The sequence below is a fragment of the Priestia sp. 3CA3 genome (assembly GCF_056836725.1).
This window is the reverse complement of the sequence record NZ_JBXENJ010000005.1, coordinates 344637-439239: the sequence shown is the minus strand read 5'-3', so window position 1 is coordinate 439239 and position 94603 is coordinate 344637. Positions and strand designations below refer to the sequence as shown.

Here is a 94603-nt window from a genome sequence, read left to right as displayed (position 1 = left end):
TTCCTCCAAGCGCTGTTTTTTATATACTATCTAATGCCTGCTGTAAATCTCTCATAATATCTTCCCAAGCTTCCAGCCCAACTGATAAACGAAGAAGTTCATTTGAGATGCCCATTTCTTTTCGAGCTTCTTCCGGCACAACTGCATGCGTCATCGAGGCAGGATGCTGAATAAGTGTTTCAGCATCGCCAAGACTCACCGCGATGGAAATGAGCTTAAGCTGATTCACCACTTTTACGGTTTCTTTATAACCGCCTTCCACTTCAAAAGAGAGAAGCCCCCCTCCTTTTTTCATTTGCTTTTTCATGAGAGAATAAGCAGTGCTGTTTTTATCCCCTGGATAATAAACGGCTTTTACCTTGGGATGGAGACTTAATTGTTTTGCGATATGTTCAGCATTCTCACAGTGGCGATCCATTCGAACGGCCAGTGTTTTTAAGCCTCGGAGTAACAGCCACGCATCAAATGGTGAAAGAATACCTCCAATATCTTTTTGCGTCGTTTTGCGCAGTACGGAAATAACCTCTTTGTCCCCTACTACAATTCCTGCCACAACATCTCCGTGTCCACCAATAAATTTAGTTGCGCTATGAATAACTAAGTCGCATCCAAGCTTCAGCGGCTGCTGCAAATAAGGAGTTGAAAAGGTATTGTCTACTACCACGGGAATTCCTTTTTGTTTGGCGATACAAGTCACTAACTCTAAATCTACTAAAGTCATAGTCGGGTTAATCGGTGTTTCAATATAAATACATGCTGTATCTTCTTTGATAGCAGCAAGAATTTCTTCCTCAGTTTCCAAGTTGGAAAAAGAATGATGGATTTGATATTTTTCCTCAAGCATTTCCAGTAAACCAAACGTGCATCCATACACTCCTTTAGAACATAAAATATGATCGCCTGCTTTTGTAAGTCCAATTAATACAGCCGATACTGCAGCCATTCCTGATCCAAATGCCAAAGCGGCTTCGCCTTCTTCAAGCTGTGCCATACGCTCTTCTAAAATGGTGACCGTCGGATTAGATAACCGAGAATATACATAACCATTTTCTTCTCCGCTAAATCGGTTTGCACCTTGTTCTAGAGATGAAAATGTAAATGTAGACGTTTGATAAATAGGTGGAGCTAAACTATCAAAATGATGTTTTGATTCGTACCCTGCGTGAATGGCTTTTGTTTCAAACTGATATTTCTTTTTTTCGTTCATACGGCTTCCCCCTTATGCAAACAAGCGCTGTGTCATTTTTAAAAATGTAAGCGTTTTCTTTTATTATATTTCTCTTTTCTTTTTTCGTTCCCTGCCTATCTATGTAGATAATTCCACCGTAGAGAAGGAAGCGACATGCACACTGCATCTCGCTTTACTTCATCATTTGTTTAATTAGTATTGAATTACGCTTTTTAAATACTTCATTATGAGAAGAAACCATAGCTGTCTTAGCAGCAGAGGGCTGAACGAATTGTTTTGCTTTGTTTACGGCATTAGCAGCATCTTGAAAAGCGCCGGTAATCAAATGGACTTTTCCTTCGTGCATGAGAATATCTCCAGCTGCATATACACCTTCTACAGACGTTTCGCTTGCTGCATTACCTGCAACGTAATAGTCATCAATGGTTTTGATATGTAGTTCGCTGTTTTTTAACAGCTCTGTATCTCTTTTATAACCGTGATTAATGATAACTTCGTCAATCGATAAATAAGAAATCTCACCGGTTTGATGATTAGTCAGCTCAACTTTTTCAATAAATTCATGCGTCGCATCAGCCACTAATTTTGTAATAGATGTGTTAAGCAGACACCGAGCCGAACTGTTTATTAATTGTCTTACTTGTGCTTCATGACCGTTTAGTTCACTGTTTCGGTACGTAATATATACCTTTTTAGCAACGGGCTCTAGCTCATTTGCCCAATCAATGGCTGAATTGCCTCCCCCGGAAACAATCACCGTTTTATTTTTAAAATGCTGCAGAGATTTAACCGTATAGTTTAAGTTTGATATTTCAAATCGTTCTGCTCCTTCAATTTTGAGCTTTTGCGGATTTAAAATACCTCCTCCAACAGCAAGGATAATGGTTTTAGAGTAATGATGTTCACCTGAAGAACCCGTCAGCTGGAAAATACCATCTTTCAAGCGAGAAATGGATTCAATCTTCTCATCTAAAACAACAGTCGGATCAAACGTCAGTCCTTGTTCCACAAGCTGTTCAATAAGCTTCGCACCGGAAATAGGCGTTTGGCCCCCTACATCCCAAATCATTTTTTCAGGATAAACGTGAAGTTTTCCGCCTAGTTTTGGCTGATATTCAATCAGCTTTGTTTTCATTTCCCTTAGCCCGCTATAAAAGGCAGAATAAAGGCCAGCCGGTCCCCCGCCTATAATTGTCACATCAAAAAGTTCATTGTGTATCATGCACGTTCACTCCTCGCAATCAATTGTTATTGATTATCATTCTCATTTAAATATACATCTTCTTCAACGTTTTGACAATAAAAATAACTATTGACATCCGGAAACGTTCGAATTATAGTATGTAAAGTAAACGATACTGATAATCATTATCAAGCATTTGTTGTATTAAATGTAAACGGAGGGTCAGATATGGTTCGCCTATATACAGAGAAATTACATATTAGTTATGGTGAACGTCTAATAGTAAAGAATTTAAGCGTTAACATTCCAGACAAAAAGATTACTACAATTATTGGTTCAAACGGATGCGGCAAATCAACGCTTTTGAAAGCCATTACCCGCATTATTTCTCATCAATCCGGTTCCGTTATTTTAGACGGCGAAAACATTTCAACAGAACATACAAAAGCACTCGCTAAAAAAATGGCTATTCTCCCTCAAACCCCTGAAAGTGCTAAAGGCTTAACGGTGGGAGAACTTGTATCTTATGGGCGATTTCCCTATCAAAAGGGGTTTGGGCGTCTATCAAAAGAAGATTATCAAACGATTGACTGGGCTCTTGAAGTAACCGGAACAAAAGATTACAAGTTTCGTCCTGTAGATTCTCTTTCAGGCGGTCAGCGCCAGCGAGTGTGGATTGCGATGGCTTTAGCTCAAGAAACCGATATTATATTTCTTGATGAGCCGACTACCTACTTGGATATGGCTCATCAGTTAGAAGTGCTTGAGCTGCTTCAAAAATTAAACAAAGAGCAGGGACGTACAGTTGTAATGGTGCTTCATGATCTAAATCAAGCCGCTCGCTTTGCGGATTATATTATCGCTTTAAAAGATGGTGAAATTGTCAAAGCCGGAAAATGTGAAGAAGTCATTACGCAGGACGTTCTAAAAAAAGTGTTTCATATCGACGCTGAAATTGGACGAGATCCGAGAACAAATAAACCAATGTGCATCACGTATAACTTATTAAGAGGAGATAACTAAATGAAAAAATTATTGCTTCCATTCATGCTTATATTCGTACTACTTATTAGTGCCTGCAGCAGCGGTTCAACTGAAAGCAAAAATGATTCTAGCAAAAACAACGAATCCAAGACGATCACATATCAATCTGAAGACGGCCCTGTAAAAGTTCCGGCTAATCCGAAACGTGTTGTTGTGTTAGGTTCCTATGCAGGTAACGTACTTTCTTTAGGTGTTAACATTGTCGGAGTAGACTCATGGTCTAAAATGAATCCCCGCTTTGAAAAGAAATTAAAAGACGTGGAAGAAGTATCAGACGAAAATTTAGAAAAGATCATTGAATTAAAGCCTGACTTAATTATTGGCTTATCTACTACAAAAAATATTGATAAATTGAAAAAAATTGCCCCTACTGTCACGTATACATACGATAAAGTAGATTACCTTACTCAGCATGTAGAAATTGGAAAGCTATTAAATAAAGAAAAAGAAGCACAATCATGGGTAGACGACTTTAAAAAGCGTGCGGCAAAAGCTGGTTCTGATATCAAAGCTAAAATTGGCGAAGATAGCACCGTTTCAGTTATTGAGAACTTTGACAAGCAGCTTTATGTGTTTGGGGATAACTGGGGACGCGGAACGGAGATTCTTTATCAAGAAATGAAATTAAAAATGCCGGAGAAAGTAAAAAAAATGGCTTTGAAAGATGGATACTATGCGATTTCGCCAGAAGTTCTTCCTGAATATGCCGGAGATTATTTAATCTTTAGCAAAAACCAAGATGGAGATACATCATTTGAGAAAACAGATACGTACAAAAATATTCCTGCTGTAAAGAATAATCACGTATTTGAAGCAAATGCAAAAGAATTTTATTTTAATGATCCAATCACATTAGATTATCAACTAGATTTCTTTACTCAAAAATTTCTTGGCAAGTAATTCATTCAAGAGGAATTCTTTTTAGAATTCCTCTTACTTTGTTTTACTAAATTTATTCTTACATGAAAAGATGGGTGTGTTATGAAAAAAGACAATCAGCGTTTCATTCCTTTTTTATACAAATTAATAGGTATGCTGCTCGTATTCATCATAATGTTTGTTTCCTCAATGGTTTTTGGCGCTGCTGACATATCGATAAAAGATGTATGGCTAGCACTTTCATCAAGCAGTGTAAACGAACAGATTTCGATCATCAGAGATATTCGTTTACCTCGTGAAATCGCCGCTGTTTTTGTGGGGGCTGCTTTATCAGTATCAGGGGCTATTATGCAAGGTATGACAAGAAATCCACTTGCAGACCCAGGACTTTTAGGGTTAACGTCTGGCGCAAATGCGGCTTTAGCTGTAACAATTGCCTTGATCCCTGCTATAAATTATTTGGGTATTACGATTGCTTGCTTTATAGGAGCCGGGGTTGGCGCAATCCTAGTGTTTGGGATTGCTGCTCTAAAAAGAGGAGGATTTTCTCCGCTTCGAATTGTACTAGCGGGAGCTGCCGTTTCAGCATTTCTTTATGCCATTGGAGAAGGCGTTGGTATTTATTTTAAAATTTCAAAAGATATATCGATGTGGACTGCTGGGGGAATGGTAGGCACTTCTTGGGAACAGCTTCAAATCATTGTTCCTTTTATTCTCGGAGGTATATTCATTGCCCTTTTGCTTTCTCGGCAGCTTACGATTCTGAGTTTAAATGAAGAAGTGGCTGTAGGATTGGGCCAGCAAACGACAAAAGTCAAAACCATTTTATTTGTCGTCATGATTCTTCTTGCGGGTGCTTCTGTTGCGCTAGTGGGAAACATGGTGTTTATCGGCTTGATGATTCCTCATATTGTACGAGGAATTGCAGGAACTGACTATCGTTTTATTATCCCTATGTCCGCTATCACTGGCGCAGCGTTTATGCTGCTCGCTGATACATTGGCTCGAACGGTCAGTGCTCCTTATGAAACACCGATAGCAGCAGTTGTATCGATGATTGGTTTACCTTTCTTTTTAGTCATTGTTCGTAAAGGAGGAAAAGCATTCTCATGATTCACCCAGCGCTTATTAGAAAACAACGAATAATTATGATGCTGCTCACTGTTTTGATTCTTGGAACGGTTGTGATAGGAATGGGGCTCGGTGATGCACCACTTCCTTACAATAAAGTGTTTCCTACTCTTTTTGGCAAAGGGAATTTTACAGATGAGTTCGTTCTTTTTTCAATTCGACTTCCGCGGATTATCATTACGCTTCTAGCAGGAATGGCTCTAGCTTTATCAGGAGCTATCTTACAAGGTGTTACGCGCAATGATTTAGCGGAACCTGGGATTATAGGAATTAATTCAGGAGCAGGAGCCGCAATTGCTGTGTTCTTTTTATTTTCCCCAATTGAAGCAGGCTCTTTCGTTTATGCCCTTCCGCTAGTAGGCTTTATCGGCGCCTTGTTGACAGCTGGTCTTATCTATCTTTGTGCATATAGTAAAAGCCAAGGGCTGCAGCCTGTAAAGTTGATTTTAACAGGCGTAGGTTTTTCAATGGCTCTTTCTGGAATGATGGTGGTGATTATGTCATCAGCTGATCGGGTTAAAGTTGATTTTATTGCCAAATGGATTGCAGGGAGCATCTGGGGGACAGACTGGCCTTTTATATGGGCTCTTCTACCTTGGCTTCTTGTCTTGATTCCTTTTATATTGTACAAAGCAAACTCGTTAAACATTTTTAATTTAAATGAAGCTGCAGCTATTGGAGTCGGAATTTCTCTGGAGAAAGAACGTGTAACATTGCTTTTAGCCGCGGTGGCATTAGCGGCAGCCGCGGTTTCAGTGACGGGCGGCGTGGCTTTTATTGGACTTCTTGCTCCTCATATTGCTAAAGGCTTAGTGGGACCGAGAAGTCAGCTTTTTATTCCCGTTGCTATTCTACTTGGCGGCTGGCTTTTGCTGATTGCAGATACGATAGGACATAACATTGCCAATCCTAACGGTATACCGGCAGGAATTATTGCCGCCGTAATCGGTGCTCCTTATTTTGTTTATTTGCTTTTGAAAAAATAATAAGCAGACGCGCTTTTTTCAGAAAGCGCGTCTAGTTATTATTTTTTTTGTCTTTCATCTGCAGCGTTCGCTCTAGCCTGTGCTTCTAAATCGTCTTGGTCTGCTAATTCACGCGAAAACTCTTCGTCCACTCCATCTGCTTTAGATGCAGGATAATCTGCTACCTTTTTTAATTGTTTCTTCAACTCTTTTTCATTCATAATGAACACTCCTTTATTCTAGACTGTTATTAGTATGCGTTTGTCGTTTCTGCACTATGTGGAGAAAGAAGGAATTTTACCAATAAGACCGAAAGCATACGTAATAAGAAAAAGAAAGGACGTTTTATATGATCATCATTATTACGCTCTCTATTATCATTGTATTTGTTATTTTACTGCTGTGCGTAGTTACCACCTCAAAAGCTTATGATTATAAACATACCGTAGATCCGCTTACAAAAAAACAACACGAAAAAAAGTAGGTGCGCTCGTTTCACACCTACTTTTTTTATTAGCCCTGCAGTGATTTTAAATCATGATCGTTCAATTGAAATGCTTGCTTAATTTTGTCTTCTAAGTTTTTTGTTACTCTTCTCTTCCCAACTTCAACCAGGGCGATTAAAGAAAAACTGCAGTTCACTGCTTGAGCGAAGTTTCGCTGATTCATATTGTAGTTTTTTCGAATGTTTTTTACCATCTCTTTATCCATTTACACTCACTCCGCATAACTCAATATACTTTTTTTATTCCTCTTCAAGTCACATGTTCATCTAGCTGCCGACAGAGCGTAAGAAATTGCTGCTGCTCTTCTTCTTTATAGCATGCAAACAGTTTTTCAACCCTTTGCTGCATGTCTTTCTCAGCCGCTTGAATCACTTGTTTTCCCTTGCTTGTAAGCTCAACCATAACTTTACGCCGATCTTCTTTTGAATGGTAGCGCTCCACAAGATTCAGTTCATACAAACGTGTAATTGATGCTGTGATAACGCTTGGGCTCGCCTTCATTTCGTCTGCCACTTTGGTCACAGGCATTGTACGTGCACGTTCAACAATCAGTAAAATATGATATTGAAAAGGGGTAATTCTGTAATGCTGTAAAAGGCTTTTTACATTTGTCATTACTTTTTTGTTTAAAGATATTGAAATTCTTTGAATTTCTTCACCAAATATCAATGGATCCATCCACCTCACCGCCCCTTTCTCTCCAACATGTTTTATGATGAACTTTTGATTCTATAGCACTTTATGAATTTATACTTTTTGGAGCTGGAAGCATACGAATATCTTCCTCTTGAGCTTTTGATTTCTTTTCTTCGACTACTTTATCTTTACGTACGTCACGAAGGAAGAAACTTAAAATTAAACCGATAACAGAAATCGCTGTTGCCCAATAAAAAGCATCGTTAATACCTTGAATCGTACCTTGCTGCGTCATTTTTCCAGATAAAATCGTCAGCGCTTGCTGCTGAGCTTGATCTTGTGATAAATGCAAAGTAGCAGCTACTTTTTGTACAAATAAATGAAAGCTATTCATAAAGAATGGATCAGACGTATTCATGGAACTGCTGATTTCATTTACATGATACGTTGTACGGTTTGTAAAAATGGTCGTCATTAAACTAATACCAATTGAACCACTTACTTGACGAAGCGTATTAGACATTGACGTTCCGTGACTGCTTAGTCTCTGCGGAAGCTGATTCAAACCGGCTGTCATAATTGGCATCATTAAAAGTGACATACCAAACGAGCGGATAATATAAATCGCTAAAATATGATTAAACGGTGTATCCATCGTCAGCTTCGTAAATTCAAACGTTGAAATAGATGTAATAAACATACCAACGATTGCTAGCGGACGAGGTCCCACTTTATCAAACAATGTACCTGAAATCGGCGACATAACCAGCATAACAAGTGCGCCAGGAAGCAACAGCAGTCCTGAATCAAAAGCAGAATATCCGCGGATATTTTGCAAGTAAATTGGAAGCAAGAACATACCTGCGTACATACTGATTGTAATCGCAATACTAATAATATTTGATAGTGAAAAAATATTATATTTAAACACGCGCATATCCAATAGCGGCTTTTCAGATTTAATTTGTTGAAGAACAAATATAATTAAAAGAACTGCCCCACCAATGATTGTAGAAAGAACAACTGAATCCGTCCAGCCGTCATTTCCAGCTTCACTAAATCCGTAAAGCAATAATCCCATACCTGCAAGTGATGTCACAACTGAAGGCATGTGAACTTTTACATCCTTTGGAGGCTGAATGTCTTTTAATTGAAAGAAAGCAATAATTAATACAATCGCACCTAATGGCACCATGCCGTTAAAAAGGATGTGCCAATCATAGTTTTGAATAACCCATCCAGATAATGTTGGACCAATAGCCGGTGCGAACATCATGGCTAATCCAAAAATACCCATCCCTTTTCCTCGCATGTGAGGAGGGAAAATAAACACAATAATGGTCATAACAAGAGGCGATAAGACACCTCCGCCAATAGCTTGAATTAAACGGCCGGTAAGCATAATCGAAAATGTAGGTGCAATTCCGCAAATCAATGACCCTACTGTAAAACAAACCATTGCAAATAAGAACAAGCGACGCACACCAAATCGTTCAATTAAAAAAGCTGAAAGCGGAATTAACGCCCCGTTCACAAGCATATATCCAGTTAACAACCACTGAGCTGTATTTGCGGTTACGCCAAACTCAGTAATTAAATGCGGGATGGCTACGTTTAGTAACGTTTGATTTAATATTGCAAGAAACAAACCAAGCATTAAAACAATCAATAGCGGAATATGCTTTTTGATGGATCCATCACTTGTGTTTTCTATACTGGCTGTCATCATATTTCCTCCCTTCTTGAACTGTTGTAGTAAGAATTAGTCTTTTGAAATTTTTACTTCAGCGTTCATTCCTGGTAGCACATGCTCTGAATAATTAGAAATAGAGATTTTTACAGGAACCGTTTGAGATACTTTTGTGTAGTTTCCATCTGAGCTTGAGTTCGATGTTAAAGATGAAAGTGAATTAGTTGCATATCCCACTTCTTCAACTTTACCGTCAATTTTTGTACTACTGTCTCCATCTACTGTTACATCTACATCGTCGCCCTCTTTAATATCCTTAAGCTGATCCTCTTTGATATTCGCTACGATAAATAGATCTTTCATATCTACTTCGGTTGCAATTTGCTGTCCAGCTTGAACCATTTGATTTTCTTTTACATTTGTTTGAATAATTTTTCCATCTGCTGGTACTGTAGCAGCTACAGAGCCTTTTTCAGCTTGAATCTTAGCAATTTCAGCATCTTTTGATACATCATTTCCTTCTTCCACTGTCCAGCTTGCTACCTTACCTGCTGCAGGTGCAACTACGTTGTATACATCTCCAGATACTTTAGCGTTATCCGTTGTAATATAGTTGGATTTTTGAACGTAATAATATCCTCCTCCAATTAATAAAGCTAAAATAACGATGATTCCAATAAAATTTGTTACCATTAAGCGACTTCTAGACACTCATTACTCCTCCTTAATACTTCACTAATAAAATTACTTTTTGATATAGCTTTTTCATAAAGATATTATCTCCATCTATTAGGAGATATGTTTCTTTATAATCATCCATTTGGTTAACTACCTAAATAACTTTATCATAAAGATATTTTTTCGTAAAGATATTAATTTAAAAATAATAATGGGGGTTAAAGATAATCGTTTCCATCCTTTACAATTGTTTCATTTTATTTTAGAGTTAGTTTATATATGTCCGTAGTGTACAAGGAGATGGAAGCTAGCATGGATAACAATGTAGAATCAAAAATTGAACACCTTTATCAAATTAACACATCTTTTTTTCAATATATGCGACATTTAGTCGAAGAAACATTAAAAACGCAGCCTTATCACTTAACACCCACTAAATTTTATATCTTAAACTACATTGCCAGCGGTACAAAGTATATGGTGGCAGATATTTCAAATAAACTTCACTTAACCTCGGGCGCTACAACTAGCTTATTAAATCAATTGGAAGAAGAATCTCTCATTCAGCGCGTGCGAGACGAAAAAGACCGGAGAGTCGTGTGGGTTTCATTGACTGATGAATCCAAACAGCTTGTTTCAATGATTACAGAGAAGCGAAATGTATTTTTAAAAGATATGCTAGCAGCTCTAACTGTAGAAGAACAAGAAGAATATTTTCGCTTGTTAAATAAAATGGATGCCCTTTTGAGCGATAAATATGGATTTTCTTATTAGGATACCTAAAGGAGCTCCGTTTCGAATAGAAACGGAGCTCCTTTTTTATTTTAGAGAGCCGAATTCATTAATGTAGCTGCTTTGTCAGGAAAATCGATAAAAGGATTTCGGTTGCCTTGCAATTCAAAAATTGCTGCATTGCGATGTTTTTCATAAAGTGAAACGGTAAATTCTTCATGCCATTTTAGTAAAAGAGGAAGATCTACTCGTGAAGAGTCAATTTTATTATGATAGCGAATTAAAAAATAAAGCGTAGCTCGAGCGACAATTCCTTTTCCATATTCGGGTTCAAACTTACCTTTTTCTGATTTGCCGCACCCTTCTTTCACATCTGATTGCTTAACTTCCGGTGTATAATCCGGGAAGTCAATATAAGAGGAATTACCTCTTCGGCTGTTACAAGAAGGTTCACACGCAAACAAATGATGCAAATCGCCTCTCATAGGCTCTTGTTTTCCAAACCAAGATTGCGGGACAACGTGCTCACAGTTTAGCAGTATATCATTGCTTGAAACAGATGAGTGACTAAGCGACTGAAGTGCATCAATATCTTGCTGTATCGCTTCTAACGGATCCATACCTTTCCCTGAATACAGACTCTTCAGCTCTCCATTCTCCTGTAGATCCACCCATGGATATACATATTTATGCGGCGAATAACTCAGCAAATGCTGATGCGTTTCCGTTAACAAAGCTTGCATGGCTTCTCTTTCAAAGAGAGTACCTCGATAATAAAGATTTTTACTCTCTTCATCCGTCTTTTCATCATAATAGCTTCGTTTGTTTACGTATTCGTGATAAAGGGCTTTTGCCTGCTGTTTTTCCACCATTAATATATCTAAACTGCTTTTCATCCCATCACCTCTGAAGTCATTTGACGTTGAATTTCACGCAATAGCTTTTCAACAATGGTCAAGTGCACAAACCCGTTTCCTACTTCTCTTGGTGATTCATTTAATGGAAGTGTTCTTCTGATTAACTGTGCGTAAAGCTCTGGTTCTGTAAGTTCTCTTCCAAACGTTTCATTTGAAAGAACTTTTATCAATGCCAAAGCTCCCGCCACGTGAGGCGTGGCCATAGAAGTTCCGCTCAGTGCGGCATACTTTCCATTCAAGTAGGTTGATATGATCTTCTCCCCCGGAGCCACTACGTCCACTTCATTGTTTGAGTTGGAAAATATCGAAGAACGTTTCTTTAGATCAACCGCTCCTACGCTAATCACTTCATTATATGAGCCTGGGTATGCAAACTCATCTGTGGAGCTTTCTCCATCTCCTTCATTTCCCGCTGCGCAGACAACTAAAATATTCTGATCAACAGCATCCTGAATCGCTTCATGCAGTTCAGGTACATCGGCCGGACCTCCAAGTGACATTGAAATGATATCTACTTTTTGCTGGATGGCGTAGGTAATACCTTGAATAATCCATTCATATTGACCTGAACCATTCCCATCAAGTACTTTCAGAATAAGTAAATTCACCTCAGGAGCCACTCCTACAACGCCCGCTCCATTATGAGCTGCTGCAATTGTGCCTGCTACGTGAGTACCGTGACCATTATAGTCTTGATAAACATCAGGATTTTGCTGATCATCGTGCGTAAAATTTCTTCCTCCAATAATTCGCTCCTGCAAATCTGGGTGTGTAACCTCACAGCCAGTATCCAAAACCGCTACGGTTATTCCCTGTCCTTTTGTTTGCTTCCATACTTCCTCTGCTCCAATTAGAGCCACTCCTTGTGGGACTTCATTAAATTGACTTAATTGTTCAACTACTTGAAATGGGATAATGCGCACTTTGTTCTTCATTTAGATTCCCCCTGCAGGATTAAATGGAAGCTAGTTCATGGTGGGATCACTTTTAATCGCTTATTTTTGGAGTTCACTCATCGAGGTTTGTTGCTTCTAAACTTATTATAACACAAAAACAGAACACACGTTTGTGTTTTTGTGATTTTTTTTAAAAAAATAAACAAAAAGCAGAAGCGAAATTTCCGCCTCTGCTTTCTTTTATTGTTGGTCTTTAGAAGAATCAGGCACGGCACATTGACCATCTGCACAAAAGGCATCATCTGCGCCTTCTGGAGACAAACTCTTCAAAGCGGGAGTCGGATTTTCTTCTTCCCATACTTGTTGGAGAGCTCCTACAAATGTTTCGACTGGCTGTGCACCTGAAATCGCATATTTTTGATTAATAACAAAATACGGAACGCCGCTAATGCCATATTGCTGAGCCGTTGCTTCATCACTGCGCACTTCATTTGCATATGCGTTTTTATCTGCAAGAATTTGACGTGCTTCTTCTCGATCAAGACCTGCATCTTCAGCAAGAGCAATCAGCGTCGCTTCTTCACCTAGATGTTTTGATTCAGTAAAATATGCATATAAGAGTTTTTCTGTAATAGCTGCTTCTTTTCCTTGAGCTTTTGCAAATTTAGCTAAACGATGAGCGTCAAACGTATTAGTTGGCTTCATATCGTCAAAATTAAAGGATAATCCCGCACCAGCTGCCTGCTGTCCGATCCCTTCATTTGCTTGCTTCGCTTGTTCAATGGTCATTCCATATTTAGCAGCAAGAGCTTCATTAATCGTTTTACCAGTATTAACTGAAGCATTTGGATCTAGCTCAAAGCTTTTAAATTCAACCTGCACGTCATCTTTGTGTGCAAACTGCTGAAGCGCTTGCTCTAATCGACGCTTTCCAATATAACAAAAAGGACAGACAAAATCTGACCAAACTTCTATTTTCATCGTGACACCTCTTCAATTCAAGATAATTCTTATCGTAGCATACCTTTGAATAATTTCCATCATAACTTGCTCAAACAAAGCAAAAAACACGGTGTTGATTTACATACTAAGTGTATTGAATCAGCACCGTGTTTTTATCTCACTTATTTTAAATTCATTGCTTTTAAAAGATCATCATGTAAATACGTATTTTCATATTAGCTAATCAATACTTGGTGGAACTTCAAGCCAGCCTTTTTTAATCATAATTTCCGTCGCTTCGCTTGCATATTGAAACGCATCTTCTCCTATCAGCATCATTTTAGCCACAATATCTCTTCGAAAACTAAATGCTGCTCCAAATGCCTGACTTCCAATACTAAAATTACTTAGTAAAATATCGCATGTCAGCATCAAACGATCAGAAAAAGCAGGCGTTTCAGAAGTCGTGATGCTTCCTGTTGAGGCAACAGAAGGTGAAATATCGTCTTGTATAATTATTTCTTCTAGACGCGTAATAATCTTTTTACTGAGCTCTTTTCCTTTCAAAAAATGCTTTTTGACTTCGGTATCTTTAGCCGTTTGAGAAAAAGCCTTCATTAACTTCATCCCCACAATGTTTGTTTCGACCCCGTGATAAAGCTGAGCTAGCTCCATCGTATTTAATACTCTTTTATCCGCAAATACATTTAAGCCGCTCAAATATTTTCTGTCAGAAACAAACTCAACAGTGGTTGGCATCGGAATATAGGGTGGACGTGATAAAATCCCTTTTTTCAGTAAATACTGCGTACAGGAATCATAACAATGTTGCGTAATCTTTGTTAAATCTTGATAAAATTTCACCACATCTTCTCTGTAGGCCTTACCTAAACTTAATGTATACATCCCCATACTAATTTCTTTAATAACACGAAGAAACATAATATCAAATCCATTAGTAAATAGTTTTGGAGCCTGTACGTTTACGTCTTGAGATGAAAGCCCGGTTGGCACTACGGCTCCTTCTTTTTCAAATATTGTTTTTATCTTTCGTATGTATATAATGAGCTGTTCACGCAAGTCCGTCATAATTGTTTTAGCATCTTCATCGTCTGCATGTTCAATCATATAATCCAACAAGCAAATGATTAACGTTTTCTGCTGATATGTCATCCACAGCGTTCCAATTTCACTTGAGGTAATACTAGGTTTATCAGGCACTGTTACTTCCCTCCGCTTCTTGAGCTTTGTTGAGTGCTTTTATCTCTCAAAAGAGAACATACTCATTGTACGTTTACTTATCATTATGCTATCCAACATTCTTTTTTTTATTTAACCCCCTGACCTATAGCTTTTGAGCAACAAAAAAAACAGCTCCGCACTTACAGAACTGTTTTTTATCTTAAGCACGAAACGAGTACTCAACACCTGTTAAGTCCTCAGATACGCTCCATAGTTTTTCCGCTACGTCCGGTTTAAATAAAACATCTCCCATCATATCTTTTACAGGATATCCTTTTTTAGCATCTTTTCCGTCTGGCCCAATATATGTACCGCCTTCTATTGATTCAGTGGCTGCATAAAGAGTAGGCAGCGCGCCCATTTCTGCAGATTGACTAAAGAGCTTGACTAAAAATTTCAACAAGCCGTTTGGTTCTTTTCCTGAACCGCGTGATAATAGGTTTGTATTTGAAATACCCGGATGTACAGCGGCACTAATTGTCGTTGATCCGGCTGCTTCTAAGCGAATTTGCAATTCTTTGGCAAACAATAGGTTGGCGAGTTTGCTTTGTCTATAGAACTTCATTGGACTGTAGCCTTTTTCTCCGTCGAGATTATCAAAATAGATTTCTCCAGAATTAGCGGCTATACTGCTTACCGTTACGACACGTGAATGTGGAGTGGCCGTTAGTAAAGGAAGCAGCAAGCCCGTAAGTGCAAAATGTCCTAAATGATTACAGCCAAACTGCAGTTCAAATCCGTCTTTCGTTTTGCTGTGAGGCGGCACCATCACGCCTGCATTATTAATGAGAAGATCCAAAGACGAGTATTGTTGAAGAAATTGATTGGCAAAATGCCGAATAGAGCTCAAGTCACTAAGATCTAATGACATAATAGTCACTTTAGGATTTCCGTTATCCGCTTTAATTCTTTTCTTAGCTTCTTTCCCTTTTGCTTCATTACGCACAGCAAGAATGATTTCTGCTCCGCGAGCTGCTAGAGCCTTTGCAGCTTCAAACCCAATACCGCTGTTTCCTCCCGTTATAAGGGCAGTTTTCCCCGTTAGATCAGGCATTCGTTCAGCTGTCCATTTTGTTTTCATATAAAGTTCTCCCTTTCAGCTATAGCTGCTTTTCTAGAATTTACGCGTCTCGGTCACATACGTTTTTAGAAATTAAAGTATGTATAAATTATAATGTTTTCAAAACAAAAGGGACAAGCTTTTTAAAAGCTTGTCCTTTTTATATGTTTATGTGGTTCGCGGCGAATCGTAGCGCCCAAACCAGTCGTACCTGTTTGTGGATATCCATTTGTATAGCGGACTAAACGCTTTTTTCATTAATGGTAAATGCAGAAGCACGCCGATTGGACATGTAAGAGGCAAAACAGCTAAAAGCCGTCTGACCGTTTCAAATCCTGCTAATACTTCCCCTTTTTTGGTGACCATATGAATTTGATCATATAAGTCTCTTCCTTCTTCTTTTAAGTAGCTATACTCCGTTCGCTCAATGTATTGAACTGGAATCCACTGGATTTGGTTCGTCCAGTCCAGCGCTTTAATTATTTTTTTTACGTTGTAACATAAAGGACATTCCGCATCAAAAAATACTTTGTGCTTCATTGTTTCCACCTTTCTTCCCTTATTTCTTTTTCCTTAGTTTATAAATACCCTTTTCTCATTTTTAATAACCATCATTAAGAGGTACTTCTTGTGCAGCCTGGCTTTAAAGCGAACATTTTTTGTGGAGTTTCTTTTGTGAAGCCGCGAAAGAAGATAGGATTTTTTTATAAAATATCACTTTTTTGGTTTAAAGCGCTAAAAACATGTTAGAATAGATTTCATATTGATTTGAAGCACTAGATGCACGCATTTAGTCGCATACTAAAAAGAACTGAATAAATCCAATGATAAAAGGTAAAGGTAATGTCTTCATAAACTTATCATGGAAGTAGGTTTATAAATAACGATGAAAAAAGGAGGGCTGGGTGATTGCTTTTATCCATTTCATATAAGCTTTTTTACGTAAGGATGTGTAAACGATGAAAAATAAGTACATGCTGTCAGCTTCAGGTATGTATATTAACTATTTTCTACTTGGCATGGTCAATATCATGCTTGCATCAAATATGTCATTTTTGACAAAACAATTAAATACCGACGGTGCTGGAATCAGCTATATCATTTCTGCTATCGGAATTGGAAAATTGCTTTCATATTCTCTATCAGGCATCTTGTCTGATAAAGTCGGACGAAAACCTTTGATTATTGTTTCGTCTCTGACGATGGCTATTTTCTTAATTGGCATTCCATTATCGCCAAATTATCAAACAGCCTTTATCTTTGCCATTATTGCTGGTATTGCAAACTCTGCTATGGACGCTGGAACATACCCTGCTTTGATTGAAGTTTTTCCTAAATCTTCAGGTTCAGCCAGTGTTCTTGTAAAAGCATTTATATCAGCTGGAGCAGCGCTTCTGCCGTTTATGATTGCCTTTTTTGCGGATCGTGATTTGTTTTATGGGTATGCTTTTTTCCTTCCCGCTCTTATTTATTTACTAAATATGATCTTTATGTTCAAACTGCCTTTTCCCAATCATAAACGCGAACAGAATACAGTTCAACAGCAAAGTACAGAAGAGAATAAATTTATCTCTCCTCCTAACATGAAACAAGAAGGAATCGCTCTTATTGTGATTGGATTTACTTCTACAGCTCTGTTTACAGTGGCTCAAATTTGGCTTCCTACTTATGGTCAACAAGTATTAGGTATGGCTGAAAGCAGCTCGGTTCGCCTTTTAAGCTACTACAGCATCGGAGCTTTAATCTCTGTTTTAGTATTAGCCGTATTATTAAGCAAAGTGCTTCGTCCTGTAACGGTTATTCTCGTTTACCCGATGATTACCCTTATCGCTGTACTTACGCTTCTATTTGTTAAAGTACCTGCTATTGCAATTGCAGCTGCTTTTTTCATGGGATTTTCTACGGCTGGGGTCTTTCAATTAGCGATTACCGTTATGACCGAGCTTTTCTGGAACAAAAAAGGAACGGTTACAGGAATTGTAGCGACCGCTGCTGGATTAGCTGCAATTTTATTGCCTTTAGCAACAGGCCTCATGTCTAAAACGGGACATATTTCAATTATCTTTATCTTTGATGCGATGCTTTCAGTAGTAGGTATGGCGGCGGCGGCTTTTGTTAATTACCGCTACCGCAAAATTTTAAATAAAAAGCCCCGCGAACAAATTCAAGAAACAGCCTCATAAAAAAGAGGCTGGGGCAAAAGTATTTTAGAGAAAGTAAAAAAAACGAACCATTAATGAATGGTTCGTTTTTTGTTATGGTGAACGTATGTGTCATTTCTTTAGGTCCTTCTAGCAGTTGATTGGAGGGCAAGGCGAAGACTCCTGCGGGGAAAGTGGAACAGATGAGACCCCGCAAGGAGGCTCATCGGCCACCCGCGGAAAGCGAAGACTTGCATGGAAATCAACTGCGGTGTCACAAGCAGTGCAGCTCATGCATACTATTTGTTTGTCTTTAGATTAGATTAATTTGGTAATATCTCAACCTCTTCTTAACTTTTCAGCTCACTTCCTCAGCTGATTTTTGCTTCATCAATAGAAACATTACACCTGAAATAACCGCAAAAACAGCTAAAATGTAAAAAGTAGAAGGCAACGGAATCACACTAACTAGTGACCCCATAGCTAAGCTGCTGACAACTGCTGAAGTTTGTATAGCTGTCATATATGCCGTCGTGGCTAGTCCAATTTGACGCGGGGCCAGTGACTGAGCATACACCATGCCAACTCCCATTGTAGCGGATAGAATGAAAGCATAAAATACTTGAAGCGCAATTAATCCACTCAGCGGTAGATGAAGACTCGTTAAAATAAAATAAAGCACTTGGCAAGCTATTCCAATAATAAAGAATCGTTTAACGCCAATCTTATCAGAAAAATAGCCTCCTAATGGCATAAATACTAGCTCAAAAACAGATGTTACGGTAAAGAGAATACCTACAATCGAAACGGATTGCTTTAATGTATCTGTTACATACAGCGGCAAATACATAGAACGACCGGAGTCCCCCGCAAAAATGAAAAGAGCTGCTACGAATACAGCTATTAATACAGAAGGTATACCAGCTGGCGCTTTTGAAGATGCATGCGCTGAAGGTTGAGGCATACTGTCTTCTTTAAGCGCAAAAAGAACCCACACTAAAGTTGCCAGCGATAACAACCCTGATAGTAAAAATAAAAGAGTATACCCTCCGTGGTCAATGATTAAAGCTCCGAGCATCGGTCCAAAAATATAGCCTTGTGAAAATGCCATTCGCACAGTACCGGTAATCGTACCTGCCTGCGATTTACTTTCTTCCTTTTTAACAATAAAATCATTCAGCAGAGCAAAGAAAAAAGAAAACGCATTAAACCCTCCTATAGCAAGTAAAATGAGTGCTATTGTATAAGAATGCGTAAACGCTAAGGGAACTCTTGAAATGGTTCCAATCAGTAAGGCCCAAATAATAAATGGCTTTCGTTTTCCCCATTTGTCTGATAAAGAAGCCAAATAAAACGAGACGATTAAACCAAGAATGCTCATTGGGACAAATAAAAATCCTGCTTGAAACGAAGTGGCGTGCAATGTATTTGTTGCCCAAACCGTTAAATAAGGCATAAAGCCGCCAACAGACAACCCAATAATAAATAATGAAATAAAAATCGTTCGAAAATCCCGGTCTGTAAATACAATCTTTATGCCTGATACAAACGAATTTTCTGCTTTCGACATAAACTCATTTCAACTCTTTCTATCCAGCTGTCAAACGTTCCATTTTCGCAAAAAAACGCACCTTTCTTCAAGAAACAGTAGAAGAAAGGTGTGTAAATGAAGGTTATTTTCCAATTTGTACAGCAATTTTTTCTTTTTGTTCTTCCTTGTTGATCAGCTCTTTGAATTTAGTTAAAAGAGGTGCTTTTAATTCTTCATCTTTTAACGCAAAAGCAAGGGTCGTAAAAATAAAATCTAATTTTTCCCCTGCATCATAACGTTCGCCTTCGAATTCGTAAGCATAAATAGAACGGTCTATATTCATACGCTGAATAGCATCCGTTAGCTGAATCTCCCCACCTTTTCCAGCTTCCTGCGTTTCAAGATAATCAAAAATGTCAGGTGTAAATACATAGCGTCCAATAATTCCTAAATTAGACGGAGCTTCTTCGACTGATGGTTTTTCTACAAAACCATTCACTTCGTATAATCGGTTTTTATTTGCTTTTGGATCTATAATCCCGTAACGATGAACGGCTTCTTCCTCTACGCGCTGCACGCCGATAACCGACGATCCCGTTTGGGTATACTGGTCAATCAGCTGTTTTAAACAAGGCTGATCTGGGTCTGTTAAGTCATCTCCAAGTAAAACTGCAAACGGTTCGTTTCCAATAAATTGTCGAGCACAGCCAATCGCATGGCCAAGGCCCTTCATTTCTTTTTGACGAACGTAATGAATATTCGCTAGTTCAGAGATATGCTCCATTTCCTCTAATAGTTCGGTCTTTCCTTTTTGATGAAGCAAGTGTTCTAATTGAATATTATGGTCAAAATGATTTTCAATCGCTTGTTTTCCGTTTCCTGTAACAATTAAAATATCTTCGATGCCTGATTTTAAGGCTTCTTCCACAATAAATTGAATGACGGGCTTATTTACAATTGGAAGCATTTCTTTTGGGATAGATTTTGTAACGGGTAAAAAACGAGTACCTAACCCTGCTGCTGGTATAACTGCTTTTTTTATAGTCTGCATATGATTTACTCCTCTCTGTTAGTTATCTAGCTGTCTTACATCTATTACGCTTTAACAGGCACCATCTTGAAAATTTCTTTCACACCTTGCTTGTATCCTCCCGCTGAGCGAAGTGATTCTCCGATTTGTTGTGCATGCTGTTTATATGTGTGAGTAGTTAAAACGTCGTTAACTGTATTTTTGATGAGCTCAGCAGATACATTATTTTTATCTAATTTCACGCCTGCTCCTAACTCCTGCACGCGATCGCCCACCATAAATTGATCCACTGCCATTGGAATAACGACAAGCGGTGTATCGTAGTATAATCCTTCACTGCTGCTGTTCATTCCGCCGTGAGTAATAAATAAATCCGCACGTTTTAAAATTTCTAGCTGCGGTACGTATTGTTTTACAACGAAGTTTTCTGGAATGTGTGCTAATTCTTCAGGTTTTGTATTTTTACCAATAGATAAAATAACTTTACCCTCAAAATCTTTTAATGCTTCTATACATAAGTTATAGATTTCTAGCTGCTGATTAAAAATAGTTCCCATAGAAACAAAAATAATTTTTTCATTTTGTAAGTAAGAAGGATCTTCAATATCTAGTCGTTTAACAATTGAAGGACCAATAAACTTGTACTCACTCGTAAATTCAGATACGTGCGGCTGAAAGAATTCTGACGTAAATACTAACGTAATATCCCCTGGATTTGACATAATGTCCATGGAGTCTTTTAACTCCGTATTATATTGGCTGTTGAACTTATTTAATGATTTTTCGAATTGAGGATAAAAGGAAGATTGGTCAGGTTCTGTTTGACCACTTGGCATCATACAAGTTGCTAACTCCTTATTTAACGCAAACGTCGTACAAAGAGAAACCTTTGGAAGCTGAAGAAGGTCGGCCACAGCGGAACCTGCTAAAAGGTGATAATCATAAAGTACATAATCATATGTTTCATGTTTCGTTTCACTCATAATTTTAGTAATAATATTTTCAGATTCATTTAAAAACAAATTCATTATTTCATAGCGGTCATAAGACTCTTCTTTGGTCATACGGTTGCTCATATCAAGACTTGGACGAAAATCTTCGTATTCACGAAATTCCGCTCCTGCTTTTCGGATTTTTTCAGCATAGTCTTCAATGCCGTAATAGACGACCTTCTCCCCTTGAGCCATTAATTCTTTTACAATTCCTAAAGAAGGGTTCACATGTCCTTCACCTGGAAAGCCTATTACTAATACATTTCCCATAACATCCATTCCTTTCACTTAGTTAATAATTAAATCACTTAATTATTCATTTGGTAAATTTATTGTATAGAAACTGAATTTACTATAAATTATCTTTATCGTAAAGTCATTAAGCGTTTTCAACTAAAAAAAGGTTAAATAGGCTCATTTTGGAATATAGTTATAAATTAACTCAAGAAAAACAAATATTGTAAAATTTATCTCGTTTGTAAATAGATGTATACGCTTCAATATGATGAAAATAAAAAACACACCTAGCTTAAGCATGAGGTGTGTTTTTTATTTAGAAGTTATATAACTCCCATATATCTGATGTTTCTGAACCAATATACCAAGCTGCCGCCCCGCCTAAATGATAGTCATTAATTAATTTAACCCGGCGCTGCATAGATGCTTTGTCTTCGAGCCATATTTGATGCTTCGTACCATTTTCGGTGTATTCTACATAGTACTGAGAGGCTTGGCTGTCCCATTTTTTAGTTAACTTTTTAGAAGAGATAATTGCTTCGGCTTCTTTCATCGTTAAGTCTTTTGTGACAACTTTTTTGGTCGATAGATCCGTTTTCCATTCTCGCGTATAAAAAGGAACTCCCAGCAGGATTTTGTGTGCAGGTACATCTTTCATAAGAAGTTCTGTTCCTTCTTTCACCCAAGGCAGCGAAGCCACAGACCCTGGAACCTGACTTCCTCCCCAGTGTTCTTCATAACCCATCATAATGACGTAATCTGCCACTTGACCAATCTGTTTTCGATCAAAGCTTCCTGACCAAAACGGATCATTATTCTCTCGTGTTACGTCTACTGAAACGGTCATACCATGAGGCTTTAACGCTGCTTTTAATTCTTTAATAAATAAAACAAAATCTTGTTTGTTTTTGATATTAATATTTTCAAAGTCAACGTTAATACCGTCACTGTTTGTTTTCACAAGCGAACTTTCGACTGACGATACAAGCTTTTGCCGCTTTGCTTTATTGCCTAGGACGTCACTTGTCAGCACATCATCGAAATTGTTACCGATGAGCGGCCAGACTTTTTTGCCGTTTTTGTGAGCCGTTTGAACATACGATGGATTTATAGAAGATGAAACAACTTTGTCACTCCGCGTTAGCGTAAACCAGCGTGGTGAAACAACGTCTAAGTTCTTTTGTTTCATCGATTCTGCATAGCCTGCTGTTTTTTCATTAAAGCTCCAGCCCATAACTACTGGCTGATGCTTCTTTTGTGCTAAATCAGATTTTTTGATCCAGCCCTTTTTCCCTTCCAAAAGCTGTACTTGTACATAGTAATCAGGAATAATAAGCATTTGTCCAGGCTTAATATTTGTTGATGATAGCTGATTTAACTTTGTTAATTCAGTCGCTTTTACACCGTACTTTACAGAGATTTTCCAAAGCGTATCTCCTGATACTACTTTATGTAACAAGCCTTTTGGTGGTATTTTCAGCGTTTGCCCCGGAGTTAACTCCGTCGTTTTTAGCTGATTTTGTTTTATTAGCTCGCTGACTGTTACACCATATTGTTTAGCTAGTAGCCATAGTGTATTTCCTAGCACTACTTTATGGGTGATAACTTGAGCTGCATCTCCCGCTTCAGATGAAATAGCAGGAAATTCTTCTCCTTTTTTCACTGTCTGAACAACCGAAGAATGTAAAGATGGAGAACGATACACATTTACATTATCACCTTTGACAGTGCCTACTGAAGAAGCAGCGTCTCCTTTACTTATTGGGGCCAATCCTCCACTGAAAAGACAGAGAATAAGTAGGCTCATACATATTTTCTTCATTTGATAATCTCGCCTCCCCACTTTTTGACATCACCTGTCTAGTTTACTACTCCTATAAGATAGAATCCTAGAGGTACATTGTGGTAAAGAAACGTCTGGGTATACGTCAAACTCAAATAAAAAAGCTTACCGTCCGATGACGATAAGCTTTCGTTTCTTATGCATTTCCCACTACATTTTGATCGTTAATATCCATATCAATTGTATTGGCGGTACTGGCACTGCTTGTAATATTCATAAAGTTTCCTGTGTTCCCGCTACCAGAACCGACTGTTGTAAAAGCTGTACTCTTTGGCTTAATAGCCAGACAATCACCAAACTCCACTGAAGATGAAACCAATACATTCGAGATATTTACGGCTCCTACTACCGATGGCATCTGCCTCTCCTCCTGTTCACTATCTATCTGCTATATGATATGAGCAGAAGGCTAAAAAGTAGCTTTTTCATCTTTTAAATTTTATTAAGGATCAATTCGTTTATACCTTGATTCTGCAAACATATATACTCCGTATGCCATAAGCCCGATTGATACGATAGCCAGCAGTACAGACCCAAAAGGACGCTGCGCTACTTCAGCAAGGGCTCCATCTAATCCTTTCGTTTCGTCTGGATCCGCTTGAAGAGCCGTGCGAATAAGAAAGAAGCCAATAATCCCAAAGACGATACTTCGAGCAATAATACCCGCTTTTCCAATATGCCCGCTCCATCGCCACTCTTCTTTTGACATTTCGTTTTTCTTTAGTTTTTTTAGGAAGCGTCCTGAAAGAGCCCAATATACTTGTCCAATCCCAAAGATAATAACGCCGATACCTGTAAGCGCAATGATGGTTTGCCCAAAGGGATAAGATAACAGCTTGGCTGATACCGTTTGATAATGCTTACCTGACGTATGAACGTGAGCATGAAGCAAAATTCTTACCGAACTCACACAAAGACTAATATAAAACGTGGCTACAACTAAATAGCCTAAACGAGTAAAAGCGCCTTTTACACCATGCCCAACGTGGTGAGGGTCAAAAATAGCAGAAATGATTTGCCAAAACGCATATCCACTTAAACCTACTGCTAAAACGATTAAAATTAAAAATCCAAACGGCTGCTTTGCAATTGTGTGTAGGGCTCCTTGAGAAGTAACCAAATCGCCTTTTAATCCGAAAGCTGTCTGAATCGCTAATATACCGATGATAAAATAGACCACACCTTGAGCCACATGACCAAACCGTGAAAAACGCACGACAAATGGTTTAGTACGTTCTTTTAAGCGATGTAACTTTCGACCAAACGTATCTTTTTTAACAAATGGAGATTCACCCATACGTTTCCTCCTGCTTTTTGAAAACAAACTTTATTTTATAAAACACCTGAAAATAAGCGCGCAAATGATTCTTTCGAACGTTCTACTAAGCTTCGCTTGTAAAATGCTACTGGCTTGATCAAATGACTGTCTTCCATATCTTCTTCATAGTTTTTGATGAGCGTTTGAATTGTCTCTCCGTCAATTAAAAATGCATTAACTTCAAAGTTCAGATGAAAGCTCCTCATATCCATATTTGCAGTACCTACTGAAGCCATATCTCCATCTATAATCACGATTTTTTGATGCAAAAACCCTTTTTGATACGAATATACTTCAATTCCACAGCGAAGAAGTTCAGCAAAATATGATCTCGTTCCATATTGAGTCAGAAAGCCATCATTAATTTCCGGCACCATAATTCGTACTTCTACACCTTTTCTAGCCGCAATACGAAGAGCAGTTCTTATAGCTTCGTTTGGAACAAAATATGGGGTAGAAATCCAAATTGACTTCGTCGCGCTTGTAATCATTGTATAATAATAGTCGCTCATATTTTCCTGCGTATCTGGCCCCGTCGCCACTACCTGAACGAACCCTTCGCCTTCAACACGATGAGGTTTTGTATATGATTCATTGTTAATTAAGCATTCCCCCGAAACGTATTCCCAGTCAAACATAAAAATCGAGTGTAAGGTTTGAACAGATTCACCTCTTAACATCAGGTGGGTATCTCGCCAAAAACCGATTTTTTTATTTTTCCCTAAATACTCATCGCCTACATTCAGCCCTCCTACAAAACCTACTTCCCCGTCAATTACAACTATTTTACGGTGGTTTCGAAAGTTGAATTTTTGATTAAAAAATCCATACTTAATAGGTAAGAACGCATGCACTTTAACATTCGCTTTTTTCATTCGCTTAATATCTGAACCCGATAGTGTAAAGCTTCCCATTGTATCGAATGTAAAGCGCACTTCTACACCTTCACTTGCTTTTTTAATTAAAATATCAATGATTTCTTTTCCTAACGAATCTGAGTGAAACATGTAGTACTCCATATGAATAAAATGTTTTGCTGACTGCAAATGCTTTTTGATTTCGTTAAACGTTTCTTGCCCGTTCTTAAGGACGTAGGTTTTTGTATGAACATTCATTTTTGTCAAAGATACACATTGAAGATACTGAGCAAAGTAACGCTGATGAGATTGAAGCGTTGATAGATCAGGCGTCGTTTCTTTATCTGCCATCTTTCTAAGCATCTCTCGGTTATGCATACGCTTTTTTTTGAACATATGCCCCTTTAAATAGAGCTGTCCTGAATACAAATAAAAGAAAAAGCCTGCAACAGGGAAGAAAAAGAGGACATACATCCAAACCAACGTACTTTCAGGCGTTCGATTTTCAAGCATAAGTGAATACATACAAATGAAAATGATGACACCATATAATCCAACTAAGGCATACTTCCAATGAATATCAATAGAGGTAAAAAAGAAAGCATAAATTGAAAGTAAAATAATAAATAAAAAAATAAAGTCCAACCGGCGTTTTTTCATAAAAGCTCTCCTAAAAACAAACTGTATTGTATCACTTGCCTACCTTTCATATGAGGTAGTATATGGAATACACAGAATTCTTATCATGCATGCTACATAAAATGTACATATATTTGCACAAAAAGCAGTTTAGCCGCTTAAGCAACTAAACTGAACTACCTCAGACAAGCATCATTCATATACCTATACCCTGGATGGTAAAACAAAAAACCTCCTTACAGGGAGGTTTTTTCACTGGCTTTTCAAGCATCGATGCCTTTTTATGAGTTAGTATAACCAGACTCTTTTTCTTTTTTAGGCCAAACGAAATTAGAAAGAGATAATAAGAAATCAATTCCTACAATAACTGTCCAAACTTCCACTACATTTTGCAGCACGTTAGTTTTTCCATTTGGTACTATATACATCATCGCCGCTAAAAGAGCTGCCCCAATAGCATAAGCAAGAAGATGCTGTATCCATGATTTAAAATAATGCTTTGCATATTCTTTTCCATAGCGCTTACGAGGTTTTTCTGCACTTTTCATCACATAATATTGAAAGCGTTCATCTGCCCATTGAATCATACTTTTTCCAAAAGCGATCGAAATTCCAATATACACGGCTGCAATAGCGTGAGCATAAGTCGCTGTAGCACCTCCGTAAAGGTCTATGCTCGTCACAATCAGAAGAAAAAAATCAACAACAGGTGTTAAAGCTAAAATAAAAAAACTGAGCTTTTGTTTTTTAAACATATACCTTGTTGCTAATCCTAAAATGATGACTATCCAAAAAGCGATTTCACATGCAATAATCATCCAGGCTACTAAATTCAAATAATCCCCTCTCTTCCTCTCGTTCAACGAATAGATAATAGGTTTTAAATAAAAAATTTTATGCATAAGTTTATTTTTATGTATATACATCCTGCTTCATAACCCTACGGCTTATTCCATCCTCAGCTGAGTTCTAAGATTCATTGAAACGTATTTGCTAGGCGGGTCTTTTAAATCGATATCTATAATACTCCCAGCTCATTCCTACCGCGACTCCAATCGAATAGGCTAGTATATCGCTCCATAAGAAGCCATACCCCAAAATGAGCCCTCCTAGCGCAGTCTTTCTTATGTCATCAATCCAAGGAGCGTGATACAGCTGTGTAAATTCAATGAAGTAACAAAACACTATAGCAAACATACCAATCATTTTTGTCTTCCATGTAGGAAACAAAAAACCCGCACTGACAAAAATCATTAAGGCCCATAACGAATCTCCCGCATATATATTTACGATGTGAGGAAGATACGCAGTAAGTTTTCTTGATAATAGGCCTGCTCCCATGACAACAATAGCTAGAAGCAGGTATACCCATCTATTTCTTTTATTCATTTCAAACTCCTTTTTCTTAAATGCTCCGTCACAATAAGCCTTCACTGTATAATTTTATCAGAACCGCAAACTGTTAAATACCGCTTTTTTTCATTTTTTACAGCTTCCCCCTACGTATATATGACAAGTGTCATAGTTTCTATATGACACGTATGTCTTAAATAGTCAGAAAAATCCCTTTATACTGAGGATAATATATGGTGATGAAAGGAATTTCATATGACTATACAAAAACAAAAGAATTTACGAAAACAAGTTGCACCCTTTGAAAAAGCAGTAATGAAAGACAGCATAAGACAATTGATTAATACTTTTTTACCTTTTTTCACACTATGGTTTCTCGCTTATGAGAGCCTTTCAATTTCTTATTTTTTAGCATTTCCGCTAACTGTCATCGCAGCAGGGTTTTTAGTAAGAATATTCATTATTTTTCATGACTGTTGTCACTACTCTTTCTTTAAGAGTAGACAACACAATAAAATTCTCGGAACAATTACCGGTGTGTTAACGATGTTTCCTTACAGTCAATGGGGACATAGCCATGCCATTCACCATGCAACAAGCAGCAACTTAGATAAAAGAGGTACGGGTGACATTTGGGTGTTAACCGTAACGGAATATAAAGAAGCTTCTATTTGGAAAAAAATCGCTTACCGTATCTATCGCAACCCGTTCGTTATGTTCGGCGTGGGACCTATATATGTATTTTTGATTACAAACCGATTCAATCGAAAAAATGCGAAGAAAAAAGAGAGAATGAACACGTATCTTACAAATGTATTGATTGTTGCATTAGCAGCAGCGACCTGCTGGTTGGTAGGTTGGCAGGCGTTTGTATTAATCCAAGGACCGATTTTCTTCATTTCAGGTTCAATTGGAATTTGGCTGTTTTATGTACAGCATCAGTTTGAAGATTCTTATTTTGAAGAAGATGAGCACTGGGATTATGTAAAAGCAGCCGTTGAAGGAAGTTCATTTTACAAGCTTCCAAAACTTTTGCAATGGCTAACAGGCAATATCGGGTTTCACCACGTACATCATTTAAGCCCAAGAGTGCCCAACTATAAGCTTGAAGCTGTTCATCAACACACACAGCCTCTTCAAAATGTACCAACCATTACACTCGCAACAAGCCTTCGCTCTCTTCGATTCCGTTTATGGGATGAAGAAAACAAAATGTTTGTGAGCTTTAAAGAAATAAAAAAACGCTCAGCTGCACCAAAAGCAAGCAGAATTTCTTCTCAAACAAAAGCAGAACTTTAATAAAACAGTCAAGCTTTCAAAAGCTTGACTGTTTTATCTATTCGCCTAAACTTATTTCATTCTACTTTGTGGTAAACTAATAGTGTATTTTAACAAACAAATGAGGTTCTTTATGAAAAAATATACGTTTTTCCAAAAAATCACTGGGCTATCTCCTTACATATGGACGGTATTTGCCATTTTACCATTTTATTTTATCTTACAGTCTTCATCCATGAATCACATTATTCTTGGCTCTTTACTCACCATCTTATTTTTTATTTTCTATCGTTTTGCATTTGTTTCAACAGACAAGTCCGTTTACGTATGGACGGCTTTATTAATCGTCATTTCCTTAGCACTAACAACGATTTTTAATTATATTTACTTTGCCTTTTACTTCGCTTTTTTTATCGCTTATTTTATTGGAAATATCCAAAAACGGCTCGCTTTCTTCACTTTGTATGCTGTTCATTTGATCAGCACCGTTATTTCGGTAAACTTTAACGTTGTTATGCAAGAAGAGATCTTTTTAAAACAGCTGCCTTTCATTTTTGTAATTTCCATTAGTGTAATTGTACTGCCATTTAGCATTTATAACCGGAAGAAGCGAGACCGGCTGGAAGAACAGCTGGAAGATGCAAATAAACGTATTTCTGAGCTTGTAAAACAGGAAGAGCGCCAGCGTATAGCTCGCGACTTGCACGATACGCTAGGACAAAAGCTGTCTCTTATCGGTCTAAAAAGTGATTTAGCAAGAAAACTTATTGCAAAAGATCCTGAAAAAGCAAAATCTGAATTAAAAGATGTCCAGCAAACAGCGCGCACGGCTCTTAATGAAGTGAGAAAAATGGTTTCTCAAATGCGTGGAATTCGCCTTAGCGAAGAACTAAAACGCGTTCAAGAGCTTTTAGAAGCTGCCGAAATTACGTTTGTAGGAGAAAAGGATATTTCATTAGAGAATGTGTCTTTGCTAATTGAAAATATTCTGAGCATGTGCTTAAAAGAAGCCGTAACCAATGTGGTCAAACATAGTCAAGCCACCGTTTGCACGATTACTTTACATCAGTCTGCAAAAGAAGTAGGCATAACGGTAGAAGACAATGGAGTGGGTATTAATACGAAAAAAACCTGCTGGGAAGGAAACGGACTTTTAGGAATGAAAGAGCGGTTGGAGTTTGTAAACGGCCATCTTGATATCTCCAGTCAAGGGGGGACGATTATTCATATTACAGTTCCAAACATCGTCAAACATATTAAGGAGGAACAATTATGATTCGAATTGTCATTGCCGAAGATCAGCAAATGATGTTAGGAGCTTTAGGCTCTTTGTTAAATTTAGAAGATGACATGGAAGTTGTCGGAAAAGCTTCAAATGGGGAACAAGCGGTATCACTTGCTAAGCAGCACCAGCCAGACATATGCGTAATGGACATCGAGATGCCACTTAAAACTGGGCTTGAAGCTGCAGAGGAACTGAAAGATTTAAACTGCAAAGTCATCATTTTAACAACGTTCGCTCGCTCCGGCTATTTTCAAAGAGCTTTGAAAGCAGGCGTAAGTGGCTACTTGCTAAAAGATAGTCCAAGTGAAGAACTCGCAAATTCAATTCGAAGCGTGATGGCAGGCAGACGCCTCTATGCTCCAGAATTAGTGGATGACTTATATAGTGAATCTACCAGTCCTCTTACTGCTAGAGAGAAAGAAGTATTAGCTCTAGTAGCTGATGGAAAAAACACAAAGGAAATTGCTGACGAACTATCTATTAAGACCGGAACAGTGCGCAACTATATTTCTACCATTCTGGACAAACTCGAAGTAAAGAATCGCATTGAAGCCATTACTCGCTTTAAGGAAAAAGGATGGTTCAAATGAAAAAAGCATGCATCAAACCGAGATGCATGCTTTTTAATCATTTGGGAGTTTATCGTACCCTAATTTGTCGATGATCACGACATGCTCGGGGAATTCATCAAGCAGCTGCTGTTTTGTGAATAATTCAAAGTCACGGAAATCAAAGCCTGGTGCGACCATACACCCTACCAGGGAAAACGTATTCTCATTTGCGACAGAGGAACCGAAAATGGTATCTCTTGGAACTAAAAATTGAGGAACTTCTCCATTTTCTAAGTTTGTACCTAGTTTTACTTCTTGATAGGTTCCGTCGCGGTAGATAATATGAATGGTTAAAGAACTTCCCCCATGATAGTACCATAATTCATCTGATTGCAGCCGGTGGAAATGCGATACATCGTGAGACCTTAATAAAAAGTAAATACTCGTATATAGAAATCGTTTGTCATCAAACTGAGATGACACTTCTTTATCAGAAATTTCATCATTAGAACGATAGGTTTGTTTATAAAACCCTCCTTCTGGATGAGGCTGCAGCTCAAGCTTTGAAATCCAATATTCCCAATTATGTAAATCCATTACGTTCCTTCCCTTCCTTTTTTCTTTTATCATTAACTACATCATAGTAAATCATTCTTTCTAACACAACAAACGGCTTCATTATTCCATTAGGAAAATGAAGCCGCTTACCACCGGTATCTTATCATTACATCCTACCCTTTCTGTTAACACGGCTATATCTATACCTGCTAGAATGACAGCGATGAAATAAATACGTCATATACAAATCTAACTGAAATCGATCTCCCTCAATGAAACATTGAAACGGCTGTTCTTTATCTTGATAAATTTCCGCAGATGAACGCTGCTTAAACGGGACAATATTCATCTCTTTTCCCCCTCAGACAGATGTGCTTTTTAGTGTAAATGCTGATGACAAACGTAATATTTTTTGATAAAAGTGAGGGCTGCCTGTGCATCTTGAATGCCAAGCTTTTTACAAACGCCCGCTAACATGAGCAGTTTGTACATAACCAGCTTTTGATTATTGGTTGCCAGTACGTAATAAACAATCGTATTAGCAACTGCCCGCGGTAATCTTATTTTTTTCAACTCATATAACGCAGCAGACGAAGACATACCTGCTTCGTTTAAAATTTGCTCGGTTGTGTACGTCTCCAAATAGCGAGCAAGCTTTCTTTCTTTATTGTTAAATATACCTTTAGAATCGTTCATTTTCTCTCCCTCTGTTATTTTAATAATCCATTAAACGCTGCATTAATTAGCCATAATGCGATAGCTCCCCCTGATAAATAAGTGCTGAGATAGAATATTAGCTCCATATACCTCCCTCCCATTTCTATCTTACCCCTTCATTTCTTTAGCTGCAGTGATATTCATCACAGTAAAAAGTGTATTGTTGAGCTGCCGAATAGCTCCGCAAAAGAGCTCGTGAGAAAGGTCTCACGAGCTGCTTAGTTAGCATTTTTATTTTCGGATAATGCGTTTAAAAATCATAATAATTAATAATACAACCACAATAACAAGCAAAAATTTCAACATGAGTTGTCCATCCCTTCAAATCAGTAAATCGTCTTTCATTAGTAAGTAGTTACCCTGTTTCGTTTTTTATAAACTGCTGACTGCTTATTTCATGCCAAAAATTATATAATAGTAGAAAATGAGCTTAAATTAGCCCTACATATAAAACATAAACGGGAGTATAACCATGACTGACTATCTTCAAACATTTCTGCTTGAACATTTAGAAGCAGCAGAGCTTATTAGTGTTCTCTTGAACATCCTTATTAGCATTACGGGCGTATTTCCAAGCGCGCCCCTTACGTTCGTAAACGTAAAATTATTTGGTTTTTGGAATGGATTTTTACTTTCTTTTATTGGAGAAGTTTTAGGTGTAGCTCTCTCTTTTTGGCTGTACCGAAAAGGTTTCCGTACACTTGTTCATACCAAAACACCTTCTCACTCCAAGTGGCTAAAGCTGCTGCGCGTACAAGGGAAAGAGAGTTTTATATTCATTCTTTCTTTGCGATTACTTCCCTTTGTTCCATCAGGCCTCATTACATTCTTCAGTGCTGTAGGAAAAGGCTCCTTTGCGGTATTCATTTCTGCTAGCGCACTTGGAAAAATTCCAGCGCTTTTTATTGAAGTTTATTCGGTTTATCATATTTCACAAGGATCTATGCAAGGAAAAATCATCTTAGTGGTTTTATCCATTACTTTACTTTTTTATATAAGTAAAAAATGGAAGAAAAAAGCTTAACAGACTATAAAAAGGGAAGACTATCTAAAAATAAGTAAAAACATTATCCTATGTAACTGTAATAAGATAACGTATTGGAGATGGTCCATTGATTTTCCTGTTGGTTTCTGCAAGTATTATTGTTCCTATTATCATGCTTTTTTTCTCACTAAAGTGGAAAGGAGCAGAACTAGTTTTTAATACGCTAGCCCTTCTTTCAGCGCTAGTATTTGGAAATATAGCCGCTGCTTCTATCTATCGTATCTTAAAAAATCATACTGTTTTTATGACGAGCATTCATGCAATCTTTTTAAATTCAGCTTTTTTATTAACCGGTGCATACCTTGGAATCTATGTATTGTATAAACTGTTAGCTCTGACCTTACATGTAAAAAGCCGTTCTTTTAAATAAGAACAGCTTTTTACATTAATGAACAAATTCCATTTTTTCTTCGATTTTATGAAATTTCTCATAAAATTCCTGCGCTGAAATCGGTTTGGAGAAATAGTATCCCTGCACTTCATCACATTTTTCTTTATGAAGAAGTTCTACTTGTTCAACTTCTTCTACACCTTCTGCTACGACGGATAGCTGCAAACTTTTGGCTAGTGTAATAATGGCTCTGACAATCGATACTTCCGTTGTATTAGGATCTAAATCTTTAATAAAAGACCGGTCAATTTTCAGCGTATGAATAGGCAGCTTCTGAATATAGCTGAATGAGGAATATCCTGAGCCAAAATCATCAATCGAAATAAATACTCCTGCATCTTTTAAAATTTGTAGCTTTTCGATTGTTTGCTCAACATGCTTCATCGTTACACTTTCCGTAATTTCAAGTTCTAAATATCGTGATTCTAACTCTACTTCACGCAAGACATCTAACACATAATCAACAAAATCTGTTGTACCAAAATCCACGCTTGATATGTTCACACTCATTTTTAAGGGAGGAAGTCCTTTCAGCTGCCAATACTTATTTTGATGGCACGCTTTTTTTAATACCCATTTCGTCAATGTAACAATCACGCCTGTTTCTTCAGCAATCGGAATAAACTCTGCGGGAGAAATAACGCCCATCTCGGCGTGAGTCCACCGGATCAAAGCCTCCACTCCAACAATATGGCCACTTTGAATATTGACTTTCGGCTGATAGTGAAGCTCCATTTCGCCCAGCTCAAAAGCCTTTCGTAAACCATCTTCAATTCTCATTCGTCGCGTAGTATGAACCTGCATTTCTTTTTGATAAAACAGATAATGATTACGCCCTTGTTTTTTGACTTCGTACATCGCTAAATCAGCATGGCGAACTAGCACTTCAAGCGAACTTCCATCTTTAGGAAATAAACTAACTCCGATGCTTACCCCTAAATAAACATCTCTCGATAGCACTACAAAAGGAGTGGATAAGCAGTCATTTAATGATTGACAGATTTTTCTCACTTCTTCATCCGTCCTATCATGCAGTAAAACTAAAAACTCATCTCCTCCAAAACGTGAAAGAACATCTTGGTTTCTTAGGCAACTCTTCATTCGATCGACCACCTGAAGCATAAGCTGATCTCCAGCATGATGACCAAGCGTGTCATTTACCTGTTTGAAACGATCGAGGTCTAAAAATAAGAAATGAAGCTTTTTTCCTGAAGCAGCTGCTGAATCAATGGATTTCTCTACAATGTTTGAAAACATACTTCGATTTGGTAAATCTGTTAGCATATCGTGAAAAGCCATATATTGAAGCGATTCTTGAGCTTTTTTCTGCTCCGTTACATCTCTAGTTACTGTCTGAAAAAGCGTCTCTCCATTAATTTGAATGAGCGTAGATTTTACTTCTAAAAAGAGTTCCTTACCTAACGCATTAAACATTTTCAACTGGGCTAATGGAGGTCTTGGCTCATCTTTTCTATCTCTTACTGCCTTCAATCCTTTTTTAATATCAGGAACTTGTTCAGATGAAAAGAAATCATATAACGATTTCCCAACGAGCTGGTCTTCCGTTACTCCTAAAAGCTGAATCATAGCATCATTCACGGACACGACCTCTTCTTCTCGATGGACCATAATTGCCAATGGAGAGGAGTAAAACAAGTTTTCATAACGATTTTTTGCTTCAATCAACGTTTTTTCCGCTTCACGCTCTTGCGTCATATTGCGTATATACAGCATATACTCAACCGTCTCTTCAATCGCTACCGCCATCACCGTTATCTCAACCGTAACTTCTCTATTACTTATCAAAAGGGAGTGCTCAGTCCGTCCGTCTTGTAGAGAAGAAAATTTATAGAAGGGCAGCAGCTTAACAACATCACTCCCGATTACATCTGATGCTTTAAGAGAGAAAAGCGTTTCTGCTGCATAATTGAGCGATAAAACATGTCTTTTTTCATCAATCACCAAAATAGCATCCAGGGCAGATTCAAAAAAAGCCCATTTTAAAACTTCTTGTTTTTGTACGCGTCGATCCATAAAAATGGTTAAAAACACAGCCGTAAATAGGCAGACAACAAAAAAAATAATAACGGCGGATAAATATAGTGGATTTAAAGCAAAACCGTTTGATTGTTCAGGCATTCGCATTCCTGAAAAAGAAGCTGCCTGCATGCCCGTATAGTGCATACCAGCAATAGCAATGCCCATAATAGTAGAACAAATAAGCTTAGCAAAAACGGTAAGCTTCCCTTCATTTAGCTTTGAGTAAAAACCAAGCCACAAAGCTGTATTAGAAGCAGCAACAGCAATGAGAATAGAGAGAAAAACGACAAATGGATCATATGAAATCATAATGGGCTCCATTGCCATCATGCCGGAATAATGCATAAAAACAATTCCAGCTCCCATAAAGCTCCCCGCAATGGTGAGTGCCTTCATGCTTTTCTTTTGTTTGTGAATGAGGTAAAGGCCTATATAACATCCTGTTATCGCTCCCAAGATTGAGAGAAGAACAAACCATAAATTGTATGAAACATCTACGGGCAAGTGAAAAGCAAGCATGGCAATAAAATGCATGGACCAAATGCCTACTCCCAATGTAAATGCCCCGCTGATTAACCAAAACTGAATAAATTTTGCCCGGGAAATTTTCACACGATTAGCTAACCCAAAAGAAGCGTACGCCGCAGTAATAGCGATAAGGAAAGAAAGTGTAACGAGTAACTCATTGTACGTCCCTTCTAGTAAATGTGTATGATGATTCATTCATGACCTTCCTTCAATTCGTTCTTTTCTTTGTTATCGGTTAAGGCCTAAAAATATTTACTATTTCAAAAGAACTTCTGTTGGATTTACTTCTTACTTTTTGAGCGTCCTGACAATATCGCGCTCACTTTTTCTTTATTGACGGTGTATAAACACGTACAATCATCTGACTTATACGCCTCTTTTAATTGAAACGAGAATTTTTTTAAAAGCGTAATTGAATCTTTATTATTAGGATCGACTTTTGCTTCAATCTCCCGTATATGAAACTCTTCAAAAGCTTTTTCTAGCAAAAGGCAGAGCGCTTCTGTCATGAGGCCTTTTTTCCAAAAAGGTCTGCCTAAATCATACCCAATCTCTGCTTGCTTTTTATCATAATCAATACGGTTTAGACCGCAGGTTCCAATAATCTCATCGGAAGTCTTTAATCGAATAGCATAGCGTGTTGCTTTCCCTTCTTTCGTCAAACTTTGAAGAAGTGCAATCATGCTTTCCGCTTGATAAAGCGTCGTAAAGGGCTCAATATTCATATATCTCGTAACCTCTTCATCCGACCAATATGCAAAAACTTTAGAAGCATCTTTTTCTTGAAGAGGAGATAAATATACCCTCATCTATGTTCTCCCTCCTTTTGATGAATGATGGAGCAAGACATTTTCATCTGCGCCTCTTTCACATCTTAAAAAATCTCACATGGTGCACGGAACATGTGAGATTTGACATTTAACTATTTTTTGATTGTGCATCGCGCAGCTGCGTATATAAACGATTAATTGCTACAGTCATTGACTGTTCATAGGAATGATGATCATAATAAACCGCTATATTTTTTAACATTTCATATGTTTGATGATCAAGCTGCACCTCAAGCGTAATTTTTTCGTCAATTGTTGCTGTTTGCAAATGATGAGGCAAGTCCTCTTTTGTAGACACTTGCTCTGCAATATGAATTGCTTCTTCTACTGTTTCAATTCGGCCGTACTGATGCACCCATCTTCTGCCCATTTCAATCGTATCTTTTACAAACTGACGATTGGTAATGGTATCTTTAATATTAAATTGATGATCCGCCACATATACAGATTGATACAAGATTACACTGATCACTTCGTCTTTTAAATTTAATTTTCTCAGCTCATCAATTAAATCCGCTATATATTTAGGTAAAGGACTAAATGTCCCTCGCACTTCCTTAATTAAATCCATGGCAATGGATTCAGTTGAATTGCGTTTAAATGCTTTTATAATATCTATCATTACATGTTCGTTTGCCATACATACACCACCATTTATGAATCGAATAATTTCATGCTCCTTGCTAATTGGCATAGACATTCACTATTCGTTTAAAATATATACTATTATTCTATTATATAAAAAATATGAATAAGTTGGTATAGGATGAATGATTTATCATTATTTTTTCATAAAATTTTATGAAAAAGAACATGTTTATCTATTACTAGCACAAATCCAGCACTGCAAACAACGGTCTCGCCAAAATCTGAGAAGACAAGCATTTATTATTAGTACATGTGAGTTTTTCTTTGATGGAAGACATTAAATAAAAAGAGACCAAACTACCCCCGCTTATTGAAATGGTCAAAAGATTTTTAGATGTTAGATGACAGAAGGTATCCAATATCAGTAATCAATCTCCTTCCCTGTTCATTGTCACTTAGTCCATCTATCAAAACAACGGCATAATACGTTTCGTTACCTCGCATGAGAATAGCACTATCATGTTCCGCTCCCTGTAGTTCTCCAGTCTTATTCGCAGCTTGAAACGCTGATCCTATACGTGCTGGAAGCTTATGCCGAAACTGCTGCATTTCTAGCATTCTCATTATTTTTTCGCAACTAGATTTTCGCAAAAAGTTTCCTTCACATATTTCCTTTAGGCACTTTACTACGTCAGAGGCACACGTATAATTATCAATCCCTTGTTTAACAGCTGTTTCGTCCATCATATAGCGGTTTAAAACGGTTTTCTTTAATCCTAGATTTTTAGCACATTCGTTAATTTTTTCAAATCCTACTAAAGAAATGAGCTCATTTGTAGCTGTGTTGTCAGAAACCATTATCATAAGGGTAAGCAGCTCTTCCACTTTAATATGTGTTAACCGCGGAAGAGCTCTAAGTACACCTGCTCCGCCAACCGTATTTTTTTCCATTCTTTGAATGACAGATGTTAAAGCCAAGATGCCCTCATCAATTTGACGAAACGCCTCTATTGCAAGCAGCAGCTTGATTGTACTTGCTGCTCGTTGTTGGATAAAAGAATTAATCTGTATGGATTCTTTCCCTTCAATATGAATCCGTATAAGTCCATTATTACTCCGTTTCCATTTCGTAACTGCATCTTCTATTTTCACTCTTGCTTTTTCCATCATTTTGTCGCAGCTGTTTCAATATAGTTGGTACTCATTATCTTTTGATTGTATAAGTGACAGGCCACAAAATGATTTTCTTCAACTTCCTGCCACTCTGGTTTTTGAGTCTTACAGGCTGCTACTGCAAGAGGACAGCGTGTATTAAATACGCAGCCAGAGGGAGGGTTAATGGGGCTTGGCAATTCTCCTTTAAGAACAATCCGCTTCCGATTATCCTCAACGTCAGGATCAGGAATAGGAATAGCTGACAGTAGAGCTTGAGTGTATGGGTGAAGCGGTTTTTGATACAGCTCCGAACTTGTTGTTAATTCTACTAAATGCCCTAAATACATAACTCCAATACGATTGCTTATATGCTTTACCATCGACAAGTCATGTGCAATAAATAAATAAGTTAACCCTTTTTCTTTTTGGAGTTTTTTTAATAAATTAACTACTTGAGCCTGTACAGATACATCTAAAGCAGAAATAGGTTCGTCTGCAATAATGCATTCTGGATTTAACGCTAAAGCTCTCGCAATCCCTATGCGCTGGCGCTGCCCGCCGCTGAACTCATGAGGATAGCGGTTGGCATGATCACGATTTAGCCCCACATCTTCTAGCAGCTCATACACCCGGTTCAGCATTTCTTTTTTATTGGAATAAAGTCCGTGAACCTCCATTGGTTCTGAGATAATCTCCTTTACGGTAGAACGAGGATTCAGTGAAGCATATGGATCTTGAAAAATCATTTGCATATTACGATGAAAAGCAAATTTCTCTTTCTCTGATAGCTCATGCACGTTTTTCCCTTTATAAAGCACCTCTCCTGATGTACGGTTATACAATCCAATGATTGTTCGCCCGGCAGTGGATTTTCCGCAGCCGGATTCACCAACAAGTCCAAAGGTTTCTCCTTTTGAAATATAAAAAGACACGCCGTCTACTGCTTTCAAAACCTGCTTGTTCGTAATTGAAAAATATTTGCTCAGCTGCTTTACTTCTAACAAATGCTTCGCTGTCATAACTGCCACCTCCTAATAATAGCGCCGGGCTGCGCACAGCTCTTCTTCATAAAGCGTTCCTTTTAATTCAATCAGTTCGACGGTTTTACCCGTTTTAGGTGAATGAAGCATTTTTCCTCTGCCATAACAAATACCAACATGGTGGATAGACCCCTTCCCTTTTTCATAAGCGAAAAACAATAAATCTCCGGGTTGAATAGAGTCTAATCCTACTTCTTTGCCTTTCCTTGCTTGATCGGTGGCATCTCTTGGAATAAGATAGCCGTTTGCTTTATGAGTAGCATAGGCAAACCCGGAACAATCATATCCCCAAGCACTCATACCCCCCCATAAATATGGAAGATTCAAAAACTGTTCTCCTGCTGCAATAATCATATCTCCAGTTCCTTTTGTTGTTTTACGGTTTCTATCCTCTATTACAACAGCATCTTGACGTTTTATTCTCCCAGTGCCAACCGGTGTTTGAACCTCTAGCCATTCTTTATCTTCTTTTAAAAGAGGCAGCTGCGTTTGATAACTAATTTGCAAGGCTTCTTCCGCTAGCTGCAGTGTCGCAATCGCTGCTGATACCACTGCCGTTGGCTTATTCAATGGAGAATATTCAGCTTGGGAAATCAGTTGGTGGAAAGGAACCCACCCGGGATATCCTCTTTCATCTTTAGAAGAAAACTGAGAAGGAATAACGATTTTTGCCCATTTACCTTTCAGTTCCGTTACATATACTTCTTCTCCTAGTAACAGCTGCGTTTGAACTAAATTTTTCTCACAAAGCTCCAACCGACGTGTATACGTTAATTGCTCCAGCCATTTATCTAGTTTTACTGGGACACTTGTTGCATTGTCATCTATTTCTCTGCTAGAGTCATAGGAAGTCCAAACAGTCGCCACAGCTACACAAACGTAATACGCTTTTTTATCCATCACTTATTTCTCCTCCCTGCAGGTTTAACCTTCAGCGTTCGACTTTATCTTTTGGTAATGTAATACCGGATTCAAATTCCACCATTCGTTCATAAGTCGACATCGTGGCATAACTTCCAATTCCCACAGCTGTTTGAGGCGAGCAATGCCCGATGCGAAATCCTCTCATAACAGGCTTTTTTAAAGAAGTCAGGTAACTTGTTAATGCCTCTTCTAGTGAAAGCGACTCTGTACGTTTTTTAGGATAGCAGTTATGGAAATCTCCGATAAGAATTCCCGCTGCATCCTGCAGTTTATTGGCCATATACAGCTGTGTCATCATGCGGTCAATTTCATACGGCTCTTCGTCAATATCTTCAATAAATAAAATTTTATTTTTCGTATCTAGTTCAAATGGAGTGCCAAGCGTGCTCACGAGCAAAGTCAGATTTCCTCCTATCAGCTGACCAGTTGCTTCTCCTTCACAAATAGTGTCGAGCGGGCTAATTTGATCCGTATAGTAAAAAGAACGGTGAGAAAATAATTGATAAAAAGCTTGCTTCGTCTCTATATGAACATCTTCTTTTCCGATATCCGACGAAAGCATTGGTCCGTGAAAGGTAACCAAACCTGTGCGCTGATGAATAGCGGTATGTAAAAACGTAATATCGCTATATCCCCAAAAAATCTTTGGGTTTTGCTTAATTAAATTGTAGTTTAATTGCGAGGCAAGCCTAGCAGTCCCGTACCCTCCGCATGCACAGATAATTGCCTTTACTTCCTTATTGGCAAACATCGCATGTATATCGGCTGCTCGCTGTTCATCAGTCCCTGCCAAGTACCCGTTTTTTTTATATAAATGCGCACCCGTTACTACGTTTAATCCTATTTCCTTCAAATATTCTAGTCCTTTTTTTAGATTGTGCTGATTAGGCGGACTAGCAGGTGCAATAACAGCTACTGTATCACCTTTTTTTAATCGTTTTGGTTTGATCATTTGCTACACTCCTTTTGTGTAAAGAAATGAAGAAAGTGAAACTTGGGTCAGAAGGGAATTGAAATCCCCTCTGACGAAAAGTTCCACTTTACTGTTTATCTGCCCACTTCAAATCTAAATAGCCAACAGGATGACGAACAATTCCAGATACGTTATCTTTTATTAAAAACACATAGTTGTAGAAATGAATAGGAATGATCGGCATCTCATCAAATAAAATACCTTCTGCTTTATACATAAGCTCAAAACGTTTTTTATTATCAGTTTCGTTCATAGCTTGTTTAATTAACTTATCATATTCTTTATTGCTCCAAGCTGTACGGTTCATTGAATGACCCGTCTGGAAGCTCTCTAAAAAGTTGATTGGATCTGCATAATCAGCTAAAAACGAACTTCGTGACAGCTGAAACTTTAACGCTTTTTGTTCTTCTTGGAAAACATTCCATTCCATATTGGCAAGCTTCACATCTACACCTAGATTTTCTTTGAACATTTGCTGAAGTGCTTCTGCTATTTTTTTATGTGTATCGTCTGTACTGTATGTTAGCGTAATAGCTGGCAACTTTTTATATCCTTCTTCTTTCATTCCTTTTTTCAGAAGTGCTTTTGCTTCTTTGCCATCTGTTTTTAGTAAGTCGCCGCCCGTTTTACGGAAATCCTTTCCATCTGCATCTTTAAATCCATATGATACAAACCCGCGAGCTGGTTTTTCTTTATTTTTTGTAACAAAATTAACAATTTGATCTTGATCTACAGCCATTGCGAATGCTTTACGGATATTTTTGTTTTGAAAGGGCTCTTTATCTAAGTTAAAGCGATAGAAGTAAGTTCCCGCTTGGTCTTCGATATGAACATCTCCATCTTTCAACAGCTTTTCACTTAAATCCGATGGAATTTCAGAAACATCTAGTTCTCCATTTTGATACATTTGGTATTCTGTGTTTGTATTTTCAACAATTGCCCATTTTACCTTATCGAGCTTTACATTTTTAGCATCCCAGTACTGATCGTTTCTTTCCATTACTAGATTACTGTTATGCTTCCATTGAGTTAATTTGAAAGGACCATTAGCAACAAACGAATCTGCTTCTGCAAACCATTTTGGATTTTTTGTTGCTACTTTTTCATTAATTGGAAAAAACGCTGGATTGGAAACTACGCTTAAGAAATAGGCTTGCGGACTTTTAAGCGTAACTTCAAAAGTTTTGTCATCTAGCGCTTTGACTCCTACTTGATCAGCGCTGCCTTTACCCGTATTAAATTCTTCTCCACCTTGAATGAAATAGCCTAAAAACGCCGCTGGAGAACCAGTCTTAGGATCTAACAGCCTCTTCCATGCAAACACAAAATCACTTGCTTTTACGTCATCTCCATTTGACCATTTAGCATCTTTTCGCAAATGAAATGTATAGACTTTTTTATCGTCAGAAATATCCCATTTCTCGGCCATTGCTCCTTCAGGCTCATCGCTTTTTCCTAAACGAGTCAGCCCCTCCATTAAGTTATTAAGCATATTCCATGAATATGAATCAAACCCAATAGGCGGATCAAAAGACGTAGGTTCTGCGCCATTATTCATATAAAGGACCTTACCGTCTTCTTTTGCTGTACTGCTTTTCTTTTCTGGCTCCGCGCCTGAATCTTTTGTGGCCGTACAGGCAGCAAGTGCAAATATAAGTACACACATCATTAGTAAAGACCCTATTTTTTTCATCATTTTCCCCTCTTTCATAAGTTCGCTATTCATCTATAAATCTAGCTTATAGTTGTTACAAATTTTTGGGCTCTCTCATCTTGAAGCCAGCAGTGCACTTGGTGACTTTCTTTCAGCTTTGTCGACGTAGGATACATGCGATCACACACTTCCATTACGTAAGGACAGCGAGGTGCGAACGAACATCCAGATGGAGGTGCAAATAAATCGGGAGGTGAGCCTGCAATAGGCACAAGCTCACTTTCGTATAGATCTAACCGAGGAACTGAACGCAGCAATCCTTTTGTATACGGATGCTGCGGCGTATAAAAGATGTCTCTTCTTGTTCCAATTTCTACAATCTTTCCTGCATACATTACGGCAACACGGTCAGCTACCTGAGCAACTACACCTAAATCATGGGTAATTAAAACAATGGAGACATCCGTTTTCTGCTGAATATCCTTAAATAATTCTAAAATCTGCGCCTGTATTGTGACGTCAAGGGCTGTGGTAGGTTCATCAGCAATTAGCACTTCGGGGTTGCATACAAGGGCCATTGCAATGACAATACGCTGTCTCATTCCCCCGCTAAATTCATGAGGATATTGCTTTAGGCGTTCTTTAGGATTTGGAATTCCGACTAGCTCCAGCATTTCAAATGCTTTTTCTTTGGCTTTTTCTTTTGAAATGTTTTCATGTTGCATAATATTTTCTGCAATTTGCTCACCTACGCGAAGAGTTGGATTAAGCGCAGTCATAGGATCCTGAAAAATCATCGAAATATCAGCGCCTCGAATGTCTCGCATTTTCTTTTCTGATAGTTTTGTTAAATCCTGGTCTTTAAATAAAATAGAGCCGCTTGTGATCCTGCCCGGAGGTGTTGGAATTAACCTCATGATACTTTGAGATGTTACGCTTTTTCCGCAACCTGACTCTCCTACAATCGCTAGGGTTTCTCCTTTATGTAAATCAAAACTAACGCCTCTTACAGCTTGAACTTGCCCTCCGTAAGTTGAAAACTGTACGTGTAAGTTTTTGATTCGGATTATTTTTTCCATTTGCTTACCTCCTTAATTTCGGATCAAGTGCATCTTGCAGTCCGTCTCCAAGGACATTAAAAGCAAACATGGTAAGAGAAATAAAAAACGCGGGAAAAAACAAACGCCACCAATAGCCTGATAGAATCGTTGATAAACCATCGTTTGCCATTACTCCCCAGCTCGCATAAGGAGCCTGTACACCCAGCCCTAAAAAGCTTAAAAAAGCTTCAGCAAAAATGGCAGTTGGTACGGTTAGTGTCATTTGAACGATAATCGGTCCCATCGTATTTGGAAGCAGGTTTCGCTTAATGATACGGCTTGTTTTTGTTCCAAACGTTTTGGATGCAAGCACGTATTCATAGTTTTTTATTTGCAATACTTGCCCCCGTACAATTCTCGCCATCCCGATCCAACCTGTAACGGAAAGTGCCACAATAATCGTAGAAAGCCCGGGTCCCATGACTACCATTAGTAAAATTACCACCAATAAATAAGGAAGACCGTATAAAATTTCAATTACGCGCATCATGACATTATCTGTTTTTCCTCCTTTATAGCCTGAGAAGCCCCCGTAAATGACACCGATGATAAAATCAATAAGCGCTGCCATCAGCCCTACAAATAAGGAGATTCTAGCCCCGTACCATGTCCGAGTGTACATATCTCTGCCTAAGTCATCCGTTCCAAACCAATGACTAGCTGAAGGAGGAAGGTTTTGCTCTGTAAAAGAGGCTTTCGTTACGCTGTAGGGTGAAAACATAGGACCGAATATAGCCATCACAACGACGATGACTAAAAAAAAGAGACCCAGCATGGCCAACTTGTTTTTTACAAGCCTGCGCCATGCATCATGCCAATAAGAAAGACTCGGCCTTACAACTGCTTCGGCTTCAGATTTCTTTTTTTTCTTTGGCGTAAACCACTCATCAGGAATTTGCTTATACTCCTGTTTTTCCAGCACGTTATCCCTCCTTCTTATACAGTTTGATTCGTGGATCAAGTATTCCGTAAGCAATGTCTACTAAAAAAAGCATAATGATGAGAATCGAACTGTAAAAGACCGTAGTGCCCATAATTACGGGGTAGTCTCTCGTATTAATACTGTCCACAAAATATTTCCCCATGCCAGGAATAGCAAAGACTTGTTCAATAACAAATGTGCCAGTTAATACGCTGGCTGCAATCGTTCCAAGAACTGTTATAACAGGCATTAAAGCATTTCTAAGCGCGTGTTTAAATACAATTTTCATTGGCGAAAGCCCTTTTGCACGCGCTGTTCGAATATAATCTTGAGTCAGTACTTCTATCATGCTTGAGCGAGTCAAACGTGCAATAATAGCCATAGGACCTGTGGCAAGAGCTAGAGTCGGAAGAATCATATGTAAAGGGCTCGTCCACGTAGCAGCGGGTAAAATTTTTAAATTGACAGAAAGCTGTTGAATTAACAAGGTGGCCATAACAAAATTTGGAACCGACAATCCGATAACTGCTATGCTCATCGCAATGTAATCAATTATTCCGTTTCTTCTAAGAGCAGCGATAATGCCTAGTGTAATACCGGAAATCACCGCAAGAATTAACGTCACCATTCCAAGTTCAAATGACACGGGAAACCCTCTTCCTAAAAGGTCGTTAACCGTTTGAGACGGCTGTTTAATAGAAGGACCAAAGTCAAAGGTAACAATGGATTTCAAATAAAGAACATATTGCACAACCAGCGGCTCATCTAAGTGATAAAATGATTCCAGGTTTTTTTGAACTGCATCGCTTGTCGCTCGTTCTTCATTAAATGGAGATCCAGGAATCGAATGCATTAAAAAGAAGGTTAAGGTCACAATTACCCACAGCGTAACAAGCATGGATAAAAATCGCTTTAAAATATAACTTTTCACCTTTATCCCACCTTCTAACAGAATGTTGTGCGCGTAGCTAATTCAGTCATAACAAGCATGGCCTGATAAGCTTCTAAAATATCTTTTGCTTGAAACCGAACGGTCGTCGTTCCAGGTTCAATTTCTGTGCCCGGCATTAAATGCGCCCACTCTGCTTGACCATAATTTGCAAATTCTATTCGTAAGGTTGGGTGTTTAGGTGGAATTAAAGGTTTAACAAGGTGTTTGTGCTGAATAGCTGCGGCTGTTTTTTCTTGAAGTAATTGTTCTGCTTTCTTAGGGGTTAATGTTTTGGCTGCAGAACGTGAAATGGCCTGTTTGACGATAGCAGTCGTCACGTTTGGAATAAGCTGCTGTGCTTCCAGCGCCGTTTGGTCATCACCAGCTACCATTAAAACTGGCACGCCGTAATAGCCTGCGACGTATGCGTTGAAGCCTAACTCTCCAATATTCATATCGTCTATGTACATATTGCGAGCACCAAATATCATTGAATGAGACATGACACCAGGCATGGATGCTTTAGCATGATACCCTAGAAATATAGCACCATCAAAAGTCTGATCTAATCCCTGTACCATTGAATATGGTTTTACGCTTCCTGAAATAAGCTGAGTTTCTGGATGAAGCCGTTCAACAAGGAGATTATTCATACTCGAATGACTGTCATTTACCACAACTTCTGAGCACTTTTCTCTAAACCCTGCATAAATGACTGCATTCGCTTCATCCGTCATTATTTTGCGGCTTCTTTCATAATTCTCTTTCTCTCGCAGAACATTTGTGTGATCGACGAGTCCCGTAATTCCTTCCATATCAACCGACAGGTATAGTTTCATTTGTCTTATCCCTCCTCCTTCCTTGACTGTTAGTCAGTTCATTATAAATTATTCTTATGTTTATAATTTATAATTGTAAGAAAATTATAAATTATCTTTCTTCTTTTTACAACAATATATTGAATCTTTTGACATTTTACTCGTCATCCTTTTAACAAGATATCGCTTACAAATTGGAAATCCCATGGTAAAATAATAGAGCAACCTGTTGGTTCATTCAGCCGCTCGTCGGCATTAATTGAGGTGTTAAGAATGTTTCGAGTTTCCATTGCTTCGCTACAATGGTTTTTATTTATGATTTCTAATAGTATGATTGTTCCTATTGTAATTGCTTCTCAGTTTCATTTAAACGCAGCAGATTCTATTCAATTTTTACAGCGAACGTTATTTATTTTGGCTTTATCCGGGCTCTTGCAGGTATTTATAGGGCATAAATACCCAATCATGGAAGGGCCAGCTGGCGTTTGGTGGGGCGTCTTTTCTCTGTATGCGAGTCTTGGAACCGTTCTGTTTGGTTCTCACTCCGAAACGCTTCGCGTGCTGCAGTTCACCCTTCTTATAAGCGGGATAATTGCTATTTTAATGAGCCTGTTTGGTCTCATTGATAAACTAGCAAAATACTTTACTCCAACGGTTACCGGTACATATTTAATTTTATTAGTGACGCAGCTCAGCGGTTCCTTTTTAAAAGGAATGTTTGGCATTACAGAAACGAATTCAGCTATTAAACTTCCAATTGCGCTGACTTCAGCTGCGATTTTGCTGCTGACTTTTTATTTATTATCACACCGGACGTTAAATAAACTCAGCATTATTATTAGTATTGGTGTAGGCTGGGGAGTATTTGCAATGTTAGGGTTAGCTAAACCTATCGAATTTCAGGCGCAGTTATTTTACATACCTAAAGTGTTTGTATTCGGAGCTCCTCGCGTTGAATGGAATATGGTTGTTACTGCTTTTTTTGTAACACTCATTTTAATTACAAACATGCTCGCTTCTATTCGTGTTGTTGAGTCTGTTTATAAACACAAAGGAGAAAAAATTGAAAAAGACAATATTAAACGTTCCGGGATGGTTTCGGGTATAAGCCAGCTGCTTGGAGGATTGTTTTCAGGTGTCGGTGCCGTTCCTATTTCAGGTTCCGGTGGATTTATTTCAGCTACAAATATTTATAGCCGAGTTCCTTTTATTGTAGCATCGTGTCTTTTGCTTTTTCTGAGTATCTTTACCCCTTTAACATCCATTATGTCCGCTCTTCCTCCTGCCGTCGGATACGCGGCAATCTTTCCTGTTTTTACAGGTATGATGGCTCTTGGAATTGGAGAATTCAAGCATGCCAAACAGCCCGAAAAAGCAATGAAAAAAGCAGGTATTGCGCTGCTGTCGGGGATAGGGGTTATATTTTTGCCTTCTCAAGCTTTTTCAACACTTCCTCCTTTAATTACTACGTTTTTAAGCAATGGATTAGTTCTTGGTACCATTATCATTCTTGCACTGGAAATTTTCGAATCACTTTCGTTGAAAAGACAAGATGCAAAAGATGGATAAAAAAAAGAAGCTGAAACTCAGCTTCTTTTTTTACCTTTTTACCGTTAATCCTTTTAGTTCATCGTCTTCCATAGCCATTTCATAAAATTCTCCCGTTTCATCGTGCGCTAAAACATAATCCAACTCTTCCTGAGCAGAGGCAGTTTTTCCAAGAACAGCTAGGTAGCATGCCAAGTTATAGCGAATAAAAAGATCTTCGTCTCCGCTTTCTACTCTGGTTATCATAAGCGAAGCTGCTGCTTCTGTTTCACCTTCTAAATGATACGCGATACCTAAATCGGTATACATTCCTTCATACTCTTGATGCTGTTCAATTGCTTTTTGAAGAAGCTGAACAGTTTCATGATAACGTTCCGTTTTATTATACAGTTTTGCTAGTCCTGCATATATGTCAGGCTGATAAATCTCCTGCTGAAGTAATTCTTGAAAAGCAGCCTCTGATTTTTCTACCTCTTCAAGGTTACTCAAAATAAATGCTCGGTATATCTGCAAATCTATATGATTTGGCTGCTGTTTGAGAAGTTTTTGAACTAAGTTTAGCGCTTCATGTGCAGCCTGTTCATTTTCTTGGATATTAACGAGTATATTGGCTAAATGATAGGCAACATCAAAATCCCAGCTTTGATGCAGCGATTTTTTCAGCACGGTGATGCTATCTTCAATCAACCCTTTCTCTTCGTAAAAAGCCGCAAATGCATGCACAGCCTCTTTATTATTTCGATCCGTTTTTATGGCAAGTTCATACAATTCAATCGTTAAGCCAAGCAGCGTAACCGTTTTTGCTTTTGCTTTGAATTTTGCTAAGCTTCGTTTGAAGATAGATCCTTGCTGCTCTTCTACGACCGAATCGGCATACTCATTTAAAGCCTCGGCTGCGTTTTTAAATAACAAACTTTTGCTTTGTTTTTCCATTTTTATCTTTTTTAAATCTGCCGTAAGCCCGGACAGTTTTTTTCCATTTGGAAAGCTAGACATGAATGTTTGAAATAGAGCGTAATCTTCCGGATCCTCACTTAGCAACTCTGTAAGAACTTTTCTAGCTTCTTCATATCTCTGTTCCATGATGAGCCATTTTGCCTGATGATGGCGAATAGCAGGATTCTGTGGATCTAGTTCAAGAGCCTTCTCTAGATACGCTTCAGCCTGTGAAATGTCTCCTTTTAGACGATACACATGAGCCTGGCTGTCAGCGAGCCATTGAGGTAGCACAATTTCCTCTACGCTCTTTAATACCTCTAACAGCTCTTCATACTCTTTCTCTGTTTCACAAAGTGAAGCTACGTGCTCAACGTTTACTTCCATAGGATTCAGCTGTATCCATTGAAGCAGCCAATTTCTTTCAGCCGTTCGATTTTGTTCTTCACAAGCCATTTCGGCAAGCTTCATACAAGCGGCTTCAAATGTTTTATCAAGAGTTAAGCACTTTTGGAAGGCCTCTTTTGCTTCAGTGATGCGATTCATTGATTGATATATTTCACCTAACCGATAATATGGCAAAGCATCTTGCTTGATACGAAGCGCTTGATGATAAAGCTTCTCACTTTTTGTTAGCTGCTTGACCTGTTCGTATAATATGCCTAAATAGCACATGTACAAAATCTCATTAGGGTGCTCTTGATGTTCTGCAGTTAAAAACTTAATTCCACGAGTCAATAACGCCGTGTCTTCTAAATAACCCGTATATGCTTCTAACACTTCATCTAACGCTGTTTGAGCAAAATGAATTCCTTCTTCATAAAGAGCAAATCCAAACTCTAACGTTTGATTGTCTAGCTCCTTTTGTTTTGCTGCATCTAAAAGCATGCTGCCTGCATCCAACATGACGTCGCTGTTCGATGAAAACTTCTGCGCAATAAGCGTGAGCGTATCAACGGCCGTTAAATGTTCACCTGTTTCTAAATACGCATAAGATAACCCCAAATACATAAGGGCATCTTCCTCTATTTTTAAGCCTTCTTTATACAGAGCAATAGCTTCTTCGTACCTTTGATTCGCGACGTATAAATCGCCTAGTCTTCCTCGAATTGTCATGTCGCCCGGTAGATGCTTCATGCCTTCTTTGAGATAGCTTTCAGCTTCGTCCGTTTTTTCTAGTTGATATTGTAGCAAATCAGCTATCGAAAGATATGGATAAGGAACAGTCGGCAAAAGCTGTTTAGCTACTTGAAACCCCCGGTAAGCTTTACGAAACTTTTTTAAATGTTCATCACAACGGGCTCTTTCAAACCAGCTGTGCGCATCTTTTGGGTTTTCCTTTAATAACGCGTCGAAAAGATTTCTGGCTTCTGCGTATCTTTCTTTCTCCATTAAAATAAGTCCGTGATTGATTTGTGTATAAGATTCATCACTATACATATTTAAGGAAATAGTCGAGCATTCAAAAGCCTTTTCGAGGTTTCCCTGGTACATGTATGCAAGTGCTAGATAGCTCCAGTTCAAATGCTGCTCTACGTCTAATTGCAGCGAGCTGCGCAGTGCTTCAACAGCCTCATCATATTTCTCTTCATCCAGCGCAATTCTTCCTTTAAGATAGTGATAAAAAGAGCTATGCTTTTTGTTATCTATGTGGTGTAACAAGGAAGATGCTCCCTTACTGTCGTCAAGTTTAAAAAAGGCATATGCGGCGTGAAGCTTAAGATAATCATGATTGCTATATTTCTCTAACACATGATTAATACACGTACGAATATAGGCTTCATGCTCTTTTCTGTATAAATGCTTCATACTGTAAATAGCGGAAAATGGAACATGCTCATTTGCTTTTAATAAAGAAACGAGATCGTTAATGTGGGCCTCTTCATCCGCTTCAACTAGTTCGATTAAGTCATACAGCTGACGGATAAACTCATCTTGCTCTTTAGAAAGTGAAGCGAGATCCGCTGCCGCTTTAGAAGCAACAATTGATAAAAACCCCGAATTAGCGTAATGCTGATCAAAATTTTTATATTCTACATATGTTGGACTTAGAAAATTAGCATCTTGTACATGGAAAAGTTCAAGTTCATCATCGTAGCCAAATACAACTTGAACGTGGGAAGCTTGTTCAAATTCCAGACTGACCAAAATAGGCAGCCCTTTGTCTAATAGTTCTTTAAACTGTTCAACTGTGCCTGTGAAAAACATCGCTGCAAAGCCAAGAGATTCAAAGTAGCTCACCGCAGTTGATAATTTGGATCCTAAGCCGCCGTAAATACGCGTTCCAATCTCATCCTGTGTTTTTTCGGTATGTAAAAGCCTTAACATCATACTCATACTGGCTGGCACGCAATAATTATCTTTTTGAACGATGGGTACAATCGGAAGCTTGATTGTACTGAATTTATCGTCTGTATGCTTTCCGATTAATTTTTGATAAGGTGAATCTTTTAAACATCGCTTGGTCGAGAGCAGATGCATAAGCTGAGATTGCTGCTGCTGTTCAAAATAAATGTCGGCGCGCAGCAGCGTAAAAAAATCTTGATAATCGTGATAGGGTAACTTTGAGTCGATAAATTCAATCGTTTCAAGCAAGAGAGAATACTCTTTTAAATCTTTTAATCGCATCACTTTATCCATATATAAAGACGGAAGCTGTGGATAGCGAACAATAGCCTCGTTAATTGTTTCAAGCGCTTGTTCATGCTTCCCTTCGTACGCATATAAGTCCGCTAGCATTGCATAGCAAAAATCTCCATTCTCCTTATATGCCGTTCCTTCTTTTAAGCAGGCTTCAGCTTTCATTCTGTCGTTGAGATGCAAATAAAAATATCCCCATCTGTCAGCCATACCCTTTTGGTTATGTGACGTTACTTGTTTCATCCACTTAGAAGCTTCATCCACTTGTTTCATTTCTAAAAGAATTCTTACCTTTAAAAAATAGATTTTCTCAAGCTGTTCCTTTTTAACTGATTCCGTATCCAGCTGAGAAATTAATAAAGAAAGTCTATCATCAGCGTCAAGTATCTTGCCTTCGCGCAGGAGATCATCGCAATAAAGAGTCACCATTCGAATCGAGCCAAATCGACGATAGCCATATGTCGTTAACATTCGGCTTAAACGATTTAATAAAGCCTCATCACAAAAGCGGATAAGCTCGTACAGCTCTTCTTCCGTTTGTAAGTGTGTCAACCATTCTTTCACAATCCTCGCAAGGCTCTTTGGTTGAAGGCTTTGTACTTCTTCTGTTATATACGCTACAAGATCAAATATTTGATAATGATCCACCATGCTTTTTAATTTCTGATAATTTATACTCAATTCAAAACCACCTTATTCAATAAAATAAGAACTATTACATCTGCTGTCTATAAATTGAAGTATAAGAAATTTCAAGGATTTTTTCTAGACACAATATAAATTTAAGCATATTGACGGGTCTTTAAATAGCAAAGAGCTGTCTTTTATCATAAGACAGCTCCGTAAAATCACACTTCAGCTTTCTTCAGTTTTACACCGCCTTCAGGTTTTGGTTTGATAGCTTTTAAAACTAAAATGGCACCTACTGCACTAACCCCTAGAGACGTTTGGAACACAGCCATGTCCGACCACTTCATAAGCAATGTATAAAGAGGAGGCCCAGCTGCTACTCCGACAAAGCGCATCGAACTGTAAAGAGACGTAATGGTTCCTCTCTCTTCCTTTTCAATTCCTTCTGTAATAAGTGCATCAAGACTGGGAAGAGCTGCTCCAATTCCAATTCCACCAAGCACTAAAGTGAGTAAAATACTAAAAAGAGACGTATTAAAAAATAAAATGATGAAAGAACATGTTAACAATAAAAAGCCAAAAAAAGCAGACCACTTCATAACGATTTTATTGTTGCCAACTTTTTTCCCCGCCACAAAAGAAGAAATAGATAAAGCGAGCAAAGGAATAGCCATTACCAAGCCTTTTTTCGTATTCACAATATGATAACGCTCCTCTAGTATGGTCGATAGGTAAAATAAAACCCCGAATAATACAAGCATAATAATGGCGCCTAAAATAAAAATAGCCATAAGCCATCCAATATTTTCTTTGAGCGTCTTCTTCAAATCCTTCAAAAACTGCGTGATACTTTTCTTTTTTTGTTCAGATTCAGAAGAACTATCATTTTTCGGAACTTTTACTAAAAAGATAACTAAAAGAATCGAAATAAGGCAAAGAATAGGAATGAACCAAAAAGGAAGAAACCAAATCATAGCCGCTAAAAAAGCTCCCAGTATTGGGCTTAGTACTTTCCCAAACGTATTGGCTGTTTCAATTAAACCTAGTCCTTTTGTAATTTCTTGCTCGTCTTTGAACATATCTCCTACACAAGGCATCACAACAGGCATAGCCCCTGCTGAACCTATTCCTTGAATCGCGCGGCCAATTAAAATAACCCAGAATGGATTGGCCATTTGCCATGAAGCCCAGCCTGTTAAAGCCCCTCCTACTGCAGCAAGCAGCAAACTAGGAATAATAATTTTCTTGCGGCCAAATCGATCTGATAAATAACCAGCAATCGGGATTAAAAAAATAGCGAAAATTGAGTAGACCGTGATAATCATGGATACCTGCAGCGAGCTTATCTGTAGACGTTTTTCAATCACCGGCAACACCGGAATTAACATTGAATTTCCGAGGGTCATGATAAGTGGCACAGAAGCAAGAGCAAGTAAATCCAATTTTTTTCTACTTTCCATAGCGTCCTCCAAACCTTACTTCTAATTAACGTCACAATCACACGTTTTTCAATTTAAGCTTTATAAAACTTCTCGTGTTCATTGATTTCAAAGCTTAACTATCTCATTACATAAGATGATGTGTATCTATATTTTTTAGCTAAAAAGGTAATTGCTATTCATGGTTTCACTGTTCTTCTTTAATTTATTGAACTTTGTTATTTATTCTTGTTAATACTTGTAAAAACACATGTTTTTAATCCCATATATGAAGAAGCGTACGAGTATCTCCGTACGCTTCTTCATATATAGGCGTCATCTTATTACACTACTTCACCTCGATGACCATCTCCATCATACATAAACTGTTTATCAATAATATGTTCGATATATATGGTTGTCAAATCGCTTTTTTTCACTTGAGCTACAATTAATCCTAACGGATCACCAATGGTGAAGCTTGTTCCATTTTGAAACATTAACAGCTGCTCATTTAAATGCAATACGCGCTTATAAATTTGTTCTTTCTCTAGGCTGCTGCGGCTCTTTGCTGCTTCGAGCGTTGAAAATAACAAAATGATTTCTTTTCCATTTATTTGTGTACGATACATACACGACCCACTCCTTATCACCGCGTTAAAATTATGCTGACTATACTTTTATTATAAACTAAATTTTCAGTTATTTTTCATCTCACAAGAAATTTTTTTATTAAAAATAGACTATATCCATGTTAAATAAAATTTAATTTTCAGAAAAGTTAAATTTTAATATTGAAATTTTATTTCTTCTTATTATATAATATAAACAATCATTTACCTCTATTGGAAATGATAATTCGAGTTTCAGCAGCATGATGCTGCACAGTACTAGGGGGATTCAAGTTATGCAAAATGGTAAAGTAAAATGGTTCAACAATGAAAAAGGCTATGGCTTTATTGAAGTTGAAGGCGGAAGCGACGTATTTGTACATTTTTCTGCCATCCAAAGCGAAGGTTATAAATCCTTGGAAGAAGGACAAGAGGTATCTTTTGAAATTGTAGAAGGCAATAGAGGCCCACAAGCCGCTAATGTCACTAAGCTATCATAAATAGATCTTTTTATTTTATAGTAAAAGAGACTCTTTTCCGAGTCTCTTTTTTGTTATACCTAGCGTTTGGCCTCAGTAAGCTGCTGGTCACATGTTTGAATAGACTGCATGCACTGCTGAAGAAATTGCTCGTCTACTCCTGTGCCATGAGCTTTGGCAGATTGAAGCTGTGCTTTTGCATCATTAAGCGCATTCGTTGCCTCTTCAAGCTGCTGAGGACTCATACTCATCGTAGCTGTCCCAATCATCTTTTGAGCAGATTGAATGGACACTTCTACTTGCTTTAAATCATTATATCCTGTTGTTACTTCTTCATTTGAAAACTTATCCATTGAAAGAACACCTCCATATGGATAGAATGAAGCTGCTGCCGACAAATTATACACGCTTACTTTTTAGTCAGCAAATCTCCATACTGCTTAATCTTTTCTCCTACGGTACACTCTTTAATACAAAACGTCTGAGCGTATGTTTTGCCCTTTTCTTTGTTAAACGTTTTTTTTACAAAACAATCACTACAGTAGTAATCCAATAACTCCGTTACTTCTTCTAATAATTGTTTACGTTCCACTCTCGTTCATCTCCATTTCGTTCTGTGTGTTACACTTGCTTCCTGCTAGCAATTGGTATCCCTTGAAGAGCTTGAGTCGCAAGCTGGTCGGCCTCTTCATTTTCCTTCCTTGAAATAGGCTCATATACCGGTCGGATACCAAGTTCCTGCATTTTATCTTCTATTCGATCTAAGTACCGATTAAACTCTTCTTCGAAACAGGGCCACTCCCCTGCAAGCTGATTTAATACAACCTGAGAGTCACCTCTAAACGTTACCGGTATATGATGAACACCAAGTTCCTCAAGCTCTTGTATTAAATAATAAAAAGCAGCATACTCTGCCTCATTATTTGATTCTATCTCTTGCAGTCTTGAGTTTCGTCGTATTCGGTAAGACTGGTTGTTCTGTTTAAAATAAATCACAACCCCAAGCCCCGCTAAAAGCGTATCATGCTCATAGCCTCCGTCAAAATATGCCACAATATCGTGAGGCTCTGTCTGTACTTCCTGTAAGAGCTTTTTCGCTTCTTTTACAGTCCATTTTTGCTGCTGCTCATCAAGTAAAAAAATTTCCTTCGTTCGACCTGTTTTTTCTAAATCACCCACAATCATTAGCGCCTCATTCGCATCTGTGAAATCGGATGTGAAAATTAACTGTTTATGTTTCGAGGATTTATAATGCCATTCAATTTGGAAATTCATAACGAGCATTCCTTTCATCAGCAATTTTGAATTCAACACTTTTTCTGCTTTTTTGTATTTTATCTTCTATTATGTCTTTTCATGACAGTTTTCTTACCTAATAAGCGGATTTTAGCGTTTATACGTGCTAATATAAAATAGCTGAAGTACTTATGATACAATACTATTGATGAAAAAACATGGTTTAAGCTTATATTGTTTTAACAAGGAGGCTGTATGATGATTGAAGTTTATATAGACGGAGCCACTGCTGGCAATCCTGGTCCTTCTGGAGCTGGTATTTTAATTAAAGGAAATGGTGAACATCATCGTTACGCTATTGCTCTTGGGACAATGACGAATCATGAAGCAGAGTACCATGCACTTCTTCATGCATTAAAAATTTGTTTAGAAAAAAAGTATACGAGCGTATCTTTTCGAACAGACTCTCAGCTAGTAGACCGCGCAATGAACCAAGAATACGTTAAAAATAAAGCGTTTGCTCCTTTACTGGAAGAAGCCCTCAAATTGTCCAGTCAATTTGATTTATTTTTTATAAAGTGGATCCCTAGCTCTCAAAATGCAGGTGCTGATCAGCTGGCCAGACAAGCCATTAATCAAAAAGAAGCAGGAATGTAATCCTGCTTAAATCATACCTGATGACTTTAAATATTGAATGGCTTGTTTTTGATTGCTAATACGATTTGATGTCAAATTCTCGAGGAGCGATACAAAAAAACTGCCGTCAAATTCTTTTTGTACTTTTAGTGTCCATTCAATTGTAAATATGACCATCTCGTCAGCTGCACGCGTATACTGCTGACCAAATGAAATAAATCCACGTGCATCTTCTGCTAAATGAAAGCCTTTTTCTTCAAGATAAAGAAGATACTCTTCAACGGTTTGAGCTGTTTTTGTCACTTTTTCGTCCCATCCTTTTGCAAAGGTTCTTCTTTATCTTAGCTTACTTTTGGCTATTTGACTATGATTTCCCTTCTAAAAAATAGCCAATTGCTCCAAGTGCTACTCCTAAAATGGCTCCGCCAATCACTTCTTCTGGCTGATGACCAAGCATTTCTTTCAAGCGCTGTTCCGTCAAATCGTGAAAGCCTCCGTCTGGAAGACCCGCAAGCTTTTCAATTTCTTCATCTAACGTATTCACTTTAATAGTAATTTCGCCAGTCTGCCTTCGAATTCCTTGTGCATCGTACATCACAATAATTCCAAAAACAGATGCTAACGCAAAGTCAATCGTAGAAACACCTCTTTTTAATGCTACATAGGTAGCCAAAGAAGATACGCCGGCTGAATGAGAGCTTGGCATTCCACCCGACGCAGCAATCATCCGCATATCCCATTTTCCTGTTTGATACTTTTTAATTGGGATTTTTAAAGCTTGTGCTAAACCGATTGATGAAAGAGCAATGACAATTCCTTTATTCATATTGCTTCACCTCATCTATAGTTTGTGATGGATTGACATCTTGTACCCAAGCAAATATTGCCCAACAAAAAACGCCGGGCTAATCTGCTGACAGAGCAGACTAATCCCGGCGTTTTTGGAAACAGTTCTGTTATTTTTTACGCTTTTTTTGTGCAGCATTATTCATTTTGGCAGATTCAACTTCAGCATAAGAGCCGAATTCTTGTCCATATTGATTATTTGCACTTTTATTAGCTTCTAACTTCTTGTTAACAGAATTATTTTGGTTTTGTTGCACGTTGAACTCAGAAGCAAACTCCCCAGCATAAGTGTCATTTGCACTTTTTGCACGCTTTGCTTTTTGAGCCTGATTTGCTTTAAACTCAGAAGAGAACTCTTGGTTATAATTATGCTTTGCATTGTTATTCGCTTGCGCATTTTTATTACCTAATTTTTGACGACCCATCGCTATCTCCTCCTATTTGTACCTCGTTGGTACACTATTAGTATGGATCAAGCGGCACGTCATATCCTGTTCAAATTAAGGTAAAAACACCAGAGCTTAGCACGTTTATATTCTTGCTGCGTACTCTTTAACCATTTCTTCCGTCACTACTTTACGGCCTGGAATGATGGTATATTTTTGAGACAGCTCATTAATTTCTGCTGTTACAGCGTTAATACCGTCTACAGAAAAGGGCTTCCCTTCTTTGCAGAGAAGCACAGCTGCTTCAATAGCTTGCTCACGTCGAGCTTCTAAGCTGGCAAAAGCACGTACTAATTCGTGCTGTTTTTTAGAATGGGCTGAAATTTCTTTATGTACACTCATGTTCGTTCCTCCATTATATTATGCTGAGTTAGTAAAAATAAGTTAATGTCCTCATAACTGATTTGCTTTTCCGGTAATTCTTTTAAGTTTTTTTCTATCGCTGCAGATTCTTTCTTAATGCTATCCAAAAAGTTTTTCATCTTTTCATTAAAAGCGACTTTCCCGCTTATCTTGCATTGTACAAATTGCTCAATGATGGATTGCTGCCTATCGTCGAGATTTGCCTGCTTACATAAATCGGCAAATAAAATGACAGGGAAACTGCGCTGCTTTACAACTACTTTCAGTGATAAAAATGCACGAATCAGTTGGAGCATCACTTTTATATCCTCTATTGTAACAGAAGATGTCAGATTTCTTTTACTATTTATCGTTAAAATTTTAAAATAATGATATCCCAATGCTTTTAAGGAATATGATTGAGCCATCATTTGCCGGAGTGGCTCAGCAAACGATGACTTTTGATAATAAACAAAAGGCGACCATAGCCACTCATAAAGCGAAGGGTTTGATTTTGTAAACAAATAAATGGTTTTGTACAAATCCCACCCTTGCATATCATAATTGCCTTCTGCTACATTAATGACCTCTTGAGGTCTATTGAGATGAAGATAGCGTGATGCTTTATATTTATATATAAAGCGGACGTCAAAATCACTCGCTAACGTGTCCAGTCCGTAAGCACGGCTCCCTGATTCACATGCAAACAAAATTTCTACATTATATTCTTTTTCAATTTCCTGTAAACGTTTATTTATGTGTGTAGACATAAAAATTAATGACCCTTTCTTTCCTCCAATACATGTTCTAGCACCGTCATTGTACTTACCAATTCTTGAATTGGAAATTCTTCAGACACGGCCGCTTGCAGCTGTTTGTAATAATCATACCATTCTTCAGATACAGACTGTTTATGCGCTAAAACGTACTGATTCACTAAATAGGTATAGTGTGAATGAAGAGCAGCTTCTTCTTTCGCAATGTAGTGATTAACATCCGGCTTAATACGTTCTAATAAAGCAGCGTGGAGCTTTGCCTTCTCATTTTTTTCAAAAAAGCTTTTATTGTTTTTATACAGTGAAAGCTCTTTTTGATACGATTCATTCTTATCGAATTGATGACTTGTCACAACTTCGCTGCCATTTGGAGGCTCTAACGAGTTCAACGTTGGAGTAAACGTCGGTTCATAGCGCTGTAGCTTTGTGATGATCATTCGATGCCAGTCTTCGATTAATTTTACGATGTATTTTTCGATTCGCAAAGTGGTCGCACGCACTTCTTGCGTTGCGTCGAAGGAAATAGACGTTAACAACTCCTGCAAACACAGGCGCAGCTGCTTTTGCTTTTCACCTCGATCATCCCTTAAGTTTGCCGGACTGAATGCTTCTTTAAAGAAGTCATCGTACCTCACAAACAGACGTTTTTTCACATAAAATAAAAGCTCTTCTAATTCTCGGTCAAACTGCTGTTGTTCATATTCAAAATGAATTTCATGCAGTTTTGCTGCTACCTGCTCATTTTTTATGTGAAGAGATTGAATGTATCGCTTTTTATCGACTTCTGATTTTGTCTGCACCTGTTTCATTTCATTGGCAACTGCTAAAATTTGTTCGAAATCTGCATAGACACTTTGGATAGCAAGCTCTGGTAATTCATAGTTTATGAAGCGGTAAAACGCATTTTTGAATGGCAGAAACATTTTATCCTCGTGGTTTTGCAAAGCCTGCAAGCTTGATACCGGGTATAAGCGCGGAAAGCGTATACCATACTGTTCAAGCTGCTCTTTTACGTACGTCTGAACTAACTGCAGCTCTGTATCCGAGCTGGCTAAGTCCGCTGCATTTACTAAGAAAAACATTTTATCAAGCGCAAATACATCTTTGACACGGCCAAGCTGAATAAGAAATTCTCGGTCAGCTTTTGAAAATGCATGATTATAATACGTTACAAATAAAATGGCATCTGCATTTTTGATATACTCAAACGCTACTCCCGTGTGTCTCGCATTGATTGAATCAGCTCCAGGTGTATCAACAAGCGTAATGCCTAAGCGAGTAAATTCACAGTCATAATACAGGTTAATAAATTGAACAAAACATGCTTTTTCTTCCTTGGCTACATAATCATGAAATCCTTCTGTATCCACTACTACTTCTGAACCGATATGATGCTTGACTTCGCCGTAGCCTTTTTCTACTGCCTGTAAAAACGACAAATGCAGCTGCAGCTCTTCTGTTGCCTGCAGGGTCGGAATAATCGCTAGCGCTTCGTCAATTGTTTCTACTTCATGATGAAACAGCTTAAGTGCACCATTTAAATCTTGGATCATCTGCTCGTTTGTTTTCATTTGCACAACAGCTGTTTTATGCGGCCGTTTTTCTGTTGGAGGCATAATTTTATTGATAGTTGCTGTTGTTGGATTCGGAGATACAGGAAGTAATCTTTCTCCAATCAACGCATTAGCAAAAGATGACTTACCGGCACTGAATGCTCCGAATAAAGCTACGGTAAACGTTTGATTTGATAGCTTTTTACGTTTTTCTTGAAGCCTATTAATAAAGCGGTCTAATTTTCCAAATGAACGGAGCTGTTCGAGAACAGCTGATACATCTTGAAGAACCTTTTCTGTTCCTGTTTCATGCACAGCTTCCTCAGGCTGTGAAACTAACTGCTGCTCACTCGCAGCTTCATGCTTTTCTTCAGCTTTCATGATGCCCGTTTCATATTCTTCTTGTAACATATATGACAACTCGTTTGTATCTTCTAGCGTTAGGTCGTCATCAGTTTGCTGTAAAGATTGAAGCAACGCTTTTGTACGTGCCAGTTTTGCTTTCATTTCCTGAAGAGATGTATACGCTTCTTCAAATGCCTGACATTCCTGCAAGTGTTGAGAAATATTCTCACGCTTTACTTCATCTTGCTCCATTTTGCTCTGTTCGATTTGCGCATAGAGCTCGTATAACAATCGCGTGGCTTTTTTCTTAATGTGATCAGCTACATCTTTTGCGTACGTTAAAACATAATCACCATTAATCGTAGCTCCTGCTTTTACCGTTTCAATTAAGTCATGAGGTTCTAACGGAATTTCAAACTGCTGAACCTGGCGTATAAGATCCGGGTCAGTAAGATTTTGATTTTTCACCAGATCTTGCACATATTGCTGCAAGTGCCACTGCAGCTGAGAGGCTGTTCGTTCTTTCATATCGTCAAAAAATAACGTCAGCCGCTCTTTTTTTACTTCCTCGGTCTTTTTCTTAGCAAATAAAAGACCGACTTTGAAATCAGGCTTTGTCGTTTCTAAAAACAGCCTAGCTTTTTCTCTCATTTCATATGGTGTTAAATTGGCGTTGCTTAGTATCTTGCCTGTTTCTTGTTGGTACGTTTCTGCTAACTGCTTTTCAGCACGCTTTATTTCCGCTTCTTTTTCGAGAAGCTGCTCTTTTTGCTGCTTATTTATTTCATGGTTCTCAAGCGTCAGCTTATGGCGCAGCTCGTCATGAATCGTTAACTTTTCTTCTTCTTGGTCTTCAATAAAGGCAAGGTGATCGTCAATTAACATTTGCATCGCATGTTGAATATGCTGATGTCGGTTTTCTTTTTCCGTCATCATAGCAAGTAATAGAGATTTTACGTACGAAAGGTCATTATGACGGTTGGCTGGCTCTTTTAACGACGTATAGAAGATTCCTTCTGGTCTAACATTCCACTTTAAAAATGACGTTTCTACAGATTCTTTAAATGCTTGAAATGTTAGCTGATCTTCTTGATGTTTATCGATTTGATTTACAATTAAATAAAGCGTTTTATTAGCTTCTTGCAGCTGTTTTGCAAATTGAAGATTTAATTCTGCCTGCACATGATTATAATCCATCACGTAGAAAATAACGTCCGCTAAGTGAAGAGCTGACTCGGTCGATACACGATGCGCATCATCTGTTGAATCAATCCCCGGTGTGTCCATCACCACAACATTTTTAGGAATAGCGTTTGTCTCGATTGATAAATGAATGGACTCTACTTCATCTCCGTCGACAGCAAACTGCTTAATTTGTTCATACTGATAAGGCGCTTCATAACGCACCGGCGGCTGTTTGCGGTAATAAACGGTTGCATGCTCATCCCCAGCCTTTACTGATACTAAGTTTGCGCTTGTCGGAATAGGACTTGCAGGCAAAATTGCTTGCCCCATTAATTCGTTAATCATACTCGATTTCCCAGCCGAAAAATGTCCGCAAAATGCTACAACAAATTCACCGTTCACCCACTTTTTTAACAGCTGTATTGCTTTTGCTGCCTGCTGTTCATCTCCAGCTGCTTGAAATTGCTTATGTAAATGAAAAAGAGATGCTTCCAATTGGAGATTTTCTTGATGTTTCACACTCACTTTACCCATTATTACTCTACCCCTTTTGCCTCATTCAAGACTGTATTTAAATGTTCTCTATCCATCTTTGTTTCTGCTTATTCTTTCTCTATTTTACTTGATTCACCTACGTTTTCCCATAAAAAACTGAATTTTTAGTTACAAAAACAATAAAAAAAGCTGTCAATAATTTGACAGCTTTGCATTGTATTTATTTACCGTGTATATATTACGCCTTTTGGGCTTTTTCAATATTTTTCATTACATACGTTGTGACGCCAACATATGTAGCAAGTGCTCCGATCACAAAAAGACTAACCATTACGTCCACCACCGTTTCTACTTGATGAAATTGATAATCTTTATCATTTGATTTCATCTTATCATGAAAGATAATCATTTTCAATTAGTTTTGAGATTTTTTTGCAGGAAAGAAACGTCCCGTATTTTGCATGACCTCGCCATAATTTGTTTCATTCGTTAGCGCTTGCTCTTCTAAAGGAATTCTAACGGCTAATATACACAAATTGAAAACAGAAAAAATAGCTAACGTCCAGTATGCCTGAAACATAAGCGGAACTAACACCAATTCTGCCGCTACAACTATATAATTTGGGTGCTTCATAAACCGATAAGGACCTCTTAGCACAACCTTCGCGTTAGGCAAGACGATAATTTTTGTATTCCAATACTTTCCTAACGAAGAAATAGCCCATACTCTTGCAAGTTGCACAAGCACAAAAAAGCTAAACAACAAAAAAGAAAAGTGATACATTCCACCGCTTAACACATACACTTCCGTAAAAAGAGCAGCAAAAAAAGCAGCGTGCATGCTTACCATCCATTTGTAGTGACTTTGACCAGCTTCGTACGCTCCCTGCTTCTTCATCCAAGCTTCATTTCTTTTGGCAATCACCAGTTCACATAGACGCTGTAAGATAATAAATACAAAAAAACTATAAAAAAACAATCGCTTTACCTCCACTCTAATAGAAGCATTTCAGAACTAAATCCAGGACCTAGAGCTGTTAATAAACCGTATTCTTTACTCGGAATTTCTTTCTTCATAAAGCGGTCTAGCACATATAAAACGGTTGCCGAAGACATGTTTCCATGGTTTTTAAGTACATCTAGTGAATCAGCAATCATATTTTCGTTTAGCGATAGCGTTGATACATATGCTTCAAGCACTTTTTTCCCTCCAGGATGAGCAACAAAATGTTTTAAATCCCGACTGGTCAAATTCTGAGTTTGTAAAAAAGACTCAACTTCTCCGCCTAACCACGAATCGATAATAGTGGGAATATCTTTTGAAAAGACAACAAATAGTCCATCATTTTTAATCTCCCATCCCATTACGTCTTCGGAATTTGGCATAAGCGTCGATTGTGTATGTAAAATGTAAGGAAAGCTTTTTGAACGGGCAAAAGTGATATCTGCTTCGTCACCTGCGACTAAAGCAGCTGCTACTCCATCAGCAAATAAAGATGTACCGATTAAGTTGCTTTTTGAACGATCATTCCGCTGAAAAGTCAAACTGCACAGCTCAACGGATAATACAAGAACTTTAGCGCGCGGAAAGGCTTTGCAATATTCGTAAGCCCTTGAAAGTCCAGATGCTCCTCCGGCACACCCTAATCCCCATATAGGGATTCTTTTTGTATGGTCTGAAAACGCAAGCTTATTCATAATTCGCGCTTCAATGCTAGGCGTAGCTACACCGCTTGTTGAAACGTAAAAAATAGCATCAATTTCTCCACACGGCAAAGGGGTACTTACATAGTCTTTATTTGTTAAGCATTCTTCAATGGCTTTTGTACCTAATTCAACAGCACATTCTATAAAAGCATCATTTTTTTCTTCGAATGTATGATCTTCTTGAAACCAAGATAAGTCTTTGGCAAAATTACGTTTTTCTATTTGACCATTTTGAAAAACGGTCAGCAGACGATTAATATCTTTAAACGACTCGGAAAAAAGTTCTTTTGCAAATAGCAGCGTGTCTTGCTGAGTTAATTCATAGGGGGGAACTCCAAATCCAACTGAGATAATTTTTGGCATACACTTCACCTCTTTGATTGCGTTACATTTAACATTTGTAATAGCTGGGGATTTATTCAATTCTTTTTTAGTGGAATGGAGGTGAAACATAAAAAAACTTTCCTGTAACTCAGGAAAGTCTACGTTTTGAAGAAGTGTATGTTTGTTGTGCACTTTTATTATAGCGCAAATAATCTGAATGTACAGATACAATTTATGGATTGACGAAAATAAGTGCTTATTTTTTATGAAAAGAAAATGGACATATAGATTTCATCTACATATTCATTGTTAAAATAAGCTTGTTCTTTCATAACACCTTCTTGTTCAAATCCTACCTTTTTATACAATTCGTATGCCACTTTATTAGAAGCAAACACAGTTAAAGAAAGTTTATGAAGATTATTTTCTTTGCACCAGTTTAGCGTATAATTCATAAATTGTTTTCCTATTCCCATTCCCTGTGCTTTTGAAATAAGCCATGTACGGAAAAGCCCCGTGTGGCGCTTCATTTTAATTTCGCCTCTCAGAACACGTGCGATTCCAAGCACTTCACCTTCGACTTCAGCTACAACGTACATGTGATTGTTCTTTTCTACTGATGCAATAAAATCTTGCTCTTCTTGGACTGTGCGCGGCTCATCTTTTTGAATAAATTCCCCGGCCTCAATAATTTCTCTTACCGCTGTTGTAATATGCTCTGCATCACTTGCCTTTGCAGGGCGTATAGTGACTTCACGTCCGTCTTTTGCTTTAAATTTCACTATGTTTTTCTCTGCTGTAATCATCTATATCAACTCCTATATTTTTCACCATTCAGTACTACTATTTTGGTTCTAGCTTGCGTAATTTATCAGTGGTAAAGTTCTGCTTTTCATTTCATCTAACAAGCAATCATGTGCATTTGTTGTATTACCCACGCTTTAAACAAAGCTAAACCATTTTTGAAATATTTATTCTTGCACAGACATCCTAGAAATGCAATTAATTGCGTTAAAGAACCATTATTTCAAGTTTTCTTTACAAAAGTGCATAAAAAAGAGGCTGGGACACAACGAAATCACTCCGACCTAAAGACGAACAAATGGGATTAATCCGCTAGAAGCAACGAAACGCATGAAAGCTACGTCCATCTTAACAATAAAAAAATACGAACTAACAACCAATAATTTTGATTATTAGTTGCTAGTTCGTATTTCACTTCGACTAAACTATTTTTGTCCTACTTTTTATTAAAGTCCCATTGAGATATATTTTACTTCTAAATAATCTTCAATGCCGTAATGACTTCCTTCACGTCCAAGGCCACTTTCTTTAAAGCCGCCGAATGGAGCTTGAGCTGCAGATGGAGAGCCATCATTTACTCCTACAATGCCGTATTCTAATTCTTCAGATACAAATGTTGCTTCTTTGATGTTTTCTGTAAATACGTAAGCTGCTAAACCATAAGGGCTATTGTTTGCTCGTTCTACGGCTTCTTCTACTGTTTTGAATGTTGCTACAGGTGCCAATGGTCCAAACGTTTCTTCAAACATGCAATTCATGTCATCAGTTACATTTGTGATAATTGTCGGCTCCATAAAGAAACCGTTTTTAGTTGTTATAGCTTGTCCGCCAACTACAACTTTAGCTCCTTTACTTTTTGCATCCGCAATTTGTGCTTTTACTTTCTCAACCGCTTTGTCGTTAATTAACGGTCCAACTTGTGTACCTTCTTCTAATCCGTTTCCTACTGTTAATTCCGCCGCTTTTGCTGCAAATTTTTCAACGAAAGCATCTGCAATGGATTCTTGTACGTATACGCGGTTTGTGCAGATGCACGTTTGACCTGCGTTGACAAACTTAGAAGCAATTACGCCGTTTACAGCAGCGTCTAAATCTGCATTTTCTGTTACGATAAACGGTGCATGACCGCCTAATTCCAGCGATAATTTTTTCACAGTATCAGCAGCACCGCGCATTAGATGCTTACCAACCGCTGTTGAACCAGTAAATGTTAATTTTCGGATGCGTCCGTCTTTTTGCCATGTGTCGCCAATAGCTGCTGCATCTCCAGTAACAACATTGATCACACCTTTTGGAACGCCCGCTTCTTCTGCGAGTTCTACTAAACGAAATGCTGTAAATGGTGTTTCTTCAGATGGTTTTAAAACAATTGTACATCCTGCTGCAAGAGCTGGGGCCACTTTACGCGTAATCATGGCTGCAGGGAAGTTCCATGGCGTAATAGCTGCTACAACGCCAACAGGCTGTTTTTTAACCGTAATACGCTTATGCGTATGATGAGCTGGAATCGTTTCACCATATACACGCTTTCCTTCTTCAGCAAACCAAGCAATATAATCATTGCCATACTGCACTTCACCTTTTGCTTCTGCAAATGGTTTGCCTTGTTCCGTTGTCATAATTTCTGCTAGTTCATCTTTATGATTTTCAATAAGTTGATGCCATCTCATTAAAATAGCACTGCGCTCTTGAGCGGTTTTTTTCGACCATGTTTTAAAAGCTGTCGCTGCTGCATCAGCGGCAAGTGCTGCTTCCTTTGCGCCTGCCTTGGGAATTTGTCCTATAACTTCTTTTGTTGCTGGATTAATCACATCAATTTTCTCTTCTGTTGTTGTCCATTCACCGTTAATATATAGTTTGTTTGGATACATCATTCATCCTCCTAGTTGTGTGAATTTCTTTGCGCTGTGTTAACTACACTATATACACTAGCATCTTCGTTGATTTATGAGAACTTCCCTTCTATACTATGGGTATAACAAAAGGTTATAGGTGATAAATATGAAAACAGAATGGCTTGAGTCTTTTATTGAAACAGCCAAAACAAAAAGCTTAAGCAAAGCAAGCGAACAGCTGCATATGACGCAGCCCGCGCTCAGTAAGCAAATGAGAAAACTAGAAGAAGATTTAGGAGTAACATTATTTATTCGCTCCGCTACAGGAGTAGAATTAACCTCAGCAGGTGAAATTCTTTTACAAGAAGGTGAATCCATACTATCAAGCGTTCATGCTCTTCAAAAAAAATTAGTGTCTACGCAAGAAGCTTGTGATTTAACTATCGGAACGTGGCAAAGTATGGCTGCTTTTTACTTACCTTATCAACTGGCTTCTGCTAAAGACCACAATCGCCATATTGATATAAAAACCTCGCATCACTATTATGATTTGTTAGAGCAGTTAGAAAGCAATCAAATTGATGGAGCTTTATTTGATGATCGAGAGATTCAACATACTTACTGGTCAAAATTATTATTCAAAGAAGACTTTTATTTATTTGTGAATGATCAGCACCCGTTAGCCGAAAAAGAAAGCGTATCATTTGAAGATTTCAAAGAAGAACCCATTGTAGTTCTCCCTCCAGGGTGCGATGTTCGGACACTAGTAGAAAAAGCGTACAATCGTCATAACTTAAAAATTTCCATTGCCAATGAAATTGAATTTGCTCAAAGTATTATGGGATTTATTTCAGCTAATTTAGGTATTTCAATTCTCCCTGAAATTTTTATGCGCCATTTACAAAGCTCAAACATTAAAGCATTGCCTATTACAGACTTCAAATTCAAAAGAGAAATTTCATTAGTGGCAAAAAATCCTGACGTGGGGAAAATGCTTTATACACTGTTTTTCAAAACACGGTCTTAATAGGAAAGAGGACCAAATTGGACAAATAATCTACTATGAATCGCTTGTTACAGCTATGTTCCCTATGACATTGAAGAAGATCCGAACGATTAATCGTTCGGATCTTCTTCAACTAAAATATTTTGGCGCCAGCCTCTTTTTATTTCGATATTACTTCATTTGCTAATTTTGTTTCCGCAACTTGCGCACGTGGTGATTTCATCATATTAAAGACAATATTTAAAAAGATTGCTGTAAAACTCCCCATCACAATACCGCTTCCAGTGAGAACTTGAAGACTTTCTGGTAAGTTTTTGAAGAGTTCAGGTACAACCGTCACTCCTAGACCCATACCAACCGAACATGCAATTACAAGAAGGTTTTCTTGTTTTGTTAAATCAACTTGACTAAGGATTTTTATACCTGAAGAGATGACCATCCCAAACATGGCTACCATAGCTCCTCCAAGTACAGAGCTCGGGATAACTGTCGTCACGGCTGCGATTTTAGGTAGAAAGCCCAAAATGATTAAAATTCCACTCGCTGCAAATACAACATTTCTTGTGCGAACACCTGACAACTGTAAAAGTCCTACATTTTGAGAATACGCTGTATAAGGAAATGCGTTAAAAAATCCGCCTAATAAAATCGCCAATCCTTCTGCACGATAGCCTTTAGATAAATCTTTTTCATCCACTTCTTTTTTACAAATATCACTAACGGCAAAATAAACGCCTGTGGACTCGACAATGCCAACAAGTAAAACAAGGAACATTGTCAGGATGGCCATAATATTAAACGTTGGCATCCCAAAGTAAAACACGTGCGGCATATGAATCCACGCTTCTTCTTTTACGCCGGAAAAATCGACTTTCCCCATAAAAGACGCTGCAATTGTTCCAACAACCAATCCTAATAACACAGAGACGGAGCGCATAAATCCTTTTGTAAATCGATACAGAACAATAATTAATAGCAAAACGCCAAAACCTAAACCTAAATTGCTCAAGCTGCCAAAATCTTTACTTCCTTCTCCTCCAGCTAAATCTTTAATCGCTACAGGAATTAACGTAATTCCAATAATCGTTACAACCGAACCCGTAACTAAAGGAGGGAAAAACTTAACCAATTTACCTAGAAAAGCAGAAAGAAGGACAATGAGTAAACCGGCGACGATAATAGAACCATATATGGAGGAAACGCCGTAAGAACCTCCAATTGAAATCATAGGCCCTACGGCAGTAAACGTACACCCTAATACAACTGGAAGACCAATACCGAAAAAACGATTTTTCCATACTTGCAGTAACGTTGCCACACCGCACATAAATAAGTCAATCGCCACTAAATACGTAAGCTGCTGCTGAGTCAAGCCAATGGCTCCTCCAACAATAAGCGGGACAACAATCGCACCTCCGTACATAGCTAAAACATGCTGTAAACCAAGTGAAAAGACTTTTCCTTTATTCATATTAAACCTCCACTGTCGGTTTATCTTCAGCAAATGTAACTTTACCATTTGATAAAGACTGAATGCGCGCTAATGATTCTACTTTAACGCCTGATTTACGAATTTGTTTTCCTCCATCTTGGAACGCTTTTTCAATAACAATACCAATGCCGCCTACTTTAGCACCTGCTTTTTGCACGATATCCATCAAGCCGAATGCAGCTTGGCCGTTTGCTAAAAAGTCATCAATAATTAAAATCACGTCATCTTCTCGAATAAATTTATCAGCAACTGAAATTTCATTTTCTTCTTTTTTTGTAAATGAATATACTTTTGATGTAATGAGTCCGTCTTGAAGTGTTAAAGATTTTCTTTTTCTGGCAAACACCATCTCAACGTTTAGCTTCAATGCGGTCATAATCGCTGGAGCAATTCCTGATGATTCAATCGTTAAAATCTTCGTAATTCCTGCATTTTCAAAGCGCGAAGCAAATTCTTCTCCAATTTCTTTCATCAGTACAGGATCCATTTGGTGGTTTAAAAATGTGTCTACTTTTAAAACCGTGTCCGATAATACGATTCCATCTGTTAAAATTTTGTTTTGCAAAGCTTTCATAGTTCGTTCCTCCAACGTTTGTATTAAAAAAGCCCAAAAACATAGCTGCACTCGTATATGAGTAGAGCAATGTTTTTGAGCTTTTACGCACAAAAGTGAAAAACAAACTTCATCGCTCACCCATAGTCAAACTATTTACGGTAGTTTGGTAGATACTTACGAGCCTTATTCTCGTCATTATATGAGTGCGTTATTGAGTTACTTGTATTATATCAGCAAATCTTTTATTTGAAAATATCTAAAAAAGATATTTTCGAACATTTACTTGCAATACAAAACATAATATTCGGTTATAGCACTTTTTATACGTGATAAATTTGTCCGTATTTCTCTTCTAGATATTGAATTAAATAATCTACATTTAGCCCTTCACCCGTCACATCGTTTAAAATTTCAAGAGGTTTTTTCATTTTTCCGTACTGGTGAATATGTTCTGTTAACCAATTTGTAATCGGCGAAATTTCTCCTTTTTCCAAGAGTTCATCATAATTAGGCAAGTCTTTTAACATGGTATGCTTAAACTGCGCTGCGTACATATAGCCCAGAGCATAGGAAGGGAAGTACCCAAAGCTTCCTCCGGCCCAGTGTACGTCCTGAAGCACGCCTTCTCCATCGTGACTTGGACGAACCCCTAAATATTCTTCGTATTTCTCATTCCAAATTTCCGGTAAATCCTCAACTTTATACTCCCCGTTTATTAATCCTTTTTCAATTTCGTAACGAATCATAATATGAAGAGGATACGTTAACTCATCTGCTTCAATACGAATAAGAGACGGTTTTGCTTCATTTACTCCTCGGTAAAAATCTTCTAAACCTACATCGTCAAATTGTTCCGGCGCATGCTTTTTTAGTACGTCGTAATGATGCTGCCAAAATGCTTTATTTTTCCCGACAAACTGCTCAAAAAACAGCGACTGTGATTCATGAATTCCCATTGAAGTACCTTCACATAGAACCGTGCCAACAAGATCCTTTGAAATATTCTGCTCATATAAAGCATGGCCACATTCGTGAATCGTGCCAAAAATAGCCGTTCGGAAATCGTTCTCGGCATATTTAGTGGTGATGCGCACATCTCCCGGGTTTAAGCCAGTAGCAAAAGGATGGACGGTTTCATCAAGTCTCCCCGCTTCAAAATCATAGCCGAGTGTTTTTAACACGTCTAGACTAAATTGCTTTTGCGCTTCTTTTGGGAAAGTACGGAATAAAAATTCCGTATTGGGCTTTGTATTTGACCCGGCGATTCGCTGAACAAGAGGCACAATATGCTCCCGCAGCTTTCCAAATACCTCGTCTAAAATTTCAACCGTCATTCCCGGTTCAAAAAGGTCTAATAAACGGTTATATTTGTTTCCTTCATACCCCCAATACTCCACAAACTTCTGATTAAACGCTACAATTTTTTCAAGGTACGGTTGAAATAAAGCAAAATCTGCTTTTTCTTTTGCTTCTTCCCAAATTGACTCCGCTTTTGAAGTTAACGTAACGTATTCTTTATATTCGTGCGGAGGAATCTTTTTATTTAAGTCATATTCTTTTTTACATTCTTCCACTGCTTTTTTCGTAATATCGTTTATGTAAGGCTGTGACTCAGGGTTCGTTAATTTCTCAATAAAACCTGCCATTTCATTAGAAACGGAAAGATTGAACGCTTCTGATGACATCATGCCAATCACTTCAGAACGCTGATCCGCTCCTTTTTTTGGAGCACCCGTTCTCAAATCCCAGTACATCACTCCGATTGCCTCGTGATAACTTTTGATTTTATTCATGTATTCATAAAACTGTTTCTCAATTTTCTGTATGTCTTCTCTCATTGTTTTTTCCTCCTTACTTTCCTTATTTCACCATAAATTATTTTATCATAATAGTAACGGTGTGTATATAACTGAAAATTCAATCTATTGTGCATATAAAAAAGCGCGGCTGCCACCGCGCTTTTTTATACGTTTTCTATTTTGGTTGGAACATTTTGTTCAATGATTGAACGCACTTTTGAATCTGTGCTTTTTGGCATAAAGATCGTGATTAGACCCTTATCATTATGAGAGCGAATCAGCCTTCCAACTCCTTGCTTTAAGCGAAGAAGCATATACGGCATATCTGCATCCCAAAATGGATCGACTACTTGATTGCGCTTTGCTTCAAAGACCGGATCATTTGGCGGATACGGCAGAGACCAAATAATTACATTCGATAACGAAGGTCCAGGAATATCCAACCCTTCCCACAAATGAACAGCGCATAAAATCGTTTCTTCTTCCCTTTGGAACTGAGACACTAATTTACTGATTTCTTGATCGCCTTCAAATAAAAATGTGTACTGATTTAACTCTTTGGAAACTTCTTTGAACATCTCTAGTTCTTCTTTACTATTAAACAATAAAAGTGCTCGTCCGTTCGTTTTTTCGAGCTGAGCAACAGCAAAGGCAAATTTTTCAGCAAACGCTTCTTCTTGATCATCTGAAACATTTTTCACCGCAATTTTCATTTGCTCATCATAATCAAATGGCGATTCAACTGAAAAAGAAAGCGGCTTTGCAATTCCTAAGCTATATGCTAAATAATCGAACGATTGGTTATCTGAAAGAGTGGCAGAAGTGAAAATGTATGGTATTTTCTTCGCAAATACTCGTTCTTTTAAGACGTCTTTTACTGCTTGCGGCATAATAACCAACGTCAGCTGCCAGTTGTTTTCTTCCACCCAGTAGATGGCATTTTCGTTGTCCATAAATAAGCGCAGCGAATAATCAATTTGATCTAGGTACTCATCTACAATTCGCAGCGTATATTCGTCTACTGTATAGGTCTCACTCTCAAACACAAGCTCGTTTCCGATATGTTCAAGCAGCGATAAAAGTTCTTTTCCTACACTTTGTAATCCGTTTGTTCGGGCTACTTCTTTACGGCTAGAACCAACGATTTCTGTGCTTGCTTCACTTAAACGGTCAAAGAACATTGCATACACATCGATAGCGTGCTCGATCTTCACAGCAAATTCTTCTCGCACGTCATTTTCTAATAGACGCGTTAACAAGTTTTCTAACGTATCTTCTTGAATGCGATACGTTAAAGCCTTTTGTGCAGCAAATTCCAGCAGGTGACCTTCATCAAATACAACACAGCTGCTTTCAGGAAGAAGCGGAAGCTGTCCTTCACGCTTGCGGGCTTCATATGTCCAAATGTGTTCCATGTAAAAATCGTGAGAGCAAATAATTAAGTCATGTGCTTTTCTATAGTGCTCGCGTGAAAGCGTTAAGCCACATCTATGACGCTGCTCACAGGAAGAGCAATCTTGAAACGTATCCCAGTTAATTTGATTCCATTCCTCATCCGTTAAATGAGGATATTCTTTACGGTCTCCGTAGTGATAGAACGACTGCATACCACTATGATCATGAACAAAATCAGGAAGCGTATCGTAAATTTCTTCAATGTTTTCATTATCTGTTCGTGCTGTCACAGCATCTAATTTCTTTAAACACAGATACTGATCTTGAGATTTTGCTAGGCGAACATCCATGTTAATATCTAAAATACCAGAGAGCTTGGCAATGTCTCCTTCGGCTTTTACTAACTGTTCAATTAATGTTTCATCCGCACAGGCAATAATAGCCGGCTTGCCAATATACCTTGCATAACAAATAGCGTACAGTAAATACACAATGGTTTTCCCTGTTCCTACACCTGCTTCTGCAAAGATTACATTTTTTTCTTTAAAAGCTCGTTCGATTTGAAAAGCCATAAAAATTTGTTCATCCCGAAGTTCTAATCCTGCGTCTGGAAGATGATCATAAAAAACATCACCTATCCATTCATTTAATTTGTCAAAAAAGTTTTCATCCCGCTCAATTGTAAAAGGCAACCGCTCTCTCATCATCGATACTGACTCCTTTATTTATGTAAATATCTATCAATAAAAATTAGCTTCACTTCTTTTTATCTAGTAAATTTCTCATGTAAGCAAAACTTAATTATTGACTACTTTATCTAAAATGTCAATAAAAAGAGCTGAACATAAAAAAGTTCTGCCTGTAAGGACAGAACCTTTTTGTATAAAAGCTGGGTGTATAGAACGCAAACGGAATAAGTGCTATTAAAAAATTAATTACAGCGGAATTTGGAATCCGTGGACTGAGACAATAAAAAGGCCGCTTCATACTCGGCTTTTGCTTGTTCCAGCTGAGTAAGCGTCTCTCCGCTAACTTCTATTCCCTGCTGCATTAAATGATAGCTGTTTTCCAACGCTTGCCGAATCATAGTGAACTGCGTGTTTCTATCCATTTATAAACATCCTCTCTCTGTAGTGCTTACTATAAAAGTGAATACTATCATTCTATACACCAGCTGTTTATTTTATTCTCAAAACCAGCATCTCTGGCTTAATAAATGGATTCTTTCATTTAAGAAAAATAATCGAACTCATTAAAATATTTTAATTCTCACTTGACATATAGGAATAATATACTTTAAAATTACTTACAGATTCAATCACTCAAAACTACATACTACAGGCTTACCGGTCAACCGATAGCCTCTAATTGCCAGATACACGTACAATCCGTCTGTGCAATTAGAGGCTTTTATTTTTTAAAAGCCTGCTGAGAGGAGAAAAAAATGGCAGAACTGCAGTTGCAGCATGTGTATAAAAAATACGGAAAAGATAGTCTTGCAGTTGATAATTCTAATCTTCATATTCAAGACAAAGAATTTATTGTATTTGTAGGACCTTCAGGGTGCGGCAAATCCACTACCCTTCGAATGATCGCCGGCCTTGAATCGATAACAGAAGGAGAATTGCTTATTAATGGAGATCGTGCAAACGATTTACCTTCTAAGGACCGGGATATTGCAATGGTGTTTCAAAACTACGCGCTTTACCCTCATTTAACGGTTTACGACAACATGGCATTTGGCTTGCAGCTCCGCAAAGTCCCAAAACAAGAAATTGATGAGCGCGTTCGTGAAGCGGCTCGTATTTTGGACTTAGAACCCTATTTAAAACGCAAGCCAAAAGCATTATCAGGAGGTCAGCGTCAGCGAGTGGCTTTAGGAAGAGCCATTGTACGGAATGCCCAAATTTTTTTAATGGATGAGCCTTTGTCTAACCTTGATGCGAAGCTTCGCGTACAAATGCGTGCTGAAATCAGTAAGCTTCATCAGAGGCTGCAGACGACCATTATTTATGTAACCCACGATCAAACAGAAGCCATGACGATGGCAAGCAGAATCGTAGTTATGAAAGACGGAAAAATTCAGCAAATAGGTTCACCTATGCAAGTGTATAATGCTCCAGAGAATACGTTTGTAGCCAGTTTTATAGGCTCACCGGGAATGAACTTTTTCACAGGAAAAGTAGTGAACAGCAAACTGTACATCAGTGAACATGAGTTTCAACTGACAGAAAATCAAATGCATTCGTTACATGAAAAAGGCTACAATAATCAATTCATTACTGTAGGAATTCGACCCGAGCATATTACGCGCGCCTTTTCTGATGCTCCTCATATTTCATTACCGGTAGATGTGTCTGAGTTATTAGGAGCAGAGTACATACTATACAGCAGTTTAGGAGAGCAGCTCTTTGTGGCTAAAATCCCTGGGGATGAACATATTCAAGTTCATCAGCACTTTCCGTTTCATTTTCAAATGAATCATGCTCATTTCTTTGACCAAGCATCTACCAATCGTATCAAAATTGACCAATAACTATCTAAAAAGAATTCTATAAATGGGGGAACTAAAATGAAAAAATTATTAATTCTGTTAGCAATGCTCACCGTGATCATCGCCGGCTGCGGCAAAAACAGTTCAACAAGCGGCGACAGCAGCGATTCTTCAAAAAAAGTAACCATTAACTTTACGCATTGGCGAGGAGAAGATACGAAAGCCTTTGATTCTATCATTGAGCAATTTGAAAAGAAAAACCCAAATATTCATGTAGAGATGACCGTCTTTCCTTCGGATTCATATCAATCACAAATTCAAGGATCTCTACTCTCTGGAGAAGGCATCGATGTATTTGCTAGTTTTCCAGGAAGTCAATTTGAAACGATTCGCAAAGCAAACGGTTTTGCAAAGCTGGACGACCAAAACTTACTCAGCAAATTTGACGAAAAGCTAATCCAAGCGGGTAAAGCGGATAATACGCAATATGCTCTTCCTTATCAGCTAGTCTATAACATTCCTGTCTATAACAAAGGCATTTTTGAAAAACTAAATTTAGATGTTCCTAAAGACTGGAATAGCTTTTTAAAAACAGCTGAAACATTAAAGAAAAATGGTTACACGCCGATTTTATTTTCAGGAGACGTAAGTCCTTCTCAATTTATTAACCCAATGATTATGAATAACGAACCTACAAATAACGCCCTTCACGAAGTAGAAACGGGCAAGCGCAAGCTAACTGATGAATGGTTTATCAAAACCCTATCTCAAATTAAAGAATTAAATGATAAAGGTTACTTCCAAAAAGATGCTCTTGGTACGAAAAAAGAAAGTGCTGCAGCACTTTTCGCTCAGGAAAAAGGCGCAATGCTTGCTCAAGGTTCTTATATGATGGCTACAGTCAAACAGCAAAACCCAAAGATTGATCAAGGTTTGCTTGCACCGATTACAGTGGATCAAGATAAAGCCAAATACGAAGGTGTTCATACCACAACATTCTTATTAGGTGTTGCTGAAAAATCAAAACATAAAGAAGCTGCTAAGAAATTTTTAACTTTCCTTGCAGATCCAAAGATTTCTTCTGAGTATGCAAATGCTACTGGCCAGTTATTAACGGTCAAAGACGTGAAATATGATTCACCTGAACTCAAAGAAAGCGCAAAGTGGAAAGACAAAAAAACGGTCTTCCAACCTCGATTTACCATTTTAAATGAGCGCGTATCAAAAGCTGTTGAAACATCTGTACAGGACGTACTATCCGGTATGTCAGCGAAAAAAGCTGCTGAAAAAGCACAAGGAGAGGTAGAACGTGTCGCTAAAAACTAATACGTCTATTCAAGAGGAAGAAAAGAGAACCCCTTCGTTCTCTTTTCCTCTCTTTTCATTTAAAAATATCTCTAAAAGCAGGCATCTATGGTTGTTTTTGCTTCCTGGTTTTGTCATATATACGGTTTTCTTTGCATTGCCAACGCTTTCTGCTTTATTTTTAAGTACAACTGATTGGAATGGATTGTCTTCTCAGTTCTCATTTGTAGGGTTTCAAAACTTCAAAGAAATTTTAACAAACGATGCTATTTTCACACAGTCGCTTACAAACAACTTAAAGTTCACAATTGGCGTGCTGATCTTTCAAACGTTATTGAGCTTAGGCTTTGCACTTTTACTTTATAGAAATTCTGCATGGAATACATTTTATCGCTCACTCTTTTTTGTACCGACGATTATTTCGTCCGTGTCGATTGCGTTCACGTGGAACTTTATGTATGACCCCAACATTGGAGGAGTTAACCTATTTTTAAGTAAAATAGGCCTTAAGCATTGGACACAGTCTTGGATTGGAAATGGACATATCGCCATTTACAGCTTGGCTTTTGTACAATTTTGGGCACATACTGGTCAAATGCTTATTATTTTTGTAGCTGGAATTCAAGCTATTCCCAGTGAGTTATATGAAGCTGCTAGTATTGATGGAGCAACACGATGGCAAAAATTCAAGCGCATTACGTGGCCTCTTTTAGCTCCAGCTACGACAATGGTTGTGGCTTATACGACCATACAAAGCTTTAAAGCATTTGATTTAATCATTGCAATGACAAATGGAGGTCCCTCCAACTCAACTGAAATTCTTTCGACACTTCTTTATCACGAAGCTTTTATTAATTTTCGTTTTGGCTATGCCTCTGCCATTTCCGTTGTATTTATGATTGTGATTGCTCTTTTAACGTTTCTTCAATTTCGCGTACTTCGCCTGACCAAAATGTAAAAGGAGATTCTTTTATGAAACAAAATCCATTCAGACATCTGATTTTAGGGATATACGGTTTAATCATTCTGTTGCCCTTAAGCTTGGTTTTATTAACAACCTTTAAAACAACGCCTGAACTTTACAGCAACCCAATTGGATTACCAGCAGGCTGGAATATTGAAAATTATAAACAGCTGCTCGTCAATGAACCCATCTTTGGCTATATTCAAAACAGCGTGATTGTTACCGTCTTTAGCACGTTTTTTATTCTATGGTTTTCAAGCATGATTGCTTACGCTATTATTCAGCTACCTCAAAAGCTTGGATGGATTGTATACGGCTTTTTTGTTTGCGGAATGATTGTCCCTACTCAAGTCAATATGATTCCTGTCTTTTTGCTGATGAATAAGCTTGGACTGGTCAATACGCTAACAGGGGTCATTATCGTCTCCATAAGTTTTTTGCTTCCTATCGGTGTGTTTATTATAACGGGGTTTATGAAAACTTTGCCAAAGGAACTATTCGAAGCCGCTCGCATGGACGGGGCGTCAGAGTGGAAAATATATTCAAAAATCGCTCTTCGACTCTCCATACCTTCAATGGCTACAGTAGGAATTTTTTCGTTTGTGATCGTGTGGAATGATCTGTTATTCCCTTTGCTATTATTAAAATCTAAAGAAGTAAAAACGCTGCCTATTGCATTATTGGACTTTCAAGGGGAATTTCTAACCAATTACCCTATGCTGTTTTCAGCAGTCGTTCTTTCTTCTATTCCATTATTGATTGCGTACGTGTTTTTGCAAAAGCATTTCATTTCAGGAATGACCTCTGGGGCATTAAAATAGCAGGCAAGAAAATCACGCTTCCCTGCCTGCCCCTTTATTCTATAGGATTATTTTTTAAAGCACGCTGAGGTTTCGGTTTCTCTACTATTAGGTGTTGGTAAACGTACATTAAAGCAGCTTTTAACAGAAAGATACCTAGCAAATGGTACTCTTTAAATGTGCCTACCCTAAAAAGCTTTGCACGGCTCATAGCTCGTTGAAAAGGATAAACAAAAAATGTATCTACGATTGCATTCAATAACATATACCTTCCAAAATGGCCATATGTGAACTTTTTAATCCATAAAGAACCTGCTAAAAATGGACCTAAAAGTAAAGCAGCTTCACCTGTTAAATATGGATGAGGAGGATTAGGGAATATCCACCACTTCTTTTTTTCAGCAATATAGCTTTCAACCATAATCAAAAAGGAAATAAACATAGTAGATGATAAATAACGCTTAATATGCTGTCGTCCTATAAAAGGGATGGTTAACCATGAAAGAAGCATCATCCCGCCAAAAATCCGTGCTGACCGATTTTTTCTCATTTTATCACCTCTTAGGTTTTAGTATGAGATTTCCCCTTCGTAAATATGTTAGAAATAAGCTAATCATTTCTCGTTTTAAGCCTGCTAGTAAAAAGAAATGAATACATATATTGCCCTGCTACTCGCCCATACTATAAAAAAACATAATGGGGTGAGTACATGCATGATTATTATGACGGACTATATAAATACCTGCTTAATGCCACGTTTTGGTTTATTTTATTAATTGTCGTGCTCGGGATAGGCATGTTTGGAATGCTAGCTTATCGCGGTTTAAAAAAGAAATAACGTAAAAAAGCCAAGCGGTTTCTACACCGCTTGGCTTTTTATTATTAGTCGTTTCGTGGAGGACGAGGTCCCCAGTACTGATAGTAGTCTGTTTTAATAAATCCGTTAAATAATTTGCGTTTTTTCGTCGCTTTTTTACCGTAGTACTGTTCAAACTGTTCATGAGATGTAAGCATATAAATCGACCACGTATCAAGCTTAGAAAACGCTTCGCCCATTTCAGCGTACATTTTTTCAACAGAAGGACGATCGCTTAAACGTTCGCCGTACGGAGGGTTACCAATAATGATTCCATATTCTTTCGGCGTCGTAAAATCGCGCACTTGCATTTGCTTAAATTGAATTAAATCTCCAAGTCCAGCTTCAAATGCATTTTGCTCCGCTACTTTTACCATACGATGGTCAATATCATGACCAGCAATATCTAGCACTTGGTCATAGTTCGCTAAGTCTTCTGCTTCTTCGCGCGCTTTGTCCCAAATGCTTGCTGACATCCACGGCCACTCTTCTGATAAGAAGTCACGATTAAACCCTGGTGCAATATTTTGACCGATAAGCGCTGCTTCGATAGCAATTGTACCAGAACCGCAGAAAACATCGACAAACGGACGATTCGCATTCCACGGCGTTAGCATAATTAAAGCAGCTGCCAGCGTTTCTTTTAAAGGAGCTTCCCCTTGTCCTACGCGGTAACCGCGCTTATGAAGTCCTGCACCGCTTGCGTCAATTGTTAATGTAGCAACATCTTTTAATAACGCTACTTCAATTTTAAACGTTGACCCCGTTTCTTCGAGCCAGCCTGTTGTTTTGTTATAATGTTTTTTCATGCTGTCAACAATTGCTTTTTTTACAATGCTTTGACAATCTGATACGCTGAACAATTTAGATTTAACTGATTTTCCCGATACAGGAAACTGTGCATCTACGGGCAAATAATCTCCCCAATTTAATGCTTTTGTTTGTTCAAAAAGCTCATCAAACGTACGAGCTTTGAACTGTCCAACCTGTACTTTAATTCGATCTGCTGTACGAAGCCATAAATTGCATCGAGCAATTGCAAGCTCGTCTCCTTCAAAGATAACCTTGCCATTATCTACTTCACATTCATATCCTAAAGCACGCACTTCTTTAGCCACTAGTGCTTCAATTCCCATTGCTGCTGTTGCAATAATTTTATATTTCGCCATTTTTCAACCTCATTTTGTTTCTAATTATCTACACTAAGTGTAAAAGTACCATATACATGCGCCGTAGTCAAAGCTTTCTCCGTCTTTTTATCAAAATGCAGAAACTGCTCGCTCTTGGTAGAGCCAGCAGTTTCTTTACATATGTCGCATATAGATTTGTTTTTAAAAGCTTTCCATTTTAAAATTGCGCAATCGGTTGCTCAACTTGTTTATGAAAGTAAGTATACACGTGTTTCATATGGGTGCAGCGTACATTGTTCAAGCGTTTCGTTTTTATCCAACGGATAATTATGAATCAGCACTTCTATGTTTGTAAATGAGCTCTCTGAAGGAAACTCGAACGTTTGATTATTCGGTGACATATTACAAATAACAACAGCGGTTTTACCTTCTAATGTTCGCGTATACGCGTAAATAGCGGAATCTTCTTCTGCCAACAGCTTATAAGTTCCATACACCAGCACATCATGCTGTTTTCTAATTTTAATGAGCTGTTTGTAAAAATTCAGTACCGAATTCTTATCACTTTTCTGCTCTTCTACGTTAATGTCTACGTAATTTGGGTTCACTTTCATCCAAGGGTTTCCGGTAGAAAATCCTGCATTTTTTTCTGTATTCCACTGCATTGGCGTCCTTGAGTTATCGCGGCCTGTTTCCCAAATAACTTTCATAATCTCGTCATGTGAATCGCCTTTTTCACGCTGAATACGGTAGTAGTTAATCATCCCAACATCATCATAATCATCAATAGAATCAAATTTAACATTGGTCATTCCAAGTTCTTGTCCTTGATAAATAAACGGTGTTCCTTTCATTAAAAAGTATAGTGCAGCTAAGCACTTTGCACTTTCCACTCGGTAAGCTGTGCTGCCGAATTTATTTACAGAACGAATTTGGTCATGATTTTCTAAATATAAAGCGTTCCAGCCGTTAATTTTTTCTAAACCATTTTGCCAATTAGTTAAAATTGTTTTTAACTCGATTAAATCAAGCGGTTTTTCTTCTCCTTTATCCCACAGTCCCATATGCTCGAACTGAAAAATCATATTGAAGTTTCCGCCATCTTCAGCTACCCACTCATCTGCGCTGTCCGATGTTACACCATTTGCCTCTCCAACCGTCATAATATCGTATTTGGCAAACGTTTTTTCTTTTAGCTCTTTTAAATGTTCTTGAATTCCCGGTCGATTCATATGCCCTTCAAACGATGGCACATAATCTAGCTTTTCAGGGTTCGGCAGATCTGGGAAGCCGGCCACTTTCTTAATATGCGAAATAGCATCTACACGAAAGCCGTCAATTCCTTTATCTAACCACCAGTTAACCATTTCATAAAGCTCATGACGTACTTTTTCGTTTTCCCAGTTTAAATCGGGCTGTTTTTTAGAAAATACGTGCATGTAATATTCTTTTGTCTTTTCGTCGAACTCCCAAGCTGATCCGCTAAAAATAGATTCCCAGTTGTTTGGCTCTTTTCCATCTTTACCTTCGTGCCAGATATAATAATCACGATATGGATTCTCTTTAGCAGACCTAGATTCTAAAAACCAAGGATGTTCATCTGAAGTATGGTTAATAACTAAATCCATAATCAGCTTCATTCCGCGATGGTGAACTTCATCTAACAGCTCATCAAAGTCTTCCATTGTTCCAAAATCTTTCATAATATCTTTATAATCACTGATATCGTAGCCATTATCGTCGTTAGGAGACTGATAAATCGGGCAAATCCAAATGACATCAATTCCAAGATCAGATAAATAGTCTAATTTTGAAATAACCCCTTGAATGTCACCAATTCCGTCGCCGTTTGAATCCATGAAGCTTCGCGGATAGATTTGATACGCAACAGCTTCTTTCCACCATTTCTTTTCCATGTGCTCAACCCCTCAAAATAGTGCTTTTACGTAAGCGTTCGCCTTTACGCATATCGCTATTTTATAATGAATACATGCAAAAAAATAGGTTTTTCACAAAAAAAATCGTTATTCTCTTTTGAATAACGATTCTCACTGCGCTAATTTGTGTTTAAAGGCATAAATGACGGCTTGAGTTCGGTCCTGCACATCCAGCTTACTTAATAAATTGCTCACATGTGTTTTTACCGTCTTTAGCGCAATAAATAATTCGTCTGCAATCTCTTGATTTGTTTTACCCTGTGTCATTAAAAGTAAAATTTCCATTTCACGAGCTGTGAGTTCTTCATGAGGTAAAGACGGCTTTCTCATTTTAGACATCATTTTACCGGTTACTTCAGGCTCTAATACAGATTCCCCCTCATATGTACGGCGAATAGCAGCTGCAATTTCTCCTGCTTTAGACGTTTTTAATAAGTAGCTTGTTGCCCCTGCCTCTAGAGCGGGATATACTTTTTCGTCATCTAGAAAGCTAGTGACAATAATTACTTTTGCTTCCGGCCACTGCTTAATGAGCTGTTTTGTTGCTTCAATCCCGTCCATTTCTTCCATGACTAAATCCATTAAAATAATATCCGGGCGCAGCTGAAGCCCTAATTCAACGGCCTGTTGGCCATTGGCTGCTTCAGCTATTACATGAATGTCTGTTTGAGCCGACAAATACGCTCCTACGCCAATACGAACCATTTCATGGTCATCTACTAACAGTACATTAATCATTTTGCTTCTCCTCTCTTTCTACTAACGGTACTTTTACTTCTAGCTTTGTTCCTTTGTCGGGCAAACTAATAATTTTTAATAGGCCTCCAATTTCAACTGCGCGTTCATACATATTTTGCAGACCGTACGATCCGACTTTCTCCTTTTCTACATCAAAACCAACTCCGTTATCCACAATACGTAAAATAATGGAAAAGTCACGTTTGATCAGCAGCACGTCTAAAGCTGTTGCATTTGCATGACGCAGCGTATTTGATACGGATTCTTGCAAAATTCTAAACAAGTGGTCTTCAATGCCTTTATCAAGTTCAAACCCTTCTATTTTCCAATTTAATTCAAGCGGTACTTTTTGAGCAAGCTCATTCATCAGTTCTTTCATTCCAGCCTGTAGCGATTTTCCTTTTAATGCTGCAGGACGAAGATGAAGAAGCAAAGCCCTCATTTCAAGCTGTGATTGATTAATCATTTTTTCAACCATCTTTAATTGCTTAGCTTCAGAGTCTTGTAGCGTAAGATTGGATTCCGTAATAGCAGACATAAGCATCGAAGCGGCAAATAGCTGCTGACTAACGGAGTCATGCAGTTCTCTAGCAAGCCGATTTCGTTCTTGAGAAACAATTTCTTGCACTTGCTTTTGCTGATTTTCCACTTTTTCCGTTGCCATCTTTTGAGATTGCTGCGCTTGAAAAATCATTTTATGATCTACTTTGTTTAAACGGCTTATAATTCGAGACGTTTCTTGAATAAGCGGTTGATTTGCCGACATATGCCGGTGGCCATTTTCTATTTCATATAATCGGTTTTCAACATATGTCCACTGCTGTCTCCACATAAACCCCATGATTCCTCCAATCACGCTTCCAATCGTAAGGCTTAAACTGAAGGAAAACAGCACAAAAGGCATGCCAAATACGCTCGTTTTCCATAAGTCGCTAAGTTGAAAAACAGGATATGCCAAAAACACGGTAAGGAGCACGGATACAAATACAAAAAAACTTAAGAAAATCCCCCACAATAACTGCCGTTGAAGAATACTCATATCCTTTGCACCTCTAAATCTCCAATCACAACAGTTGTAACAATCTTCACCCTATGAGCAGATTGATCAAATTCCTCTGTTTTGATAGACAAATTTTCATTGAACGAAAAGCCGCGCTGATGGCCAAAAACCGTTACGTTTCCTGCTAGTTTAGAATGATTCACAGATACTTCTGTTTCGTAAGGAATGAGCACTTTAATATTTCCAAACACTTGACGAATAAAGATAACCGCATCGCCTTTTGGCAGAACAGTATTGCTTAAATCAATCACAATGTCTCCCCATACGCTTTGAATATTAATATCATCCCATTCGTATACGGAGTCTTCGGTTCTTTGACTACCAAGAAGTTTATTCGTCAAAACCGGCCGGACCTGCACCAAACTTTGGTTTGGCTGCTGGGTAAATTCGTCAGTTGGTCTGAATTCAATCGGATGCTTTCTTGATTGAATAAACCTAAGTAAAAAGTACAGAAAAAGAGCAATAACTAAAAACTTAAAGGCAACCGTATTAAATATATTCAACACAAGCCCAATAACGCCAATCCAAAATAACATACGCCCTAATTTTCTTCTCATTTTTTTTCGCCCAATATACATGAACGCACCGGCAATTAATACAGAAAAGATCAAGCCGCTGTGAAAAAACATAATTTCAATAAACAGGACAAATAAGCTGCAAATAAAAATGAACATAAGAGATTCTGTTTTGTTTACGCTTTGCACAGCTCCCTCTCCTTTCTCCTCGTAGATGACATAGCGTTCTTTGGATGCTGCAGATATCTATTCTCTCACCTTAAAAAGACGCAGAAACCTACGCCTTTTTTAGAATACCATGTTTTATGCAGAAACACTGATTTTTTACGATGATTTTACTCTTTTTTCTAATTCAGCAATCTTGCTGTCTACTGTTTGTCTGTAGTAATTTGTATTAATTTGATTTTCAAGCTGGTCAATATAGGTTTCCATTTCGTCAAACTGACTGTAGGACGCATAAGATGCTTCCGTTTTCATTACTGAATTCATACGATGGTGCGCACGGGCAATATTTTCGCGCCCCATTAGTTCCATACGGCGAATATGCATATCTTTTACCTTATGCTTCATTTCTTCATACTTTTGTTCAAGCTCTTCTAACTGCTTGGATGCATCTTCATAAGATTCTTTTACACGCTTTGCTCTCTCTTCGTAGTGAGCATGCTCTTTTACAATAAATTCATGTAATTCTGCTTCTTCAGCTGCTTGCGCCACTTGTGCTTGCTCATGACGTTTTTTCATCATGTCAAGTGCCAGATGGTATTCGCGATTAAACTGCTCTTTTAACGTGTGCTGCCGCTCAACAAGCTGCCTTACCTTTTCAGTCTCCTGCTCGCATTGGCGCAAATAGTGATTTAACGAAGCAATTGGATTTTTTTGTTCTTTGTGATCAAGTAATTGATGAAGGTCTGCAGAAATCGTTTCTTTCATTCGAGTAAATAAGTTTCTCATTTTGTTCATCTCCTTAGATAATAAAGTGAAATTTTATTATTTTTGATTTAAGTCAGCCCACTGACGTTCAAAGTGCTTAAACGGATCTTCTTTTTCCATTTTTATAGGCCTGCTGCTGTTCCACTTTTTATATACAATGTAAAGTACTACTGCTGCGATGATACCAGCAAGAGCCGGAAGGTTTGAAACGGTTGTTAAGAGTACGACGACACCAATAAACCCCCAGAACCATTTTTTAAAGGGGGTCTCTGCTTTAACAAACCCTTTAAATGCTACGTACAAAATAACCAAGCCAAGCGCAAGTCCTACCATGGGGCCAGCATTTGCAAGAAGAACGATAGCAGCTACCGCTCCAATCAAAAACAAACCGACTTTTTTCATTTTGTTTCCTCCTTTCGCTTCTCTATATACTTAGTTTAAGGATGATAACGTTTTTTCAAAACGAGCTAGAGCTTTATTTTCTCCTAAGACCTGAGGCTGATAACAAGCTCAGCCTGATTGTACAAAAAAATGACAGCTTATGATAAGCTGTCATTTTGACATAAAAAAAGCTCTTCCGTTATATGAAGAGCTGGGTTGGATTAAAATATAGTGTATAACAACTATTGTCGATTGCTTTTCAATAACGTTCTGTAAGCCATGTTTTGTACCATTGTACTGCAAGCGGCTAGCTACCTCGTACTCCGGTGGCAATTATCTATCTACAAAATGTAACCATTTTGTCCTTCCTTCCGTTCAGTTCCTTCCAGAAAGTTCCCCTACCATTATTTGGGTTTCTCGCTCGAGGGGTTTACCTCGTTCCACTCTTATCATTTCTGATAAGACTTCGTCACTGTGGCACTTTCAGAGTAGTCAAGCCATATCTTAAAAAGACTTAGGCTTTTTCCCCGCCGTTAGCTTTTAACAGCTACCCTAGCTTATGACTTCGCTAGGCACGAACACTACAGACATCGCAGTCTGTGCGAGCATGGACTTTCCTCTACATCCTCATATGTGATGCAGCAATTACCCGAACGTTATTGATAACGACTTTCCTTAGTATAATAAAAATAGGAGTTGAATGCAACTCCTATTTTTAGGTTATTCGTATAATTTACTTCCAAACACATGTTTTTCTAAGTTTGACAAACGTTTTAAAATATCAAAGTTTGTCGTACCCGCTTGCTGCTGCTGTTGAGCCGGCGGCGGGGTAAACGAAGGTTGTTGCGGCTTTTTAGATAACTCTTCTACTTGCTTTTTTAAGCGTAAATTTTCAGTTTGTAATGCTTCAATTTCTTCATGAAATGCTTCATAATCTTTAATAACAGAATCTAGATACTTATCTACTTCCTCTTGATTATAGCCTCTCATGCCTGTTTTAAATTCTTTTTCTAAAATTTCTTTGGCCGTTAAACGAATTTTATCAGCTAACATCTCTATCACCTCGAATACGATAAACCTTATCTTTATTATAATTCATTTTTTCAAAAATAGCTTCAAATGTCAATTTATCTTTTAAAATGTTTCGTCAAGTGGCGTTAAAAAGACGAAAATTTTTCTTCATCCACGATATCTTGTAAGTCGTGAGACGTCACCATTATAATAGGGTATTCTTCTCGTTCAGCACGCTTTTTAGCCGTTTCTAACATATATTTAGGACTTCCTTCGTGCTCTTCGTCGTAAACTAAACAAATACCTTCACTTTTTTCTACTAAAAATTGATTTTTCAACCGAAACTGTGCTGGACTTTCATATTTCTTTTTTGTGATGCTATCTACATAATCTGCTTGACTTAAGACGAATTCATACAATTCTTTATTGACGTCATTCCATTTTTCTTCCTGCTCCAAAAATGGTGTTAAAACAGCTAACTGAAGCTCGGGATAATCGAGCTGCAGATCAAATACCACTTCTGCTGCCCAAATCTCTACTCCTAGCTGGCCACTAATCAATACCCATTCTAATCCATCTTCTACTAATTCCTGTAATTTTTTATAGAGCGCTTTTTTTATGTATGTAATGCCTTGATGTTTTTCATTAAAAATTCCAAGTTCGAATGGCTTATAACCAGTAACCGTTAGCACCTTCATTATATAACTCCTTTGTAACAAAATAGAATAGGAACTGATGTAATCAGCTCCTATTAACGTACATTATCTAAAATACCCTGAATTAGGTCCTTGATGCGCGCCTTTTGTATGACAGCTTCCTTGGCCGCAACCTTTGTGTCCAGGATAACTAGCGCCTGCTACTTGACCTGGGTAACCTCCTTGGCCTGGAAAACCAGCTCCACCTACTTGACCTGGGTAGCCTCCTTGGCCTGGATAACTAGCACCTGCTACTTGACCTGGGTAACCTCCTTGACCTGGGTAACCAGCACCTGCTACTTGACCTGGGTAGCCTCCCATTTGACCTGGATAGCCTGCTCCACCTACTTGAGTTGGATATTGCTGCGCACCGCCAAAAAACTGTTGATTTGAAGTTTCATTTACAACAGATTGTGTTTGCGGGAAGTAATGCACGTGCTTCACATTTGTATGATTCACCAATGTATTATGACTTGGATGAATGTGAGGTACAACTACCTCCTGAGAAGTAAACTGTGTGCAGCATTTTGTTGGATGCACAATTGGTGGCATACATTTTGTTGGTCTTGGATACATATCCTTTTTCCCCTTTCACTGTTTAGTTATTACACTATTACAATATGTGAAGGGTAATGTACATGTACTAAGACAAACACCTATTTTTGACCTACATAAAGGAGTTATACGAATTTTTCAAACTGCTTAAGACAATTACTGTTAAACAAATTAATGCGAAAAATGATACTAAAATCACATTTTTCATGAGGCCTCTCTCCATCTCACCAAAGTTCTGTTTTTAAGCTGTAAGAATCAGTCTTACATTGACTAATTTTATCAATGACTGAAAAATAGAACAATATAAAACGTCTACAAAAACAAAAGAATAATAATTCTGAATATTTTAAAATAAATCAGCTGAAGCCTATCCTTTAGCTGATTTATTTTTTAATCTAAGAAGTCTTTTTTCAAGCGCTTCCTTCGACGTTTTTTTCGTCATTCCCCTGAGTTGATTCCACTTCTCCGAGGCTAGCTCAGTATATAGAAGTGCTTGATGAACATCTTTGAGACGATGCTCATAAATTTTAGCTAACTCAACCAGTGCTTCTATAGCGACGTCACCTTCACATGTTTGAACCAAGGGTTCAAACATGTCCACTGCCTCTTTCCAACTCTTCTCTTTTTTATAATGATAAGCCATCGCTAGCTGAGCTTTTTCATGCTCTTCTTTTTCTTTTTCCGCTACGCCTTGATAAAGAGAGAAAGCGTGCTTGTTCTCCCCCAACTGCTCATACCACCTTGCCACTTCATATGTTTCTTTTTCTGTAAACTCCTCACTAGTAAGGAGATGTTTTGATAAATGAATGTATAAGGTAATAAGCGATAAAATATCATGTTCATTATGTTTCATAATGTCGAATAAGCCTCTTGGATTTTTCGTTTCAATAAAATCAAAATAAATCATGGGAGCTAAGAAACCGGGAATATCATCAACTCGTTCAATTCCAAGTATTTCTTTTTCGACATTCGCAAGCTTAACCGAACCCATTTTATGTTTCCACAGCCTTCTTGACGCATGCAGTAAATCAAAGTGACCGAACTTAGGCAGCTTGGGCAAATGATCTCTCAATAGCGTATGGCGAGTCTTGACGTGAGGCCAATCGAAAGATTTACCATTATAAGTCACAAGCGTCGTGTAGTCTACTTCTTTTAAAAAACTTTCATAAAATGCTACTTCTCCACTTGGCTCGGTTAATATATGCTGACGAAAAACGACGGAATCTTTTAACACCCTTGCGTATCCTAGCAAAAAGATAGTCGTTCCCGTACCTGTACTAAGCCCCGTCGTTTCCGTATCAAAGAAAAACAAATCTGAATATGTGTGGCCTTTTGATGAAAGCGGATGAGCAACTGTAGACTGATTCCATACTTCCACTACTTTTTTCAGCTCATTAAATTCATAATGTCCATGCTTGTAGTCGAGCGGGTAAACCACTTCTCTGATCATACAGTAGCTGTCTTCGGCAAAGTAAGGCGCAGCATGATTTCCCTTCCATTCCTGCTCATAGGGAATAGACGCGCCCTTAGATCGCTGGGGGGTACTTTCAACCGGAGGCTTCGCTTCTGTAACATGAAGATGCTTTTTCATACGGTTTAATTTATTTTTAAAAGACAAGAGTTCACCTACTTTGCAGTTGTTGTAGCAGCACGAGCGCATCGCTTTTCGCGTGTTCTCCCTGTGCTTCCATACCGATACAAGACGGACAGCCGCTTTCGCAAGAACAATTTACAATTAATTGATTGGCTTGATTTAGCACATCATTCATTTGTTCGTATACTTTATCACTTAGCCCAATGCCTCCCGGGTATCGATCATATAAGAAGATAGTCGGCTGTTCGTTGTGCACCGCTTTTATCTGAGGAACTACATGTAAATCAGACGGATCGCACATCACCATAAGCGGTGCAATTGACTGAAGGGCATTTGCCACAGAAATGAGCGCTTGTTCCAATCGTTCTTCAGATTCGTAAAACTGTTCTTTTTCAAAGCTTAGCCACACGGCATTTGTATGAAGCTCTTCTTCCGGAAGTGAAATGGGACCTGACCCTATGTTTTCATGCGTCTCAAACTTTATTTTTTTAAATATCGTAGCCATGGCGCTGACCATTACATCGCCATAACCGATTGAATATGTTCCTTCCAGTCGCTCTTTATCAGCTTCTAGAACCTTTAAGTTAACCGCTAAGTTTGCATCGGTGAAATAGTCTACATCGACTTCACGAACATACGCTTTTTTCTCATCCCAGTCCAAGTATTCTACTTGATACTGAATGCCTTGATGCAAGTAAATCGCCTCATCATGAAGAAGCGTCATGGCACTAAAGCGATCCATTTCTCCAATTACTTTCACATTTGCAACGTCCGATTGATCAATGATGACAACATTTTCTTGGGATGCGGAGCGCAGACTGATATTATGAGCTGGGAACGAATCATTCATCCAGTACCATTTGTCTCCGCTAAAATGAATCACTCGCTCTTCTTGCAAAAACTCCAGCACGTCTTCAATTTCTACCCCATCAAATGTTTCTCCCTGCTTAAACGGCAGCTCATAGGACGCACATTTTAAATGATCGACTAAAATAACAAGATTATCAGGATTAATTCGAGCTGTTTCTGGATTTCTGCTAAAAAAGTAATCCGGATGCTGAATCATATACTGATCAAGCGGACTTGAACTTGCGACCATCACAATGACGGCTTCTCCATGACGTCTCCCTGCTCGTCCTGCTTGCTGCCAAGCACTTGCAACCGTGCCTGGATAACCTGTCATCACACACACCTGCAGCTGCCCGATATCCACTCCTAGCTCTAAAGCATTCGTACTGACTACCCCGTAAATACTTCCCTCTCGAAGTCCTCTTTCTATTTCGCGTCGCTGCTTCGGCAAATATCCTCCTCGATACCCTTGAATAGACTTATGTTGAAGCTGGTTTTTTACGAGCTCCTGCAGATACGTTAAAATAATTTCCACTCGTACTCGGCTTCGTGCAAATACAATCGTTTGAATTTTATTTTTCAAAAACTCTCCTGCAATATTTCGCACTTCAAGCGTAGCACTTCTTCTAATGTTTAAAGGTTTATTCACAATAGGCGGGTTATAAAAAATAAAATGTTTGCGGCCGCTAGGCGCTCCGTTGTTATCTACTAACATAACATGAGCTCCCGTTAAATGTTCAGCGAGTTCTTTTGGATTAGCGATGGTCGCTGATGTACAAATAAAGATAGGATCGCTTCCATAGTAGCGGCAAATTCGCTTTAACCGGCGGATAACGTTGGCTACGTGGCTTCCAAAAACACCACGGTACGTATGAAGTTCATCAATCACAATGTATTTCAGATTTTCAAACAGTGATACCCATTTCGTATGATGAGGTAAAATAGCTGAATGAAGCATGTCTGGATTCGTAATAACAATATGACCTGCTTTTCTCACCTTTTGACGGATATTTGCCGGAGTATCTCCATCATACGTGTAGCTATTGATTGGTACTTCCATTTCTTCAATGATTTCATTTAATTCACTTTTTTGATCTTGGGCAAGCGCTTTTGTTGGAAACAAATAAAGAGCTCTAGCCTGATCATTCTCCACAATACTCTGGAGTACCGGCAAGTTGTAGCACAATGTTTTCCCCGATGCTGTCGGCGTCACAGCCACAACATTCTTCTTAGCTGTCGCCAAATCAAACGCTGTTTTTTGATGCGTATAAAGCGAACCAATTCCTCGGTTCTCAAGTGCTTGCCGCAGTTTCGTATGCAAAGAAGCTGGAAATGGCGCAGTTTTAGCTTCTTTCTCTTCGATTGTATGCCAATGAACGATATTTTGCTGATACGATGGATTGGTTTGTAAGATATCCATTACTTCTTGTAAGTTTTTTCGTATTCTCATTTTCATCACCTGCTTCTATTTTAACGAATGAACGTTCGATAGAAAACCATAAGTTTTTGTATGTTTTTGGTGGATTCGGACATGGTATTAATACAGTAAATTTTTCAAGGAGATGTTAAAAATGGGAAGCCCTTATCTTTGCCCTAGCTGCAAAACAAACCGAACGCGCTTTAATATCATTGAACAAAATGCTAAACCTGTAAAAATGGATCCAAGAAGCGGAGACGTTGTAGAAGAATACACAAACGATACGCTCGATGCCTTTCACGCTGCTTATAATGGACCGCAAAAACGCATTCAGTGCGGAGCTTGCGGATTAGTAGAAGATGAAACCATGTTTGTACGGCATGCTGAATCGAATAAACTTCAATAAAAAAGGTGAGGCTCTTTGGCCTCACCTTTAATCATATAACTCTTAATGCTTTTTCTCGATGGAAAAGCAGACATTTTCATCTAAAAAATTCATGTCTTTTCTTATACAAACATGCTAAAATACCTAAAAAAGATATGGAGATGATGGTCATGTCATTTCTTCTTTCGCTTTTACCTTTCTCCTTTTTGAAGAAATTTCGTTTTCCTTCAGGAAGAGAAGTTAATGAAGATAAAATGTTCGATAAAACGAATGCAGAAATGCTTCAACAGAGAGTCAAGCTAGTTTCACTTGCTCTTGTAGTTTCCTACCCTATTTATATTTATATAGGATTTTCTTTACTTCAACATGCGGGGACATCTCAGTTTAGACATACACTAATTGGTATTCATTTCACTAGTTTTACTCTCTCTTCTCTTTATTTATTTTTCTATTATGTTAGTAAGAGAAAAGAGCGGTTTGCTAACTACTTAAGCACCATTGTATATGGCTATATATTTTATTACGTATTTGCTGCAGCACTTTCTACTATTAACAGTCAGCTTTTCACAGGTCGCGTAGACGTATATATGATGCTTTTGATTTCCACAGCTGTTTTATGTCCTATGAAATTAAAACAGCTGTGCATTATTTTTATTCCTAACCATCTTTTTTTATTATACGGCTTGTCACGATATGTACCGGATTCTTTTTCTCTTATTTCAAAGCAGATCAATACAACGGCAGCAGTTGCTATCGCTTTACTTATTTCATACATTCTTTATACATACCGTCACAAAGAATATATGAATCATTTACAGCTAAAAGAAAGCGAACGTAATTTTTTTACGCTGTTCAAAATTAATCCCTATCCTTTACTATTAACGAGATTATCCGACCACAAAGTGCTGCTCATTAACAATAAAGCTGTTCATTTTTACAATCTTGCTTCTCAAGATCTTGACCAAATAGATGGATTTATAATCTACCC

The 94603-nt window shown here is 38.1% G+C and carries 96 protein-coding genes, 1 other RNA gene and 1 riboswitch (1 of these 98 running past the window's edge); of the genes, 24 read left to right on the top strand and 73 right to left on the bottom strand.

Annotation, left to right across the window (positions count from 1 at the left end):
- Positions 1–19: 19 nt before the first annotated feature.
- Together megL and AC1VNJ_RS16400 are read right to left on the bottom strand one after the other, a co-directional pair.
- Positions 20–1207 carry a methionine gamma-lyase gene (gene megL, locus AC1VNJ_RS16405; protein ID WP_033578482.1) on the bottom strand — a complete coding sequence of 396 codons (1188 nt, stop codon included), beginning with the start codon at positions 1205–1207 and terminating at the stop codon, positions 20–22.
- A gap of 154 nt (positions 1208–1361) precedes the next feature.
- Positions 1362–2411, bottom strand: coding sequence for an NAD(P)/FAD-dependent oxidoreductase (locus tag AC1VNJ_RS16400; protein ID WP_482641053.1), 1050 nt, complete (start codon positions 2409–2411; stop codon positions 1362–1364).
- Positions 2412–2600: 189 nt separating this feature from the next.
- On the opposite strand from AC1VNJ_RS16400, the gene AC1VNJ_RS16395 reads away from it, so the two are divergent.
- From AC1VNJ_RS16395 to AC1VNJ_RS16380, 4 genes are all read left to right on the top strand, one after another.
- Entirely contained in the window at positions 2601–3395 is a 795-nt protein-coding gene (locus tag AC1VNJ_RS16395) for an ABC transporter ATP-binding protein (RefSeq protein ID WP_014460855.1), read from the top strand.
- Positions 3396–4316 (top strand): iron-hydroxamate ABC transporter substrate-binding protein, encoded by a 921-nt coding sequence (locus AC1VNJ_RS16390; RefSeq protein ID WP_482641052.1) that lies wholly within the window; start codon positions 3396–3398, stop codon positions 4314–4316.
- An 81-nt stretch (positions 4317–4397) separates the two neighbouring features.
- Complete coding sequence (locus AC1VNJ_RS16385; protein WP_482641051.1) at positions 4398–5408, top strand: FecCD family ABC transporter permease; 1011 nt, start codon at positions 4398–4400, stop codon at positions 5406–5408.
- Positions 5405–6412 carry a FecCD family ABC transporter permease gene (locus tag AC1VNJ_RS16380; protein ID WP_028413981.1) on the top strand — a complete coding sequence of 336 codons (1008 nt, stop codon included), beginning with the start codon at positions 5405–5407 and terminating at the stop codon, positions 6410–6412. Before AC1VNJ_RS16385 ends, AC1VNJ_RS16380 begins: the two co-directional genes overlap by 4 nt.
- Before the next feature lie 38 nt (positions 6413–6450).
- On the opposite strand, the gene AC1VNJ_RS16375 is transcribed toward AC1VNJ_RS16380, so the two are convergent.
- Positions 6451–6612 carry a YfhD family protein gene (locus tag AC1VNJ_RS16375; RefSeq protein WP_074894520.1) on the bottom strand — a complete coding sequence of 54 codons (162 nt, stop codon included), beginning with the start codon at positions 6610–6612 and terminating at the stop codon, positions 6451–6453.
- A 128-nt stretch (positions 6613–6740) separates the two neighbouring features.
- Between AC1VNJ_RS16375 and ytzI the strand changes: the two genes are divergently transcribed.
- Positions 6741–6875, top strand: coding sequence for a YtzI protein (gene ytzI / locus AC1VNJ_RS16370; RefSeq protein WP_080754395.1), 135 nt, complete (start codon positions 6741–6743; stop codon positions 6873–6875).
- Positions 6876–6904: 29 nt separating this feature from the next.
- Here ytzI and AC1VNJ_RS16365 read toward each other — a convergent pair whose 3' ends face one another.
- The 4 genes from AC1VNJ_RS16365 to AC1VNJ_RS16350 all read right to left on the bottom strand — a co-directional run bounded on the left by AC1VNJ_RS16365 (position 6905) and on the right by AC1VNJ_RS16350 (position 9934).
- Positions 6905–7102, bottom strand: coding sequence for a helix-turn-helix domain-containing protein (locus tag AC1VNJ_RS16365; protein WP_028413982.1), 198 nt, complete (start codon positions 7100–7102; stop codon positions 6905–6907).
- A gap of 44 nt (positions 7103–7146) precedes the next feature.
- Positions 7147–7575 (bottom strand): MarR family winged helix-turn-helix transcriptional regulator, encoded by a 429-nt coding sequence (locus tag AC1VNJ_RS16360; protein WP_034266596.1) that lies wholly within the window; start codon positions 7573–7575, stop codon positions 7147–7149.
- Positions 7576–7636: 61 nt separating this feature from the next.
- Positions 7637–9262 carry a DHA2 family efflux MFS transporter permease subunit gene (locus AC1VNJ_RS16355; protein WP_033578477.1) on the bottom strand — a complete coding sequence of 542 codons (1626 nt, stop codon included), beginning with the start codon at positions 9260–9262 and terminating at the stop codon, positions 7637–7639.
- A gap of 33 nt (positions 9263–9295) precedes the next feature.
- The gene (locus AC1VNJ_RS16350) at positions 9296–9934 is read right to left on the bottom strand and encodes a biotin/lipoyl-containing protein (RefSeq protein ID WP_028413985.1); all 639 of its coding nucleotides are present in this window, start codon (positions 9932–9934) and stop codon (positions 9296–9298) included.
- A 279-nt stretch (positions 9935–10213) separates the two neighbouring features.
- Here AC1VNJ_RS16350 and AC1VNJ_RS16345 point away from each other — a divergent pair, with 279 nt between their 5' ends.
- Positions 10214–10675 (top strand): MarR family winged helix-turn-helix transcriptional regulator, encoded by a 462-nt coding sequence (locus AC1VNJ_RS16345; protein WP_033578476.1) that lies wholly within the window; start codon positions 10214–10216, stop codon positions 10673–10675.
- A 50-nt stretch (positions 10676–10725) separates the two neighbouring features.
- Here AC1VNJ_RS16345 and AC1VNJ_RS16340 read toward each other — a convergent pair whose 3' ends face one another.
- From AC1VNJ_RS16340 to AC1VNJ_RS16315, 6 genes are all read right to left on the bottom strand, one after another.
- A complete protein-coding gene (locus tag AC1VNJ_RS16340; protein ID WP_033578475.1) occupies positions 10726–11529 on the bottom strand; it encodes an endonuclease I family protein in 804 nt (267 codons plus the stop codon).
- Entirely contained in the window at positions 11526–12485 is a 960-nt protein-coding gene (locus AC1VNJ_RS16335; protein WP_033578474.1) for a S8 family peptidase, read from the bottom strand. The genes AC1VNJ_RS16340 and AC1VNJ_RS16335 overlap by 4 nt, the downstream gene beginning before the upstream one ends.
- Positions 12486–12686: 201 nt before the next feature.
- Positions 12687–13427, bottom strand: coding sequence for a DsbA family oxidoreductase (locus tag AC1VNJ_RS16330; RefSeq protein ID WP_182029456.1), 741 nt, complete (start codon positions 13425–13427; stop codon positions 12687–12689).
- A 201-nt stretch (positions 13428–13628) separates the two neighbouring features.
- A complete protein-coding gene (locus AC1VNJ_RS16325) occupies positions 13629–14609 on the bottom strand; it encodes a DUF3231 family protein (RefSeq protein WP_482641050.1) in 981 nt (326 codons plus the stop codon).
- 181 nt (positions 14610–14790) lie between these two features.
- Positions 14791–15711, bottom strand: coding sequence for an oxidoreductase (locus AC1VNJ_RS16320; protein ID WP_033578472.1), 921 nt, complete (start codon positions 15709–15711; stop codon positions 14791–14793).
- Between the two features lie 147 nt (positions 15712–15858).
- Positions 15859–16230: a thiol-disulfide oxidoreductase DCC family protein gene (locus AC1VNJ_RS16315; RefSeq protein WP_028413991.1), complete on the bottom strand. Its 372-nt coding sequence runs from the start codon at positions 16228–16230 to the stop codon at positions 15859–15861.
- Positions 16231–16649: 419 nt separating this feature from the next.
- On the opposite strand from AC1VNJ_RS16315, the gene AC1VNJ_RS16310 reads away from it, so the two are divergent.
- On the top strand, positions 16650–17873 hold the full coding sequence (locus tag AC1VNJ_RS16310; RefSeq protein WP_028413992.1) for an MFS transporter: 1224 nt from the start codon (positions 16650–16652) through the stop codon (positions 17871–17873).
- 115 nt (positions 17874–17988) lie between these two features.
- Complete coding sequence (locus AC1VNJ_RS16305) at positions 17989–18153, top strand: hypothetical protein (RefSeq protein ID WP_167387311.1); 165 nt, start codon at positions 17989–17991, stop codon at positions 18151–18153.
- 36 nt (positions 18154–18189) lie between these two features.
- On the opposite strand, the gene AC1VNJ_RS16300 is transcribed toward AC1VNJ_RS16305, so the two are convergent.
- The 9 genes from AC1VNJ_RS16300 to AC1VNJ_RS16260 form a co-directional block, all read right to left on the bottom strand.
- On the bottom strand, positions 18190–19401 hold the full coding sequence (locus tag AC1VNJ_RS16300) for a sugar efflux transporter (protein WP_028413993.1): 1212 nt from the start codon (positions 19399–19401) through the stop codon (positions 18190–18192).
- Between the two features lie 103 nt (positions 19402–19504).
- Positions 19505–20413, bottom strand: coding sequence for a UTP--glucose-1-phosphate uridylyltransferase GalU (galU, locus tag AC1VNJ_RS16295; RefSeq protein ID WP_028413994.1), 909 nt, complete (start codon positions 20411–20413; stop codon positions 19505–19507).
- A 44-nt stretch (positions 20414–20457) separates the two neighbouring features.
- The gene (locus AC1VNJ_RS16290; protein WP_482641049.1) at positions 20458–21654 is read right to left on the bottom strand and encodes a macrolide family glycosyltransferase; all 1197 of its coding nucleotides are present in this window, start codon (positions 21652–21654) and stop codon (positions 20458–20460) included.
- A 283-nt stretch (positions 21655–21937) separates the two neighbouring features.
- The gene (locus AC1VNJ_RS16285; protein ID WP_224979988.1) at positions 21938–23443 is read right to left on the bottom strand and encodes a LysM peptidoglycan-binding domain-containing protein; all 1506 of its coding nucleotides are present in this window, start codon (positions 23441–23443) and stop codon (positions 21938–21940) included.
- 157 nt (positions 23444–23600) lie between these two features.
- Complete coding sequence (locus AC1VNJ_RS16280; RefSeq protein WP_028413997.1) at positions 23601–23822, bottom strand: spore germination protein; 222 nt, start codon at positions 23820–23822, stop codon at positions 23601–23603.
- 84 nt (positions 23823–23906) lie between these two features.
- The gene (locus AC1VNJ_RS16275; protein WP_028413998.1) at positions 23907–24761 is read right to left on the bottom strand and encodes a DUF1206 domain-containing protein; all 855 of its coding nucleotides are present in this window, start codon (positions 24759–24761) and stop codon (positions 23907–23909) included.
- A 35-nt stretch (positions 24762–24796) separates the two neighbouring features.
- Entirely contained in the window at positions 24797–26299 is a 1503-nt protein-coding gene (cls, locus tag AC1VNJ_RS16270; protein WP_028413999.1) for a cardiolipin synthase, read from the bottom strand.
- Between the two features lie 260 nt (positions 26300–26559).
- Entirely contained in the window at positions 26560–27114 is a 555-nt protein-coding gene (locus tag AC1VNJ_RS16265) for a hypothetical protein (protein ID WP_482641048.1), read from the bottom strand.
- Between the two features lie 157 nt (positions 27115–27271).
- Positions 27272–27667, bottom strand: a complete 396-nt coding sequence (locus AC1VNJ_RS16260; protein WP_028414001.1) for a ribosomal maturation YjgA family protein — start codon at positions 27665–27667, stop codon at positions 27272–27274.
- 219 nt (positions 27668–27886) lie between these two features.
- Here AC1VNJ_RS16260 and desA point away from each other — a divergent pair, with 219 nt between their 5' ends.
- The 3 genes from desA (at position 27887) to AC1VNJ_RS16245 (ending at position 30784) form a co-directional block, all read left to right on the top strand.
- Positions 27887–28930 carry a Delta(5) desaturase DesA gene (gene desA, locus AC1VNJ_RS16255; protein WP_028414002.1) on the top strand — a complete coding sequence of 348 codons (1044 nt, stop codon included), beginning with the start codon at positions 27887–27889 and terminating at the stop codon, positions 28928–28930.
- A 112-nt stretch (positions 28931–29042) separates the two neighbouring features.
- Positions 29043–30185 carry a sensor histidine kinase gene (locus AC1VNJ_RS16250; RefSeq protein WP_028414003.1) on the top strand — a complete coding sequence of 381 codons (1143 nt, stop codon included), beginning with the start codon at positions 29043–29045 and terminating at the stop codon, positions 30183–30185.
- A complete protein-coding gene (locus tag AC1VNJ_RS16245) occupies positions 30182–30784 on the top strand; it encodes a response regulator transcription factor (protein WP_013056197.1) in 603 nt (200 codons plus the stop codon). Before AC1VNJ_RS16250 ends, AC1VNJ_RS16245 begins: the two co-directional genes overlap by 4 nt.
- 33 nt (positions 30785–30817) lie before the next feature.
- Here AC1VNJ_RS16245 and AC1VNJ_RS16240 read toward each other — a convergent pair whose 3' ends face one another.
- From AC1VNJ_RS16240 to AC1VNJ_RS16230, 3 genes are all read right to left on the bottom strand, one after another.
- Complete coding sequence (locus tag AC1VNJ_RS16240; protein WP_028414004.1) at positions 30818–31342, bottom strand: cupin domain-containing protein; 525 nt, start codon at positions 31340–31342, stop codon at positions 30818–30820.
- A gap of 127 nt (positions 31343–31469) precedes the next feature.
- Positions 31470–31652 (bottom strand): hypothetical protein, encoded by a 183-nt coding sequence (locus AC1VNJ_RS16235; RefSeq protein ID WP_028414005.1) that lies wholly within the window; start codon positions 31650–31652, stop codon positions 31470–31472.
- Between the two features lie 29 nt (positions 31653–31681).
- Positions 31682–31999, bottom strand: a complete 318-nt coding sequence (locus AC1VNJ_RS16230) for a hypothetical protein (protein WP_028414006.1) — start codon at positions 31997–31999, stop codon at positions 31682–31684.
- Between the two features lie 493 nt (positions 32000–32492).
- Here AC1VNJ_RS16230 and AC1VNJ_RS16225 point away from each other — a divergent pair, with 493 nt between their 5' ends.
- Together AC1VNJ_RS16225 and AC1VNJ_RS16220 are read left to right on the top strand one after the other, a co-directional pair.
- Positions 32493–33044: a TVP38/TMEM64 family protein gene (locus tag AC1VNJ_RS16225; RefSeq protein WP_028414007.1), complete on the top strand. Its 552-nt coding sequence runs from the start codon at positions 32493–32495 to the stop codon at positions 33042–33044.
- Between the two features lie 88 nt (positions 33045–33132).
- A complete protein-coding gene (locus AC1VNJ_RS16220; RefSeq protein ID WP_063246888.1) occupies positions 33133–33435 on the top strand; it encodes a hypothetical protein in 303 nt (100 codons plus the stop codon).
- A 15-nt stretch (positions 33436–33450) separates the two neighbouring features.
- Here the strand turns inward: AC1VNJ_RS16220 and AC1VNJ_RS16215 are convergent, their stop codons facing one another.
- The 12 genes from AC1VNJ_RS16215 to AC1VNJ_RS16160 all read right to left on the bottom strand — a co-directional run bounded on the left by AC1VNJ_RS16215 (position 33451) and on the right by AC1VNJ_RS16160 (position 46980).
- A complete protein-coding gene (locus tag AC1VNJ_RS16215) occupies positions 33451–36219 on the bottom strand; it encodes a bifunctional diguanylate cyclase/phosphodiesterase (protein WP_099000091.1) in 2769 nt (922 codons plus the stop codon).
- Between the two features lie 86 nt (positions 36220–36305).
- A complete protein-coding gene (locus tag AC1VNJ_RS16210) occupies positions 36306–36833 on the bottom strand; it encodes a GNAT family N-acetyltransferase (protein WP_034266572.1) in 528 nt (175 codons plus the stop codon).
- Between the two features lie 109 nt (positions 36834–36942).
- Entirely contained in the window at positions 36943–37494 is a 552-nt protein-coding gene (locus tag AC1VNJ_RS16205; RefSeq protein WP_013056190.1) for a hypothetical protein, read from the bottom strand.
- Between the two features lie 338 nt (positions 37495–37832).
- Positions 37833–38594, bottom strand: coding sequence for a serine hydrolase (locus AC1VNJ_RS16200; RefSeq protein WP_235918765.1), 762 nt, complete (start codon positions 38592–38594; stop codon positions 37833–37835).
- Between the two features lie 14 nt (positions 38595–38608).
- The gene (locus AC1VNJ_RS16195) at positions 38609–39616 is read right to left on the bottom strand and encodes an ABC transporter ATP-binding protein (RefSeq protein ID WP_028414018.1); all 1008 of its coding nucleotides are present in this window, start codon (positions 39614–39616) and stop codon (positions 38609–38611) included.
- Between the two features lie 12 nt (positions 39617–39628).
- Positions 39629–40537: a C40 family peptidase gene (locus AC1VNJ_RS16190; RefSeq protein WP_098627149.1), complete on the bottom strand. Its 909-nt coding sequence runs from the start codon at positions 40535–40537 to the stop codon at positions 39629–39631.
- A gap of 31 nt (positions 40538–40568) precedes the next feature.
- Positions 40569–41513, bottom strand: a complete 945-nt coding sequence (locus AC1VNJ_RS16185; protein WP_034266565.1) for a S66 peptidase family protein — start codon at positions 41511–41513, stop codon at positions 40569–40571.
- Between the two features lie 88 nt (positions 41514–41601).
- The gene (locus AC1VNJ_RS16180) at positions 41602–43245 is read right to left on the bottom strand and encodes a peptide ABC transporter substrate-binding protein (RefSeq protein ID WP_033578457.1); all 1644 of its coding nucleotides are present in this window, start codon (positions 43243–43245) and stop codon (positions 41602–41604) included.
- Positions 43246–43268: 23 nt separating this feature from the next.
- Complete coding sequence (locus tag AC1VNJ_RS16175) at positions 43269–44267, bottom strand: ABC transporter ATP-binding protein (RefSeq protein ID WP_028414022.1); 999 nt, start codon at positions 44265–44267, stop codon at positions 43269–43271.
- A 4-nt stretch (positions 44268–44271) separates the two neighbouring features.
- Entirely contained in the window at positions 44272–45228 is a 957-nt protein-coding gene (locus AC1VNJ_RS16170) for an ABC transporter permease (RefSeq protein ID WP_430066550.1), read from the bottom strand.
- Positions 45212–46141 carry an ABC transporter permease gene (locus tag AC1VNJ_RS16165; RefSeq protein WP_155010275.1) on the bottom strand — a complete coding sequence of 310 codons (930 nt, stop codon included), beginning with the start codon at positions 46139–46141 and terminating at the stop codon, positions 45212–45214. Before AC1VNJ_RS16165 ends, AC1VNJ_RS16170 begins: the two co-directional genes overlap by 17 nt.
- Before the next feature lie 14 nt (positions 46142–46155).
- Positions 46156–46980 (bottom strand): M55 family metallopeptidase, encoded by an 825-nt coding sequence (locus AC1VNJ_RS16160; RefSeq protein WP_033578456.1) that lies wholly within the window; start codon positions 46978–46980, stop codon positions 46156–46158.
- 252 nt (positions 46981–47232) lie between these two features.
- Between AC1VNJ_RS16160 and AC1VNJ_RS16155 the strand changes: the two genes are divergently transcribed.
- The gene (locus AC1VNJ_RS16155; protein WP_482641047.1) at positions 47233–48528 is read left to right on the top strand and encodes a purine/pyrimidine permease; all 1296 of its coding nucleotides are present in this window, start codon (positions 47233–47235) and stop codon (positions 48526–48528) included.
- Between the two features lie 30 nt (positions 48529–48558).
- Here the strand turns inward: AC1VNJ_RS16155 and AC1VNJ_RS16150 are convergent, their stop codons facing one another.
- The 3 genes from AC1VNJ_RS16150 to AC1VNJ_RS16140 all read right to left on the bottom strand — a co-directional run bounded on the left by AC1VNJ_RS16150 (position 48559) and on the right by AC1VNJ_RS16140 (position 54763).
- On the bottom strand, positions 48559–52764 hold the full coding sequence (locus tag AC1VNJ_RS16150; protein ID WP_482641046.1) for a tetratricopeptide repeat protein: 4206 nt from the start codon (positions 52762–52764) through the stop codon (positions 48559–48561).
- Positions 52765–52931: 167 nt separating this feature from the next.
- Complete coding sequence (gene bcbE / locus AC1VNJ_RS16145; protein ID WP_028414028.1) at positions 52932–54173, bottom strand: bacillibactin exporter BcbE; 1242 nt, start codon at positions 54171–54173, stop codon at positions 52932–52934.
- A gap of 302 nt (positions 54174–54475) precedes the next feature.
- Positions 54476–54763, bottom strand: coding sequence for a hypothetical protein (locus AC1VNJ_RS16140; RefSeq protein ID WP_028414029.1), 288 nt, complete (start codon positions 54761–54763; stop codon positions 54476–54478).
- 275 nt (positions 54764–55038) lie between these two features.
- Between AC1VNJ_RS16140 and cspD the strand changes: the two genes are divergently transcribed.
- Positions 55039–55242, top strand: coding sequence for a cold-shock protein CspD (gene cspD / locus AC1VNJ_RS16135; protein ID WP_013056175.1), 204 nt, complete (start codon positions 55039–55041; stop codon positions 55240–55242).
- 59 nt (positions 55243–55301) lie between these two features.
- Here cspD and AC1VNJ_RS16130 read toward each other — a convergent pair whose 3' ends face one another.
- The 3 genes from AC1VNJ_RS16130 to AC1VNJ_RS16120 are packed head-to-tail and all read right to left on the bottom strand — an operon-like array spanning position 55302 to position 56496.
- The gene (locus AC1VNJ_RS16130) at positions 55302–55574 is read right to left on the bottom strand and encodes a DUF2564 family protein (protein WP_028414030.1); all 273 of its coding nucleotides are present in this window, start codon (positions 55572–55574) and stop codon (positions 55302–55304) included.
- Between the two features lie 56 nt (positions 55575–55630).
- Entirely contained in the window at positions 55631–55813 is a 183-nt protein-coding gene (locus tag AC1VNJ_RS16125) for a zinc-finger domain-containing protein (protein ID WP_013056173.1), read from the bottom strand.
- A 29-nt stretch (positions 55814–55842) separates the two neighbouring features.
- Positions 55843–56496: a ribonuclease H family protein gene (locus tag AC1VNJ_RS16120; protein ID WP_028414031.1), complete on the bottom strand. Its 654-nt coding sequence runs from the start codon at positions 56494–56496 to the stop codon at positions 55843–55845.
- A 219-nt stretch (positions 56497–56715) separates the two neighbouring features.
- Between AC1VNJ_RS16120 and AC1VNJ_RS16115 the strand changes: the two genes are divergently transcribed.
- On the top strand, positions 56716–57114 hold the full coding sequence (locus tag AC1VNJ_RS16115; RefSeq protein ID WP_033578453.1) for a reverse transcriptase-like protein: 399 nt from the start codon (positions 56716–56718) through the stop codon (positions 57112–57114).
- 6 nt (positions 57115–57120) lie between these two features.
- Here AC1VNJ_RS16115 and AC1VNJ_RS16110 read toward each other — a convergent pair whose 3' ends face one another.
- The 11 genes from AC1VNJ_RS16110 to AC1VNJ_RS16060 all read right to left on the bottom strand — a co-directional run bounded on the left by AC1VNJ_RS16110 (position 57121) and on the right by AC1VNJ_RS16060 (position 67787).
- On the bottom strand, positions 57121–57396 hold the full coding sequence (locus AC1VNJ_RS16110; RefSeq protein WP_013082383.1) for a DUF6123 family protein: 276 nt from the start codon (positions 57394–57396) through the stop codon (positions 57121–57123).
- A 61-nt stretch (positions 57397–57457) separates the two neighbouring features.
- Positions 57458–57919 carry a divergent PAP2 family protein gene (locus AC1VNJ_RS16105; protein ID WP_013056169.1) on the bottom strand — a complete coding sequence of 154 codons (462 nt, stop codon included), beginning with the start codon at positions 57917–57919 and terminating at the stop codon, positions 57458–57460.
- A 130-nt stretch (positions 57920–58049) separates the two neighbouring features.
- Positions 58050–58364, bottom strand: a complete 315-nt coding sequence (locus AC1VNJ_RS16100) for a hypothetical protein (RefSeq protein WP_013056168.1) — start codon at positions 58362–58364, stop codon at positions 58050–58052.
- Between the two features lie 105 nt (positions 58365–58469).
- The gene (locus tag AC1VNJ_RS16095; RefSeq protein ID WP_182029438.1) at positions 58470–58727 is read right to left on the bottom strand and encodes a DUF2533 family protein; all 258 of its coding nucleotides are present in this window, start codon (positions 58725–58727) and stop codon (positions 58470–58472) included.
- Positions 58724–59497, bottom strand: coding sequence for a nucleotidyltransferase domain-containing protein (locus AC1VNJ_RS16090; RefSeq protein ID WP_033578452.1), 774 nt, complete (start codon positions 59495–59497; stop codon positions 58724–58726). The genes AC1VNJ_RS16095 and AC1VNJ_RS16090 overlap by 4 nt, the downstream gene beginning before the upstream one ends.
- A 5-nt stretch (positions 59498–59502) precedes the next feature.
- Positions 59503–63120, bottom strand: coding sequence for a dynamin family protein (locus AC1VNJ_RS16085; RefSeq protein ID WP_482641045.1), 3618 nt, complete (start codon positions 63118–63120; stop codon positions 59503–59505).
- 199 nt (positions 63121–63319) lie between these two features.
- The gene (locus AC1VNJ_RS16080; protein ID WP_156830705.1) at positions 63320–63469 is read right to left on the bottom strand and encodes a hypothetical protein; all 150 of its coding nucleotides are present in this window, start codon (positions 63467–63469) and stop codon (positions 63320–63322) included.
- Positions 63470–63496: 27 nt separating this feature from the next.
- A complete protein-coding gene (locus AC1VNJ_RS16075) occupies positions 63497–64060 on the bottom strand; it encodes an isoprenylcysteine carboxyl methyltransferase family protein (RefSeq protein WP_033578450.1) in 564 nt (187 codons plus the stop codon).
- A gap of 5 nt (positions 64061–64065) precedes the next feature.
- Positions 64066–65151 (bottom strand): type III polyketide synthase, encoded by a 1086-nt coding sequence (locus AC1VNJ_RS16070; protein WP_098627144.1) that lies wholly within the window; start codon positions 65149–65151, stop codon positions 64066–64068.
- A 224-nt stretch (positions 65152–65375) separates the two neighbouring features.
- Complete coding sequence (locus AC1VNJ_RS16065; RefSeq protein ID WP_028414038.1) at positions 65376–65918, bottom strand: GNAT family N-acetyltransferase; 543 nt, start codon at positions 65916–65918, stop codon at positions 65376–65378.
- 444 nt (positions 65919–66362) lie between these two features.
- A complete protein-coding gene (locus tag AC1VNJ_RS16060) occupies positions 66363–67787 on the bottom strand; it encodes an NAD-dependent succinate-semialdehyde dehydrogenase (RefSeq protein ID WP_154989256.1) in 1425 nt (474 codons plus the stop codon).
- 130 nt (positions 67788–67917) lie between these two features.
- Between AC1VNJ_RS16060 and AC1VNJ_RS16055 the strand changes: the two genes are divergently transcribed.
- Complete coding sequence (locus tag AC1VNJ_RS16055; RefSeq protein WP_034266540.1) at positions 67918–68778, top strand: LysR family transcriptional regulator; 861 nt, start codon at positions 67918–67920, stop codon at positions 68776–68778.
- Positions 68779–68917: 139 nt separating this feature from the next.
- Here AC1VNJ_RS16055 and AC1VNJ_RS16050 read toward each other — a convergent pair whose 3' ends face one another.
- From AC1VNJ_RS16050 to AC1VNJ_RS16030, 5 genes are all read right to left on the bottom strand, one after another.
- A complete protein-coding gene (locus tag AC1VNJ_RS16050; protein WP_482641044.1) occupies positions 68918–70228 on the bottom strand; it encodes a nucleobase:cation symporter-2 family protein in 1311 nt (436 codons plus the stop codon).
- A gap of 1 nt (position 70229) precedes the next feature.
- Positions 70230–70823 (bottom strand): xanthine phosphoribosyltransferase, encoded by a 594-nt coding sequence (locus tag AC1VNJ_RS16045; RefSeq protein WP_028414042.1) that lies wholly within the window; start codon positions 70821–70823, stop codon positions 70230–70232.
- A 103-nt stretch (positions 70824–70926) separates the two neighbouring features.
- Positions 70927–71028: riboswitch (purine riboswitch) on the bottom strand.
- Positions 71029–71125: 97 nt separating this feature from the next.
- A complete protein-coding gene (locus AC1VNJ_RS16040) occupies positions 71126–72643 on the bottom strand; it encodes a carboxypeptidase M32 (RefSeq protein ID WP_028414043.1) in 1518 nt (505 codons plus the stop codon).
- 125 nt (positions 72644–72768) lie between these two features.
- Positions 72769–74706, bottom strand: a complete 1938-nt coding sequence (locus AC1VNJ_RS16035) for an ATP-dependent DNA helicase (RefSeq protein WP_013056155.1) — start codon at positions 74704–74706, stop codon at positions 72769–72771.
- A 224-nt stretch (positions 74707–74930) separates the two neighbouring features.
- Positions 74931–75110, bottom strand: a complete 180-nt coding sequence (locus AC1VNJ_RS16030; RefSeq protein WP_013056154.1) for a hypothetical protein — start codon at positions 75108–75110, stop codon at positions 74931–74933.
- 333 nt (positions 75111–75443) lie between these two features.
- Between AC1VNJ_RS16030 and AC1VNJ_RS16025 the strand changes: the two genes are divergently transcribed.
- The 4 genes from AC1VNJ_RS16025 to AC1VNJ_RS16010 are packed head-to-tail and all read left to right on the top strand — an operon-like array spanning position 75444 to position 79583.
- Complete coding sequence (locus AC1VNJ_RS16025; protein WP_482641043.1) at positions 75444–76535, top strand: ABC transporter ATP-binding protein; 1092 nt, start codon at positions 75444–75446, stop codon at positions 76533–76535.
- A gap of 36 nt (positions 76536–76571) precedes the next feature.
- Positions 76572–77819 carry an ABC transporter substrate-binding protein gene (locus tag AC1VNJ_RS16020; protein WP_034266533.1) on the top strand — a complete coding sequence of 416 codons (1248 nt, stop codon included), beginning with the start codon at positions 76572–76574 and terminating at the stop codon, positions 77817–77819.
- A complete protein-coding gene (locus AC1VNJ_RS16015; protein ID WP_099000105.1) occupies positions 77803–78756 on the top strand; it encodes a carbohydrate ABC transporter permease in 954 nt (317 codons plus the stop codon). The genes AC1VNJ_RS16020 and AC1VNJ_RS16015 overlap by 17 nt, the downstream gene beginning before the upstream one ends.
- A gap of 14 nt (positions 78757–78770) precedes the next feature.
- Positions 78771–79583, top strand: a complete 813-nt coding sequence (locus AC1VNJ_RS16010; protein ID WP_099000108.1) for a carbohydrate ABC transporter permease — start codon at positions 78771–78773, stop codon at positions 79581–79583.
- Between the two features lie 34 nt (positions 79584–79617).
- Here the strand turns inward: AC1VNJ_RS16010 and AC1VNJ_RS16005 are convergent, their stop codons facing one another.
- Entirely contained in the window at positions 79618–80112 is a 495-nt protein-coding gene (locus AC1VNJ_RS16005) for a hypothetical protein (protein ID WP_416789113.1), read from the bottom strand.
- Positions 80113–80271: 159 nt separating this feature from the next.
- Between AC1VNJ_RS16005 and AC1VNJ_RS16000 the strand changes: the two genes are divergently transcribed.
- Positions 80272–80400 (top strand): hypothetical protein, encoded by a 129-nt coding sequence (locus AC1VNJ_RS16000; protein ID WP_013056148.1) that lies wholly within the window; start codon positions 80272–80274, stop codon positions 80398–80400.
- 44 nt (positions 80401–80444) lie between these two features.
- On the opposite strand, the gene AC1VNJ_RS15995 is transcribed toward AC1VNJ_RS16000, so the two are convergent.
- The 13 genes from AC1VNJ_RS15995 to AC1VNJ_RS15935 form a co-directional block, all read right to left on the bottom strand.
- Positions 80445–81587 carry a THUMP domain-containing class I SAM-dependent RNA methyltransferase gene (locus AC1VNJ_RS15995; protein WP_155008271.1) on the bottom strand — a complete coding sequence of 381 codons (1143 nt, stop codon included), beginning with the start codon at positions 81585–81587 and terminating at the stop codon, positions 80445–80447.
- Positions 81588–81796: 209 nt separating this feature from the next.
- Positions 81797–83464: a glycoside hydrolase family 13 protein gene (locus tag AC1VNJ_RS15990; RefSeq protein ID WP_028414051.1), complete on the bottom strand. Its 1668-nt coding sequence runs from the start codon at positions 83462–83464 to the stop codon at positions 81797–81799.
- A gap of 132 nt (positions 83465–83596) precedes the next feature.
- Complete coding sequence (locus AC1VNJ_RS15985) at positions 83597–84223, bottom strand: response regulator (RefSeq protein WP_028414052.1); 627 nt, start codon at positions 84221–84223, stop codon at positions 83597–83599.
- Positions 84216–85262 (bottom strand): sensor histidine kinase, encoded by a 1047-nt coding sequence (locus tag AC1VNJ_RS15980; protein WP_328173721.1) that lies wholly within the window; start codon positions 85260–85262, stop codon positions 84216–84218. Before AC1VNJ_RS15980 ends, AC1VNJ_RS15985 begins: the two co-directional genes overlap by 8 nt.
- Positions 85259–85987, bottom strand: a complete 729-nt coding sequence (gene liaF / locus AC1VNJ_RS15975; protein ID WP_482641042.1) for a cell wall-active antibiotics response protein LiaF — start codon at positions 85985–85987, stop codon at positions 85259–85261. Before liaF ends, AC1VNJ_RS15980 begins: the two co-directional genes overlap by 4 nt.
- 135 nt (positions 85988–86122) lie before the next feature.
- Entirely contained in the window at positions 86123–86749 is a 627-nt protein-coding gene (locus AC1VNJ_RS15970) for a PspA/IM30 family protein (RefSeq protein ID WP_028414055.1), read from the bottom strand.
- Positions 86750–86785: 36 nt separating this feature from the next.
- Positions 86786–87130, bottom strand: coding sequence for a lmo0954 family membrane protein (locus AC1VNJ_RS15965; RefSeq protein ID WP_028414056.1), 345 nt, complete (start codon positions 87128–87130; stop codon positions 86786–86788).
- Between the two features lie 247 nt (positions 87131–87377).
- Positions 87378–87766, bottom strand: an RNA gene (rnpB, locus tag AC1VNJ_RS15960) — RNase P RNA component class B.
- 63 nt (positions 87767–87829) lie between these two features.
- The gene (gene gpsB / locus AC1VNJ_RS15955; protein ID WP_013056140.1) at positions 87830–88162 is read right to left on the bottom strand and encodes a cell division regulator GpsB; all 333 of its coding nucleotides are present in this window, start codon (positions 88160–88162) and stop codon (positions 87830–87832) included.
- 104 nt (positions 88163–88266) lie between these two features.
- Entirely contained in the window at positions 88267–88818 is a 552-nt protein-coding gene (locus tag AC1VNJ_RS15950) for an SLOG family protein (RefSeq protein ID WP_028414057.1), read from the bottom strand.
- 63 nt (positions 88819–88881) lie between these two features.
- Positions 88882–89391: a spore coat protein gene (locus AC1VNJ_RS15945; RefSeq protein ID WP_034266527.1), complete on the bottom strand. Its 510-nt coding sequence runs from the start codon at positions 89389–89391 to the stop codon at positions 88882–88884.
- A gap of 346 nt (positions 89392–89737) precedes the next feature.
- Positions 89738–90988 carry a ribonuclease H-like domain-containing protein gene (locus AC1VNJ_RS15940; protein ID WP_328157341.1) on the bottom strand — a complete coding sequence of 417 codons (1251 nt, stop codon included), beginning with the start codon at positions 90986–90988 and terminating at the stop codon, positions 89738–89740.
- A 4-nt stretch (positions 90989–90992) separates the two neighbouring features.
- Entirely contained in the window at positions 90993–93263 is a 2271-nt protein-coding gene (locus tag AC1VNJ_RS15935; RefSeq protein WP_482641041.1) for a DEAD/DEAH box helicase, read from the bottom strand.
- A 121-nt stretch (positions 93264–93384) separates the two neighbouring features.
- On the opposite strand from AC1VNJ_RS15935, the gene AC1VNJ_RS15930 reads away from it, so the two are divergent.
- Together AC1VNJ_RS15930 and AC1VNJ_RS15925 are read left to right on the top strand one after the other, a co-directional pair.
- Entirely contained in the window at positions 93385–93636 is a 252-nt protein-coding gene (locus AC1VNJ_RS15930; RefSeq protein WP_013056134.1) for a hypothetical protein, read from the top strand.
- A 149-nt stretch (positions 93637–93785) separates the two neighbouring features.
- A protein-coding gene (locus tag AC1VNJ_RS15925; RefSeq protein ID WP_182421181.1) for a sensor domain-containing diguanylate cyclase crosses the window boundary here: on the top strand, positions 93786–94603 show its 5' portion. 694 nt of this gene lie beyond the right edge of the window; only the first 818 of its 1512 coding nucleotides appear in the window; it begins with the start codon at positions 93786–93788; its stop codon lies beyond the right edge, outside the window.

Excerpts from the sequence above, each read along its gene's own strand:
- megL (WP_033578482.1), bottom strand. The coding sequence starts at position 1,207 with ATGAACGAAAAAAAGAAATATCAGTTTGAAACAAAAGCCATTCACGCA.
- AC1VNJ_RS16400 (WP_482641053.1), bottom strand. The coding sequence starts at position 2,411 with ATGATACACAATGAACTTTTTGATGTGACAATTATAGGCGGGGGACCG.
- AC1VNJ_RS16395 (WP_014460855.1), top strand. The coding sequence starts at position 2,601 with ATGGTTCGCCTATATACAGAGAAATTACATATTAGTTATGGTGAACGT.
- AC1VNJ_RS16390 (WP_482641052.1), top strand. The coding sequence starts at position 3,396 with ATGAAAAAATTATTGCTTCCATTCATGCTTATATTCGTACTACTTATT.
- AC1VNJ_RS16385 (WP_482641051.1), top strand. The coding sequence starts at position 4,398 with ATGAAAAAAGACAATCAGCGTTTCATTCCTTTTTTATACAAATTAATA.
- AC1VNJ_RS16380 (WP_028413981.1), top strand. The coding sequence starts at position 5,405 with ATGATTCACCCAGCGCTTATTAGAAAACAACGAATAATTATGATGCTG.
- AC1VNJ_RS16375 (WP_074894520.1), bottom strand. The coding sequence starts at position 6,612 with ATGAATGAAAAAGAGTTGAAGAAACAATTAAAAAAGGTAGCAGATTAT.
- ytzI (WP_080754395.1), top strand. The coding sequence starts at position 6,741 with ATGATCATCATTATTACGCTCTCTATTATCATTGTATTTGTTATTTTA.
- AC1VNJ_RS16365 (WP_028413982.1), bottom strand. The coding sequence starts at position 7,102 with ATGGATAAAGAGATGGTAAAAAACATTCGAAAAAACTACAATATGAAT.
- AC1VNJ_RS16360 (WP_034266596.1), bottom strand. The coding sequence starts at position 7,575 with ATGGATCCATTGATATTTGGTGAAGAAATTCAAAGAATTTCAATATCT.
- AC1VNJ_RS16355 (WP_033578477.1), bottom strand. The coding sequence starts at position 9,262 with ATGATGACAGCCAGTATAGAAAACACAAGTGATGGATCCATCAAAAAG.
- AC1VNJ_RS16345 (WP_033578476.1), top strand. The coding sequence starts at position 10,214 with ATGGATAACAATGTAGAATCAAAAATTGAACACCTTTATCAAATTAAC.
- AC1VNJ_RS16340 (WP_033578475.1), bottom strand. The coding sequence starts at position 11,529 with ATGAAAAGCAGTTTAGATATATTAATGGTGGAAAAACAGCAGGCAAAA.
- AC1VNJ_RS16335 (WP_033578474.1), bottom strand. The coding sequence starts at position 12,485 with ATGAAGAACAAAGTGCGCATTATCCCATTTCAAGTAGTTGAACAATTA.
- AC1VNJ_RS16330 (WP_182029456.1), bottom strand. The coding sequence starts at position 13,427 with ATGAAAATAGAAGTTTGGTCAGATTTTGTCTGTCCTTTTTGTTATATT.
- AC1VNJ_RS16320 (WP_033578472.1), bottom strand. The coding sequence starts at position 15,711 with ATGAAAACAAAATGGACAGCTGAACGAATGCCTGATCTAACGGGGAAA.
- AC1VNJ_RS16315 (WP_028413991.1), bottom strand. The coding sequence starts at position 16,230 with ATGAAGCACAAAGTATTTTTTGATGCGGAATGTCCTTTATGTTACAAC.
- AC1VNJ_RS16310 (WP_028413992.1), top strand. The coding sequence starts at position 16,650 with ATGAAAAATAAGTACATGCTGTCAGCTTCAGGTATGTATATTAACTAT.
- AC1VNJ_RS16300 (WP_028413993.1), bottom strand. The coding sequence starts at position 19,401 with ATGTCGAAAGCAGAAAATTCGTTTGTATCAGGCATAAAGATTGTATTT.
- galU (WP_028413994.1), bottom strand. The coding sequence starts at position 20,413 with ATGCAGACTATAAAAAAAGCAGTTATACCAGCAGCAGGGTTAGGTACT.
- AC1VNJ_RS16290 (WP_482641049.1), bottom strand. The coding sequence starts at position 21,654 with ATGGGAAATGTATTAGTAATAGGCTTTCCAGGTGAAGGACATGTGAAC.
- AC1VNJ_RS16285 (WP_224979988.1), bottom strand. The coding sequence starts at position 23,443 with ATGAAGAAAATATGTATGAGCCTACTTATTCTCTGTCTTTTCAGTGGA.
- AC1VNJ_RS16280 (WP_028413997.1), bottom strand. The coding sequence starts at position 23,822 with ATGCCATCGGTAGTAGGAGCCGTAAATATCTCGAATGTATTGGTTTCA.
- AC1VNJ_RS16275 (WP_028413998.1), bottom strand. The coding sequence starts at position 24,761 with ATGGGTGAATCTCCATTTGTTAAAAAAGATACGTTTGGTCGAAAGTTA.
- cls (WP_028413999.1), bottom strand. The coding sequence starts at position 26,299 with ATGAAAAAACGCCGGTTGGACTTTATTTTTTTATTTATTATTTTACTT.
- AC1VNJ_RS16260 (WP_028414001.1), bottom strand. The coding sequence starts at position 27,667 with ATGAATAAAAGAAATAGATGGGTATACCTGCTTCTAGCTATTGTTGTC.
- desA (WP_028414002.1), top strand. The coding sequence starts at position 27,887 with ATGACTATACAAAAACAAAAGAATTTACGAAAACAAGTTGCACCCTTT.
- AC1VNJ_RS16250 (WP_028414003.1), top strand. The coding sequence starts at position 29,043 with ATGAAAAAATATACGTTTTTCCAAAAAATCACTGGGCTATCTCCTTAC.
- AC1VNJ_RS16245 (WP_013056197.1), top strand. The coding sequence starts at position 30,182 with ATGATTCGAATTGTCATTGCCGAAGATCAGCAAATGATGTTAGGAGCT.
- AC1VNJ_RS16240 (WP_028414004.1), bottom strand. The coding sequence starts at position 31,342 with ATGGATTTACATAATTGGGAATATTGGATTTCAAAGCTTGAGCTGCAG.
- AC1VNJ_RS16235 (WP_028414005.1), bottom strand. The coding sequence starts at position 31,652 with ATGAATATTGTCCCGTTTAAGCAGCGTTCATCTGCGGAAATTTATCAA.
- AC1VNJ_RS16230 (WP_028414006.1), bottom strand. The coding sequence starts at position 31,999 with ATGAACGATTCTAAAGGTATATTTAACAATAAAGAAAGAAAGCTTGCT.
- AC1VNJ_RS16225 (WP_028414007.1), top strand. The coding sequence starts at position 32,493 with ATGACTGACTATCTTCAAACATTTCTGCTTGAACATTTAGAAGCAGCA.
- AC1VNJ_RS16215 (WP_099000091.1), bottom strand. The coding sequence starts at position 36,219 with ATGAATCATCATACACATTTACTAGAAGGGACGTACAATGAGTTACTC.
- AC1VNJ_RS16210 (WP_034266572.1), bottom strand. The coding sequence starts at position 36,833 with ATGAGGGTATATTTATCTCCTCTTCAAGAAAAAGATGCTTCTAAAGTT.
- AC1VNJ_RS16205 (WP_013056190.1), bottom strand. The coding sequence starts at position 37,494 with ATGGCAAACGAACATGTAATGATAGATATTATAAAAGCATTTAAACGC.
- AC1VNJ_RS16195 (WP_028414018.1), bottom strand. The coding sequence starts at position 39,616 with ATGACAGCGAAGCATTTGTTAGAAGTAAAGCAGCTGAGCAAATATTTT.
- AC1VNJ_RS16190 (WP_098627149.1), bottom strand. The coding sequence starts at position 40,537 with ATGGATAAAAAAGCGTATTACGTTTGTGTAGCTGTGGCGACTGTTTGG.
- AC1VNJ_RS16185 (WP_034266565.1), bottom strand. The coding sequence starts at position 41,513 with ATGATCAAACCAAAACGATTAAAAAAAGGTGATACAGTAGCTGTTATT.
- AC1VNJ_RS16180 (WP_033578457.1), bottom strand. The coding sequence starts at position 43,245 with ATGAAAGAGGGGAAAATGATGAAAAAAATAGGGTCTTTACTAATGATG.
- AC1VNJ_RS16175 (WP_028414022.1), bottom strand. The coding sequence starts at position 44,267 with ATGGAAAAAATAATCCGAATCAAAAACTTACACGTACAGTTTTCAACT.
- AC1VNJ_RS16160 (WP_033578456.1), bottom strand. The coding sequence starts at position 46,980 with ATGAAACTATACCTGTCGGTTGATATGGAAGGAATTACGGGACTCGTC.
- AC1VNJ_RS16155 (WP_482641047.1), top strand. The coding sequence starts at position 47,233 with ATGTTTCGAGTTTCCATTGCTTCGCTACAATGGTTTTTATTTATGATT.
- bcbE (WP_028414028.1), bottom strand. The coding sequence starts at position 54,173 with ATGGAAAGTAGAAAAAAATTGGATTTACTTGCTCTTGCTTCTGTGCCA.
- AC1VNJ_RS16140 (WP_028414029.1), bottom strand. The coding sequence starts at position 54,763 with ATGTATCGTACACAAATAAATGGAAAAGAAATCATTTTGTTATTTTCA.
- cspD (WP_013056175.1), top strand. The coding sequence starts at position 55,039 with ATGCAAAATGGTAAAGTAAAATGGTTCAACAATGAAAAAGGCTATGGC.
- AC1VNJ_RS16130 (WP_028414030.1), bottom strand. The coding sequence starts at position 55,574 with ATGGATAAGTTTTCAAATGAAGAAGTAACAACAGGATATAATGATTTA.
- AC1VNJ_RS16120 (WP_028414031.1), bottom strand. The coding sequence starts at position 56,496 with ATGAATTTCCAAATTGAATGGCATTATAAATCCTCGAAACATAAACAG.
- AC1VNJ_RS16115 (WP_033578453.1), top strand. The coding sequence starts at position 56,716 with ATGATTGAAGTTTATATAGACGGAGCCACTGCTGGCAATCCTGGTCCT.
- AC1VNJ_RS16105 (WP_013056169.1), bottom strand. The coding sequence starts at position 57,919 with ATGAATAAAGGAATTGTCATTGCTCTTTCATCAATCGGTTTAGCACAA.
- AC1VNJ_RS16100 (WP_013056168.1), bottom strand. The coding sequence starts at position 58,364 with ATGGGTCGTCAAAAATTAGGTAATAAAAATGCGCAAGCGAATAACAAT.
- AC1VNJ_RS16095 (WP_182029438.1), bottom strand. The coding sequence starts at position 58,727 with ATGAGTGTACATAAAGAAATTTCAGCCCATTCTAAAAAACAGCACGAA.
- AC1VNJ_RS16090 (WP_033578452.1), bottom strand. The coding sequence starts at position 59,497 with ATGTCTACACACATAAATAAACGTTTACAGGAAATTGAAAAAGAATAT.
- AC1VNJ_RS16085 (WP_482641045.1), bottom strand. The coding sequence starts at position 63,120 with ATGGGTAAAGTGAGTGTGAAACATCAAGAAAATCTCCAATTGGAAGCA.
- AC1VNJ_RS16080 (WP_156830705.1), bottom strand. The coding sequence starts at position 63,469 with ATGAAATCAAATGATAAAGATTATCAATTTCATCAAGTAGAAACGGTG.
- AC1VNJ_RS16070 (WP_098627144.1), bottom strand. The coding sequence starts at position 65,151 with ATGCCAAAAATTATCTCAGTTGGATTTGGAGTTCCCCCCTATGAATTA.
- AC1VNJ_RS16065 (WP_028414038.1), bottom strand. The coding sequence starts at position 65,918 with ATGATTACAGCAGAGAAAAACATAGTGAAATTTAAAGCAAAAGACGGA.
- AC1VNJ_RS16060 (WP_154989256.1), bottom strand. The coding sequence starts at position 67,787 with ATGTATCCAAACAAACTATATATTAACGGTGAATGGACAACAACAGAA.
- AC1VNJ_RS16055 (WP_034266540.1), top strand. The coding sequence starts at position 67,918 with ATGAAAACAGAATGGCTTGAGTCTTTTATTGAAACAGCCAAAACAAAA.
- AC1VNJ_RS16050 (WP_482641044.1), bottom strand. The coding sequence starts at position 70,228 with ATGAATAAAGGAAAAGTCTTTTCACTTGGTTTACAGCATGTTTTAGCT.
- AC1VNJ_RS16045 (WP_028414042.1), bottom strand. The coding sequence starts at position 70,823 with ATGAAAGCTTTGCAAAACAAAATTTTAACAGATGGAATCGTATTATCG.
- AC1VNJ_RS16040 (WP_028414043.1), bottom strand. The coding sequence starts at position 72,643 with ATGAGAGAAGACATACAGAAAATTGAGAAACAGTTTTATGAATACATG.
- AC1VNJ_RS16035 (WP_013056155.1), bottom strand. The coding sequence starts at position 74,706 with ATGATGAGAGAGCGGTTGCCTTTTACAATTGAGCGGGATGAAAACTTT.
- AC1VNJ_RS16030 (WP_013056154.1), bottom strand. The coding sequence starts at position 75,110 with ATGGATAGAAACACGCAGTTCACTATGATTCGGCAAGCGTTGGAAAAC.
- AC1VNJ_RS16025 (WP_482641043.1), top strand. The coding sequence starts at position 75,444 with ATGGCAGAACTGCAGTTGCAGCATGTGTATAAAAAATACGGAAAAGAT.
- AC1VNJ_RS16020 (WP_034266533.1), top strand. The coding sequence starts at position 76,572 with ATGAAAAAATTATTAATTCTGTTAGCAATGCTCACCGTGATCATCGCC.
- AC1VNJ_RS16010 (WP_099000108.1), top strand. The coding sequence starts at position 78,771 with ATGAAACAAAATCCATTCAGACATCTGATTTTAGGGATATACGGTTTA.
- AC1VNJ_RS16005 (WP_416789113.1), bottom strand. The coding sequence starts at position 80,112 with ATGAGAAAAAATCGGTCAGCACGGATTTTTGGCGGGATGATGCTTCTT.
- AC1VNJ_RS16000 (WP_013056148.1), top strand. The coding sequence starts at position 80,272 with ATGCATGATTATTATGACGGACTATATAAATACCTGCTTAATGCCACG.
- AC1VNJ_RS15995 (WP_155008271.1), bottom strand. The coding sequence starts at position 81,587 with ATGGCGAAATATAAAATTATTGCAACAGCAGCAATGGGAATTGAAGCA.
- AC1VNJ_RS15990 (WP_028414051.1), bottom strand. The coding sequence starts at position 83,464 with ATGGAAAAGAAATGGTGGAAAGAAGCTGTTGCGTATCAAATCTATCCG.
- AC1VNJ_RS15985 (WP_028414052.1), bottom strand. The coding sequence starts at position 84,223 with ATGATTAATGTACTGTTAGTAGATGACCATGAAATGGTTCGTATTGGC.
- AC1VNJ_RS15980 (WP_328173721.1), bottom strand. The coding sequence starts at position 85,262 with ATGAGTATTCTTCAACGGCAGTTATTGTGGGGGATTTTCTTAAGTTTT.
- AC1VNJ_RS15970 (WP_028414055.1), bottom strand. The coding sequence starts at position 86,749 with ATGAGAAACTTATTTACTCGAATGAAAGAAACGATTTCTGCAGACCTT.
- AC1VNJ_RS15965 (WP_028414056.1), bottom strand. The coding sequence starts at position 87,130 with ATGAAAAAAGTCGGTTTGTTTTTGATTGGAGCGGTAGCTGCTATCGTT.
- gpsB (WP_013056140.1), bottom strand. The coding sequence starts at position 88,162 with ATGTTAGCTGATAAAATTCGTTTAACGGCCAAAGAAATTTTAGAAAAA.
- AC1VNJ_RS15950 (WP_028414057.1), bottom strand. The coding sequence starts at position 88,818 with ATGAAGGTGCTAACGGTTACTGGTTATAAGCCATTCGAACTTGGAATT.
- AC1VNJ_RS15945 (WP_034266527.1), bottom strand. The coding sequence starts at position 89,391 with ATGTATCCAAGACCAACAAAATGTATGCCACCAATTGTGCATCCAACA.
- AC1VNJ_RS15935 (WP_482641041.1), bottom strand. The coding sequence starts at position 93,263 with ATGAGAATACGAAAAAACTTACAAGAAGTAATGGATATCTTACAAACC.
- AC1VNJ_RS15930 (WP_013056134.1), top strand. The coding sequence starts at position 93,385 with ATGGGAAGCCCTTATCTTTGCCCTAGCTGCAAAACAAACCGAACGCGC.